Origin of the sequence: Paraburkholderia sp. CHISQ3 (assembly GCF_030464945.1) — a bacterium.
Lineage (GTDB): Bacteria > Pseudomonadota > Gammaproteobacteria > Burkholderiales > Burkholderiaceae > Paraburkholderia > Paraburkholderia megapolitana.
On record NZ_JALPRG010000003.1, the window covers coordinates 1 to 115,343 of the forward strand.

Here is a 115,343-nt window from a genome sequence, read left to right on the forward strand (position 1 = left end):
AAAATTCGATGAAAATTTGCGGCTCTAGTGGGTCAGTTCTGCGCGGACATCAACATTCCGGGCCAGACTTACACGCAGCCAGGCAACTTCGGCGGTGTGTCGATGCAGTCCGAAGCAACATCGCCCGATCTCATGGCAGTTCCGTGCGTCCGGCTGGATGACGTGCTCGGCGACAGGGACGTTTCCCTGATCAAGCTCGACGTCGAAGGCTTTGAACTGGCAGCGCTGCAGGGTGCATGTCAGATATTGAAGCGATCCCGACCGGCGCTGTACCTCGAAAACGATCGCGTAGAGAAATCGCAGGCGCTGATCGAATGGTTATGGGCGCAAGAATACCGGTTGTGGTGGCACGTATCCCCGCTATTCAATCCGAAGAATTTCCTTGGCGAGGACGAGAACGTCTATGGCAATCTGGCGTCCTTCAATATGCTCGCACTGCCTCGTGAGTCGGATATCGACGTGCAGGGATACACGGAAATTACGGACGCTGGGCATCATCCGCTACGCGAGGATTAACGCGTCGTTGTAACCAGGGCCCGCATGTAAAAACACCCCTTCGAAAAGGGGTGTTCATTTCAACCATCCGCCCCATACCAGCAGGACAGACAGCACAGCCGAACCATCACTTGTACGTCGCGCTCAGCTTCGTAAAGTCCAGGCTGCCGAAGCCCGTGTCATCATCCCAACCTGCCTTCGCGGTATAGCCCTTGCCGCCGTAACCGTTGTTACCCGAAGTCACGTCATGAATGTTCGACGTGTCCGTCAGGAAGGTCTGATAGAAACCCGACGTAGGCAAGCCCAGGCTGTTCTGGTGAGCCGATTCGACCCGCGCCCATCCACCGACGAAAATCGGCGACGCCAGGCTCGTGCCGCCAACCTGTTGTCCCGCCTGGCCGTTGATGACGATCAAGGCACCCGTCCCGGAGGCCGCATCGAACGCGACGTCCGGCACTACGCGCTTGGTGACCGTCTTGCCCAATGCGGTGGTTTGCCACGTCGGCGCCGTTTCATACTGGCTCACACCGCCGCCTGTCGCCCAGATCCGCACGGAGTCGTCCACCGGGTCGCCGAACTGGTCGGTATCGGCAAACGCCCAGCCTTCGTTCCACACGGTTTCACCGGCCCACGTGGTCTTGTTCGTGGTCGACAGCGTCGTGCCGCCCACTGCAACCACATACGGCGAACTGGCCGGCGACGACACGCTGTACTTCGACAGATTGATGGTTGTTTTCACCGTGCTGCCGTCGCTGCTCGTACCGATGTAGCCAGGCGCGCCCTGCGGCGAAGTCGACCACTGATACACACCCGCATCTCCCGACGACACCGAGAAGATCTGACCTTGCGCAACAGCCTGCTTGAAGACCGCGTCGTCGGCGGCAAGCGAGCCGTCCGAGTTTGCCGATGCTTCATCGAGCCCGAGCGAGACGTTGATGACCTTGGCCAGATTATCGGTGACCGCCTTGTTGTAAGCGTCCGTCAACGTTGCATCGGTCAGGCCGCTATCCTGGCTGTCGCCGTTGATCGCCGAATAGAAGATCAGTTGCTTGACGCCGCCGGATGTCCCGATGATGTCCTGGCTGTCCAGATCCCATTCGCTCGGGTCGCCGTCATCAGCCAGCGTGCCTTTGCCACCTGCGACCACCTTGGTGTTGACGGTCGCCAGCTTCGCGCTCGTCGTGAAGGTTTTCAGATCGGCGATCGTCTGGGTCAGATCCCCCCAGGTGATGATGCCCACCGTGGTGTTGGTCGCAGCCGGCAGGCCGGCCGCATCGTAAATCTTGGCGAAGTCGGTTGGCTGGTGCGCGACCTGGCTGCCCGCAGCCGCTTTGGCTTCGGTATTCACTTCAGCATTTGCGCTTGCAAGCGCAGCATTGGCCGGCACAAAACGGCGAATCAACCGATGCGGCACGCCTGCGTTCTGCAAGCCAAGCACCGACTCCACGCTTGAACTCAACGAGGACGGAACCAGTGCCGCCGAGTCGTTGGCGAAAACCTGCTTGCCGCGGTAGTTGAAGCGCTTCAGATTCGTGTGAAAGCCGCTCTGTGCGTTATTGGCGTTGCCGTCCGCAGAGATCAGCTTGTTATTCTCGGACACCGAGATGTTCGTGAAACCGCTCGCCTTCAGGTGTTCGACGACTGCCTGGACCTGAGCGTCGGTCGGTGCGAAGCGGGCCTTGAACTGCTCCGGCGTCAGATATTGCCGATAATTCGGGCTACCGGGCTGATTGACCTCGCGCAGGAACGTATCGAGCTGGCTGTCATTGCGGCCCTTCAGGACGACGGTAACGTGCAGGGGCTGGCTGATTTCGAGCGGCGTTACCAGAGTATTGGTGAGTTCGTTCGCTGCATCGCCGAGTGCATAACCGGTGGCCGCGGATGTTGTGCGGGCTTCCGATTGCGCTACCGCGCCGGCGGGATGTGCCGCGGGTAACAGGAACGCACCGGTGCGGGTCGCCACCCAGCTATCCGCTGCGTGCGCAGACATCGGCACCAGGGTTGCGGCAATGGCGAGCGGCAGCAGCGCCTTGGCGAAATTTCCGGAAAATGCACTATTGATACGCACAGCTTTCTTCATTGTTTCAACTCCACGATGGTTGACGAAGAATCGACGTGCCGATCCACGGCTACGATGACGTAACGCGCATAAAAGGCATGGGAAGTACTCAATCTCAGGAATAGCAACGACAAATACCCGGCGCCTCAACTCGACATAGGCGTTCTCTCCTGTTGAATATCGATTGCGAGTTAAGAGATAAATCCTCTGACTGTCGGGGCGACGAAAAGCAATTTACTACTGCTTATATCAACTCGTTTCTGTTTATCGAATTCAGCTTTGCATATGCGTAACGACAGGCTTGATGGATAATCAAGTTAATACGAAAAGCTTTCCCGAATACCGTCTATCCGATGGCGATGCTTAATGCATTGTTCTGTGTGCAAGCCTCGCCAGCATGTGCGGCGATTAATAAACGGATGACCGATGAAATTTGAGTGATTAAAAGATATAAGGCGAGAAACTTACTGTCAAACTTTTTTTGATGTAATTTGTAATTTGTTGAAGTTTGATGTGCATTAAATGGAAAGCATTTTGTAATTAATGCGAAATCACTGAAATGGATATCAGGAAAGCAGGTGAATTTGTTAAATCTGCGCCGAAATGATATGCCCTGGTAATTTTGCCGGAGCTAGACAATCACCACACCGCGCGGATTCATCTCCCGCTTGAGCCAGAAGTTCGCGCCCGACACTTTCGTGTACAGATCGGGCGGGATGCAAGGCGCCCGGTCGTGATGCGCGACCTTCGCCCTGACCTTATGCATGCCGGGCATGCCGAGCAGCGCGTCGTAATCGGGTTCGTCGTAGACGACGTTGTCGAAATCGTGCGGGAAGTCCGGCTCGCCGAGTGCTTCATAGAGGCGTTGCATGGTTCTACCGGGTTCGCGCGACAGATGCTCGTACGGCACGACGATCAGCCGCTTCGCATCGTTACCGAACCACGCCTCGCGCAGATTGCTCCAGGCAAGACCGATCAGACCGTTGTCGGGATTCATCAGCACGTCCGAGCGCGCATAGACGGAGGCGCCAGGTTGAAGTCGGAATATCCGCGATAGCTGTAACGGATTTTTCGCCAGCATCTGTTCGATGCTGTCGATAATCCAGGCTACGTCGCGCACGCAGCAGATCACACGCGACTGCGGATACAGTTCGCCCAGCAACGGCAAGCGACCGGTCCAGGTGCGATTGGTGTCGAATACAACCTGGTCGGACGGACTGTCAGCGTAGTAGCTGTCGAACACGCCGCGCAGCATGCGGGCGCGTTTTTCGTCGTCGAAGAAGGTACCGAACTCGGGGTCGCACATCTTTTGATGCATCGCGCCGCACAGCATGGCCACCGGGCTCGTCATGGCCGCCGTATAGCGAGGGTTCTGTCGCAGAAGCGCGCATAACAGCGTCGAACCTGAACGCGGCAAACCTGAGATCAGATGCAGATGCTTGACCATGACACTCTCTTCGAGACGACAACCTGATGATCCTAGACCGAGAACGCAGTCGGACCCGCGAGCACCGTATACCCGTTGTCGAAGAAATAGAACACGTTGTACTGCCCGGACGGCAGACCTGCGGTCAACAGCACGGCCGAACCCACACCGCGTGGAGCGTTTGTACGCAGCAGTTCGTTGCCGGCACCCGGTGTATCGGTTGCCTTGAACACACCGAACCAGTTCAACGGCCGGTGATTCCACGGCGGCGTCACGTAGTCCACCCGGAGCGTGCCGGCTGCGACAGGCTGCAACGCAAACGATGGTTTGAACAATGCCGGATTGCCGTTAGCAGGATCGGTCCTGAGCGCACCCGATTGCGCCTGCACGCCTCCAGCCACTCGCCTCAACCACGCAGTGTCGCCGGCTACGCGAATGCTGACGTCATACCAGCCCGAAGAGATCGTGCTGCCATTGAGCGTGTCCGACGAACCGAGCCACGTCACCGATTGTTCAGCCCCTGCAGCGACCGTTATCGCGACTGGCTTGTTCTGGTAATAGGCGTTGTCCGTCAACTGGAAGACGCAGGCCACGGTGCTGTTGCGGTTATCGAGTGTGATCTGGAGATTGGCTCCAGCGACGTCATAACAAACCGCGACCTCGGGCGCCTGCGCAAGTTGCCTCACGTTGTTCACGTTGCCGCGGAACTCGCGCAAGAAACCGTTCGGACCATGCACGGCCCAGTCGTACACACCATCGCTGCCGATCGACACTGGCGTAGCAGTGAGCGACTTGCCGGCTTCGATCGTGTAGTGATACGTGGTTTGCGCGTCCGCCATCGGCATCCAGTAAGCGATGAATGCGGCGCCGACCGATCCGGTATTGGCGAACGTCAACGAGAACTGTCCGCTTGCCACCTGCGCGTGTACGAAGAACTCGTAGCCGAGCCGGCATGCGGTTCGTGTCGGTGGTCCAGGCAGTGCGGGAAAGGTCTGCGGTACCGGCACGGCGGCGCTCACGGTGCCGTTCTTGAACGTCGTCGTGGTATTGAGCGTGCCCGTCGCAGCCGGTTGACTGAAGTCGAACGCCTCGGTCAGATCGCCGCACACAGCGCGGCGCCAGTCCGAGATCAACGCGCACTTGCTCGCATCCGCGGCCGCCAGGCCCTTCGCCGTCAACCATTGCTCGAGAAAGCGCAGCACGGAGCTGTGATCGGAAGTTTGCGAGCTGACCTTGCCGCCCTTCGTCCATGGCGAGACGATCAGCATCGGCACACGCGGTCCAAGGCCGACCGGAACCGAAGACATGTTTTCGGCGGCGCCCGCATCGGCCAGCGTCATCTGTCCGTAGTGCGCGCTGATCGGCGGAACGGGGGCGAGGACGTGATCGAAGTAGCCATCGTTCTCGTCGTACATCAACATGAACACGGTCTTCGAGAAAACGTCCGGGTTCTCGTTGACGAGGATGTTCAGCAGCCGCGCGGTGAACGACTCGCCGTCGCCGGGCGACGCGCTTGGATGCTCCGAAAATTTCGTCGGTGCCACGATCCACGAAACGCGCGGCAGCCCTGGTTTGATCGTGCCAGGAGCGGGATTGTCGGGCTCCATGCCTGCCGCGACGTCGCGCGCAAACTCGGCGACCAGTGCATCGCCAACATTCGCTGTAGATGCCGAGAAAACGCGCCCACGTTGATAAAGTGTCTGGAAATAGGGATCTTTTGATTTGTCGATCGTGGTCCCGGTGTTATCGATCCGGAAATTCTTGAAGTACTGGAGATAGTTGTCGCCGAAGTTCTCGTCTTCCTGATAGAGCTTCCACGTGATGCCGCTGTCCGACAATGTTTCGGCATAGGTTTGCCAGTCCGCGACGCCCGCGGCCACGGCGGTCGCTCGCGCGGTGGGGCTTTGTCCATACATGGCGGGCGTGATCTTGCTGTTGTTGTCGTCGGCGATGTCGGCGAAATAGCCACCGCTCTCGATGTTGTAGCTGTCCGGAAAGTTCATCGGTGGCGGACACGTTCCCGACCACAGATAAAACCGGTTCGGATCCGTCGCGGCAAATACCGAGCAATGGTAGTCGTCGAAAATCGAGAACGCGTTGGCGAGCGGGTAGTAAAAGGGCAACTCGTTGGCGGTCAGAAAGCCCATCGACTGCCGGCTTTTCGTCGGTACCCATGTGTCCCAGTTCTTCCACGTGTCCTGCGATTGCTTCCAGCTGTGATTCAGGTCGTTCATATACTGGAAGGCGACATTGCCCGTCTTGTTCAACGCGAACGGCAACACATATTCGCTGGACTGTATGGTGCGATTGGTCTGGTACCAACCCGAAGGTGTCGTCCACAACGACACATCGACATGGGCCGAGAACGACAGCGAGCCCGGATTGGTTCCTTCCGCCTGGTACCACACGTAGTTGCCGCTCGGAATCGCCGTGGGGCGCGGATCGCCATAGCCACGCACCCCTTTCATCGCGCCGTAGTAGTGATCGAACGAGCGGTTCTCCTGCATGAAGATAACGACGTGCTCGATGTCGGCAAGACCCGGTGTCCCGGTCGGATTGCTGGCCGGCACCGCCAGAGCATTTTCGATCAATCGCGGCCAGAACGAACCCGCTGCAACCGAACCCAGCGTGGCGGCACCGAGGCGAAGGAAGTTGCGTCTGTCTTTAGAGGTCATCGCTGTCGTCAGGTAAGAGGTGTCGTTGCTGCCGGCCGGACAAGCCGGCAGCCGTCATGCTGGGTGCCGCCGATGCGCTACGCGGCAGCGGGATCGCTGCTCAGTTCGCTGCCGCTTTCCAGTCGTCCGGCGAAGCGGCGCAGAAACGTGGGCTGTACATCGACCGTGACGCTGAAGTCGTACCAGTTGTGGCTTGCCGAAACGGGCCAGTTGGTATCCGCAGTGCTGCCGGCGGCCACCGTGAAAGTCCATGGCCCATCGGTGCGATACGCGTTCGATGTGACGGTGAACGTGCAGGGTCCCTGGCCGCTGTTCATCAACGTCAGATACACGGCGCTATTTGCCACGTCGTAGCAGACGCGGATCTCGGGGTTCGCAGCATGCGCTGTGGCCGTCGCCGCGACGTCGCCGGCAAACGCACGCAGAAAACCATTCGCGCCGTGCAAGGCGATGGCGTACTTCGTGCCGGTCAGCGCTGCGCTGCTCCAACTGTCTGAGAGCTGCGCGCCGGCATCGACTGCATAGCGACGCGGAGGATTGGTCGGCGTCGCGAGGTCGTATGCCGAGAATGCCGCGCCAACGCTACCGCCGTTGGCGACGATCAACCAGAACGTCGAACTTGCCGGGTCGACACGTGCGCTTGCGTGGAACTCATACGGCAATGCGCGTGAAGGACGTGTGCCCGGTTCCTGTCTCGGCATCGACTGGACTGTCGGCACCGTGGGGTAGGGCAGCGTGCTGCATTGCAGGTTGGCCTGCGCGACGTACTCGCTGGTATCCGGAATCGATGCTTTGGGCCACACCGCATCCGGATTCTTGAAGTTGAACGCCGAAGTCAGATCGCCGCAGATCGCGCGGCGCCACGGGCTGATGTTGGGGCAGTGAACGCCGAAGCGCTGCTCGATAAACTGGATCACCGACGTGTGATCGAATACCTGCGAGCAGACATACCCGCCCTTGGACCACGGCGAGATCATCATCATCGGCACGCGGAAGCCGAGGCCGATCGGTTTGCCGGCATAGATCTCGCCGGTCGCGGACATCGTCGCCTGCGCGGCCGATGCGGGCGGTGTGGGCGGCGGATCGTGATCGAAGAAACCGCCTTGTTCGTCGTAGTTCAGCAGGAAGACGGTTTTCGACCACACGTCGGGGTTCGAGACGAGTGCGGTTAGCAGGCGCGCGGTGAGATCCTCGCCGGCTGCAGGATGGTAGTCGGGGTGCTCCGACAGCGCGGCCGGCGCTACGATCCACGACACTTGCGGCAACGTACCGGCGGCAACGTCTGCCGCGAGCGCCTGAGCAAGATCGTTCACGACAGCAATGCCCTTCTGGTACAACGGGCTCGTGGTCGGCGCCGTCTTGAAGCTCTGGAACCACGCGAAACCGTTGTCGTCGAAGTTGTCCGACTGCTGATACACCTTCCAGCTGATATTCGCCGCCTCAAGTGTTTCGGCAACCGTGGGCCAGCTAAAGCCTGGTGTCGGCTCGGTGTTGTCGAGAGTCGGTCTTTGACCGACGGACAACCCGTTGCTGCCGCTAAACAGATGCAGACGATTCGGATTGGTCTGCGTGAGCGTCGAGCAGTGATACTGATCGCAGATCGTGAATGCATCGGCGAGCGAATAGTAGAACGGCAAGTCGGCGCGCGTGTAGTAGCTCATCCCCAGCACCGGGCTGCGCGCGGTATTCCACGCGTTATATAGCCCGTTGTTCCACATCGCGATGTCGGTGGGGTAGTCCATCGTCGCGGCTTCTTCGCAGGTCGCGCTGGTGGTCGACGTGTCGACGTGAAACGGCAACATGTAGCCGCCGTTGCTCGTCGGTTGCTTCCACACCGGGTCGCCGTTCGGTAGCGTGATCGCCATCCGGTCGTTGAAGCCGCGCACGCCGCGCAACGAGCCGTAGTAGTGATCGAACGCGCGGTTCTCCTGCATGAACACGATGATGTGCTGCACGTCGTTGAGCGTGCCGGTCGTATTCGATGCCGGTGTCGCCAGCGCATCGCGGATCACGGCGGGCATCATCGAAGCCGCGGCTGTCGCGCCGAGCGAGCCTGCGGCGAACTTCAGAAAGTTACGTCTTGGATTCGAAACCATCGGAGCACCTTGTGGGGTTCGGGTATGGCGAATTGCTCTGGGTTGTCCAGTTCTCGACTCGCGGCTTACGGTTTACGGCGCGCAGTGAAGTACGGCCTTCGTATTGGCCGGTGTCGACGCGCCCGAAGGGGCCGATCCGCCCGCCGGCGTCGATGCACCCTGAGCGGGCGGTGTCTGTGCCGACGATCCAGGACCGGTGCTTCCAGATGTCGACTTCGAATCGCCGCCGCACGCGCTGAGCAGCACCGCCGACGCACAGAGCATCGCTCCCAGCAAAACAGCAGAGCGCGCACGCGTGATAGCCATTGAATAGAAAGCGTTCATCAGTTCCCTCCGGATCCGGGTACGAGCGTCGACAGCGAATGCGTCGAAGCGCCGAGCGATAGAACCTGTGCCGAGGTCAGCACCTTGTTCCACATCGCGATGTCGTTGAAGGTCATCGTGCCGAGGTTGCCGCCGCTGTCGGTGGTTCGCGTGTAGTAGTTGCCCGTCGCGTCCTCGTTAAAGCCGATGGTCGAATAGACGCCGGCAATCTTGCTCATGTTGAAACCGCTCATGCTGAGCGTGGCGGACTCCATGCCGTACGTCGGGTCGTAGATGTAGCCAACTGCGGTTTGTGCGGTGGTGTCGACGGTCATGGCGACGTAGACCCACGCGTTCTTCGTGAAATTGAGCGCTGCATCGGAGCGACTGGAGCCGTCGGAGATGTTGAATTTCAACTGGCTGCCGCTTTCTTCCGCAATGTTGAAACCGGGGTTGCCGCCCGACCACCAGTTCTTGTTGCTGATTACCGGCGAGTCGCTCTGCCCGTCGTTCGAGTAGAACCAGAAGCCGATCGAGAACTGCGGTTTGTTGCTGACGTCGTCGGTGAGCTTCATGCCGTTTCCTGCGTTCGGCGTGCTGATCAACGATGCAACCTGCAACGCGTTGAAGCCGAAACTGTCGGGAACGAATGACGCGGTCGTCGTCGATGTTGCGTTGAACTGGGCGAGCGCCACGCCCGGAGCAATCGCGTCCGCGAGCCCCTTGTCGAACGAGAAGAAGTGGATCAGGCCCGAACCGAGCGTCGGGTCGAGTACGACCGACTGAACGTAGTTGATCTGCGCGAGCGTGGAGACGGCCGCGCCGTCCGCGGCCAGCGTGTAGTTGAACGAGTAGGCGCCACTGGTCGTTTTACCGAGCTGGGTATCGGCATACGACTGCGTGTTTCCCGGTAACGTTGCGAGCAATGTGCCGTCGCGGTACAGCAAGAGCTGTGAAGGTGTGACGGGCGGCAGGGCCCACGACAGATTCAGGCTGGCCTGGTCACTGCCCGGTGTTGCCTGCAGCAGGCGAGGACCGATCTTGCCGATGAGCGACGTGCCGTCGATCGCGTAGAGCGCGGGGTTTGCTACTGCACCGAACCAGCTCAATACGGTCGGCGTGATATCGGCCTGTGTCGCGCCCGCCTGCAACTGCGCAAGTGTCGGCTTCGCAGCGATCGTGCCGGTCGACGCAGTGGTCGAGCCTACCGTCAACGGCTGATTCGACGCGATGAAGGCCGTCTCGTTCGACAGCAGCGGAAGGCCGCTCTCCGAGCCGGTGGCGTCGAGCCCTTCATCGGTTGTCACGATGACGAGCCAGTTTTCGTTGACGCCGTTCTGCTTCTGACGCGCGGCAATCGCAGTCTGTAGCTGGCCGATTTCCTGATCTGCCGTGGCAAGTGCGCTCACATAACCAGCCTGTAGACCGGCGCTCTGCGCGGCGACTGCCGGTCCGCTCAGATTGGCGAAAATCAGATCGTCGTTGCCGGTGGAAATCGCCGCAGTCGCAGCCTTGACGACACAGCTATCGCCCCCCGCGCAATCGACCGATGCATCCGCATCGCCGGACAGCAACGCATCGAGCGTGCTCCAGCTCGCGATTTCAGCCGTACCTTGCGCATTGGCCAGCTTCGCGAGCTTGAAGACGGTATCGACTGCGATAGTCTGCGCCGCATCGTCCTGGCGCACGCCGTGCCGGTTGGCCCATGTGCCGGTCAACACGGTGGCCCAGCCGGGCGCCGCGAGCGTGGCCTGTTGCGTAGGCGTTCCCGCGATACCGCCTGCGAGCGCCGGCACGATGGCCATCTGCGCGAGATTGGGTGCCTGGTGCTGGGCGAGCGCCTGTTGCAGCGCGCTGTACTGCACGCCCGACACACCAATCACGAGCGCTTTCTGACGTGCCTGCCCCGTGGGCTGCGAGGTCGAAGTACCGCCCGCCGGCGGTGTCGTCGTCGATGCACCGCCGGGCGCAGCCTGACCGACCTGACCTGACGGCGCCGAAGCACCGATGTCCCCACCACAACCGCCGAGCAGGACAGCGCACGACAGCGGTCCTAAACTCGTGATTATCCAGATAAAAACTTTTTGTAAGTGCCGGGACATCAAACGCTCCGCTACGTTGTTCGCCGGTGATGGATCGTCCCGACGCGAGAACCGGGACAAGCGAAAACATACACACTCGTTGCAACAAATAACCACAAAATGCACAAAAACAACACAGATTTTGGCGACATGACAATGTCACGGTCGGTGATGTAAGGATCGGTAAGCGCTTGAGCGAACCACGGACATGCCGGATGGCGGGGCTTATGAAGACCGGCGCAATGCACAGGGAGACGCGATGTCGATAGCAGATGGTTACGGCGACGACTGGATTGCGGCGGCAACCCATGTCCGCGATTTTTCGTGCGATGCGGTGTTCCTCATCGACGACGGCCGTTTCATCGTGTCCGGCGGTGACTTGTCCAGCGATGAGCGCGAGCGTTTGACCGAACCGCTGCGCGAATTCGGCCTGGCGTCGCCGGCGCACACACATCTATCGACTGGCGATCTGCTGGGTCGCGAAAGCCATCTCGCGCGCTATTACGAACAACTGATCGCCATTGCCAGTGCGCACGGAAAGGCACAAGAGGTACAGACGGGGGGATTTCCTCACTTCGCGGTGAAGCCGGCGTTCATTGCCGCAGGACAGGACCTGACGAGCTTTGTCTGGATCGATTGGATCGCGGAGACGGTTGAGGCTCTGGAGGCGCTGGCAGCATCTCGCGATCTCGTGCAGCGGGAAGTGTGGGACTACCTCGATCAAGGATGGGCTGTGCGCATCGTGTCGCGCGGCGAGATGACTTACCTGCTCGAGTGGAACTGGGAGGACGATGAAGACAAGCTGGCAGGCTACGGCTTCGCCACGGACGAACTTGCCCGCCAGGCCGCGGCCGCGCTCGAACGTCTGTCGATCATCCATCGACGGTTGATCGAATTGATGGGCCACGATTACTGGACCTATATACGGCCGCCTGCTGAAACGCGCGCGAGGGTTACGCCATCGGCATTCGGCAGGAAGGTACTTTCGTTGATCGGGCTCCCGCGTGCGAAGCGGCGAGGCCGTCAGGAACCCTGAATCCTGGACAGGAACTTCTCTAAATCGAGATGAGTCTGCTCCACGCAGACAATCTGATGGAGAACCGACATGCGCCTGTTGTTAGCACTACTCCTGCTGGGCGGCAGCACCTATGCGATAGCTGCGACCGATGTTTATCTAAATCTGGACAACCCGAATTCGGTAGCCGCGCTTGCCAGCCAGAAGCCAGCCCACTATCGCATCATTCAATCGATCGCTAGCAGGATTCGCAATCACCCACCCGGCAATATCTCCCTTTGGTTAAAAACCGACTATGGCCTGGATGGCAGCGTCGACGAGTTGTCGTTCAAGACCAGCTATCCACCAAAGAAAATGCTTGAAGTTACGCTGGACAAGACTCGCTACAAAGCGGAATTTTCCGTCGATGTTCGCGCAAAGCCAACTGCACTCGGTCTGGCGGTAGATTAACCAACGCGCCCGGATGTTCAGTTTCCCGTTCGCGATCGACGCCAGAAAAGGAACCTGCCGGGCTGACTGCAGCCCTGACTGCGCGCACTAACACGACATGCGAAACTACCGGCTAATCCCACCACAAAACCAATAGCCACCATGTCCGTCGACCTGAGTCTGATTGAGCGCAGCGCATGCGAAGTCGTCGATCTCTTACGCGAAGAAACAGTGAGTCCGCATGACCTGCTCGATACGCTGGCCGCACAGATTGCGCGCGTCGAGCCGCAGGTCAATGCGCTGCCCACGTTGTGTTTCGAGCGCGCGCACGCGCATGCCGATGCATTGCTCAAGAAGCCGGTTAGCGAGCGCGGTTTGTTGTGTGGCCTACCGGTACCGATCAAGGACTTGACCGATGTGGCCGGTGTGCGCACGACGCGCGGCTCGCTGGTCTATCGCGAGCGTATTCCGGAGACATCGGATGCCGGTGTGACGCTACTCGAAGCGCGCGGCGGCGTGGTCTACGCAAAGTCCAACACGCCGGAGTTCGGCTCGGGCGGACATACCTATAACAGCGTGTTCGGTATTACGCGTAATCCGTGGGACTTGTCGCGCTCGGCGGGCGGTTCGTCCGGCGGTGCAGCGGCGGCGCTGGCATCGGGCACGGCCTGGGTCGCGCAGGGTTCGGACCTCGCGGGCTCGCTGCGTACGCCTTCTTCGTTTTGCGGCGTGGTGGGCTTGCGTCCGACGGCCGGGCGCGTCGCATACGGCCCGGCTGCCAATCCTTTCGACACGCTCGGTATTCACGGACCGATGGCGCGCAACGTCACGGATGCGGCGCTGCTGCTCGACGCGATGTGTGGCGAAGTCGCCTCCGCACCGTTGTCGTTGAGTGAACCGACCACCTCGTTTCTCGAACACGCACGCCGGCCGCAGCGTCCAGCGCGCGTCGCGTTTAGCGAAGGACTTGGCATTGCTACCGCCGAGCCGGAGATTCTCGCTATCTGTCGCCAGACGATGGACCGGTTAGCCAACGCAGGCATCGGCGTGGAGCAGAGCGACATCGATCTGAGCGCGGCGACTCAGGCGTTCCACGCACTGCGTGGCGTAGCCTACGCGGCGAACTACGAGGATGTGCTCGCCCAGCATCGCGATGTGTTGAACCCGAACGTGATCTGGAACATCGAGTTCGGCTTGCAGGTGGATAACCGCGCGATGGTCTCGGCACACCGCACGCGTGGCGAGTTGTTCCACAAGATGAACGCGTTGCTGCAACACTATGACGTGCTGATCTGTCCGGCTGCGATCGTGCTGCCGTTTCCGGTCGAAGCCCGCGATATCCGCGACGCAGCTGGCAAGCACTTCGATACGTATATCGACTGGCTCGCAATCAGTTATGCGATCACGCTCACCGGCATGCCGGTCATCGCGATTCCGTGCGGGATGAGCGCGAGTGGATTGCCCGTCGGCATTCAGATCGTGGGGAAGGTGCGCGGGGAGGCAGCGCTGCTGTCGGCGGCGCGGGCGATCGAGGAGGTGATTGGTGCGTGGGCTACTGGCAAACCGCAAGTGGCTTGAACAGGTGATGCCGCACAAAAAGCCTGTACTCGATCCACAACCGCTTCAAGGATGTGTCGGACGGCTGCGGCTGAATCGCAATAGCAATCTACGTTGCACTCTTCACACGACGGGTTCGACTTCATCCATCACATCATCCAGGTGCTCTGCCATGCGGTTGAAGATGCGGTGCACATCGGATGGACCAGTCCAGAAGCGACGGTCGCCGACCACATACAACCGGCGCTTGGCACGCGTTACCGCAACGTTGACGAGGTTTGGCTTCGCGCCAGCAAAACTCGAAATCACACCCGGGCTGGATGGATTGCCACCGAGCAGGAAAACCACGTGCTCAGCCTCCTTCCCCTGGAAGGTGTGGACGGTCCCTGCCATCCCTTTGCTTTCTTCGCCATAGCGCTGATGGAGTCGCTGCCGGATCTTGGCGGCAACCGTGCGGAAAGGCGTGATGACGTAGACCTTGAACTGTCCATTTTCTTTGAGCGCGCCACCCGAGAGTCTTTCGACCAACTCCATTGCGCGTAACGCCTGGGCTTCAACCCAGTGACCGTCGGAATGCTCCGCCGGAACCTGGACCCAGCAACTCGGCCCGATCCCGTCTGGACCGGTATCCTCGCTTGTGCCGTAAACCATCTTGTCGTCGTACGCGATGCTATTGGCGATGCGGAACATGGGATCGAGACAGCGACGGTGGACAAGCAAGGGGGACCCGAGCCATTTCTGCTCATCCGTGTCGGGTTCCCCGATATACATCCCGAAGCGGTTGGCGCGATCAGCCAGCGTCTGCGCAGACGCAAGCGGCGGTGCCCATTGAGGTTCAGCCGAGCAGCGGCGAAGCAACGGCGCCATCATTTCCTGCGGCACACCGACAACCGGCTCCAGTTGCAGGGGGTCCCCGACGATGACCGAACGTTTGCTGCGCCAGATAGCGCCTGCCGCCTGTTGAGGCGTGGCCTGGCCTGCCTCGTCGATCAATAGCCATGCGAGTTGCTCGCTGCCCACTCCACGAAATAGCCGCGGAAAAGACGCAAAGGTTGTGGAGACCACGGGTACCACCAGAAAGAACGCGTCCCAGAGATGGGTCGGCCCTTTGGTGATTTGAGTGACGTTGAGGTTACCTTGAAGCAGGTTCACGAACGCGCTGAGGGTGCCGGAAAGTGGTTTCCATGCGGCCACTATGAAAGCTTGATGGAGATTCATCGCCGCGATGAAAACGTCGCGCCGGGCTTCGAACAGCTCCGGAAAATCGTAGGGGGCCGCGCGATGCAATGTCTCGCGTTCCAGTGTTGACAGATCCCATTGCCGTATCTTTTTGGCGGGAACCTGAGAGGCGGAAATCACACGCTGTGCGTGATTCAGGTCCGCCTCGGCCCGCAGCGCTTGAGCCTGGGCTTCATTAATGCGCCGCTGAGTTATATCGACGAGGGATTGCGTCTCGCTCACAGTGTCGCGTGCCCGGTGAACGGCGCTGTCTGCGTGATTGCGTACCTGAATCAGCCGTTTGAGCAATCCGTCAATGTCCGCACGGCTCGGCTGGTCGTCAACAGGGACTCCTGCTCGCTGAGCGTGAGTCCTGCACGTCGCTGCTCGTTCTTCGGCTGCCGTCAGGACTTCCGCCTGTATGTCGAGTTTTCGCGCGAGATTTTCCTCCCTGGTGATTCGATCCGACGCAGTGGCCTCTTTTGCGCGGGCCACGCGAAGCTGCTCATCAAGCTCAGCACCACGTGCGTTCCAGCGGCGACTGTACTGTGTACGGAAGAGCTCGGAAAAGAATCCTGGCTTGCCCCGATAGTGGAGTTCGATGTCCGACTGAACGCCTCGTATCGCCGCTAGCGAGCGCTCGTGTGCGGCACCGGCGTCGGCCACAGCCCCCGGTACTGCGCCTTCCCGAAGCAGATCGTAGGCTCTTCGCTCCGTTCTCGTCTGGGCTTCGGCGTCGCTCCACTTTGTGCAGGCCAAAACGTGTCGCGCAGCCTGTTCGCTCCCGGCAAGCGCGGTGTCCAGGAACGCCTGTGTTTTATGCAGGCGCTCCTTGTGACGTGAGACAGCGTGCTGATTCTCCGTCAACGCAGTCAAGGCAACGTTCCTTGCTGTCGTTGCGCGCGCACTCTGCTGAATTGCGCCGGCGACCTCGGATGCCACGCGCGTCAACGCATCTACCCTCTTGCGCGCTTCACGGTATTGTCTGCGGGCTTCGTCCCACGGCAGCGCTCCGTGCTCTCCTGTCTTCACGAGATCTTGCAGGGATCGCAAGCGCAGCGGATCGGGTTCGGGCGGTTTCCCTTCGTTCTTCTTCTGCGGCAGGCCCGAGAGCCAGAAGCGGGTCGCAAATTGGCTACGATTCGTCTTGTTCCCCAGGACGGCGGTGACGAGACCCCAACGCTCGCGTTGTGGAGCGCGTTGTTTCGCCTTCGGCGGCGCGGCTGCTGAATCGGCCACCATAGAGAAATAATCGACGTCGATTCCCGGCGCGATCGCAGCCAACCCCGGGAGTTCCTTCGTGATGTTCTCCACCGCGCCGTTATTGGCCGACGACACCACGATCCCAAAGCCCCGCAGACGAGCATCGAGTTCATACACCGGATACTGATATTGCTCGACGCCAAGGCGTTTCGCGAAAGCCGAGGCGGGCGTATCGAATTCCATAAGAACATCTGCCCGGTCCACAACGACCGCGGCGATGATGTCCTTGAGCATTGTCGTCTTGCCAGTACCGGGCGGACCGTTGACCGAAAAAAGGCCAGCGTTTGCAGAGAGGTCGCTTACTGCAGTATTGACGGCAAACTGCTGTGCTGTCACGAGCGGGAATCTGGCTGGCCAGCAGCCGGCAGGTAGCCTCGACGGATGTACCCCCTCGACTAACTGGTCGACCTGCGACTCAAGATCGATGCGCCCAATCGAATCCTCTCCCTTCAGATAGGCTCGCAAACCAGCGCCGATTTTCTGATTCGCAACCGCATCACCCACGGATTCGAGATCTTCTGCATAGAAGCTGTTCAGCGGGTCGTCCTGGGACGCCGCGTTATCGCCCGTGTCTTTCTCGGGTGCCCATTGCGCCTGGATGCGCCACATTTCCTGTTGCTCGGGATACCAACCCGATAACTCAAAGACAAGGTCGGTGATGGCGCGGACGTCTTCTGACGTTATCGGTCGGAGGGGAGGAGGTTCGGGGCGGGATTCTGGTACTACGGCTGCAGGGGGCCCGTCACCGGCAACAGCGGCCGGAGGCGTTGCGGTAGCTGCAACAACTGGCGGAGTTGACTCAACGCTGGGGTCTTCGTCCGGAACTCTGGCAAGGAGCCGGCGCGCGACCATCAGGTCTTCAACTTTCGCGCACACTCTCTCTTCCAGTCCTCCAATCCCGAAGAACCCCCGGAAATTGAGCGCCTTGGCGTGGTCAGACGTACTGGAAATCTGTGCCATTGCCCACGGCACGGTGCTGACAAATACCTGCCCGCTCGCCATGCCCTTTCCATTGACGTTCAGGACAACGCATGCGGCAGGCGATGCCGGCCTTAGTTCTGATTGATCGATCGGATCTGCGCCCAGGTACCGCCGCGCGGATTCGATGAAGTAGCTCCCTCCGAGAATGCCAGCGAACAGCTGAAACTTCCTGTTAGCCCCAATCTGCCTGTCCAGGATAGTCCGCTTCTTCGCATCGTTCCACGGCATTTCGGCTTCGGGCGCATCGGCCCGGAACTCCCATACGGAATCTTCCAGCTTCACGGCCGGAGGAGATTGAGGAGCAAGATACTCAAGAGCCTGCCAGAAATTGAGGGCGGCTCCGGCCTCCTTCCAAACGTCACGAACCCCGTTCTTACCCGCTGCCGTCGTTGATTCCTTGCCCATCGAGATCTACCGCTCCCCGTTGCATATGTTGTCGATATTTTGCCCGCAAGCATACTATCCGACCTGGGTATCCGACAACCTTAGGACAAGCTGAATTCGGCGCTTACAGCTCAATACCCCTTCAGACCATGTTGTGAGGCATTGCTCAAAATTTTTGTTTTCGAGACGTACCTGCTCTTTAACAGAGCTTTTGAAAGAATGAATTCGAAACAGAAGTTTTTATGGAATACGCATATCGGGCACTGTGGACGCCGATAACGTAGCTTCGATCGTACCGTCAGGTAAGATTTTGCCGGAGCAAATGTTTGCGGGAACAAAGCAGTGGGTGATTTGTTGTCTGGTGCACAAACGCAGTGACAGGCTCGACTTTCTTGTTCGTCATCAACAGGTCTAACGTCCGCGAGCCTAAAAAAGCTCCCGCACCCGGTGATACAACATCCCAATCTCAAGCGCCGGCCCCCGCAACGCCGGCCCACCCGGAAAGCGCGCATGCCGGAGCGCGGCGAACAGATCGAACGCAGCGCTATCACCCGCAATCGCCTGAGCAACGACACGCCCCGCGATGCCGGTCAACGCAACCCCGTGCCCCGAAAACCCCTGCACATAGAAGTAATTCGGATCGATCATGCCGAAGTCGGGCGCACGGTTACGCGTGACATCGACGAACCCGCCCCACGCGTACGCCGTACGCACATCGGCGAGTTGCGGAAAGACCGCGAGCATCCGTTGACGGATCGCCTCGGTGAGTTGCGCCGGCGACGCGCCAGTCGAACTCGCGCGACCGCCAAACAGCACTCGATGATCGGCGGACAAGCGAAAGTAATCGAGAAAGAAATTGTTGTCGCAGATCGCTTCACGCCCCGCGATCAACGCATTCGCGCGCGCTTCGCCGAGCGGTTCGGTGGCAACGATATACGACGCGATCGGCGCGATGCGCGCCGCGACCGCCGCCGGCAGCACACCGCCGAGCGTCGCATTGCCGCAAGCCGCGACAAAGCGACAGCGCACTTCGCCGGCCGAGGTACGCACGCGCGGTTGCGCGCCGCGCACGACTTCGAGCACCGGTGAATGCGCAAATAGCTGAGCGCCTTCGCGCCGCGCAGCGTCGGCGAGACCGAGACAGTATTTCAACGGATGCAGATGCCCGGAGAGCGGATCGTAGACGCCGGCCAGATAGCGCTGCGATGCCACGCGCGCGCGGATCGCATCGGTATCGAGCCAACTGAGCTGCGCATAACCCCAACGCTGTGTGGCAGCCTCCATCCATGCACGCAGGTCCGGCACACGCTTGGGCCGCGTCGCAACGGTCAGATAACCTGGCGTGAAATCGCAGTCGATACCGTAGCGTTCGATGCGCTCACGCACGAGCCGCACACCTTCGACCGACAGCGCCCAGGCAGCGCGCGCACCGTCGAGCCCCAACTGCCGTTCGATCACCTCGTCCTTGGCAAAACCGACCAGCGTCTGGCCGCCGTTACGCCCCGACGCACCCCAGCCAGGCCGGTGCGCATCGAGCACGATCACCGACAGCCCGCGCGCACGGCATTCGAGCGCCACCGACAAACCCGCATAACCCGCGCCGATCACGCACACGTCGGCCTCATGCGCGCCTTGTAACGACGGATCGTCGGTAGCCGGGCGCGGCGCGCTGGCTTCATACCAGGAGTTGCGGATCAACGCGTCCGCACGCAGATCGAGACTGTCAGCCATCAAAGCAGATCCTTCATTCGATACCAGGCCATCGCCAGCACGAGAGCCGGGGTGCGCAGTGTAGCGCCGCCCGGAAAATCGCGGTGGCGAATCTTGCCGAACAGATCGAAGCGTGATGCCTGGCCGTCGATCGCTTCCGCGATCAGCTTGCCGGCGAGCCCCGTTGTATTGACACCGTGCCCCGAGAAACCTTGCGCAAAATAGATGGTCGGTTCAATGCGGCCGAAGTGCGGCGCGCGATTCATCGTGATGTCGACGAGACCGCCCCATGCGTAATCGATCTTCACGTCGGCGAGTTGCGGAAACGTCTTCAGCATGTCGCGGCGCATCGCTTCGCCGAGATCGCGCGGCGCACGCGTCGAGTAGCTGACCTTGCCGCCCCACAACACGCGACCATCGGGAGAAGGGCGGAAGTAGTCGAGCACGAAACGGGTATCGCATATCGCAGCCTGCGCGGGCATCAATGCGTGTGCGCGTGCTTCATCGAGCGGCTCGGTGGCGACCACATAGGTGCCGACCGGCATGATCTTGCGCGCGACAGCGGGCGCAAGCGTATTGAGGTAGGTGTTGCACGCGAGCACGACGAACTGGGCGTGCACGGCGCCGCGCTCGGTCTGCACAACGTGGTGGCCGTTTTCGCGGCGCAGCGCGGTGACACAGCTATCTTCGAAAATGCGCGCCCCTGCAGCACTCGCGGCGCGTGCGAGACCGAGTGTGTAGTTGAGTGGATGCAGATGGCCGCTATCGGGATCGAACAGGCCGCCGAGGTAGCGCGACGACTGCACGTATTGCTCGAGCGCGTCGCGTTCGACATAACGCAGCCGGTCGTAGCCGAAGCGCGTCGCGGCATCGTCGCGTGCGCGGCGTAATTCGTCGACATCGCGAGGCTTGTTCGCGGCTGTGAGGTAACCCGAGGTCAGATCGCAGTCGATGCCGTGCTTCTCGACCCGCATACGAACGATATCGAGCGTCTCCTGGCCCATCTCCCAGACGCGCTTCACGTCCTCTTCGGGCAGGTACTGCGAGAACGCATCGATACCGCATGCGAAACCTGCGATCAACTGTCCGCCGTTGCGTCCACTCGCCGCCCAGCCTACTTTCGATGCTTCGAGTACCGCAACCGAATGGCCTCGCTCGGCGAGATTCAGTGCGGTGGAAATACCGGTCAGACCACCGCCGATCACGCAGACATCGACGGCAATCGTGCTGTCGAGCGGCGCATGGCGGGTTGTGTCGTTAACGGTTGCCGCGTAGTACGACGCGACATGGGGTTGCTGCGAAAAACCAGTCATAGGCAAGGAAAACCAAAGAAGCCGAAACGCGCTGTGGCGAAATCACGCATCACCTGCGCCACATCACGCCTCGGCCCGAACCATTAGAACGCGTAGATCAACTGCGTGCCGAGCAGATCGTTGGACTTCGCATACGAGCCGTCGTTGCGCAGGAACACCTGTTTGTTGGCCCAGTCGTGCCGGTATTCGACTTTCACAGTGAGCTGTTGAGTCGGATAGAACAGCAGATCGAGTGCGACGTCCTGATGGATGGCGCCCTTGCACTCGAAACCGAGGCCACCGCCGGCCTTCGAACTGGCCAGGCAATCCGCGCCGATGCCGAAGCCATCCGCTGTATCCATACCGTTCGCGTTCAGCGCAACACCACCGCCACCGCCGCCGTTCTTGCTGTCGACGAGCGCGTCATAGCGCGCGGTCACGCCCATCCGTCCCACCACCGGCATCGAGAACTTGCGGTGGGCGAGCAGCGAGATGCCATACCACTGTGCCTGGCCGCCGTTGTACGCCGCGTTCTGCTGCTGGCCGTAATCGAGTTCGGCGTTGTACTGCACGTCGGCCTGCGTATAGGTCGCGTCGGCTTCACCGAAGAAGAACGCGCCGAACGCATTACGCGACTGCCCGCCGACACCGTAGACGAACGAACCCGGAATCGGAGCGCCGGTGGCGTCGGTTGCTTGCGCCGATGCCAACGTCTGGCGACCGATATTGAACGAACCGCCGATATCGAGCGCGCTCGACCACGTGTAGTCGACACGTGCCGTGAAGGTCGGGATCTTGTTGCTGCTGGTGATCGGGTCGCCGAGCGAATTGGTGCCGACCTGTACCACCGAGCCATAGGTCCGGTATTGTTCGTTGCCGAGCATGAACTTCCACGCCCACGGGCTGCCGTCGCCGGTGTAGTTCAAGCCGACGCCGATATAGCTGCCCGGGTCGGAGAAGTCATACAGCAGGTTGTGCGTGAGCGTCAGCATCTGGTTCGACTGCTGCACTTCATAGCCACCGAAGCTCGGCATCAAACCTGCCACGACAGTCGTTGTCGCAGTAACCGGCACCGTGATGACAGCGGTGTTCAGCAGGTTGTTGCCGATGTTGCCGTGCTCGTTCTGCAACAGCGTGATGCCGTTGCCGCGGTTCGGCATCAAGGTAATTTCGGCGGACGGCGCCATCGGCCCGACACCGAAGGTCTTCTTGATGTCGAGGTACAGATCGCCGAACGTGCTGTTGAAGTAGTTGTAGCTGCTTTCGTGATTCGCGAACAGGAACGACGAGCTGCTTGCCGCGCGGTTATAGATGTACGTCGGATCGATGTAGCCGGTGACCGACAGACCCGCAAGCGGTCCGGTATTGGCCGCGTCGACGAGCGAATCCACCTTCAACTGCTGATTCGCGATCTGCTGTTTCATCGAGCCGACTTCGTCGTTGGTCAACGTGGCCCGTGCCTTGCCGTAATCCGGCGACGAAATGTCGACCGGCGCAGTCGCCACCGAGGGCGCAGCGGCTGAGCCCCCCGTTGCGACCGCAGGCGTACCCGGCGCAGCCTTCTTCCCCGCGACCTGCGCACGCAGGTCCTTGACCTCTTTTTGCAGCGCATGCAACTCGGCCTGCATCGCCTTGATCTGATCGCTGGTCGAGTCCGCCAGCGCGATGCCCGGCAAGGCCCCCGCGACCAGCAGACAGATAAGTTTCTTCTTCATCTATTTTCTCCTTGTTAGTCGTATTGCAAGGCACTGCTGCTTATGCGCGGGCCGCGTCGAGCGGTTTCCTGACGGCGGCGAGTTGAGGAACATGAGCGTCGGTGTCGCCGGCCATGGCGGCGGCGAACGCCATCTGTGTGTCGCGTGTGCGCTTGCGATCACGCACGAGGATCCACTGGTTGACGGCAATCACACCGATCGTGACGATCGTGATGAAGATCGTTGCGAGAGCGTTCATTTCCGGATTCAGGCCGAGCCGCACGCGCGAGAACACGACGAGCGGCAGCGTCGTCGAACCAGGACCGGAGAGGAAGGCGGACAGCACGAGATCGTCGATAGAGAGCGTGAACGACAGCAGCCAGCCGGCCATTAGCGCCTGCGAGATCAGCGGTAGCGTGATCAGGAAGAACACCTTGAGCGGCGTTGCGCCGAGATCTAGCGCGGCTTCTTCAAGCGATTTGTTCAGCTCCTTCACGCGCGACTGCACGATGATCGCGACATACGACACGCACAGCATCACGTGGCCGATCCAGATCGTGAAGATGCCGCGGCCCTTCGGCCAGCCGAGCATCTGTTCGAGCGCAACGAAGAGCAGTAGCAGCGAGATGCCCTGAATTACCTCGGGAATCACGAGCGGCGCGTTGATCATCCCGGCGAACAGCGTGAAGCCGCGAAACCGCCCGAAGCGTGCAAGCACAAAGCCGGCCCACGTACCGATCACCACCGATGCACACGCGGTCAGCAAACCGATCTTCAGCGACAGCCACGCCGCGGTCAGCAACTCGTCGTCCTGCAACAGCGCGCTGTACCACTTGAACGAGAAACCGGACCACACCGTGACGAGCTTCGACTCGTTGAACGAGAACACGACGAGGCTGATGATCGGAATGTAGAGAAACAGGAAGCCGAGCGTCAGCACGCCGGCAGACAGCGATTTGTTCGGCCGGATCATTTCGCGCCCTCCAGTTCCTTGACCTGGTAGTACTGGAACACGGCCATCGGCACGAGTAGCAGCAAGACCATCGCGACCGTGACGGCGGATGCCATCGGCCAGTCCATGTTGTTGAAGAACTCATCCCACATCACGCGACCGATCATCAGCGTATCGGCACCGCCGAGCAGTTCCGGAATCACGTACTCGCCAACCGCCGGAATGAACACCAGCAGGCTGCCCGCGATGATGCCGTTCTTCGACAGCGGCAGCGTGATGCGCGTGAACGCGGTCCACGGTTTGGCGCCGAGATCGTAGGCGGCTTCGAGCAACGTCAGGTCCATCTTCACAAGGTGTGCGTAGAGCGGCATCACCATGAACGGCAGGTACGAATAGACCATGCCGATATAGACACCGATGTCGGTGTGATAGAGGCGGAACGGCGAGTGAATGACGCCGAGCGCCATCAGCGTGTGATTGAGCAGACCGTCGTCCTTCAGAATGCCGATCCACGCGTACACACGGATCAGGAACGACGTCCAGAACGGCAGCATCACGCCCATCATCAATATGTTGCGCGTGGCGGGCTCGGCGCGCGCGATGTAGTAGGCGATCGGATAGCCGATCAGCAGGCAACAGATCGTCGACACACCGGCCATTTTTAGCGAGCTGATGTAGGTCGCCACATACAGGTCGTCCTGCAGCAGGAACAGATAGTGTCCTAGCTGCAGCGCGAAATGCACGACGCCGTCTTTTACCGTCAGAAGCTCGGTGTACGGTGGAATGCCGAGGCGCAGGTCGGCGAAACTGATCTTCAGCACCAGCACAAACGGCAGCGCGAAAAACAGCGTGAGCCAGATGAACGGCACGCCGATTACGGTGGTGCGACCCGACGGCAGCAGCCGGCGAAACCACGCACCGATCGACGTGGACGAAGCGTGCGCGCCAGAGGCGAGCACGGTAGTGGAGGAGGGGGCGGTGGTTTTCATTGCGTGAGCACCACGCCGCTATTCGGCGACCAGTAGACGAACACGTCGTCGTTATAGTCCGGCGCGCCTTCGTTCATCAAATGCGAGCTAGACAGGTTCGACACGACGATCTTGCCGCTCGGCAGACGCACGTGATACAGCGAGTAGCTGCCCATGTAGGCAACGTCGGACACCACGCCGCGTGCCCAGTTATGCGGCGAGGACGGCCGCTCGCGCGAGACCTTGATGCGTTCCGGCCGCACCGAAATACCGACCGGCATGCCGAGCGGCCCGGTAATCCCGTGGCTCACGTACATGCGCGTTTCGAGGTCTTCGCTCTCGACGAAGATGTGATCCGGCTCGTCCTCGACGACGTGACCCTCGAACATATTTGTCGTGCCGATGAATTCCGCCGAAAAACGGCTGTTCGGAAATTCGTAGACCTGCGTCGGCGAGCCGATCTGCACGATGCGGCCTTCGCTCATCACGGCAAGGCGCCCGGCCATGGTCATCGCTTCTTCCTGATCGTGCGTCACCATCACGCAGGTCACGTCGACTTTCTCGATGATGTTGACGAGTTCAAGCTGGGTCTTCTGGCGAATCTTCTTGTCGAGCGCGGACATCGGCTCGTCGAGCAGCAGCAGCTTGGGCCGCTTCACCAGCGAGCGCGCCAGCGCCACACGCTGCTGCTGGCCGCCCGACAGTTGATGCGGTTTGCGCTGCGTGTACTTGCTCATCTGTACGAGGTTCAGAACGTCTGCGACACGCTCTTTAATCTCGTTCTTCGGTGTGCCTTCCTGCTTGAGGCCGAACGCGACGTTGGCCTCGACGCTCATATGCGGAAAGAGCGCATATGACTGGAACATCATGTTCACTGGGCGGCGATACGGCGGCAGCGCAGCGAGATCTTCGCCGTCGACGAAGATGCGTCCAGAGGTAGCTGTTTCCAGTCCCGCGAGCATTCGCAGCAGCGTGGATTTCCCGCACCCCGAACTGCCGAGCAACGCAAACAACTCATTCTTCGCGATACTCAAATTGACATTGTCGACAGCAATACTGTCGCCGAACTTCTTCACGACGTTTTCGATCCGGACGAATTCATCCGATTTCGTTTTTGTCGCAACCGGTTGACCGGCCGCCTTGGCGGCTTGAATAGGAGGCGTCGATATCATGGTGTAACCATTCGTTGCGGATCGTGGGCGCGACTCCCCCTGCGCAAGACGCAACAGCGGCTCGCAAGGTGCCATAAAGATGCCTACGACCTGGAAAACATGGGACTGCGCGTTGGTCGCGCAGGCTAACTGCCTGTTGCCTGTTTCGAACGACACAGGGATCGAGCGACCCCTGTGTCGCGGTTATCGTCAGCGTTCAAGCACGTTCGTGGAAAAACCGTTGACCATTACTCTCAGTGGCCGGTTTTCAATTGCGCCCACAGGCGGTTCTGCAGTCGCAGGATGTCCGTCGGCACCGGCCGCATCAAGGTCATCTTGCTCAGCACTTCGTCGCCAGGATAAACAGTGGTGTCCTCCGATACACCCGGCGTCACGAACTGACGCGCGGCCTTGTTGGCGGTCGGATAGAACACTTCGTTGGTAATCGCGGAGTTGACCTTCGGGTCCTCGATGTAGTTGATCCACTTCATCGCGGCTTCCGCGTGCGGCGCATCCTTCGGCACGACCATCACGTCGAACCACAGCAGGCCGCCTTCCTTCGCGTTCGAGAACTTGATCTCATACGAGCGCTTCGCTTCCTGAGTGCGGCGGCGCGCGATCCCGACGTCGCCGGACCAGCCAAGCGCGACGCAGATGTCGTTATTCGCGAGGTCGTTGATGTAGCCCGACGAGTTGAATTGCGTGATGTAGGGGCGGACTTTCTTCAGCACTTCGAACGCGGCCTGGTAGTCGGCGGGGTTCGTGCTGTTCGGGTCTTTATGCATGTATTGCAGCGTCGCGGCGAACACGTCGACCGCCTGGTCGAGGAACGATACGCCGCAGCTCTTCAGCTTGGAGAGGTTAGCCGGATCGAGAACCAGCGCCCAGCTGTCCACCGGTGCATTCGCGCCGAGCGCTTTCTGCACGGCCTGCACGTTATAGCCGACGCCGTCGGTGCCGTAAGCCCACGGCACGCCGTACTGATTGCCGGGGTCGGCATCGGCGATCATCTTCATCAGGACGGGATCGAGATTCTTCAGGTTCGGCATCTGCGCCTTGTCGAGCTTCTGGTAGACGCCCGCCTGAATCTGCTTGGCCATGTAGTTCGACGTCGGCACCACGATGTCATAGCCGGAACTGCCTGCCAGCAGCTTTGCCTGCAGCGTATCGTCGCTGTCGTAGTTGTCGTACTTCACATGGATGCCGGTCTCTTTTTCGAAGTTCGGAATCGTGTCCTTCGCGATGTAGTCGGACCAGTTGTAGACGTTCAGTTCGGTATCGGCGGCGCGGGCCGGCGGCGGCAGTACGGTGCAAAGCCCGGCAATAACAGCCAGCGCGGCCCCCGCGACCGCAAGACGAGGACGACGTCCAGATTGACTAGCGCTCATGGTTTTTCCTTTGAAGGTAAGGACCCGGCAGAGCGCGTGTCGCGTGTGGGGTGTGGCGCGCGCATGCCGGGACGGACTGCCGTTACGAAACACCTACTTGCTGTGCGGTTGAGTCGAGAGCCTGCTTCGCCTTCGACACGATCTCGTCGATTTCCTGCTTCGTGATGACGAGCGGCGGCGACAGCAGCATCCGGTCGCCGGTCGCGCGCATGATGAGGTTGCCGTTGAAGCAGAAGTCGCGGCAGATCGTGCCGACCTCGCCGCCGTTGGCAAAACGCTTTCTCGTCTTCGGTTCCTGCGCGAGTTGCAGACCCGCGACGAGACCGACACCGGCGATGTCGCCGACGATCGGATGTTGCGCGAAGGTTTCGCGCAGCAGCTTCTGGAAGTAAGGACCGGTGTCGGTCTTCACGCGCTCGACGATCTTCTCGTCGCGCAACAGCCTCAGGTTCGCGACCGCGACCGCAGCCGCGACCGGATGCCCGGAGTAGGTGAGGCCGTGATTGAACTCGCCGTGCTCGATGATCGCCTTCGCGATGCGATCGTGCAGGCCGACTGCGCCCATCGGGACGTAGCCGCTCGTCAGCCCTTTCGCGAGCGTGATCAGGTCGGGTTCGAAACCGAAGTGCTGATGCGAGAACCATTCGCCGGTGCGCCCAAAACCGCCGATCACTTCATCGGCGACGAGCAGGATGTCGTACTTGCGGCAGATGCGCTGGATTTCCGGCCAGTAGGTAGACGGCGGGAAGATCACGCCGCCCGCCCCCTGGAAAGGCTCACCGATAAACGCGGCAACGTTCTCCGCGCCGAGTTCGAGAATCTTCGCTTCGAGCTGCTGTGCCCGCGCAAGGCCGAACTCTTCCGGCGTCAGATTGCCTTCGGCTTCGCCGAAGAAATACGGCTGGTCGATGTGCACGATGTGCTCGACCTTCGACGGCATCTGCTCATGCATGTAACCCATGCCACCGAGCGTGCCGCCTGCGATCGTCGAGCCGTGATAGCCGTTGCGCCGCGAGATCACGTACTTTTTCGACTGCTTGCCCTGAGTGACCCAGTACTGATGAACGATGCGCAGTACCGTGTCGTTGCCTTCCGAACCACTGTTGCAATAGAAGAAGTGATTGAACGGCTCGGGCGTCAGTTCGGCGAGCAGCGCCGACAGCTCGATGACCGGCGGATGCGTGGTCTTGAAGAACGTGTTGTAGAACGGCAGTTCCATCATCTGCCCATACGCGGCCTCGGCGAGTTCCTTGCGACCGTAGCCGACGTTCACGCACCACAGGCCGGCCATGCCGTCGATGATCTTGTTGCCGTCCGAATCCCACAGGTACACGCCCTTCGCCTTGACGATCACGCGGCTGCCCGCGCGGTTCAGCGCACCCATGTCGGAGAACGGGTGAATGTGATGCGCGGCATCGAGCGCGCGGTATTCGGCGGTACTGCGCGAGGGCAGTGTCTGGCCGCCCGCGGGTTGGGCGGGCAGGATATACGCGGAATCTTCGATTCTGTAACTCATGTTGCCTCCATTTCTTTGAGCGCCATACGTCGGTCGGTCAGACGTGCAGCAGCAAATGCCGGCGTTCCCACGAACTGATCACGCGGAAGAACGCGCCGTATTCGGTTTCCTTCAAGGCGAGGTACGCCTTGACGAACGGTTCGCCGAGAATGCCGGCCATCGGTTCGCAGGCGCCCATCAAGGTCAGTCCCTCTTCGAGATTGCGCGGTAGCTGATAGGGCTGTTCGTAGCCGTCGGTGGTCAGCGGTTCGGTGGGCTTGAGCTTCTGGGTCATGCCGAGATAACCGGCCGCCAGTGTGGCGGCGATCGCGAGGTACGGGTTGCAGTCCACGCCCGGAATGCGGTTCTCGACACGGCGCGCGGCCGGTCCCGAATGCGGAATGCGGAAGCCGACTGTGCGGTTGTCGTAGCCCCACTGCACGTTGATCGGCGCAGCCATGAAGCGCGACAACCGGCGATACGAGTTGATGTACGGCGCGAAGATCGGCATCAGCGCGGGGGTGTATTTCTGCAGCCCGGCGATGTAGCTGTGGAACAGCTCGGTCGGTTTGCCGTCCGGGCCGGTGAAGACGCTCTGACCGCTTTCCTCGTCGACGAGGCTCTGGTGGATGTGCATCGCCGAGCCGGGTTCGTTTTCCATCGGCTTTGCCATGAACGTCGCGTACATGTGATGCCGCAACGCAGCCTCGCGCACCGTGCGTTTGAACAGGAACACGCGGTCGGCGAGATTGAGCGGATCGCCGTGCATGAAGTTGATTTCCATCTGCGCCGCACCGACTTCGTGGATCAGCGTGTCGACTTCCAGTTCCTGGACGTCGCAGTACTCGTAGATGTCTTCGAAGAGCGGATCGAACTCGTTGACCGCTTCGATCGAATACGCCTGGCGTCCAGTTTCCGGACGACCGGTACGGCCGATCGGCGGTTGCAGCGGCAGGTCCGGGTCCTTGTTCATGTCGACGAGATAAAACTCGAGTTCCGGTGCGACGACCGGCTTCCAGCCCTTCGCCTTGTACAACTCGAGCACGCGGCGCAGCACGCGGCGCGGCGAGATTTCGACCGGTGTACCGTCGAAGTGAACGCAATCGTGGATGACCTGCGCGGTAGGATCGACGGCCCACGGGATGATGCGGATCGTGGATGGATCGGGGACGCACACCATGTCGGGATCGGTGACGCCGGTGAGCGTGCCGTCTTCCGGATAGTCGCCGGTAACGGTCTGGATCATCACGGCCTGGGGCAGGCGCATCGATTCTCCGGATTCGAACTTGCTGCGCGGAATGATCTTGCCGCGCGCGATGCCCGCCATGTCGGGGATGATCGCTTCGATCTCGGTGATGCGATGCTTCTTCAGGAATTCGTCGATCTCATGCATGATTTATCTCTCTAGGTTTTCTCGGGCCGGTTGACCGCAAGGCTGGCAGCAGCGGATGCCGCACTCAGCCTGCGCTCAGGGCTCCGGCCCTGTTCCGTATTCGAGCCCGGCAAGCATCGCCGAACGCGCGGAATATCGCTGTGGAAAGCGGGTCGGCAGCAAACTTCCATTCCGGATGCCACTGCACACCGAGCGCAAAGGCGCGCGCGCCCTCGACGCTCACCGCTTCGATCAGACCGTCCGGCGCCACGGCTTCGGTCACGAGACCGGCGCCGAGCCGCTCGATACCCTGGCCATGCAGCGAATTGACGCGCACCTGCGCGGCACCCGCTGCGAGCTGCTGCAACACGCCGCCAGGCGTCAACTGCAGCGAATGGGACGGTCCGTACTGCGTGTCCAGCGTGTCCTCCTTGTTTTCACGGTGATCGTCGAGACCTTCCACCGTGTGGACGCTTTGATGCAGCGTGCCGCCGAACACCACGTTCATTTCCTGAAAGCCCCTGCAGATCGCCAGTACCGGCACGCCCGCCGCGATCGCTGCGCGCATCAGCGGCAGCGTTGTTGCGTCGCGGGCGGGGTCGTGCAACGTGCCGGGTGCGCTTGCGTGACCGCCGTAACGCTGCGGCTCGACGTTCGAATAGCTGCCGGTAAACAGCAGCCCGTCGACCGCCTGCAGGATGTCGGCGCTGGCCTGCCGGTCGCCGAGCGCGGGCAGCAGCAGCGCAAGGGCCTGCGATCCGTCGACGATCGCAGCGATGTACTTTTCGCCGGTCATGTGTGACGGGTGCACACCCATCATGTTTCTGTCGGCGCTGATACCGACGACTGGTCTGGTTTGCATGGCGCGTTGCAGTATCTGGATTGAACGCGGTGCGGCTTGCGCTGCACCGTATGCGCGGCACGATTCCGCTGCCGTGCGCAATACGCAAGGCCACCGGAAGAGGCGGGCGGAGGTCGTCAGCGGACCGCGCCGCGCGTGATAAACAGATGAGCCGTCCGCATCGTTCGAGTGCGCCGCACAGCCTGCACAGGCGGCATGTAGCCGCGTGCTAACACCGGCGTAAAAAACGCACAGCGCGCTGACGCAGACGAACGAGGCGAACGGCTAAAAAAGAAAGGCGCTACGGCAGCAGCGACGCGACTTCGTCGGTGCGCACAGCGATAAACGCGCGCGCAGAAATAGCGTTGTGACGGCGGACGGAGCGACGGGAAAGGATCGTGAAGACGGACAGAAACCGGCGAAACGCAAGCCTGCCGTTGCTGCCGTCGGCGATGGTGCGGTCAGCGCGAAGACATCTCGCCGGCTGACTACGATCCCACCTTACCAAAGGGCCTCGGACTCTCACGATTACACTCGACTTGGCGTTGACAGTGTTGAACGTCTCGCTCGATACAACGCACAGGGCGTTTAAAGAAACGTGACGCCGGTCTTGCCGTACATGTACTGGCCCGGCAGTTTCGCTGCACCGCAAAAGCTTTGCAGGGAGGCGCTGATGACCGTATGACGACGACCTGTAGTTCAGGATATACGAGTCAAAAATGCCGTCAAATGCTTTTTGCGAAACCATCATCAGGGCTTACCCGGAGCATTCTACCCGATCGTGCAAGATAGGAACGGCGCTTGCGCGAGCGATTATTTCGCTTGGCTTTCGGGGTTTTCCCAGGCAGCGCGTGCAATAAAGTGATTAGAATATTCAACACTCGCGTGCCGCATTTCGCGCACGCCCCCTTGTTCTACGAGCGTATCGATGTCCATCGAAGTAGCGACCCGCCTGCAGTACATCCGCAAGAAGCATGGTCTGTCGCAGCGCGAGCTGGCCAAACGCGCGGGCGTAACGAACGGCACGATCTCGCTGATCGAGCAGAATCGCGTGAGCCCGTCGGTGGGTTCGCTGAAGAAACTGCTCGAGTCGATTCCGATGAGCCTCGCCGAATTCTTTACGTTCGAAGTAGAGGCGAGTCGCGGTGTCGTGTCGCGCCGCGTGGACATGCCGAATCTCGGCAACGAATCGATCGAGTTCTACCTCGCGGGCTCCGGTATGAAGGACCGCAACATGTGCATCATGCGCGAGGTGTATCAGCCGCTTTCCGATACCGGCCCGGAGATGCTGCAACACGCGGGGCACGAAGGCGGCGTCGTGGTGAGCGGCCAGCTCGAGCTGACCGTCAACGAAACGACGTGGCTGCTCGACCCCGGCGACAGCTATTACTTCGAGAGCCGTTTTCCGCACCGCTTTCGCAATCCCAGCGCGGAGCAGGTCTGCGAGGTCGTGTCGGCGAATTCGCCACCGACCTTCTAGGCCGCGTCAACGCGTTCGCTGTACTCACAACATTGAGGCATCCCGATGGACAAGAATTCACTGGCTTACTGGCAGGACAAGGCCGCTACGCTTTCGATCGAAGGCCGCGCGTTTATCGATGGTGCGTATCGCGATTCGCAGAGCGGGCGTACGTTCGACTGCGTGAGCCCGATCGACGGCAAGTTGCTTGCGAAGGTGGCCGATAGCGGCGCCGCGGATGTCGATGCCGCAGTCGCCGCTGCGCGTCGCGCATTCGATGCGCGCGTGTGGTCAGGCCTCAATCCGCGCAAGCGCAAGTCGGTGCTGCTGCGCTGGGCCAAGCTGATGCGCGAGCATCGCGACGAACTATCGTTGCTCGAAACACTCGATGCCGGTAAGCCGATCGCCGACACGACGAGCGTCGACGTGCCGGGTGCGGCGTATTGCGTCGAGTGGTATGCCGAAGCGATCGATAAGGTGGGCGGCGAAGTGGTGCCGTCCGATCATCATCTGGTTGGTCTGGTCACACGTGAGCCGATCGGTGTCGTTGCAGCAGTTGTGCCATGGAATTTTCCGCTGCTGATGGCCGCGTGGAAATTCGGCCCCGCGCTTGCAGCGGGCAACAGCGTCGTGCTCAAGCCGTCGGAGAAGTCGCCGCTCACCGCGATCCGCGTCGCGCAGCTCGCGCTCGACGCGGGCATTCCGGCCGGCGTCTTCAACGTCGTGCCGGGCGGCGGCGAGCCGGGCAAGCTGCTCGCGTTGCATGCGGATGTCGATTGCCTCGCGTTCACCGGATCGACGAATGTCGGCAAGCTGATCATGCAGTACGCCGGACAATCGAATCTGAAACGCGTCTGGCTCGAACTGGGCGGCAAGTCGCCGAACATCGTGCTGCCGGACTGTCCGGATCTCGATCGCGCGGCTAACGCGGCAGCGGGCGCGATTTTCTACAACATGGGCGAGATGTGTACGGCGGGTTCGCGGCTGCTCGTGCATCGCGACATCAAGGATGCGTTTCTTGAACGGCTCGCTGTGGCCGCGCGTGGGTATACGCCGGGCAACCCGCTCGATCCGCAGACGTCGATGGGCGCGATCGTCGATCAGGTGCAGCTCGATCGTGTGCTCGGTTATATCGAGGCGGGTCGCGCTGAAGCGAAGTTGTTGCTCGGCGGTTCGCGTGTGAAGCAGGAGAGCGGTGGTTTTTATATCGAACCGACTGTGTTCGATGTGAAGCCCGACGCGAAAATCGCGCGTGAGGAAATTTTCGGACCGGTGCTGTCGGTGATTACGTTCGATACCGTCGAAGAAGCGGTGCAGATTGCGAACGATAGCGACTACGGTCTCGCCGCCGCTGTTTGGACCGCTAACCTGACCACCGCGCACGAAGTCGCACGCAGCCTGCGGGCCGGCACGGTATGGGTCAACTGCTACGACGAAGGGGGCGATATGAACTTCCCGTTCGGCGGTTACAAACAATCGGGCAACGGCCGCGACAAGTCGTTGCACGCACTGGAGAAGTACACCGAGCTGAAGTCCACGCTCGTAAGGTTGCGCTAAAGGATTCGCGTTCCCAATGAATCCGTCGCCGGCGGCTATGCACACTACGAAATAACGCATACCGCCGGCCTGTTCCTGCAGGTTCACTCCATGACCGAACTGCTCTATGGCGACGGCGCAATACGCCGTCCGTCCCTTTACGGCTCCTCGATCGAAAACACTTATGCGGGCGTGCTGTCGTTCATGCGACGACGCTATACGCGCGACCTCGACGGTGTCGATGTCGTCGTGTCCGGCGTGCCGCTCGACCTTGCTACGACCTTCAGATCGGGCGCGCGCCTCGGGCCCGCGGCCGTGCGCGCGGCGAGCGTACAACTCTCGGAACTGCATCCGTACCCGTGGGGCTTCAATCCGTTCGACGATCTCGCCGTGACCGACTACGGCGATTGCTGGTTCGATGCGCACAACCCGCTGACGATCAAACCCGCCATCGTCGAACACGCCCGTACGATCTTGCGTTCGAACGCCAAGATGCTGACGTTTGGCGGCGATCACTACATCACCTATCCGTTGCTCGTTGCGCATGCGGAGAAATACGGCAAGCCGCTTTCGTTGATTCACTTCGACGCGCACTGCGACACGTGGGCCGACGACAGTCCCGATAGTCTCAACCACGGGTCGATGTTCTACAAGGCAGTGAAGGAAGGGCTGATCGATCCTGCAACCTCGGTGCAGGTCGGTATCCGCACGTGGAACGACGATTTCATGGGCATGAATATTCTCGATGCCGCGTGGGTGCACGAGCATGGTGTACGTGCCGCGGTGGAACGCATCGTGTCGATCGTCGGCGCGCGGCCGGCGTATCTGACGTTCGATATCGATTGTCTCGATCCGGCTTTTGCGCCGGGTACCGGTACGCCGGTGGCAGGTGGGTTGTCGTCGGCGCAGGGGCTGGCGATCGTGCGTGGACTTGGGGCGTTGAACTTGATTGGCGCCGATGTCGTGGAGGTCGCGCCTGCCTACGATCAGAGTGAGATCACCGCGCTCGCGGCTGCGCATATTGCGTGCGATGTGTTGTGCCTGTGGCGGCAGCAGAAAGTTGGCGGGCGTTAACTGACGGTTAATGTTTTCTCTGCTTTAAAACCGGCGTTAGCTTATTGAAGAAGATCTTCCAGGCTGACGCCGGCCCTCATGCAACCCGATTGCATAAGCGCTCAACGCACCGCTCAGAATGGCGAGCTGCCACATCAGCATGTCGCTGCCGAGCGCCTTCATGGCGATGCCAGCAAGCAGCGGCCCCACGATCGAACCGGCAGTAAATGCAATCGATACCCTACGCACATTGAAACTGAGCGCCGCCGTGCCGCTGCGCGCGACCGCATAACACCCGAGCGTCAGAAACGCGCTATGCATGCCGCCGAGCAGCACCGCACTCGCCATGAGCAGCCACGACGACGGCGCTGCCAGCGAGAAAGTGAAGATCGCGAGCGTACTGGTCGCCGCACAGACAATGACCGCGGCGCCGAGCCCCGCACGATCGGCAAACCAGCCGACGGGAAACTGGCATGCCATCGCACCGATTCCGAAGAACGTCAGTAGCGTGGCTGTCTGCGCGCCGTTCATACCACGTCCGTCGGCAAACAGTGGAAACAGGCCGTAGAGCGCGCCATCGCTAAGACCGCCGATCGCTGCGACCACCATGCCGAGACAAACGAGCGCATCGAATGGCGCATGCGGTTTCGCGGATTGACGGGCGGCTGGCTGCGTCGTGATGCCATCGGCTTTGCTCGATGCGGTCATGCATAGCGGCACGGCTGCGGCAAGCGTGAACGCAGCGCCGGCCATGAACGTGATGTGCCCATCGACGTTGCACCATACCGCCAGTGCAGGGCCGATCGCACCGGCTGTCGCGACCAGCGCTTCGTGAATGCCGACGACGCGTCCACTCGATTGCGTCGGGACCAGTTGATACAGCCAGGTTTCGTTGGCGATCCAGCGCAAGCCGATGCCGAAGCCGATCAGTGCGCCGGGTACGATCCATAGCGGCCACGACAGCGCACCCATGATTGCAAACGCAACCGTCGATGCCACAAGACCGAGCAGCACGGTCCACCTTGCGCCGATCCGGTTCATGAGCGCAGGTGTGACCAGCAGGCCAGCGAGCAATCCCGTCCACTGTGCAGCCGAGAACAGACCCGCGCGCGGCGCATCGAGCCCACGATGCGCGAGCCAGACCGGCAGCACCATGAAGCCGATGCCGAACTGACCGATTTGCGACAACGCCGACACCGCATTGAGCGCGGCAATCGCGTTCCAGCGGACGGGGGCGGTATTCACGGTGCGCTCCGCTCCGGCATCGGCAGTCCCTGCTCGCGACACTCGACGGGACAGCCCGCCTTCAAACACGGACCGTCGTCGCAAAAGCGGCACAGTTGCATCGCGTGTGCCGGGTCTCGCGTTTCTTCCCAGAGAATCTTGATCAGCAGGTCTTCGAACGCGACGCGTTCGTGATCGTCGAGACGCCCGACGATGCGCTTCAACATACGGTCGCGAGCGGACCGTACGCGATTCATCTCGCGCTTGCCGGCAGCGGTAAGCACGAGGGCGACTGAGCGCCGGTCATCGCCGGTTTTCTTTTCGACGAGTCCCGCATCGACAAGCCCCGCCACCGCGCGAACTGCCGCCGGATGCGACAGGTCGACCGCTTCGCGCAGCACTTCGATCGACGAATCCGGGTACTGGCCGATTGCGTTCAGCATGGCGCGCGCGGTGGCGCCGGCCAGTGCGGGCGGCGTATCCTGGCCGTTCATCTCGTCTGTGACCAGCACGGCCAGTACGCCGAGCAGGTTTTCCGTGCGCTGGGTCATCGGGGTACCTAATTGTGTGCAACGTGCATATATGCATGTTGCACACAATGAATGGAGAATGCAAGTGCGACGTACCCCGATGTTATGGACTTACTTACTCTTCGTCGCGAGCGGCGGTATGCCCGTCGTGGTCGCACACACGCCTACCTGCAGTTGCTGCGCCATCGTAATCAGCTTTTGCGCAGCCAGCGCGCTCGCATAGTTATTGACGCACGACATGTATTCCGTCCCAAGCAGGCCAGGATTGAGCCGACAGACGTTGGCCCGCGCCACGATGCTGGCGCCGGTGATCGCCCCACCGGCCGCAACCGCTGGCACGCCGGTGTCGCAAGCCGGCAGCAACCCTCCCGAAATCAGGCCGCCCCCAAGCACACCGTTAGCCGTATTGCGCGTCCAGCCGATATCTTTGAGCGCCGCGGGGGTAAGGTCCAGCTTCAGGTTTGCCATCTGGCCGCTCTGAGCCACCGGTTCCATCAACGTATGCGGCTGCATCGTCAGATCCCAGTGCGACAGGCTCGAACCCGGTTGTACGACGGGAGGGGCGTACAACATGCCACGGCCCTGGTTGTCGGCCCCCTGGTACATGCCTGCTATGGTCGCCAGCGTCACACTGACACCCGGGATACTGCCCTGCAGTTTCGTACCATCGGCCTGGGCGAGGCTGACCGTCGGGATCGCATTGTTGGTATAGCCATCCGTGAGGTAGGGCGCAGGCCCCGGCTGGTTACTCACGATGATGATGCCGGTAGCACCCGCGAGCTGGGCCTGAAAGGCTTTGGTGCCGCTGTTACAGCCGCCTGCGACGGCGAGTGCGATCAAGCCTGCAAGTGGGCCACCATCGCCGCCGCTACCGGTGTTGATCAACGTCCCACAACCTTGCGAAGGATTGGCGCTGCCGTCGCTGACCACCGAGACCTGACCGACAAAGTTGCTGGCGTTGGCTGGAGGTCCGAAGTTAGCCATACCGATCGAGTAGCTCGTGGTCGATGCGCCCATCCTCGCGTTGAGCGACAACCGGTTCAGCAGTACCAGTGGAATTTCCTGCGTCACGGTAGGCCCGCCGAACACCAACCCCTGACCGACGATCGAAGCCTTGCGCTGAGCCGTCGTCATCGCATTCCAGTTCAGACCGGAAACGTGATCGAAGATCGGCGTCGAAAAGACGTCGCCCATATTGTTCAGCAAAGCACCTGTGCTGACGTTGGTCGTGCTGGCGAAGCCCAGGCCATGGGCGATCTCGTGCATGACGGTGTCGATGAAATCGGTGGTGCCTGCTGGTGCGTTGTCGTCGAGCCCGTAATACCAGGTCGTGCCTGCAAGGCAATTGGGTTGCCCGATATTGGCATTGAAGCTACTGACGATAGCCGCACCGCCGCTTAGCAGATCAGCGCCGTTTACCGCATTGGCCAACGCTGCGGGGTACCAGATATTGGGGATCGCGCTGGCATTGAAGTTATAGAGAACATAGGCGCTACGCGCCGAACCTAATACAGCGGTTGTAGCGGTGCATGCCAGCGCTGCAAAACTGGCCTGAACCTTGATCGGGACCGTGCTGTTTATCACGCTTCCCCATGCATCGGCGGCGTACTGATAGGCGATCGTTCGTTGTTGACCGAGCGTCGTGCCGGGGTTGCCGCCAACCGGTTGCACGACTGTGGGATCGTTGAGGCCCAGACCGGCCTGATCCACATTGACGATGACCATCTGGGTCGCTTGAGCCGCGCCGGCTAGTGCTAACAGGACCGCCGCAGCAAGACCATTTTTAAGCATGCTCATGGCTGTTCTCCCAACGGGCTGACTAGCGATTCAGGCATACGCATGATGTAGCCGCCGTGAGGGAGCGGGCGCAGGGTGGTGAGCGCCTCAGCTTCATTGCGCGGCAGCAGCGCGCCGTTCGCGAACGTTCTGGGCTGCGCGACGGATGTTTTGAGTTGATTGATTTCGTCCGCTGTAGCCGGTCGCAATTTGTGAGTAACGGGATCGAGTGTGACGATTTCGCTATTACCCACTTCCTGACTTGAAGATAATGGAGCGTTCCTTGTTGAAGTTTGTGCAAAAACCGAACCGCTGATGAGTAGTGCCATTCCCAAGACCCATCGAGCTCCCTTGTAGCACCGTTGATAGCCACTCATATCGTTCTCCTGTGATCGAACGTTAAGTGCGCATCTCCAACTGCTGGAGCAGCGTGCCGAATCGCTTCGGTAAAAATATGATAGGTCTGATATTTAGGGGGAAATGGGTTTAATGATCTCCGGATTGATTCAAATATTCATCTGGCATATGTGTGTTAATGCTTCACTCAATCCGGCAGAATTGCCACCGCCCGCGTCCAGCCGGCACTGGCGTTCCGAATCTTCGCGGGAAAGCAGATCACGGTAAAACCATCGGCCGGCAGGCTCTCCAGGTTGTGCAGTTTTTCGATCTGACAGTAGCCCGCTTCGCGCCCGGCCTTGTGGCCTTCCCAGATCAGGCTGGCGTCGCCCGTTTCCGCATAGCGCCGCGCAGTGTGAGAAAACGGCGCGTCCCAGCTCCAGCCATCGGTGCCGACTACCCGCACGCCAAACGACGTGAGATGCAGTGTCGCGTCGCGACCCATGCCGCAGCCGCTATGGATGTAGTCGGCTTCGCCATACCGTTCGCCGGCTCGCGTGTTGACGACCACGATTTCGAGTGGCTTCAGCGTGTGGCCGATACGCGCCAGTTCCGCGTCGATTTCCGCAGGCGTCACTACATGACCGTCGGGCAGATGACGGAAATCGAGCTTCACGCCGGGCTGCATGAACCATTCGAGCGGCACTTCGTCGATTGCGATCGCGCGCACGCCGCCGTCCATCGTCGGGTGGTAGTGCCAGGGGGCGTCGATATGTGTGCCGTTATGTGTCGATAACGTGACCGTTTCGACGGCCCATCCCATCCGGTCCGGCAATTGATCGACGGTCATGCCGGGAAACGACGCGATCAGATCGACGGCCGATGCTTCGTGTGTCGTGTAGCCGATCGAAGGTCGCATGAACGGCGGGTCGGAGAGCGTGTCGTTATCGAGGGCAATGGAAATGTCGATCAGTCTCGTCATGGAATGCTCCGTATTGAGGGAGGTGTGATACGCGTCACGCGACAATCCGGCCGACACACGAGCCGAAGCCGATCGTGACGAAGCCGGCACGCTGGCAGCGTCCGTGGAAGGTGATTTCGTCGCCGTCCTGCAGGAACGCGCGCTGTTCGCCATTGGGCAGCGTGACCGGCTGCGTGCCGCCGAACGTCAGTTCAAGCAGGCTGCTCAACTGGTCGCGTGTCGGCCCGGAAATCGTTCCGGTACCGATCAGGTCGCCGGGCAACAGATCGCAGCCGCCCGACGTGTGATGCGCGAGCATCTGCGCGGGCGTCCAGTACAGGTACTGCGCGTTCGAATGGATGATCTGCGCCGCCGGTGTGCCCGCTGCGCGCATCGCTTCGGTCGACAGCTTCACGCTGAGATCGACGTCGATGCCACCGTGGCGTTGATCGACCGGGTCGTGCAGATAGGGGAGCGGTTGCGGGTCGGACGCAGGGCGTTCCATGGCCGGCATGCGGAACGGAGCGAGCGCATCGGCAGTCACGACCCACGGCGAGACGGACGTGCCGAAGTTCTTGCTGAGGAACGGGCCGAGCGGAAACATCTCCCAGCGCTGCACGTCGCGCGCGGACCAGTCGTTGAGCAGGCTGAAGCCGACGATATGATCGCCGGCTTGCGCCACCGGCACCGGCTCGCCGAGCGCGTTGCCCGCGCCGACATAGAAGCCCATTTCGAGTTCGAAATCGAGCCGCTGCGACGGACCGAAGACCGGTGGACGATCGGCTGTGCCGCCGCGCTGGCCATGCGGCCGGCGGATCTGCGTACCGGACGGACGCACCGACGAAGCGCGGCCGTGATAGGCAATCGGTACCCACTTGTAGTTCGCGGGCAATGGGTTATCGGGTGTCAGTAGCGAGCCGGCCGCGATTGCGTGATGAATGCCCGAGTAAAAATCGGTGTAGTTGCCAACCGCAGTGGGCAGATGCAACTCGCAGGCGGAAGCCGGATACAGCAGTTGCTCGTGCAGCGCACGTGCGCGTGCGCCTTCTGCGCTCTTGTCGTCGAGCAGTGCGGAAACCTGTTCGCGCAATTCACGTGACGGCGCGCGGCCTTGTGCGAACAAGGCGTTCAGCGTACCTGTGCTCGCCAGATCGGCAGCTTGCGCGGCCAGTCCTTCGAGCAGTCCAAGCTGCCGCGCACGCGTCACGTCGAATACGCTCGCGCCGATGGCAATGCCGAAGTGGCGCGATACGGCGGGCGTGACCAGGTCGCTGCTAAAGATGCCCAACGGCAGATTCTGGATCGGAAAATCGGTATCGGGCGCGTTGGCGCTATCGACCCAGCTAGTCCGTTTGGGGTCGTGTGTGGCGTCGAGTTCGATCATGATGCGAGGGACCTCCAGTAACGATAATAAAACGCGGCGAGACGCGCGTATGTCCGTGATTTGTGGGTCATTTGAACGCGGCTTCGGCGTTCGTGCTGCCGCTGTGCGCGGCGTCGGGCCGGCGCACCAGAAAACAGAACAGCATCGAAACAAACGATGCCGCGGCAAGCGCGGTCCACGCGTTTGTATATCCGTAGTGGGTCGCAACCCAACCGTAGAGGGCCGGCAGCGTAACGCCACCGAGCGCGACGATTGTCAGCATCAAGCCGCATGCGGTCGGTATGTCGGACAGCTCGATTTCGTCGCGGTACAGCCCAGGCATCGCGATCCACGGGACGAAGGCGAGAATGCCCATTCCGCCGATCGCGGCAGCGGCAATCTGCAGGCCGGCGGCGCCGAGACGCGGAATCAGCAGGAGCGCGACAGATTCGATGATCAACGCGCCAACCATAGTCGGTATAACGCCGAACACTTTATCCGCGAGCCAGCCACCCACCGCACCGCCGAGTGCGCCACTCGTCAGCAGTACGACGCCGAGCGAATTCGCCGCAGCGGGTCCGAGCTGCAGATGCGCAACGCCATAGGCTGGCAACAGTTGGGCCGCGGTGAAATAGCTGCCGTAAGCACCGAGAAAACTCAAGCCGAGAAACCACAGGTTGCGGTTGCCAAATGTGCGTCGTAACGCGGCGAGATTGAGATGATTGCCCGCGACGCCGCGAGCACTATCGCTGCCGCGTGTCTCGAACGGCACGGGGAACACCCACAGGAGTGCGACGAACGTGATCGCTCCCGCAGCGGCACCGAATAGCAACGCTGCGCGCCAGCCGAGCGCCGCGACGATATCGGTCCACAGATACAACCCGAGCGACGCGCCAACGGTAAACGCGACACCGGTGACGAGGCCGTTGGCCGTCGCGAGTTCGTGGTCGCGGAACCAGGCCGCTGTCAAACCGATAGCGCTGCCGATATAGACCGAACCACCCACACCGCAGATAAACCGCGCGATCAGCAACACATCATAGCGATGCGCCACGGCCGACAGAACCGTGCCGATTGTTTCGACCGCGATACCGAAGAGCATTGCGAAGCGCATGCCGAACGCTTCGGCGAGCATCCCGCCCGGAATATGCGCAAGCCCGTAACCAGCGATAAACATGCCGATCACGACGCCCACTTGCGGCAGCGAGAGATGCAGGTCCGCAATTAGGCCGCCGAACGCCGGCACGATGTTGAACCAGTTGAGTGTGAACTGCAAAAACGACACGAAGATGATCGCGAGCGCGACCCAGCGGCTGTTCATTCGCATGATCGGTCTCCGCGAGCGATGTCACGCGTGCGCTGATTGCACGACAGCGCGCCGGAGTTCCAGCAGATGGCCATACAATGTCTCCTGATCGAGCACCCGATATTGTTTGTATGAGTGAAGTTTGCACGAGTGTACAATATTTTATTCGTGCGTGTGTAAACGCACATGCGTGTCAACTGACCCAGATCGATACATGGCAAATAGACCTCGACTTCAAGCCGATACCGCGACGCGGCGCAAGCCACCGGCTCGCAAACCGTCCGCGGGCGCGAAGCCTCATCGTTCCGTCATCCCCGCGGAAGAAGCGTCACGCCCCGACCGGCGCGCCGAGATTCTGCGCAGCGCGGAGATCCTGGTTGCGCAGCATGGCTATCACGCCGTGTCGGTGCGCGACATTGCCGCGCATGCCGGTGTGCCGTTTGCGCTCGTCGGCTATTACTTTGGCAAGAAAAACGAATTGCTCAAAACGATGTTCGAGCATCGCAAGCCGTATATCACCGAGCGGATGACGCGCATGCGGGAGGTGGACACGTCGCGTGACAATCCGCAAGCGGTTGAGGATATCGTTCGCGCGTGGGCGGAGCCGGTGGTCGCGTTGCGCGCGGATGAGGACGGCGAGTCTTTTTCCGTGCTGGTGGCACGCACCATGTGGGAGCCAGGCGAAGAGGCGAGTGCGATCCAGCAGGAGTATTACGATCCGCTCGCGACGCTCTTCATCGATGTAATGTGCAAGGCGCTGCCGGGCACGAAGCGGGACACCGTGGTGTGGGGCTACGAGTTCGCGCTGGGCGCGTTGCTGATGCTGGTGGCCGACCGGCGCGTCGAACGGCTGTCTAAGCACGGTGCGACATGGGGTGACCCGAAGCAGTGCGAGCGGCTGATCCGCTTCCTCACGGAAGGTTTTCTGTCGATGGCAAAAAAATAGCGGCGCGAAAAACGGTGCGGCCGCTGCGCAGAATACGCAGCGGCCGCAGCGGTGCCTCTATCAGATCAAATCAGAACAGATGCTGAATACCGGCGTACACACCCGACTGGCTATGACCGACGATCGGGTTGTCGCTCGACACCGTATCGCCCGCGCTATTCGCATTCAGGCCGAAATTCGCCGTCTTGCTGTTTTGCACCGTTGCGATCTGCATGTCGAGCAGCGTCCGCTTGGACAGGTTGTAGGTACCGCCGACCGTATAGATCGTCGCGTTGCCCGCACCCTTGTTCGCATTGACGTGATACACGGCGGCGATCAGCGACGCGGCCGGCGTTGCCTGCCACGTCACGCCACCCCATTCGTGATCGAGCGTGGTCGGCGCGACGCCTGCCGTTGCATCGCCACCCGACGTGCGGATCGCCTGGTACGCACCTTGAATCTTGAACTTGCCGAGGAACACGTTGACGGCCGCCGTATATTCGCGCGATGCGGTGAACGGATCGGTTAGCTGACCGTTTTGCGAATTGCGAATTTCGTCGTAGATACCGCGCACCTGGAAGAGCGGTGACGTATAGGTGAGCTGCAGCCCGGCCCAGCGTCCCTGCGGCGTCGTGCCATTACCGTTCCAGCTGGTCGAGTTCGACAATGCATATTGTCCGAATGCGTCGAACCCGCCGATGGTCGGCGACTGGTACGAAATGTTGTTGCTCGAGTGCAGCCAGTTGCGTCCGCGTACCAGCGACGCCGACGACCAGTTCGATTGCCCGAACGGATCGAAGTCCCACACACCGTTCGAGATGAACAGCTCACGTCCGAGCAGCAACGTACCAAACTGGCTACTCGCGATACCGACCGTCGCATAGCGATCGAACAGACCGTCGCTGCTGCCCTGACCGTTCATCGTGTTGAATGCACCTTCCAGATGGAATACGGCTGCGTAACCGCCGCCCAGATCTTCGGTGCCTTTCAAACCCCACAGGCTCGTGCCCCAGTCGCCGCTCTCGGCGCGAAAGCGGCTGGCGCTGCCGGTTGCCGGACTGTTCGGACCCGCACCGGTCGGTGCGCCCGACATGTACTCCACTCCTGCATCCACGCGTCCATACAAGGTGACGCTGCTCTGCGCCTGTGCACCCGCCGCTGTGGCCAGCAAGGCGGCCATCAGCGCTGTCTTCCTCTTTCTCATCTTTTTCTCCGTGTGATGTAGCGGACCGACCGCGTCCGCACCGGCTCAAGGTTGTTTGTCTATCGAGAGGCTACGTTGGTGATCGGCTGCCGGCGCGATGCGTGCCGTGAGTCGCTTCGAACTGCGAATGCTCACTATGTGGGCGCATCGAGTTGCGCCGGCGTTTGAACACCGGCAGACACTATAGGGGAGGTTTGTCGGCGCTGCAGTGACCCCGACAGGCGTTGCGAATATGTGGGAAAGGGGGCGTGCAAGCGGGTGCAGCACTGCGTTCGTTGCCCCGGGATCGGAAATTGCTGAAGCAACGGCATCCATCACTTCCGGTACCGATCATGCGTCACAAGCTGATTTCTTCGTTGCTCGCCGCGCTCACGATGGCGGGCGTCGCCTATACCGCGCACGCCGCATCGCGCGACGAGCAAACCAAAGCCTGCAAGGCCGACGCCATACACTTCTGCGCGTCCGACATTCCGAACAAGCAGAAAATCACTGCGTGCATGAAAACGCATTACGACGAGCTAAGCCCCGGCTGCAAGACAATGTTCCACAAGCCGGCGGATGGAGGATCAAAGCAGCCGGTCAATCGGTAGACGATCGCTGCGCGTTACTCCAGTGCGGCGAACGCGTCCTCGATCGACGTGCTGTCGGTGGGTCGCACGACGCGCGCAACTTCGCGACCATCGTGCAGAAAGATCAGTGTCGGCCATAGCTTGACCTTGAACGAGCGACCAAGCGGCCGGCCGGGACCGTCTTCGATCTTCAGATGCCGTGCGGCCGGATGGCGTGCCAGACCTTCTTCGATCAGCGGCCTTGCGCCCTGGCAATAGCCGCACCAGTCGGTGCCGAAATCGAGAACCACTACGCCGGCAAAAGCATCGACTTCGGCGCGGGTGGGGGCGGTCTGCGAGTAGGGTTGATCTGCTGCCATCGTTGCTCCGTGAACGGGTAGTCGTATCGGCATTCAATGTAGCGGAAAACGCGCGATGTGGCAGCGCGCGTCGCGAACCCCGCGTTTCGAAGTCATTGCGCCTTCAGCGTACGCCGCGCGCCCGGTAATGCTCGAGCACGAAGTCGACAAAGCGGCTCGCCGCACCGTTGCTAGCCGTGTCGTCTTTAAGGGCATCCGGATAACCGAAATGCAGCGGCGCAGTCAACGCAGGGGGCTTTTTCAACCGGCAATAGACGACACCGACCTGGCTGTAGCGCTGCATCGACGCAGGCACCAGGGTCACGCCGAGCCCCGCGGCCACGAGCCGGATGCCCAGCAACATGCGCGGCACCTCGCGGGCGATATTCGGCGAGAAGCCCGCTTGCCGGCATGCCGTGAGGATGTCGGCGTACATGCCTGGTGCACCGGGGCGGCGAACCAGAATGAAATCCTCGTTGGCGAGCGTGTCGAGTGCCACCTCCGGCGGCGTGGCGCGGCGACGTTTGAGCAGCGGATGACCGTCCGGCAGCACCACCACCATCGGCTCTTCGTCGAGCATCGCGAACGATAGTCCGGCGGGCCGCTCGACCGGCTTGCGCAGAAACGCAACGTGGACGAGACCGGTGATGAGGCGCTCGTTGACTTCGGCGGCGTTGAGATCGGTGAGATCGACCGCGACATCGGGATGTAGACGCCGGAATTCGCGAATCGCTTCGGTCGTGAGCGGATGAAACCCCGCCGAGCTGGTTAGACCGATTGCCACCGTGCCGATCTCGCCGCGCGCAATTCGCTTCGCGCGTTCGGCGGCCTGTTGCAGACCTTCGATGAGCCGCTGCGCGTCTTGCGCAAACGCCTCGCCTGCCGGTGTCAGCACGACGCCGCGCGGCAGGCGCATGAACAGATCGAAGCCCAGTTCCTCTTCCAGCAGCCGGACCTGCTGCGACAGCGGCGGCTGTTGCATCGCGAGACGTTCGGCGGCGCGGGTGAACTGGCCTTCTTCGGCAACGGCCAGAAAGTAACGCAGATGACGCAGTTCCATGTTGCCGGCTCCTCAGTGACCGATTGCTTGCCATATTCTATATGTATGGATATGGCATTGATTGTGTATTTTACATTTACCACGCTCCCTCCTACGATCATGCCCAACGCATCGCTGCACCAGCCGATGCGCACAAAAACAATCGACAGGAGACAGCACAATGAAAAAGCACTGCCTTGCCGCGAGCGTCGCGGCGGTTACCGGGGTGGCCTGCGTACCGGCTCACGCGCAGTCGTCGGTCACGCTGTACGGGGTGATCGACACCAACATCGAATTCCTCAACCATGCGGGCGCGAATGGCGGCAGCCTGGTACGCGAGAACTCGGGCGGCCTCAGCAATTCGCGCTTCGGGTTTCGCGGCGTGGAGGACCTGGGCGGCGGCAACCATGCGTTCTTCGTGCTCGAGGCTGGGATCAACAGCAACGACGGCACCAATGCGACGGCCGGCACGTTGTTCAACCGGACCGCGGCAGTGGGCTTGTCGAATGCGTTTGGCTCGCTGTCGGCGGGGTTGCAGTACACGGCGATGTACGACGTGCTCGAGCGTTACGACCCGATGGGCTATGCGCCGCAGTACACGTGGTTTCCGACCACCGGTTCGTCGGACGATCTCGCATACAAGGCGCGCTTGAACAACTCGGTCAAATACGTTGGGCACTTCGGCGGTTTGACGACGATTGCGGACTACAGCTTCGGCGGCGATGCAGCGTCGTTCCAGAGCAGTGCGGCATATGGCGGTGGACTCGAATACGACATCGGTGGGTTCTCGGCGGCGCTGGCCTACGACTACCGCAACGGCGCGATCAATTCCACAGGCCTGTGGTCGAAGACGCGCAACTGGAGCGCGTCGTTTCGCGACGATGTGAACGGTGCGCTCTCGGTGATGGGCGGCTACGAGCACTATCTGCTCAATCCGACGAAGGGCGCGACGGTGTCAGCTGCGCTATGGTTCGGTGGGGTGCGCTATCTGTTTGCACCGGTGTTTCGGCTGACCGCTGCGACCTACTATCAGTCGAACAAGACGCACAACGTATCGAATGCGTGGATGGGTGTGTTGAGTGCCGATTACCTGCTGTCGAAGCGCACCGATCTATACGCGACGGTCGCGTATGCGGCTGCGACACGCTATGCGAATGGCAGCTACACGCCGGTCGGTGTAACCGATGAAACTGCATTCGCGTCGAACCAGACCGGCGTGACGCTCGGTATTCGCCACCGGTTCTGAACGATACATGCGGACAGGAGCAGACAGGATGAGTAGCAATCGATCGCGAAAGATGCGTCGCTGCGCAGCGGCGCTGTACGCGGCGCTGGCGATAACAGTCGCGCCGGTATTCGCGCAGCACGAGTACCGACCGAACCTGCATCCGGTCGGAACCATCGCCGATGCGCGTCTTGCGATCGACACGCTGCAGGGACAGGCGCAGTTCCCGCTCTACCTGTCGGCGGACTGGAACGTGCCGCAACCGCAGATCGAGCGCGCGGTGATCGTGATTCACGGCAAGCTGCGCAATGCGGACGTGTACTTCCACACTGCGGAGAAAGCCCGCGAGCGCTCAGGCACCGACGCCGGTAACACGCTGCTCATCGCGCCGCAGTTTCTCGCCACGGTCGACACGCAGGTCCGCTCGCTGCCCGCTAATCTACTGCGCTGGAAAGACAACGCATGGATGGGCGGCGAGGCGGCCGAGGGTGGTGCGCCAATCAGCTCGTACGCGGTACTCGACGCGATCGTCGCGCGGCTTGCGGACCGGCATCTGTTTCCGAACCTGAAGTACGTCGTATTCGCCGGTCACTCGGGCGGCGCGCAGGTCGTGCAACGATACGCGGTCGCCGCACACGATCTGCAGGCACTGGCGGACGAAGGCATCGACGTGCGCTACGTCGTATCGAGCCCGTCGTCGTATGCGTACTTCGATGCCCGGCGTCCGACTGCGCAAAACACGTTCGGGCCTTTCGATGCCGCCACTTGTCCGTCGTTCGATGCATGGAAATACGGCATGCAGGAACGGCCGCCGTACGTAAACGACCGCACACCCGAGGCGCTCGAAGCAGCCTATGCGAAGCGCCACGTCGACTACCTCGTCGGCGGCCAGGACGACGATCCGATGCATCCCGCGCTCGACAAAAGCTGCGCCGCCGAAGCACAAGGTTCGCAACGCCTCGCGCGCGCCACGGCATACTCCGCCTATATGCAGGCCCGTCACCCGGACGGGCTGAACCAGCACTTCCACGTCGTGCCCGGTGTCGGCCACAACGGCGCGCGGATGCTGACTTCGCCGTGCGCACTCGCGGCGATGTTCGGAACGGGACAATGCACGCAATGAACGATCTGTCTATCCACTCGCAAGACGGCAAGCAAGACGAGACGGTGGCTCAGCCGGCGCTAAGCCGCTCGATGGTGCGCCGAGCGATCTTCGCATCGGTGCTCGGCAACGGGCTCGAATGGTTCGATTTTCTGATCTACGGCTACTTCTCGAAGATCATCGCGCAGGTGTTCTTTCCCGGCGACAACGCGTTCGTATCGATCGCGCTGACGCTCGCGACCTTCGCGATCGGCTTCTTCGTGCGACCGCTCGGCGGCATCCTGCTCGGCCTCTACGCGGACCGCGTGGGGCGCCGCCGTGCGCTGTCGCTGCTGATCGTATCGATGGCTGCGAGCACGCTGCTGATGGGCCTGACGCCGTCGTACGCGACGATCGGTGTCGCTGCGCCGCTACTCGTCGTGCTTGCGCGATTGCTGCAGGGGCTGTCAGTGGGCGGCCAGTTTGCGACTGCATCGGCGATGCTGGTCGAATACGCACCGCCCGGCAAGAAGATGTTCTACGGCAGCTTCAACATGTCGTCGCAGGCGTTCGCGCTGTTGTTGTCCTCGGGTGTGGGCTGGCTGTTGACGACCCAGCTCTCGCACGCGCAGCTCGTGTCGTGGGGATGGCGGCTGCCGTTCCTGATGGGCTCGCTCGCGGGACCGATGGGCTTCTACATCCGTCACCGGGTGGCCGAGTCGCCGGAGTTCGAAGCGTTGCGCGGTCACGGCGGCGATGCCGCGCCGCGCCAGTCGTTGCGCGAATTCTTCCGCGCTAACAGCGATGCGGTGATCTGCGCGATGGGTGTGATCATCGTTGGTGCGGCGACCAACTATGTCTGGCATTCGTACCTGTCGTTGTATGTCGAGCGGCAACTGCATCTGCCGCTGTCGAGCGCACTGCTCGGTGCGTTCGTATCGGGCGCGCTGAATCTGTTCCTGTTCCCGCTGTCGGGCAAGCTAGCCGATCGTTACGGGCCGTACCGCTGCTTCTATCCAGTCGTGATTGCGTGGGTGATCTGCGCGTACCCGCTGTTCCATTTCGTCATCACGCAGCCCACGCCACTGCATCTGTTCATCGCGCAGATGATCGCGACCGTGTTTCTTGCGGCGATGTCCGGCGCGCATCCCGGCATGCTTGCGACGCTTTTTCCGGTGCGCAACCGCTCGACTGGTGTCGCGCTGTCGTACAACATCGCGGTGACGCTGTTCGGCGGCCTGGCACCGCTGACGATCACCTGGCTCACGCATCTATCTGGCAGCAGTCTCACGCCGGCGTTCTATCTGATCTTCGCCGGTCTGCTTTCGCTGGCGATGGTGTTTTTCACGAAGTCCGGACGCGAACCGGGAGTTTCGTCCGCTTCAGCCGATGCGCATTGAGGCGCCCGGCCGTCATCCTTATGAGTGTTCCCGCATGACCCAGATTTTTCATCCCGACGACGAACGCGCACCGAACGAGCGCCCGGTAGCGGTCGTGGCACCACAACGCATTGCAGTGAAGACCGCGGCGGGCGAGGGCATCGTGCCGCTCTTCGCGACCGATGCATGGGACGCGCCGCAATCCAGTGTGCGACACGTCGTGATCATGATGCACGGCCGCCTGCGCAACGCCGATACCTACTTTCGTCTCGTGCAGCAGGCGCGCGACGCAGCAGGCCAGGATGCATCCGAAACGCTGTTGATCGTGCCGCAATTCCTCGCTACCGCCGACGTGGAGGCACATCGCCTCGCGCCCACCACGTTGCACTGGGACTGGACCGGCTGGATGGGCGGCGGTGCGGCAACGAACGCCGCACCGATCAGCTCGTTCGATGTGCTCGACGCGATCCTGCGCCGCCTCGCGCAGCGCGACAGTTTTCCTGCGCTGGAGACGGTTGTGATTGCCGGTCATTCGGGTGGCGGCCAGGTTGCGCAGCGCTATGCGGTCGTGACGCATGGCGAGGCTCAACTCACTGACTGTGGCATCGCAGTGCGCTACGTGATCGCGAATCCCTCGTCGTATGTGTATTTCGATACGCTGCGGCCGGGTGCGGACGGCTCCACGTTCACAGCCTTCGACGACGCGCGTTGCCCCGGTTTCAACGACTGGAAATACGGCCTGGACCGACTACCGGCCTATGCACTCGAGACGATGCGCGGCGGTTGCGCCGCTACGCTCGAAGCCGCGTATGCGCATCGCGACGTCGTGCTGCTGCTCGGTGGCGACGATAGCGACCCGGCGCACCCCGCACTCGACACTTCCTGCGCGGCGCGCGCGCAGGGTGCGCATCGACTGGAGCGCGGCCGCGCGTATGCGCGCTATATGCGTATGCGTCATCCCGGAGAACTGAACCATTGCGTGTTCGAAGTGCCGGGCGTAGGTCACGACGGCGCGGGAATGTTCACCTCTCCTGCGGGGCTCGCGGCGTTGTTCGGTCGCTAGCGCCTCTGCACCAGGCCGGCCGCTTTCGCTCGCCGTCGACGGCCACGCCGCCGCTTCAGGATTGGTCCGGCAGGGAGATGATTCAGGTTCGGCGTGCGGGTGCGTCGGTTGTTGCCTTGCCGCGTGCCGCCGCTTTCGCAGTACCTTTCGACGCGGTTGCAGACGCTGTCGCCTCAGGCACCGCCAGCGCCGCTTCGGCCTGCTCGAGCCGGACCATCGCTTCCCCCACCTCATGACGGAATTGCCGCAGTGCCGCATGCGGCGCATCGGGCGGCTGCAAGGCCGACCACAGCACGTCGATCAACTGTTCGGCGGTCGCTTCGATATCGGTGGGCCGCTGGCCGAGCGTCGCGTCCCACAGCACGTGCTCCATCGGCCCGAACACCAGCGAACGCAGTAGCCGCAGCGGCATGTCGGCGCGCACCTGGCCGCTTTCCTGGCCGCGCGCGAGCACGGCCATCAACGGCGCCGTGTAGCGCCGCTGGTGGTCGGTGAGCGCAACGCTCAGGTCGTGATGCTGCGCGCGGCCCTCGGAGAGCACGAGCGCGCATAGCCCGGTGCCATTCACCAGCATCAACCGCAAATGCATGCGCACGATAAAAGCGAACTGCTGCCGCACGGTGCCGTCCTGCGGCAGGCCGGCTTCGATCGCTCCGATGATTTCGTCGTACCAGTCGCCGATCACATGCGCGCACAGTTCGCGTTTGCCGCGGAAATAACTGAACACCGTTGCCTCGGATACGCCGAGTCGCTGCGCGATTTCCGCGGTGGTGGCGCGCTCGTAGCCTTTTTCCGAAAACACATCCCGACCGGCTTGCAGGATTTCCTTCACGCGCTGCTGCGACTTGCGGCCAGCCGGCTGGCGCCGTGTAGCGGGCAGGTCGGGGCGACCGGCAGCGACAGTGGCCGAGGGTGGGACGGAGCCCCGGCCATGCGCCGGGGCTGTTTTCGGTGTGGTCATCGTATGAGTATTAGTCAGTTTCCTGCGCCAGGAAAACCGCGAGGAATGGCCTTGATCGCCGGATTACAGCACTTTCAGCCATTTCATGCATATCTGAGTATTACTCAAAAATTCCAAAAAATCTATTGACGCATACGTCAATCTAGCGTGAAATTCGCGTTGCACGGACAGCGGTGCGGCAACAGGCCTGGCACGCGGTCCGAATCCCGAATCATGGAGACACAGATGAGCAATCTGCCCGGTTTGCAATTCCCGCTTGGTGAAGAGATCGAAATGCTGCGCGACACGGTCGCGTCGTTCGCGGCGAAGGAAATTGCGCCGCGCGCCGGCGAGATCGATCGCACCGACCAGTTCCCGATGGACCTGTGGCGAAAGTTCGGCGACCTCGGCGTGCTCGGCATGACGGTCGCGGAAGAATACGGCGGCGCGAATATGGGCTACACCGCGCACATGGTGGCGATGGAGGAAATCTCGCGCGCGTCGGCGTCGGTCGGTTTGTCGTACGGCGCTCACTCCAACCTGTGCGTGAACCAGATTCACCGCAACGGCACCGCTGCGCAGAAGCAGAAATACCTGCCGAAGCTCGTCTCCGGCGAACAAGTCGGCGCGCTCGCCATGAGCGAGCCGAACGCCGGTTCCGACGTGGTCAGCATGAAGCTGCGCGCCGAAAAGAAGGGCGACCGTTACGTGCTGAACGGCACGAAGATGTGGATCACCAACGGCCCCGACTGCGACACGCTGGTCGTGTATGCGAAAACCGATCCCGAAGCGAATTCACGTGGCATTACCGCATTCATCGTCGAAAAAGGCATGAAGGGCTTTTCGGTTGCGCAGAAGCTCGACAAGCTCGGCATGCGCGGCTCGCACACGGGCGAACTGGTGTTCCAGGACGTCGAGGTGCCGGAAGAAAATATCCTTGGTCAACTGAACGGCGGCGTGAAGGTGCTGATGAGCGGGCTCGACTACGAGCGCGCCGTGCTCGCGGGCGGTCCGACCGGCATCATGGTCGCGGTGATGGATGCGGTCGTGCCGTACATCCACGACCGCAAGCAGTTCGGCCAGGCAATCGGCGAATTCCAGCTGATCCAGGGCAAGGTCGCGGATCTCTACACCACGCTGCAGGCATGCCGCGCCTATCTGTACGCAGTGGGCCGGCAACTCGACACGATCGGCACAGATCACGTGCGCCAGGTACGCAAGGACTGCGCAGGCGTGATCCTCTACACCGCCGAAAAAGCAACGTGGATGGCCGGCGAGGCGATCCAGATTCTCGGTGGCAACGGCTATATCAACGAATACCCGGTCGGCCGCCTGTGGCGCGATGCGAAGCTGTATGAAATCGGCGCGGGCACGAGCGAAATTCGCCGCATGTTGATCGGCCGCGAACTGTTCGCCGAAACGCTGTAACCGATCCGCAGCAATCCGCAACGAACCTCAGCTAACGATAAGCACACCGCGCGTAGAACAGGAGTTTCCCGTCATGCCGATCATCGAAACCAGGCTGAACCCGCGCTCGGACGATTTCCGCGCCAATGCTGCCGCGCTCGAAGCGCTGGTTGCGGATCTGCGCGCGAAAGTCGACAAGCTCGCGCTGGGCGGCGGCGCGGCGGCACGCGACAAGCATGTCTCGCGCGGCAAGCTGTTGCCGCGCGACCGGATCGCCCAGTTGCTCGATCCGGGCACGCCGTTTCTCGAACTGTCGCAGCTCGCGGCGTACGGCATGTACAACGACGACGCGCCTGGCGCGGGCGTGATCACGGGCATCGGCCGCATCGCGGGGCAGGAATGCGTGATCGTCTGTAACGATGCGACCGTGAAGGGCGGCACCTACTACCCGGTCACCGTCAAGAAGCACGTGCGCGCGCAGGAAATCGCGGCAGAGAACCATCTGCCGTGCGTGTACCTCGTCGATTCGGGCGGCGCAAACCTGCCGAACCAGGACGACGTATTTCCCGATCGCGACCACTTCGGCCGCATCTTCTACAACCAGGCGAATCTTTCCGCAGCGGGCATTCCGCAGATCGCGGTCGTCATGGGCTCGTGCACGGCAGGCGGCGCCTACGTGCCCGCGATGAGCGACGAGTCGATCATCGTGAAGAACCAGGGGACGATTTTTCTGGGCGGTCCGCCGCTCGTGAAAGCGGCCACTGGCGAGGAAGTCAGCGCCGAAGACCTCGGTGGCGGCGACGTGCATACGCGGCTCTCCGGCGTGGTCGATCATCTCGCGCAGAACGATGCGCATGCGCTGGCTATCGCGCGCAGCATCGTCGGTAATCTGAATCGTCGCAAGGATGTGCCGGTCGCGCTGCAACCGGTAGTGCCGCCGCGCTACGATGTGAAGAGCCTGTACGGCGTGATTCCCGTCGATACCCGCAAGCCGTTCGACATCCGCGAGGTGATCGCGCGCATCGTCGACGATTCCGCCTTCGACGAATTCAAGGCGCGCTACGGCACGACGCTCGTTACTGGTTTCGCGCATATCTGGGGGCACCCGGTCGGCATCATCGCCAACAACGGCATCCTGTTTTCCGAGTCGGCGCTCAAGGGCGCGCACTTCATCGAACTGTGCAGCCAGCGCAAGATCCCGCTCGTGTTCCTGCAGAACATCACCGGCTTTATGGTTGGCCGCAAGTACGAGAACGAAGGGATCGCGCGCAACGGCGCGAAGATGGTGACCGCGGTCGCGACGGCGAAGGTGCCGAAGTTCACGGTGATCATCGGTGGGTCGTTTGGGGCCGGCAATTACGGCATGTGCGGACGTGCGTATTCGCCGCGCTTCCTGTGGATGTGGCCGAACGCGCGTATTTCGGTGATGGGCGGCGAGCAGGCTGCGTCGGTGCTCGCGACGGTCAAGCGCGATGGTATCGAAGGGAAGGGCGGCACGTGGACCGCGGAGCAGGAAGAAGCCTTCAAGCAACCGATCCGCGAGCAGTACGAGCACCAGGGGCATCCGTACTACGCAAGCGCGCGGCTGTGGGACGACGGCGTGATCGATCCCGCGCAGACGCGCGATGTGCTCGGCCTCGGGCTATCCGCGTCGATGAACGCGCCGATCGAAGACACGCGCTTCGGCGTGTTCCGGATGTAAAGCGCAAGACCTGATAGCGCCGAAGGAGCGAACGGACATGCAATACGAAACCCTGAACCTCGCATTCTCAGGTCAAGGCACGAGCCAGGTGGCGACAGTCACGCTGAATCGTCCCGACGTGCGCAACGCGTTCAACGAAACGATGATCGCGGAGCTGACCGCGGTTTTCACCGCGCTCGATACGAGCGACGATGTGCGCGCGGTCGTGCTGGCCGCGAACGGCAAGGCCTTCTGCGCCGGCGCCGACCTGAACTGGATGAAGAAGATGGCCGGTTTCTCGGATGCCGAGAACCGTGCCGATGCGCTGCGCCTTGCAGCGATGTTGTCGGCGATCTATCGCTGTCGTAAACCAGTGATAGCACGTGTGAACGGTGACGTGTACGCGGGCGGCATGGGCCTGATTTCGGCGTGCGATATCGTCGTCGCGGTCGACACCGCACGCTTCTGTCTGTCCGAAGCGCGCCTCGGCCTGATCCCTGCGACGATCGCGCCGTATGTGATCCGCGCGTTGGGCGAGCAGGCGTCACGCCGCTACTTCGCCACGGCTGAACAGTTTGACAGCGCAACCGCACTGCGGCTCGGTCTAGTCAGCGAAGCAGTGAGCGAAGCGCAACTCGACATAACCGTGCAGCAGCTGGCGGCAACGCTATGCGCGAACGGCCCTTCAGCCGTGCGCGAATGCAAGGCGCTCGTGCAGGATATCGCGGGCCGCACGCTCGATACCGCGCTGATCGAAGACACCGCGGAACGGATCGCACGTGTGCGTGCCGGCGCCGAAGGTCGCGAAGGCGTGGCATCGTTCCTCGAAAAACGCGCGCCCGCATGGCGCGGCGACTCCGCATAACGTTCGCACACGCGATGTTCCTACGGCAACCCACCATCGGCGAGACACCTCCATGTTCAACAAGATCCTGATCGCGAACCGGGGCGAGATTGCGTGCCGCGTCGCAGCTACGTGCCGGCGGCTCGGCATTACGAGCGTTGCCGTGTATTCGGACGCGGATGCCGGCGGGAAACACGTCGCCGCCTGCGACGAAGCGGTGCATATCGGCGGCGCCACCGCGGCGGAAAGCTATCTGCGTGCGGAACGCATCGTCGAAGCGGCGCGTGCGAGCGGTGCCCAGGCTGTGCATCCGGGCTACGGCTTCCTGTCGGAAAACGAAGACTTTGCGCGTGCCTGCGAGCAGGCCGGCATCGTCTTCATCGGACCGCCCGTCACAGCGATTGCGGCGATGGGTTCGAAAGCTGCCGCCAAGGCATTGATGCATGCGGCCGCGGTGCCGCTCGTGCCGGGTTATCACGGCGACGATCAGGACGCGCAGCTATTGCAGCGCGAAGCCGATGCGATCGGTTACCCGGTGCTGTTGAAGGCAAGTGCGGGCGGCGGCGGTAAGGGCATGCGCGTGGTTGAGCGCAGCGCCGATTTCGCCGCTGCGCTCGCGTCATGCAAGCGTGAAGCGGCCAGCAGCTTCGGCAATGATCGTGTGCTGATCGAAAAGTATCTGAAGCGGCCGCGTCACGTCGAAGTGCAGGTGTTCGCGGACCGTCATGGCGGCGCGGTGTATCTGTTCGACCGCGACTGCTCGGTGCAGCGCCGTCACCAGAAAGTGCTGGAAGAAGCGCCCGCGCCCGGGTTGCCGGCGGAGCTGCGTCGTGCAATGGGCGAAGCAGCAGTCGCTGCAGCGCGCGCGGTGAACTACGTCGGCGCAGGGACGGTCGAGTTCATCATGACCGGCGGTGACTTCTACTTCATGGAAATGAACACGCGCCTGCAGGTCGAGCATCCGGTCACCGAAATGGTGACGGGCCTCGACCTCGTGGAGTGGCAGTTGCGCGTCGCGGCCGATGAACCGCTGCCGCTTGCCCAGGAACAGCTTGCACTGACCGGCCACGCCATCGAGGCGCGTATTTACGCCGAACATCCGGCGCGCGGCTTCCTGCCGTCTACCGGTACGCTGCGGCATCTGCGGATGCCCGAAGGTGTCGAGTTCATCGTCGGAGAAGGCGGCGAACGCGCGGCGGTGCGGATCGATAGTGGCGTGCGCGAAGGCGATACGATCACGCCATATTACGACCCGATGATCGCCAAGCTGATCGTCTGGGGCGCGACGCGCGACGAAGCGCTCGCGCGGATGCATCGCGCGTTGCAGGGCTGCGAGGTGGTTGGGCCGCATACCAACGTCGAGTTCCTGCAACGCATCGTCACAAGCGAACCGTTCTCGACCGGCGATCTCGATACCGGCTTGATCGAGCGTCATCACGATGCGCTGTTCGCTCCGGCGAAGAAGCCGTTCCGCGAAGCGCTGGCGCTTGCCTGCGCAGCGTTGCTCGCACGCGAAGGCGGTGCGGCGCAATCCGCATCGCCGTGGGATGGGTTGTCGCACTGGCGTCTGAACGGCGGTTATACGCAGACGCTGACGTGGCGCGACGTCGACAACGACAGCTCATTCGATGTGACGTTCGCACGCGATAGCCTGGGCGCCGGCACACAAACGCTCGCTCACGCGGGCACAGTCGAAGCCTTTACGTGGTGGCGCGGCACCAATGCACACGAATTCGGCGCCACGCTTGGCGATGCGCGCGTAACAGGACGCGTCTTTGCCGACGGCGACACGTTCCATGTGTTCTGCCGCGGTGCCGCGCTCGCGTTCGAATGGCAGAACGTGCTCGCGCATGCTGCGGACGTCGAGCACGGCGAAGGCCGGCTCACCGCGCCGATGCCGGGCAAGGTGATCGCCGTGCTGGTCGAAGCGGGCGCCACCGTCGAAAAGGGCACACCGCTCATCGTGATGGAAGCGATGAAGATGGAGCACACGATCGGCGCACCGAGCGCCGGCGTCGTCGAGGAAGTGCTGTACGCGGTCGGCGATCAGGTTGCCGACGGAGCGCAACTGCTGACGCTCAAAGTGGAGTGATGACGCGGGCCGGTATTTACGCGAGGCGCGGATAACCGGCTGCGAATGCTTCGTCTTCGAGTTGCCCGATCCGCGCGTAGTCCGCGAATGTAAGCGCTGTGAAGCGTTTGAGCCGTAGCTGCGCAGCGCGTTGCGGCTGCGCATCGTTTGCCGCGTTCAAGGCGTGCCGTAGGGCGATAACGGTCTCCGGTGCAACCGTATTTGCCGCAATCAACGGCAGTCCCGGCGACGCGGCGCTCCAACCGATCTGCCGAACCTGCTGCGCCAGCTCGGGCAGCGCGTCGCGCACATACGCCATCGTCACGCAATCGATCGCCGCCAGATCCGCGCGATCTTCCGCCAGCGCACGCAGCGAGCCCAGATGCGAGCCCGTGCACACCACCTCGCCAAAAAAGCGGCCGCCGCGTGCCAGCGGTGCGACCGCGTGCCGCAACACATTCATGCCACTGTTCGAATCGTCCTGATTGAAGGCCGCACGCGCACCGCGGCACGCTTCGAGCGTGGCCAGCGGCGCGCTCGCACGCGTGACGAGCGCACTCGAATAATCGGTGCCGGCGCAGCCGGGCGCTTCGAATTCCGGCGTTGCGACGAGCTGCACGCGATCCTCTAAGCCATGCATCAACGGATAACCGCAGGTCTGCGCCAGCAGCAGATCGTCGCGGCGCCACAGTGCGTGCAAGTCGTTGCCGGCATCGATGACGGCGGCGTCGGGCGTGACCGCGCGCAGCGCGTCGTCGAGCAACTCGCGCCACAGGGCGGCGAGCGCGGGGGTCACGTTGTACATCGGGAGGGTGGCGATCCAGGTCATGGCCGCGATTGTGGCATATCCGTTTGCGTGTCGCCCGGTGCTGCACCTAACCGTCGCGACTGCAAGATCGCCGGGCCGTAGAAGCCAGCCCGTAAGGCTTTCACGCATGCATCGCGACGCGTATACCGTGCTAAATCGCTAGTAAGCCGTGCGATTTGAACAGCGTCGATAGATGAGGCGGGGCACTATGACCTCACACACAGCGCATCGCCCTGAGCCTCCGGCCCAATCAGGCCGCGCCATCGCATCCATCCCTCTGGAGGTGCTGCATGACCACTGCAGCTGACTATCTCGTCGCCACGCTCGCGCACGCCGGCGTAAAACGCATTTATGGCGTCGTCGGCGACTCGCTGAATGGCGTGTCCGATTCCCTGCGACGCTCGGGCGAGATCGACTGGATTCACGTTCGACACGAAGAAGGCGCGGCGTTCGCCGCCGGTGCCGAAGCGCATCTGACCGGTCAGCTTGCGGTGTGCGCAGGCAGTTGCGGGCCGGGCAATCTGCATCTGATCAACGGGCTGTTCGATTGCCAGCGCAGCGGTGTGCCGGTGCTGGCGATTGCGGCGCATATCCCGAGCAGCGAGATCGGCATCGACTATTTCCAGGCGACGCACCCCGAAATCCTGTTCAAGGAGTGCAGCCATTACGTCGAACTGGTATCGGACGCCGCGCAACTGCCGCAGATCCTGACCCGCGCCATGCGCGTCGCCGTGGCGCGTCGCGGAGTGGCGGTGGTCGTCATGCCCGGCAATGTGGCGCTGTCGCCGTCGGTGGCCGAGGTGCCGCCCTGGGTCGTGCCTGGTGCGCCACCTGTGCTGCGCCCCAGCGAAGACGACATCGCCTGCCTCGCAGGTCTGCTGCACGAGGCATCGAGCGTGACGCTGATGTGTGGCGCGGGCTGCGCCGGTGCGCGCGACCAGGTGCTGGAACTGGCGAAGCGGCTCAAGGCGCCGATCGTGCATTCGCTACGCGGCAAGGAGAGCATCGAGCACGACAATCCGTACGACGTCGGCATGACTGGCATGGTCGGTTTCGCATCGGGCTATGCGGCGATGAAGGCGTGCGACATGTTGCTGCTGCTCGGCACGGACTTTCCGTACCGGCAGTTCTATCCGGACAACGCCAAGATTGCCCAGATCGATGTGCGCCCCGAAGCGCTCGGCAACCGGTGCTCGCTCGATCTCGGTCTGCTCGGCACGGTGAAGGACACGCTCGATGCGCTGCTGCCGCTGCTCAACGAAAAGACCGATGCATCGCATCTGAACCGGGCACTCGAACACTACGGCAGCGCGCGCAAGGATCTCGATGCACTGGCCGAAAGCAATCCGTCGAGCACGACGATTCATCCGCAGTATGTGACGCGACTGGTCAGCCAGCTCGCGGCGGACGACGCGATTTTCACCTGCGACGTCGGTACGCCGATCGCGTGGACCGCACGCTATCTCAAGCTGAACGGCAAGCGCAGGCTGATCGGCTCGTTCAATCATGGATCGATGGCCAACGCGATGTTGCATGCGATCGGCGCGCAGGCAGCGTTTCCGAAGCGCCAGGTCATCTCGATGTCGGGCGACGGCGGCTTCGCGATGATGATGGGCGAATTTCTCACGCTGGTTCAGGCCGGCTTGCCCGTGAAGGTCGTGGTGCTGAACAACGGCACACTCGGTTTCGTCGAAATCGAAATGCGCGCGTCGGGCTTTCTCGACACGGGCACCGAGCTGATCAATCCCAACTTCGCGAACATGGCCGAGGCGATCGGTGTGAAGGGTATTCGCGTCGAGCGGCCTCAAGACCTCGAAGCCGGTCTCAAAGCGGCGTTTGCGCACGATGGCCCGGCACTCGTCGACGTCGTCAGTGCGCGTCAGGAATTGATCATGCCACCGAAAACCACTATCGACGAAGCCTGGCATTTCGGCCTCTTCATGATGAAGTCGGTCATGGACGGACGCGGCCGCGAACTGATCGATATTGCCAAAGTGAATTTGACGCGCTGATGCGGGCCAGACATTCCGGTGAGCGTATGCGCTCCACGATCGGGCGGCAATCGCCCAAGAACGCGTGCGCAGCCGGCACAGCGAAAGATTCGCTCACGCGAAGAACGGGATCTGCGCGCCGCTATGAAGCCGCAGCAAGCCTGTTGATGTGTGCGCTGCTCACGGCGTGTAGCGGTTCGCCGTCGGTAGGGATTCTCGGTGCGTACTTTCCGGACTGGTTGTTCTGCGTGACCGGGGGCGTGATCCTGACAGCGGTCGTACACGTGCTGTCGTACCGCCGCGGTTACGGCAGCTGGCTCACGCCCCCAGCGATCGTTTATCCCGCACTGACTGCGCTCTTTTCGATCGTGCTCTGGGCCGTTGGCTTCAATCTGTGACGGACGGTGTGAAGATGAGTTCCAACCTGAGCGCGGCAACCCCGGGCGCCGCGAAACCGGCGAAGCGCCCACGAAGCTGGCCTGCCATCCTGCTGATCGCGTTGACCGTGATCGCGGCCATTGCGGTGATCTGGCGTGTCGATACGTCGCCGCGCACCGACGATGCCTACGCCTACGCGGACACAATCGGCGTATCGCCGGAAGTGAGCGGCAAGATCGTCAACCTCGCCGTGCGCGACAACCAGGCGGTCAAGCAGGGCGATCTGCTGTTCGAGATCGATCCGCGGCCATATCAATACGCATTGATGCGCGCGAAAGCGTCGCTGGTGCAGCTCGATGCACAGATTCCGTTGACGCAACGTAGCGTGAACGCACAGACGTTCGGTGCGGCGGCCGCGAAGTCAGCGGTCGAGCGTGCCCAGGCGGCGGCGAATCAGGCCAGCGATACGCTCGCGAGAATGGAGCCGCTGATCAAGAAGGGTTACGTCTCCGCCGACGACCTCGATCGCGCGCGAACCTCGCAGCGCTCGGCGCTTGCGGAACTGGCAGCCGCCGAAGCGCAGGCTCGTCAGGCACAGGCGGCGGTTAGCGGCGTCGATGCGCTGGTGGCGCAACGCTCGGTGTTGCAGGCCGAGATCGCGTCGGCGCAACTCAATCTCGAGTACGCGACCGTGCGGGCGCCGTTCGATGGACGTGTCGTCGAACTGCGTACATCGGTCGGGGAATATGTGTCTGCGCAAAAGCCGGTCTTTACGTTGATCGATACGCGACACTGGTACGTGATAGCGAATTTCCGCGAGAACGAACTCGGCCAGATCCATCCCGGCACGCGAGCAACCGTATACCTCATGAGCGATACCGGAACCCGCTTTAGCGGCTCGGTCGACTCGGTCGGTTATGGCGTCGATCCGCAGGACGGCGGAGGCACGGCGAACGGTCTGCCGAACATTCAACGCAGCATCAACTGGGTGCACGTTGCGCAGCGCTTTCCGGTCAAGATCCTGATCGATCGTCCGGACCCGCGGCTGTTCCGGATCGGGACGTCGGCGGTGGCGGTGTTGCGCTCCGGCGGACATGACGCGGCTGCTGCAGCCGGAGCCCAGCCATGAGCACCGCGACGGGCCTGCGGCGTGGGTTCGCATGGCCACACCCACTTGCACGTCTCGTGGCGTTCCTGCGGCGCGAACTGACAGCGTTTCCGGGACGCAGCAATGTCACGCTACGCTGCGTACTGGGCAGCGCCATCGTGATTGTCGCGTCGATGACGCTGAGCGTACCCGAGCTGGCGCTGTCGCTGATGGCCGTGTTTTATGTCACGCAGTCCAACGTGGTGTTGACGCGCATGATCGCGTTGGGCCTTGTCATCGGCACGACCTGTGCGATCGCGATTGCGGCTGGGCTCTATCGGTTGACCTTCGACTATCCGCTGCTACGCCTCGTCGTCGCGAGTGCGATCTTCTTTTGCAGCGTGTATCTGATGCGCGCGGCAACGAAGTTCGGCCTGGTGTTCTTTCTGATCGCGATCATCGTGATCTATGCGCAGAGCTTTGTCGATCTGACCGACAACGCCGAAGCACTGGTGCGCAGTTTGCTATGGGTGTGGTCCGCAGTTAACTATCCGGTGGTCGTCGCGCTCATCATCAATACGATCCTGTTGCCCGCCGAGCCCGAGAAGCAACTGCGCGCGGCGATGCACCGTCAACTCGTAGCGGTGCAGGTGCGCCTATCTGCGCTGGTCGAGCCGACGCATGTCATGCCGGTCGCACTCGATGCAGGCGATCTGCAGCAGGGCGCGACGTCGCTGCAGAAACTCCTGCGTTTCTCCACGATGCGTACGCGCTACAGCGAGGCCGCAGCCGCAGCGATGCTCGCATGCGTAACTACGGTGTCCCGGTTGTACGAGGCGGCGGCCGGATTGCCTGCTACGGCGCAACAATCGGGGGCCGCGGGTATTGCCGCGATCCGCAGTATGCAAAACGAAGTAGCCGCGCTCGATGCCGCGATTACCGAAGATGCATCGTTACCGCGACCGATCGCTACGCGCAGACATGACGAACCGACGTCGATTCCTGCGATTGCCGCCATGCAGCGTGCGATCGAAGCGCTTGCGGATGCAACGAGCACCCAGGCCGCGCATGCCGGCACGCCACCGCCCGCGCCGCCGGCGTTACTACCGGCGGATGCCTTTTCCAACCCACGCTACGCCCGCTTCGCACTTCGCACGCTGCTGTCGGTACTGATCTGCTACGTGTTCTACAACGCGGTGAACTGGCCCGGCATTCACACGATCATGCTGACCTGCCTCGTCGTCGCATTGCCCAGTCTCGGCGCATCGAGCCGGCACGGTCTGCTGCGCGTGAGCGGCGCATTGCTTGGCAGTGGTCTCGCGCTATTCATGGTCGCGTTCGTGATTCCGCACCTGGAAAGCGTGACGGGACTCCTGCTGATGAGCTTGCCCGTCATCGCGCTCGGAGCGTGGGTGTCGGCGGGTTCCGAGCGGATCAGCTACGCCGGCTTGCAGATGATGTTCACGTTTTCGCTGGCGTTGCTCGAACAGTTCGCGCCGCCGTCCGACCTCACCGAAATCCGCGACCGGCTAGTGGGGATACTGCTTGGCGTGGGCGTGGCGACTTTTATCCAGATGTCGGTGTGGCCGGAAGGCGAGGCCGATGCGTTGCGTTCGCAACTGTCGAAGGTCGTGCGTGCAATCGCGGCGCTCGCGCGCGGCCATGCGCAGGCGGCAGAAGCCGGTGCTAATGGAGCGGTTGCACAGGTCCAGTCGGCATCGACCGCGTGGGCGATGCTCGCGGATTGCGAAGCGACGCTCGCCCGGGTCGCGCTCGAACCGGACTGGCGCGAAGGCGAAACGGCCCGTGTCACACTGCTCGTGCAAACGGTGCTCGCGCAGAGCCGCTCGATTCTGCTGGCAAGCGATGCGTTCCATGACGAGGCCATGTTCGACGCCGCATACGCTGGTTCGTCGCGAGTCGATTTGATGCAAGCATGTGGAGTGCTTCAGCGGAGCCTCGGTGACTCGCTCGAACGCTACGCGCAGCAATTGTCGAGCGAACCACCGCTCGCAATACCACCGGTTCCACTCGACCTGGCGACGTTGACGAGCATAGTAGTGGACCGGGCTGCCGGTGAACGAAGTGCTGCTTTGCTCGAGTTGGCTACCCGTATCGACGCCGCGCTCGCCGGCTTACCGCAATGGTCGACGGATGAAATAGCGTCGGCACAGCGAATCGACGCTGCATCAACAGGAACAGCGTGATGCGCGATATTCATGTTCCGCTCCCGCGTTTCGTGCGCCGCTGGCTGATACTGCTGCCAGTCTGCGCATGCGTTACTGCGTGCGCACTGATTCATCACGACCGCCCACCCGCAGCCTTCATCGCGCCGGAACAGATCCGTCTCGCCGACGATATCCATCTCGCGAGCGAAGGCTGGCCTTCCGCGCGCTGGTGGGATCAGTATCGCGACCCGCAACTCGATGCGCTGATCGACCGCGCGCTCGGTCATGCACCGACGCTGGCGATTGCGCGCGAGCATGTCTCGCAGGCACACGCCCAGGTCGAGCTGATACGCGCGGGTTCTGGCCTGCAGGCGTCGACGCTTGCCGAAGCGGACCGCGAGCACGTGTCCGGCCACGGCTTTCTCAGCGCATACTCTTCGCACGATCCCGCCATCGGCGCGTACGGGCCGTGGTACTGGACCGGGCTCGTCGGCGTCGATGCGCACTACGACGTCGATCTCTGGGGCAAGCAACGCGACCTCGTGCGCGCAGCGCTTGGCGAGCAGAACGCACGGCGTGCCGAGGCGGCGCAGGCGGAGCTGGAAGTATCGACGGGTGTCGCGCAGCTTTATTACCAGATCCAGATTGTCTACGTGAGCCTGGGTTTGCTGCAGCAACTGCGCAGCGTCGACGCGCTTGAACTGGATGCCCGAACCGCGCGTCATGAACGAGGTCTGGAGGCACTGACTCAATCGGCAGAAGCACGCGCACAACTGCTCGCACTCGACCAGCAGATCGCATCGGCGCAGGAACAGATCGTTCAGACCCGCGAGGCACTGCGCGCACTGGTGGGAGCAGGCCCCGACGATCTACCGGAGCTCACGCCGGTTGCGTTGCCGTCGCCGTCGGTCGGCTTGCCCGCAACGCTGTCGTTCGAACTGCTCAACCGCAGACCCGACTTGCAGGCGCTGCGCTGGCTTGCCGCGGCGTCGTTCGACCGCGTCGATGCCGCCAAGGCAGCGTTCTATCCGAGCTTCGACATCACGGCGTTTTTCGGCTTTAACGCGCTGCGTATGCGAGATCTGTTCACGCGCTCGGGCGAGCAGATCAACTTCATACCAGGGCTCACGCTACCGATCTTCGATGGCGGTCGTTTGAACGCGGGTTTGCATGGTGCGCGTGCCGCCAGCAATACGCTGATCGAGCAGTACAACGAGGCGGTACTTGGCGCGGTGCGGGACATCGCACAAACCGGCAGCGAGATCGACGACCTCGACCATCGGGCGCAATTGCAGCGCGAACGGATCGAGGCGATCCGCGTAACCAGCGACAGCACCGAGGCGCAGTACCAGCGCGGTCTCGCCGACCGCGCCGCGGCGATGAAGGCAAGGGCGCCGGTCATCGAAGGGCAACTCGCACTGCTGCAACTGAACGGCGACGAACTCGAGGCAGAAATCGTCCTGACAAGGGCGTTGGGCGGCGGTTATCGCAGCGACGATTTACCCCCTCTGGCCAGGAGCGGGGAGCACTAGATGGTCCCCCAATCGCTCGCACCGTTGTTGTTGCCGGTCGCCGCGGTTGGACTGAATCTGATCGTGCTGTTGTGGGGCGCACGCATGCGCCACATGCTGCCGCGCACCGTGCTGCGCTGTCTTGCGTTTGCTGCGCTGACGGTTGCGATGTTGCACGCGCAATTTTCGCCGACACAAACGCCCGATCTCGGCGCCTCCGCCGAATACCGCTTTGCGCGCGGCGCGGTGCAGATCGTCTGGTGGTTGCTGGCGGCCTCGACGGCGACGGCCGTGCTGCGACTCTATTACGTGATCAACGACCGCACGCGTCAGGAGCGCTTTACGCTCGATGTCGTCGAGACCGTGCTGTACCTCACCGCCGCGGTCGCCATCGTCGCCGATGTGTTCAACATTCCGCTCAAGGGGGTGCTTGCCACCTCGGGTGCCCTCGCGATCGTGCTGGGGCTGGCTTTGCAGAGCACGCTCGCGGATCTGTTTTCCGGTTTCGTGATCAATGCGACCACGCCGTACCGGGTGGGCGACCGCATCGTGCTCGACGATGGGTCCGAAGGCCAGGTGCGCGAAGTAACATGGCGCGCGACGCATGTGCTCAAAGGCAATCACGATCTGATCGTCGTGCCGAACTCGGCGATCGCGAAGTCGAAGGTCGTCAATGCGAGTGTTCCGGCGGGCGCGCACGCGACTGTGGTGCGTTTTCAGGCGAGCCCGACGGTTCGTCCTTCGTCGGTGGTGTCGGCGCTGCGGCTGGCGGTTGAATCGTGTGTCGGTATCGATGCCGCGCGGCCCGTAAGCGTCGTCACGAAGTCGGTCGGATGGCAGGCCACCGACTACGAAGTGTCGTTCTTCGTCTCGGACGGCCGCAGCACCGACGACACGCTCAACGCGTTCTTCGATGCCGCGCATCGACACCTTGAAGCGCTCTCGCTGTTTCAGTCGTCAACGAACGATGCCGATGCTTCGGGTGAGCGTTCGGTTGGACGTCGTCTGATCGACAGCATCAACATCTTCGGTTTGCTGACGCGGGAAGAAAAGGAACAGCTCGCGAGCGCGCTGCGGGTGCGCGAGCTTGCCGCGGGCGAAATGCTGCTGCGGGCCGGCGACGTGCCGACCTCGATCACGCTGGTCGGCTATGGCGTGATCAACGCGGCGACCCGGCACGATGGCGTGTCCGTCGACGTCATGCGTTTCGCGCCCTGCGAATATTTCGGCGAGAGCGGGCCCGTTGCAGGAGTGGCGTCCGGGGCGGACATCTCCGCGCAGACCTATGCGATCGTGTACGAGTTGCCTGGAACCGCAATCGCCGTGTTGCTGAAGCGCCATCCCGAGCTGACCCACGTACTCGCGGCCAAGCTCGCGGAACGTGAACGGCGTGGCCACGCGTTGATGGAACTGGGCAAGGACATGCCCGCGACGCCGCACGGTCTCGCCGCATGGATTGCCCGCGGCGTGGAGGCACTGCATGGACTGCATCTCTAACAGGGCGTGCGGATTCGCCCCCGTTCGGGTGATTGACCCGTGTTTGGCGCGCCGCTACCTTGACCTCGTATCCCATCTCAGTGTGAGGCGAGCTTATGGTGTCGCGCGCATCCGCCCGCTGCTTTCGGGCAGCTTACTCGCTGAGTCCAGACCTGTGAGTTCGCGAGACTACCCATGACGGAGCGCGCTCATCTGCTCGAACTGACCGCCGAGATCGTGGCGAGCTTCGTCTCGTGCAATCCGCTGCCGGCCGCCGAACTACCGGCTTTCATTACCAGCACGCATGCCGCTCTCGCTGCGTTGCGCGACGCGGACGACGAAGCCGGTCTTCAGGCCGAGGCGGCCGTGCCGATCGACGAATCGATCCACGACGACTATCTGGTGTGCCTCGAGGACGGCCGGAAAATGAAGTCGCTGAAACGCCATCTGCAGCATCGCTACGGTTTGACGCCCGAGCAGTACCGGACAAAGTGGGGCTTGCCCGCCGACTATCCGATGGTCGCGCCGGCCTACTCGGCGTTGCGCTCGACCATCGCGAGAAATCATCTGACGGGTGCCATCAAGGCGCGAGGTCCTGGAAAGTCTTGAAGGAAAGCGCGGGCGCTCGCGTGCGACCGCGTCACCCATTCGAGGGATACCGGAGCACGGGCGGTCTCGCGCATGATGCTCATCAATGAAAGCGGCTTGTGGGCAGGGCGCCATGGAGCCAATGGTGTCCGCCGGCTCGCTGCATCCCAGCCGGTCCGGCAGCGCGGCGCATTGACAGGGAGCGACATCATGTCCAGGCAGTCACAGGAGGCAGCGAGCATGGGTATGCGCCGGGGGGCTCGTCAGGATGACGGTCGTGGCCTGGGCGCACGCCAGTGTGCGAGCGACAGTTCGATCGTCCGGGCCGAAGAGCGCTGGCGCTGCCCGCCGTTTTCCTCAGTCGATACAGCCGCCGCGGATCGCATTCTCGCCGGCAGTTGGGGCGATGACGTTGCAGAGCCGCACGAAGTATCGAGTGTGGGCGATGCGCGCTTCTATACGGTCGGCATCAGTCTGAGCGCCACCACACTGAAGTTTCAGCACGACGGCAAGATCATCTGCGATGGGCCGGTCATGCCCGGTTCGATCCAGATCACGGCGCCCGGAGAGAGCGTAAAGGCGTTCTACGCATCGCCATGTCGCGTGATGCACCTGTTTATCGCACCGGCCCTGTTGTCGCGACGCTATGACGAAGCTGAAGGGCAACTCGTACGGCCCGATCTCGCGGGGCAGAGTCCGCGCATCTTTCGTGACGTTGCCGTCGAACGGCTCGCACTCGCGCTGCAGGATGCGAATCCGCTCGCCGATACTTTCGGCCGCATGTACGCGGACAGCGTCTGCGATGCGATCGTTGCCCGCTTGCTGGCACGACGCACGGACGGCCTGCCGGCGCGCACGGGTTCGCGCAGTGCCGCGCTGCCGACGTGGCGCCTGCGCAGGGCCATCGATTTCATCGAAGCGAATCTCGCCAATCCGATTGGGCTCGCCGAAGTGGCGGCCAGCACAGGGCTCACGCGCATGCATTTCGCCGCGCAGTTTCGTTCGACGACCGGCTATTCGCCGCACGCTTACCTGCTGCAGCGACGGCTCGAACATGCGCAAAAGCTATTGCGTTCGTCGGAGTTCAGTGTGCTGAACATTGCGCTCAGTTGCGGCTTTAGCTCGCATGCGCATTTCACCGCGGTTTTCAAGCGTGCGATCGGCGAGCCGCCTAACGCGTGGCGCACGCGGATCGCAGCAGCAATGCACATCGACGCGGACGAGGGACTATGAGCGACAGTGTGGATGATCAAAGGTGGCTGCAAATACTGGGCTCGCTTAGCCCCATGAGCACCATGTCGTCGCTCGTGGCGTTTAAGGACGTCGAGGCGCGTGGGGCGTCGACGCTACCGGAATACCGATGCCGGGATTCGATACCCAATGCTCCGTGCGTGGAAATTCTGGAGCGTCTTTCCCAAACCTCGATCGTGCTCTGCTGGGCTGACGCTACGTCTGGGCGGTATGGCGAGCAGACCTGGATTATGCGCACGGCCCGTCATAGGGGCGTGTGCTCGCTGAGCGGCGAGTCGTATCAGGCTGGCGATCTGATCTATCGTCCGAACGTTCGACAGCGTGGCGGGGCCCGCCGCTTCCGGTCGATCTCGGTGGCTGCCATCGCGCGACTGGAAGAAGGAAGACCGGTCTAGGCTCCATCACGACCGCGCCATTACCGAAAAATAACCGAATCATCACGCTTCGTAACGGTGCCAGGACTAGTCTGGACGACATCACCCTTCGTTGAGCGATTGCGACGATCTGATGTCCCGACGGAGCCTGGCATGAACGATATCGTTGCGCACGAAAGCTTTTCGAAAGTAGTCCGGACGACGACGGCGGCGATGCCGTGTGTTTCGTTCGAGACCGGCGCATTGCATGCGCCTTTTCCCGCTCATCTTCCGCAGGGCATTTATCCCCGGGAGGCACCGCAGATTGCACGCACCGGTGCTGTCCGGACCGATATCGGTCTCGCGAAAATTCGCCGCGACGTCGCGCGGGCGTGGCAGATCCTGATGCGCTTCGATTGCAGCGAGGTGCTCGCCATCGCGAACCAGCTCGAACACCACGCGAGCAGGTTGCCCGTGGCGGCGGGCGAGGCGCTACGCTGCGAGATCGCCGCGCTGCGCGCGGCGGCATTGGTGTTGCAGGACGATGAGTCCGCGGCCCTGGCCGCCGCATTGTTTGCGCGTGGGTCCGGTGCAAACGCAGCGACTGCATATGTCGCGTTGACGGTGTGCCGCAGCGTGTACTGGCGGTGCGGCGATCTGGAGCGGTTCCATGCGGTCGAACGCAGCAGGCTCGATAGTCAGCCGGGGCGAATGCAGGCAATCTCCGCGCTTTTCGATCTCGCGCTGGATGCCGCCGTCGCGCTGGATCAAATGCGCTTCAACGCGGCGCGTTTGCTCGCTACCGATGCGCTCGAAGTCGGTCGCCGCCATATCGGCAAGCACGTTCCCGCCGATGCATTTCCCGCATGCCTGATTGCGCAGGTCCTCTACGAGCAGGGCCAGGTGGACGAAGCGGAAGCGCTGGTCGTCGCGAGGATGGCAAGCATCCGCCAGTGCTGCACGCTCGAAAGCGCACTGCGTGCGCATCGGTTGCTTGCGCAAATTGCCGTCGGCCGCGGGCAAGCCAGCCGGGCACGGGTGATACTCAGGGAAGCCGAGACGCTAGCCGAACAACGCGGCTGGCCGAGACTGCGCGCTGTGAGCCTTGCACAGCAGATCGAGATCGAGGCCGGCAGCGGTCGCGTCGAGCAGGCGGCCCAGTGTCTGCAACGTCTCGCCGAACTCGCCGGCGAAGAGCGGGCAAGCAACCACGTGAGCCTCGAGATTGCGCGTTTCCACACGATCGCCGGCGCGCGCGTCGCATTGGCTCGCTCACCCTGTACGGTCGATATCGCATCGTTGCGGCAGGTTCATCGCGACATGGTCTGGCGCGGCAGTCTGTATGCGGCGGTTCCCGTTGCGTTGTTGCTGGTCGAAGCGCTGCTCGTGACGGAGCAACGCGGCGAAGCGGTCGAAGTACTCGTCGGTCTGCTCAGACTTGCGCCGTCGGTCGGTTTGCATCAAACCCTCGTCAATTGCAGTGCGCGTGTTGCCGAACTCATCGACGCGATCGTGCAGCAGCGTATCGTTCCGGTCAGCGACACACGCGAACTGCTGCCGTATGCGGGCATGCTGCTGGTGCACCGGCAACGCGACGCGAACCCGGCTGACGAACCGCTCGTGGCCGAGGTAACCCCGCGCTCGCACACGGGTACGCACACCGGCACGGGACTCAGCGAGCGCGAGCGCCGCATCGTCGAGCTGATGGGAAGCGGGCTGTCCAACAAGCAGATCGCCGGCGAGTTATGCATCGCGCCCGAAACGGTAAAGTCACACGCGAAACATCTTTATGCCAAGCTGTCGGTCAGAAACCGGACCGAGGCAGTCACACTCGTCACTCGTCTCGGTCTGATCCCGATACCGAGGAGTCTTTCCGCTTGAATTCCGATTTTCGCGTCCCTGACTTTCGCGTCTCCCCATCGCTGCAGTTCCCCGGTTTTCGGCTCGACTTGTCCAATCAGTGCCTATGGCAGTTGAGTCCAGCGCAAGCATCGGCCACTCGCATCGACCTGCCGCCCAAAACCTTCGCTGTGCTGCGTCATCTCGTCGAACACGCACAGCGACTGGTGTCGTCCGACGCATTGCTCGAAGCCGTCTGGCCGAATGTTCATGTGCAGCCCGAGGTGCTCAAGGGACACGTCGCGGCAATCCGCCGTGCGTTGGGCGATGACGCCGCGCAACCACGCTATGTCGAAACACAGCGCGGGCGAGGCTATCGCTTCATTGCACCGGTCGACACGTTTGCCGTAGGAGCCCAGTCAGGTTTCTTCGCGCGCCGGGCCGAACGTTTCGTGGGGCGCACGCCGGAGCTCGATGCATTGCTGGCAGCACACCAGCGGGCCCGGGCCGGCACGCGCCAGATCGTGTTTGTCACCGGCGAGGCCGGTATCGGCAAGACGACGCTTATCGACGAGTTTCTCGCAGGAGCACCGCCTGGCGATGCATGGGTGTTGGGCGGCGGCTGTGTCGAAGGTTACGGCGGAACCGAGCCGTATTACCCGGTGCTCGAAGCGCTCGGCCGACTATGCCGCGGCGCAGATGGAAAAGCTGCAATGCAAGCCCTCGTATCGATCGCACCGACCTGGGCTGTGCTGATGCCGGCGCACGTGCCGGTGGCCGTGCGCGAATCGCTGCTAGCGCGCACGCTCGGCGCCGGACGGCAGCGCATGATGCGCGAGATCTGCGATCTGCTGCAAGCGCTGGCGAGAGCGCGCCCGCTACTGCTCGTACTCGACGATCTGCACTGGGCCGATGCTTCGACGATCGACATGTTGTCCGCGCTCGCGCGACTCGACGATCCGCTGCGGCTCATGCTGGTAGCCGCTTACCGTAGCGACGAAGCCGCGTCCGTCGAGCACCCGGTGCTGAAGCTCCATCACGCGCTGCTGCGGCGCGGCGCCTGTGAGGCGATCGACCTTGCGCCGCTCAAGTCCGAGTCGATCGGCCACTGGCTCACACATGGTGCGAACCTGAACCCACTCGACGAGGAACTCGCGGACCTCGTCGCCGCGCGCTCCGGCGGCAATCCGCTTTTCATGCAGGCGATTCTCGAGCATCTGCACGAACAGGCACTCGTGGAAAAAACGCCGCGCGGCTGGTATCAGTGCGCGCCGGCGGCACAACTGCGCGATGCGCTGCCGAATACGATTGCCCAGGTCATCGAGATGCGCATCCGTCGATTGCCACCCGATGCATTACGCGCGCTCGAAACAGCGAGCGTGGCGGGACTGACGTTCATGTCGGCGACTACTGCGGAAGCGGCTGCGATGACGTTCGAGACATTCGAAAGCCTGTGCGGCGATCTGGCGCGGCGCGGCCAGTTTATTCGCCTCGCTGGAATTCGTAGCTTGCCCGATGGTACGGGCGCGCAGTTGTTCAGTTTCACGCACGCGCTGGTGCGCAGCGTTTTCTATGATCGCCAGGGGCAGACACGGCGCTCCGCGTCGCACCGGTCGATCGGCGAGCGTCTTGAGCGCCTGTTTCTCGCGGGGTACCACGACGGGATCGCAGCGGAACTGGGCTGGCATTTCGCCGACGCGCAGCAATGGGACAAGGCGCTCGACTATCTGCGCGTTGCTGCGCAGACCGCGAAGCTGCGCTATGCCTACCGCGAAGCGCTAACCATGCTCGATCAGGGCGATACGTTTATCGAGCACCTGCCGGCGGACTTGCGCCCGGCGCAGCGCATCGAGCTTGCCGAGGCGCGCGCGGCGCTGTATGCCGCCGCCCACGACCCGCAGGCAGTCGATGCCTATCGGACGTTACACGAACAGGCTATCCAGCTCGGCAAGACCGGCGCGCAACTGCGCGCATTGCTCGGTCTTGCGTACGTTCTGGGCTGGAACGATCAGGTTCGTTCGGTGGTACGTCTCGACGATGCGCTCAGGCTGGCTGCGTCGTTTCCGGATCGACGGGTTGGCGCGGCGACGCAGGTCGAATGCAACGTGAGACGGATCTGGGCGCAAGGCTGGAACGCAGCGGGTGCGCAGCAATGCGTGGATGCGCTCGCTGCCTTGCGCGAGATCGGCGACCCCGTGTCCATCGCCAAAGCGCAACTCGAACACTGCATGCTGTTGATGGTGTCGACGCACTACCGCACTGCGCTGGACACCGTGCAGGCGGGCTATTGCGTGCTGCACGACCAGGCCCTGAGGCAGCCGTGTTTCGATATCTCACGCGCGATGTGGATGACGCGTCTGGGCGTCCCATGGGCGCTGATGTCGCTCGGCGATCTGGGCCGCTCGCTCGACGAATTCGACCGCGGTATCCAGATCTTCCACGACAACGGCAATTACTTCGCGGCGCGTACCTTGCAGGTCTATCGCGGCTGGTTGCTGGTTCATACGATGGACTTCGAGATTGTGGTCGACCTCGACCGGCAGTTCGCCGAGGCCGCGGATCATTCCGCCTCCGACGTTCACACGCGCGAGCGCGCGGCGTTCCTGCCGCCGCAACAGCGCGTCTGGACGATCCTCGCGGGGCTTGCACATGCAGGGCTCGGCGAAAGTGCGGCTGCGCAGGCGCGCTTCGCAGACGCGGAACAACACATGGAGCGCGAACCGATCATGTTCGACTGGTACTGGCGGCTCGCGCTCGAATGGGGCTGGGCGAATCTCGCTCTCGCGTGTCGGGATCTCAAGGTGGCGCAGCGGCGCGCGCGCCGGCTACTCGAACGTGCACTCGCTACCGACGAGCGAACCTGGCAGGCGCTTGCGTGGGAAACGATGGCGAGCGTGTCGTTGAACGAGGGTGATCTGGAGCGCGCGATGTCGCATCTCGACGCCGCCTTTTCCGCGACCGACGGCTTCGAGACCCCACTCGCAAACTGGCGGTTGCATCGCACGGCGGCGCGGTTGCATGAGGCACGTGGTGACATATCGCGCGCGGAATGTGCGCGGCGACGCTGCGTCGAAGCACGGGCGCAACTGGCTGGCTCGCTCTCGCCGGATGCCGGCTTTGGCCGCCGTCTTGCCGAACAGCCCGCGGACTAGCTGCCGGCCTCCAGCGTTTCGCGCAGACGATGTCTGGCCGGCAAGCTCGCGGCAAGCGCCGTTTTTTGGGTCGCTGCGAGTTCGGCATGATGGGCCGCGTTTTTGGTGTCGCCCACCAGGTTATAGGCATCGCTCGCCGTACCATGAATGCGCCAGTCTGCAAGCGGCGTGTCGAAGTGCTGCGTGGCCGCGAGCGCTGCGTCGATGTAGCGCACGGCGTCCGTCGCTGCGCCAGAGCGCAACGCGACGCGCGCCTGTGTCTCCCACGCCAGACCCTGCCAGGTGCGCTCTTCCGTATCGGTTGCAAGCTTGACGAGACGCGCGGCGTGCGATGTCGCTTCGTCGAGTGCATCTTCCGCGAGCGCAAGATTCGCGAGTCCCCATTCGAGCGACAGCCGCCAGTACCAGTCGAAGATCACCGGTTCGCTGTCCATGCGCTGCATCACGTCGAGCAGATGAACACGCGCCGCGCGAGTGTCGCCGAGGCCCAGGTGAGCCAGTCCCTTCAGCAGAATGCCGAGCCGTTGCTCTGCGGGAAGCGTCGAGCGGCGGCCGGAAGTTTCGGATGAGGTTTCCGCAAGAACCTGGGTGCAGGACGCGAGCATCGCGTCGAAATCCTGCGCGTGAAATTGCAGCCAGCAGCGATATAGCGTGAGCGTATCGGCACCGTACCGATTGCCGTTGACGCCGAACATCGCAATTGCCCGGTCGAACTCCTGCTGCGCGCGTCCGAAGTCGCCGAGATACAGCAGTGTCCACGGCACACCGAGGTTGACCATCCACGTGGCGCGCGCCATGTTGAACTCGGGCCGGTTCTCGTCGTGGTCGACGAGGAACTGGTAGTTCGCGAGGATCGTGTCCTGGGCCATCTGATAACGGGCGGATACCATTAGCACCATGGCGTATTCGCACTGCGACCAGGCGGTCGTGAATGGATCGTCGCCGTCGCGTAACGGTTCGAGGGCAGCTTCGCATCGATGGATATCGTCGGCATGCCAGCCGCGCACCCACATCTTCCAGACGTAACAGCTGATACGCGTACGCGCCTGTTGCTGCAGATTGGTTTGCTGTTCGCTGAGCGCCAGCGCTTCGTCGATGATCTGGCTGCAACGAAGCTGATCGCGCCAGCTATAGGCGTACGCGAGGCTCAGCAATGCGCGGCTTTGAATATCGATCAGCCCGAGTTTCGCCGCACGCGCGGCCAGTTGCTCGCAGGTCTCTCGCGCGCGCCTGTCGTGCGCCGCGGTGAAGATCGACACACGCCCTTCGAGAAATTCCACTTCCGCTGCGGCGCGTGCGTTGTCCGGCAGATTCGCGGCCAGCATCATCGCGCGATCGAGAATGGCGAGCGCATCGTTGTAGGCGAGGCGCTTTTTGGCCGTCTGGATCGCGATGCGCAGATAGGCTAGTGCGCGCGACCATTGCCTCGCTGCCGCGAAATGCTGGGCCAGCTCGGCCGCGATGCCGCGACGTTCTCCGGTAGCGGAGCGTGCTTCGAGTTCTTCCGCAATCCGCAGATGCGAACGCGCGGTGCGCAGCGTGCCCTGACGTTCATAGAAGGTCTGCCGGTACATCGCGTGACGAAATGCGTAGATGCGTGCCGTGGCAATCCGACCGGGCGGCGCAGGTGCCTCGCGACGGATGAAGCTTTCCTGCCGGCACAACGCTTCGCAGGTTTCCTCGACGCATTCCTGGCTGATCTGCGTGACCGGAGCGAGCACAGCCGCGTCGAACTTGAGCCCCGCTACACTCGCAGCTTCGAGGACGCGTTGCTGCTCGGGCGTTAACCGCTGGATGCGATGTTCGATGACCTGACTCAACGTAAGTGGCACTTCGAGCCGCACTTCCGACGCGGACACGTGCAGCTTCCATCCATCGGGTGTGGATTGCGCGATGCCTTGCGCGACCAGATGATCGAGCGTAGCCACCATGAAGAGGGGATTGCCGCCGGAGCGCTCGCACACGAGCTGTGCGAGATCGTCCTCGCGAGCGTGCTGTGCCTTGCCTTTGAGGTACTCGGCGATCGCGCCTTCGGTTAGCGGTTCGAGCACGATGTCGTGGCAGAGTTTCTGCAAACCGAGATCGCGATTCAACCGGCACAGCGGGTGTTGAACGACTTCCGCATCTTCGGGGCGATAGGTGGCGATGACCATCAACCGCGCGTGATTGCGTTGACGGGCGAGGGCGGAGAGCATGTCGACCGTCGAATAGTCCGACCAGTGCAGATCTTCGAAGACGAGCGCGAGCGGTCTTTGCTCCGACAGCGCGGCGAAGAACTCGCAGATTTCGCGCAACATGCGGCCACTGACGGCGCCGACCAACTGCCGCTGCAACGCGGCGCGATGTCGCTCCGGCACCGAACCGGGAAGCTGCGCGGCCCAGGTCGGGGCAATCGAGATCAGACTGCGCGTGACGGCCGCGCCGGCGTCGCCGCGCACCAGTTGCGTGAGCGCTTCGAGCACCGGGTAATACGGCTCGGTGCCGCCGTACCCCTCCACGCAGCGCCCGAGCGATGTCAGCACGTCGGCGCGACCCTCGAGCGATTCGAGGAACTGATTGACGAGCGTGGTCTTGCCGATACCCGGTTCGCCGGCGACAAACACGACCCGCGACTCGCCTGCACAGGCTTCGTCGAAGAGCGCCTTGAGTTTATTCAACTGGGGAGTACGTCCGACGAATGCGCCATGAGCCGGTTTGCCTGCATCGACGGTATTGACAGTATTGACTGGCAGTGGGTTTTGCAGCGGCGCGATGAAACGATAACCGCGGCCACGATGTGTTTCGATGAACCTGGGGTGTGCTGGATCGTCGCCCAGTGCGGCGCGTATCGACAGCATGTGAGCCTTCAGAACTTCCGGCTGCACAAGCACTTTTTGCCAGAGCGCATCGAGAAATTCGTCGTGCGTGACGAGCCGGCCAGCATTGTCGACCAGATACTGAAGCATGTCGTAGGCACGCGGCCGGAGGTTGAGCCGGTGCTCGCCGCCGTCGGGTGTGGATTGCCAGACGCACTGGTTGGCTCGGTCAAGCCGGAAGGGCGGAAAATCGCTCACGTTTGTCTCCGACCGCACGACTCGTTCATTCCCTCGACCCTGGCATTAAATATCCGGTCGATTCTATACCGGCAAAATGCCCGCGAAAACCGCGGATATTCCGGCAGGAGCGGACCTCGACGGGCGAGATTTCCGGTCGATGCCTGCGCCCCCCGATCGGGGGATAGGACACGCTGACGCCTTCGACAATAATGGTTCGTCGCTCCCTCCTGCCACCCCATCGAGGACGAAACAAAATGCCCAAAGCGTTTTCAGTGCCCATTACACCGCAAGGAAAGTCCGCGCTCGCGACGCTGCCGCCGTGGCACTACTCGAGTGATTGCATGGCAATCGAATACTGGGCCGACCCGAAAGCGATCGCTGCGCTCCTTCCGCCTGGGGTGACAGTGGACGAGAAATCGGCGGGGCGCGCGTTCTTCTGGTTTCTCGACTGGCAGTTCACCGGCTCCAACGACGAATTGACCGACCCCGCGCGCTATCAATACCGTGAAGCGTTCGTTCTGGTTGAAGCGATTTTCGATGGCGTGCCAGTCAACTACTGCCCGTACATCTTCGTCGATAACGATGCCGCGATTGCTCGCGGATGGGCGCAGGGGTTTCCGAAGAAACTCGCGAGCGTCTATCAGACGCGCAGCTTCTCCGCGCCGAGTCTGGCCGCTGCGCCGCTTGCCACGGGAAGCCGCTTCGGCGCGAGTGTGTCGGCGCATGACGAACGGCTGGCCACTGCGCGTATCCAGCTCGAGGAAGCTGTCGCGGACCCTACGATCGTTTTCAATCGGCCGACAACGATGCGCCGTTACTTTCCGCAACTCGCAGCCGGCCTGCAGGAAAAGCCACCGGTCGACGAACTCACGATGTCGCTCACCGACAATCTCGCGATCGTCGATGTCTGGGCCGGATCGGCGGAACTGAAGATTCCCGAGGTGGCCGGCGAGGACATGCATCTGATCGCGCCGCTGCGCGTCGGTCGCGGTTATCGGCTCGGCATGGCGTACTCCGTGACGGATCTGCGCATTCTGAAGAACTACGTCGGGTGATTGTCAGTACGGGAGTCGATCCGATGCCGCTCTATACATTGACTACCGAAGCGGGTGTGCTCAGCAACGAGGCTAGATCCAGGCTCGCGGGCGACCTGACGACGCTGCATGCGGACTATGCCGGCGTACCGAAGAACTGGGTACACGTGGTGTTTCAGGAGTATCCGCCGGGCAATGGGTTCACTGCGGGCGAACCGGCGGCGACCGCCGCATTGACGCTGCTGATCCGCAGCGGCCGCACCGCTGAATATAAACGGGGCCTGCTGCAGCGTCTCTGGACCTTGTTTCAGACTGCAACGGGTGCTGCCGATGACCAGATCGTCATCGGCATCCAGGAGGTGCCGCCCAGCCAGGCGATGGAGATGGGGCAGATCATGCCGGACGTCGTGGGCGAATAGCGCCACCGACGATTACAGCGGTATTCTCGATCACACTTTGTTCGTACGAAGTCGTTTCCCGCATGAACCCATGATCAAATTGATTTGACGCGCTTACAGAAATGCCGGTCCCCGGCTTACGTCCTTTAATATCTCGCACAAATAACCCTATTCGCTGACAGGGTTTCAGACAAGTACCGCCATCGGGTCATAAAAATATATAAAACCCTTGATAATCGTATCGGCGAGACTTGCGACATTATTTTTTAGATGTTGCAAGTAATTCTGAGTGACCGTATTGTTCACGCCGGTGCCTTCGCCGATACTTCTCGTCTGCCATTGTAAAAAGACGCTCCGCAACGGTAGGTACCCAACCAGCCGCGGTTAGTGCACGCGCACCGCGCGCATGCACACAGCCCGCATCCACACCGGGTGGCACCGAACCATAAAGTGAGCGAGACGTCCTGGAGTGCGAGTGAAAAAGCGAACACCATCTTCACCAGTTCAAGCACCGGCAAGCACGACAGACGAGAACAACCTTAAACCCGGCGAGGGCGAGCAGAATTCTACGAGCCGCAATATCGAAGCATTGCAGGGCATCGCGCCGAACGTCATGGTGGAAATCGGCAGAGTGATTTCTCACATAGGGACTGCCGGGTTCTTTCTCGCGACGCAGCAACTGGTCGACAGCACAGTTGCGATCGACGGTATGCACGTATCGGTCTGGAAGGTCGACGCACACGCGCGTCGTTTTATGGACGGCGTGCCGCTGTATGGCTCGGAGCTGGTCGATGCGGGCATCCGCAAAGGCTTGCCCGAAGCGCTGATAACGCAGCTCGTCGATCAGCAGGGTCCGCAACTGATTCGCTTGCAGCCAGAAGCAGAAGGCTCGTCCGATCTATTGCCGCCTGCACACCGATGCCTCATCGCGATGCGACAACCCGATTCGCTGCTGATCGTTCTTCTGCAACGAAACATCGATTCCGACGATTTCTCGCCGAATGAACTCGCGGCGCTCGAGGAACTATCGCTGGTGCTACTCCCGCTCGTCGAGCAACACGCTTCGCTCTAGTCGGGCAGATCCCCATGCACCGGACTTGCAACCGGTGCGAATGCATAGCGTCGCAACCATTCGTTGTAACCCCGCACGAGAAACCCGCCCGAACGCTCCACATATTGCTGGCGCGACGCTTCATAGACTTGCCGAAGTGCAAACCACGGCACATGCGGCAAGTCGTGGTGCACCAGATGGTAGTTGTTATTCAGAAACATCAGACGCCAGAACAGCCCGGCTTCGTTGATCACGGTGCGATGTTCGTGCGCATCGGCAACCCGGTGTTCCTGGAACGAGCGGATCGACGCAATGGCGAGCGACGGATAACCGACACCGATGATGAAGCACCACGCCGGAATCCCGCACACGCGATCGAGCCACCACGTCAACGCAACGAGTGCGGCACCGTGCGCAAACCATGTCGGCACATCGCGCCAGTCGCCGGAGACAACCTTGCGCACCGCATGTGTTGCGGTCGCTGCAATCGAGAAAGCGGGGCCGAGCAAGAGGCGTCCGATAAACGTATTGCGCGCGGTCAGCAGACCGCGTAGTACCGTACCGGTTTGTTGCCATGCAGGTGCGTCGACGAAATAGCTTTCGGGGTCGAGCTCGGGATGCGTCAGTTGCGTATCGTCGTGATGCCGCAAATGCGAGTTGCGATAGATGCCGTACGGAAACCACACTGCGAGCGGCGCGAGACCGAACAGACTGTTGAAGACCCGTGAGCGAGTGGGATGCCCATGCAGCAGTTCGTGTTGCAACGACAGGTACCACGCACTCAACAGCGCGAGCAACACGACCGCCAGCGGCAATCCGAGCGAGCGTGCATGCAGTGCGACCCCAAACCATCCGCCATAGATCACGACGATCAACAGCCACGTGGGCCACTCGGTGCGCCAGCTCCATGTGGTGCTGAGACGCGCCAGTGCTTTGCGTTGCATATCGTCGAGGTAGATCGCCATCGGCAGGGTCGGTCGGGCCTGGATGCCGGAAGCGCGGCGGCGATGGAACAGGCGGTTCAGGAAGACACGGACGCGGCAGGCGCCCGGACACGCAACAGGGCCGATGCTATCGGCTCGGATTGCGGCACAGAACCAATTTGTTGAGCAAAGCTTGTGCGGGAAGCTGCATAGCACCCGCGTACCGGGCGGCGCTATGCAGCCCGAATCGACGCGTGCCTGGATGGCGGCTGGCTAGTCGCGACTGACGATCCGGCACGCATGATCGAGCAGGCCCTCGGCGGTGCCGGTACCGCCGGTCATATCGAGGTCGCTGTTCAGGACCAGCCAGCCATCGGTGGGCGCGGACGGGCCGGCACCGGTGACGAGGATCGTCTGCAGGGCCATCGCCTGCGGCCCGATTTGATCGCGGGCGACGAGGCGGAAGGGATCGCTGGCATCGGTCAAAGACGTCACGCGCATGATCCGGTAGCGCTTGCCGTCGATCGTGTCCCAACGCCATGTGCCCGGCGCATCGTCGCGATGACGCGCGAGCGCGTCGGTCACATCGGCGCGCATGCAGTCGATGTGAAGATGCAACTGGTCCTGCGAGCGCCGGTACTCGGAGTTGATCTCAATGCCGATCTGGTCGTCGGCGAGCGGCTGCTTGAGCGATTTTCCGAGCGACGCTTCGACATAGCGCCGCGACGTCCATGCGTCTGCCCAGTACGTCGGCGCGCCGGCTTCGAGAATTTGCGGACTTTCGATGCCCGTCACGCGATCGGTGGGAATCAGCAGATGCTGCGCGCGGCCGGAGATGTCCTTGAGAATTGCGTAGCGGCGTTGCAGGTCGACGCTCGTGCACTGGCCGTAGTTGTGGCTACCGGCTTCGGCCGCCGGCACGCATTGCAGATAGACGATCTTCCACAGGGCATCGTGATCGACGGCGGCGAGCTTCGCGCAGCTGGCTGCCACGCAGGCGAGCAGGACTGCACAGGTGAAACGTAGCGCCGGGCGTGACGAGACGAGGCGGGAGATCATGTGCATCGTTCAGAGCACCGGCGCAGGCAACTGCCCGAGCACCTGTTCGAGCGCGATACCGATAGCGAGCAGACGGCGGTCGCTGCCGATCAGACCATCGATCTCGATGCCGACCGGCAGGCGCTCCTTCGTCATGCCCGCGGCCAGCGAGAGCCCGGGAATACCGGCGGCGCTGGCCGGATCGGTATTGCGCAGGTACGCGCTCATTTCGTCGATCGGTTCGGCACCGTCGATCGATACCTTCGACGACCCGTTGATCTCGTCGAGCGGCACCGCGGCGAGGCGCGTGGTCGGGAACAGCAGCGTGTCCAGCCGGTGGCTGGCGAAGGTATCCGCGTAGTGCCGCTGGAGCTGCGGACGCCAGACCGTCAGCGCCTCGTAATAATCGCCGCCGAACCGGTCGGCGAGGATCATGTCGTAGGCGATCCGCACGTCCGGACTCGCGATACGGGCGGCGATTGCCTCGACAGTCTGGACCGGAGCGCGGTTGGCAACGAGCCACGCCGGTACGTCTTCGCGCGGCTCGTGCAGGGCGATGGCCGTGGCGACGAGCAGATTCAGTTTCAGCAGGTCCGGCATCTCGACCGGCACGAACGTCACGCCGGCCGTTTCGAGCCGCTTGAGCGCGTCGCGCGCGACGTCTTCCACCGATCTCGCGAGCCCTTCCCACAGCGGCGCCGGCAGGCCGATCCGCAGGTGCGCCAGAGCGACGGCGGGCAGCGTGTGGTCGCCGGTGATCACGCCGTCGAGCAGCGCGATATCCGCGACCGTGCGAGCCATCGGGCCGACCGTGTCGCGCGTGTGCGCGATCGGTACGACGGCGTTCGGATCGTGATAGCGGCGCTGTGCCCGGCCGTCGCCGACCGACGGGCGAAACCCGGCGGTGCCCGTGAGCGCGGCCGGAATCCGTGTCGATCCGCCGGTGTCGGTGCCGAGGCCGGCCGGTACGATGCGCGCGGCGATCGCCGCGGCCGTACCGCCCGATGAGCCGCCGGGAATCAGGCTCGGATCGTACGGATTGCGCACGGGCCCGGCGTGCGGCGCGAGGTTCGTGCTGGTAATGCCGAACGCGAGTTCGTGCATGTTGGCCTTGCCGAGCACGATCGCGCCGGCATCGAGCAGGCGCTGCACCGACGGCGCGTTGCTGGCGGGCACGAAGCCTTCCAGCGCGGGCGTGCCCGCCGATGTCGGCAAGCCGAGCGTATTGATGTTGTCCTTCACGACGACCGGCAGTCCGGCGAGCGGCAGTTGCGCGCGCACGTCGGGGGGCAGTGCGTCGATGCGCTGCGCGGCGGCAAGCGCTTCTTCCATTGCCAGAACGGTCAGCGCATTCAGGCGCGCGAGGGCGGCCGCGCGGGCCAGTAGCGTAGCAACGTAATCGGTGGCTTTCAGGCGTCCGGTATGGATCGCCGCGACCGCTTCGGTAGCGGTCAGGGAGAGCTGTTCGTCGACGGTCAATGCCATCTGGCAGGTTCCTGGAATGGCTTCTTCATGAAGCGCGGCGCGAGGGGCATGTGCTTCGGCATGACGCCGTCGGCCGCGACGCCTTTGGCACTCGCGACGCGACCCCGAACGCGCTTCGCCCAGATCGTGCGATCTCCGGCAGCATCCGTCAGCGTGTCAGACATGGTGGGGGAAATGGGCGAAGCGAGGATGGTGCGTATTCTGGCACAACCTGGTTGCGCGCGACGACAACACCGGCGGCGGCCGGTCGTTGCCGCGGCGCCCTGGCGTTTTTCTACCTGTGACCGCAGTAAAGGCTACTGCCGGTTGTCGATCCACATGCGTCCCCAGCGGAACGCATAGGCGAGCGCATGCTCTTCGTCGAAGAAGTAGTCGAGCGCGTCGAACGAGTACGCGCGGCTCTGGTCTGCCACGGCTTTCTCGATGGTGAGATTGGCCGCGAAGAGGCCGTTGGGAAGTCGCTGCGCTACCGGTGCGACTTCATAACCCTTGTAGTGAATGTGTCGATTCATGGTCGTCGCGATGATCGTGCCCGCGTTGCGTAAGAGTACGCATGTCGACGATCGGAAAGTGAGCGGGCAGGCACAAGCGTAGGGTGTGCCGTGCGCACGGTGAACCAATCTTTCGTCGCAAGCAAATCAGCGGGAACCGGGAACGGTCTTCACGGACTGCGTGGTAACGCAAGCGAGAAACTGGTGTCGACTATCCGTCGTGGACTGCGAATGGTCTGTTGGCTGGCGCACGCCGCGGGCTTCTTCCGTGGTGATATCTGCAGGTAGAAGCGGAGCGGGTGGAGGCGGGCTGGGAAGGTGAAGCGGTGACTGCTGCGTAGTGTTTGGTTTGAAGCACGGTTTGCAGTGCGCCAGGGCGCGTGGTGCAGCCCTGGCGGAACTGGTCCGATAGCTAACTGGCCAGCGACAGCACTTTCGCCGAGCGCGACTCCGTCACTGTGTCGGCACCGAGACGCACCGGCTGCCGATGCGCATTGAACGCGAGCGCAAAGTCGGCGGCCTGGCGGCCGACTGTCGCGAGCTGCTCGACGACCTTCGGATCGGAGCAGGACTCCACGCTGTCGAAGCGGGTTTCCAGCGTATTGATGCCGGCGCCGAACGGCGTGGGCCAGCCGCGCAGCGCATGCACGATCGAGCGCAGGGAGGTCAGCACCGAGCCCGCGGCCTGCCAGCCGTAGGCGGTGACGATGCAGCCCACGGCGCGCCCGTCGAGATACGGACGTTCGTCGGCGCGCAGTTCTTCGAGCGTATCGAGTGCGTTCTTCACGAGACCCGACACGCCGCCGTGATAGCCGGGCGTCGCGATGATGAGGGCGTCGGCGGTGCGCACGGCTTCGATCAGCTCGATCTGTTCGGCGGTGCGCTGCGGGTTTTCGGGGGCGTAGTGCGGCAGGCTATGCAGGAACTCGCCGCCGAACAGACGCGTACGCGCGCCTGCATCCTGGGCGCCGCGCAGCGCGAAACCGAGCGCTCGCTCGGTCGACGAAGCTGCGCGCGTCGTACCGCCGATGCCAATGACGAGCGGCCGGCGATGATGATCGAAACTGGTCAACGGAATGCTCCTTCGTGAGCGGCTGCCGGCGGCCGCGCAAGGTGCTGCGCGCGGCGGGCACGGGCGGTCTCCACCACGGGGACCGCTATTCAAACCGTCATCTTAGTGACCGATGGTAGCAGCGAGAACCGACATATTCTGATAACGATATACGCGAGCAGGGTTATCTCATTGACGCGGTTGGGCACAGAGAACATTCGTGGATAAGCTTATCGGAAAGGATTTGTTGGTCGCATACGGTGTCGTCGCTATGATCGAATCGTCTCCTCCATGACATCTCCTTGACATGGGATTAGGCCCCGGCATCGCTGATGCACGGGGCCTTTTTTTTTCGCTCGCGACGCGAGCGTGCCCATCGGCATCACGCCACGTAGCTGCCCACCATCTACACGACCGTTCTACGGTTCACCCGACGACCATACGGTGTCGCGTCATTTCAGAGCAGTCCTATTTCCCCAATAAATCAGGCGGATACAGTTGCGCTCACGTTGTCTCGCTAGCTTGAGCCCAGCCCATTTACTGTAGTTCGCAGTGCATATATTGAAAAAAACCAGATATCCCGTATGTGCAGCAGGTGTTGCATGGATTCTTGCGGTCGCTTCGGATGCCGATGCGCAAACAGAGCGCCCGAATCACCTCCCGTCTCAGGACACGCTTCGCTATCAGGAGCAGCAACTTCAGGGCGTCAAGGAGCAAGCGCTTGCGCCTCCTGAGGTTCTCACGCCAGTCGTACGGCAAAACTCGGAACTTCCTGATTTCCCCATTGAAGCGCCATGTTTCGCCATTGCGGAAGTCGAATGGCGTGGGGCCGAAAACTTTCCGTGGTTACCCGGGCGAGTACCAATTGAAGGCACGTGCATGGGCGCGCAGGGCCGCGACATCTTGAGCCAATGGATCGCTCGCCAGCTGATTGCAGACGGCTATATCACGACGCAGGTTTTCTTTCCGGAACAGGACTTTGCAACCGGCCATCTGGTCATCGAGGTCGTTCCAGGTCGCGTCGGTACGATCCGCGACGAGGGCGCCGGCATTGGCTGGTCGCGCATGGTTTTTCCCGAGCGGTCTCACGCGCTGCTGAATATCCGCGATCTGGACCAGGCGCTCGAAAACATTCGCAGGTTGCCGGGGCAGGGCGTTACGGCATTCGATCTTGTGCCGGGCACGGACCTCGGCGAGTCCGACATCGTCATCCGGCACCCGCAAAACACGCGGCGAGTGCGGTTCGTGCTCACCGCAGACAACTCCGGCATCCATGCGACCGGCCGCAACCAGTTGGGCGCGATCGTTGCAATCGATTCACCGCTCCATCTTTACGACCAGTTGATCGCCACCGTCAACAACGACGCCGGGCTTCGCAATCACAGCGCCGGGTCACGTTCGAAGAGCGTCGCGTGGAATGTGCCGATCGGGTATGCGTCGTTTTCGCTGGGCTTTAGCGAGTGGTCGTCGAAACAGGCTTTGCCGGTTGTCGGCGCGGACATCCTGTACACCTCGCGAACCCGCCGCTTCGAGGCGGGCTTGACCTACGTCCCTTACCGCACAAGTCACAACAAGGGCTCGCTCCAGTTCAACCTGGTGCGTCGACAAGACCAGGCCTCGCTGGGTGGCGAAGAAATCGGCGTGCAAAAGCGCGATATCACCAGCTATGAGATCCGCGCGAGCCACCTGGAAATGTTCTCGGATGCGTCGTTACATGCAGCGGTCGGATTGCGCGGCAGCCTGGCAGGACTGAGTCGCACCCCCGGTTTCGTCTACGGGCAGTCGAACTGGAGCGGTCGCTACCAGATTCTTACTACGAGCACATCACTGAACGTGCCGTTCCGGATCGACTCACGGGCATTCGGCTATCGCGGCACGTTCTTTCTCCAGCACGCACTTCAGCCCACTCCATTCACGGAATACCTGCAGATCGGCGGGCGCTACTCGGTGCGCGGTTTTGACGGCAACCAGTCGCTCGCGGCGCAAAACGGATGGACGTGGCGCAACGAACTTGCAACGGGCCTGTTCGCGGGAAGCGAAACCTATGTCGCGCTCGATGCAGGGCAGGTATCGGGCGATCCCGCAACGGCGCGCGGGCGCACGTTGATCGGCAGCGCGCTTGGCATCCGCGGCAGTTACAGGGGGCTCGGCTATGACGTTTCTGTGGGTATGCCACTGCTGCGACCGGACACCATCCAGACCGGAACGCCGTCACTGAATGTCCAGATGACTTACCGGTTCTGAGCCTGGCTCGTCGTATCGATGGATGTGCTTCGAGTGGCTACGACCCATTCATTCACTTTAATCAGGGAGGTCATATATAGCGTGATGACACAGATGATTCTGGATGCTCACGTCAGTTGAGGCGGTTGACGCCGAAAGTCCATTTCCACACAAGATTCGGGAAAAATATGAAACTCGTAACCAAACAACAAAGTCCTGGCAACACCGTAATTTCGCATACCAAGTTGATTGCGAAAATGGCGATCGTGATGCCGTTGCTTTCGATTCAGGCGATCCATGCCCAGACCGCCCTGTCGGTCGATCCGGCCGCGGTGAATCAAGCTGCTATCGGCGCTGCTGCGAACGGTGTGCCGGTTATCGATATCGTCGCGCCGAACGGCGCCGGCGTATCGCACAACAAGTTCACGGACTATAACGTCGGTGCTGCCGGCCTGATCCTGAACAACAGCAACACGTCCGTGCAAACCCAGCTTGGCGGGTTGGTTAGCGGCAACGCGCAACTCGGCGGCGCGCCCGCCCGCGTGATCCTGAACGAAGTGACAGGCAGCAACGCGTCGAGGCTGGGCGGTACCACCGAGATTGCTGGCCAGGCAGCACACCTGATCGTGGCGAATCCGAACGGCATTACGGCCGATGGCGTCGGGTTCGTCAACGCGACCCGGGCAACACTCGTCGCGGGTCATCCGGTTCTCGGCGAAGATGGAAATGTCTCGGGCTTCAGGACGGACAATGGCCGCCTGGCTGTCGAGGGCAGCGGGATCGACGGCAGTGGGACGCAACAGCTGGATCTCATTGCCCGCAGCTTGCAGGTGAACGCGGAGATTCGCGCGGCAAAGCTGAACGTCGTGGCGGATAAAGGTAGGACGACACTCGAGGGCGATGTAATAGAACGCGAAGAGGGTGTGACGAAACTCCAGGAGGGTGTGACGAAACTCCAGGAGGGTGTGTTCGTGGACCCTGTTACAGGGGAAATCTCGATATCTAACGTCTCGATATCTAACGTCTCTATCGTCTCTAACGTCTCGATATCTAACGTCTCGACGACTAGCATCGATAGTGGGCCGGAGCGGCCTGCCGTTGCGATCGACGTGTCGAAACTCGGTAGTTTGCAGGCGGATTCGATCCGGATGTTGGCCGGATCGGCGGGGGTTGGCGTGAATGTCCTGGGCAAAGTGATTGCGAAAGATGCTCTCAACGTGCAAGGTGGACTCGTCAATGAAGGGACGGTCAGCGGCAACAGAGTGTCGGTGTCGGGCGGTCTCAAGAATCTCGGTGTCGAGAGCAAGGCGACGGCAATCGGTGTCCTGAATGTGTCGGGTGGACTCGTCAATGAAGGGACGGTCAGCGGCAATAGTGTGTCGGTGTCGGGCGGTCTCAAGAATCTCGGTGTCGAGAGCAAGGCGACGGCAATCGGTGTCCTGAATGTGTCGGGTGGACTCGTCAATGAAGGGACGGTCAGCGGCAATAGTGTGTCGGTGTCGGGCGGTCTCATGAATCTCGGTGTCGAGAGCAAGGTGGCGGCAATTGACGACCTCAAGGTGACGGGGGGCATCATGAATCAGGGGACGATACGTAGTGGTGTTATCTCAGTGACCGGCGGCTTATCAAACTCGGCACAGGGGATCATCACCAGCACAGCCAAGATCAACGTCACGGGTGGAACGCTGAACCAAGGGCGAATCGACGAGGATGTAAAACCGGCGCTGCAAGACGTGGCGGCGCCGCTCATCGCAGACAATAGTGCGAACCCAAGCGTAACGCCGCCGCTCCCCCCGGTGTTGCCGCAACCGTCCGGAACTGTTGCTTCGAGTCCGACGGCGTCCTCCAATAGCGGCGCGAGCAAAAACGTGACGCCGCAGCCCACCCTGGCATCACCGCAACCGTCTCGAAATGTGGCTCCGAGTCCGAACGCGTCCTCCAATAGTGGCGCGAGCAAAAACGTAACGCCGCTGCCCACCCTGGCATCGCCGCAACCGTCTCGAAATGTTGCTCCGAGTCCGACCGTGTCCTCCAATAGTGGCGCGAGCCAACGTGTGACGTCCGCTGCACCACAGGTACAGGTCATCCGGCAGTCGGCGAGTACACCGGTGCGGGTTGTCCAGGTGCTGACACAGGCAACTGGGCAACACCAACAAAAGCAGGTACAGGTCGCACACCAACCGAAAGCGGCCCCTGCCCCTGCCGTTCAGCAGTGGACGAACGCACAGCTAAAGGCCGCTGGTGTACGTGTCCCGGGACCGTGGGCGTGGATCAAGCCATTCGCATCGTCCACCCGTAAGTGACAACGGCGCATACCAGGACGCACCGAGGGTGACGTCCCTGCGTCGTCTGATTGACCCGATACGCTGCTAGTCGATGCAGCGAGGCAGTATGGAATGCACACGCAAAACCGATGTCCGGCTAGCATGTGCATTCCCTCAAACGCGCTTTCCATTGGAATCGCTCACCACGGTCTTGGCCTATAGTGAGCCTTCGAACCCACGACGAAGGCAGCCATGACTACACAACCAGAAACCGGGACAGTTGCAGGACACCACGAATCGACGCTGGCAGACAGACTCGATGCCGTCTTCGCGACCGCATTGGAAGAGCAGCGAATCGTCGGCGCAGTCGCCGTGGTTGCCTCACACGGCAAGGTGATTTACCGGCGAGCACACGGTTGGGCCGAACGCGAAACGCAACGACCGATGCATGAAGATACGTTGTTCCGGCTCGCATCGGTGACGAAGCCGATCGTGACGTTAGCGGTATTGCGCCTCGCTGCCGATGGCAAGCTGCAACTCGACGATCATGTGTCGCGCTGGCTGCCGGATTTCACACCCAGATTGTCTGACGGAAGTCAGCCGCCGCTGACGCTACATCAGTTGCTCACACATACGGCCGGATTGAGCTATGGCCTGCTTGAAGGTCCGGGTAGCGAATACGATCTACTCGGCATTTCCGATGGGATTGACCACGTCGATTTCAGCCTTGAGGAAAATCTGCGGCGCCTCGCCGGTGCGTCACTGGTGTTTGCTCCCGGTAGCGCGTGGCGGTACTCGCTCGCACTCGATGTACTGGGTGCCGTGATCGAACGTGTGACCGGCGCCCCGCTCGCGGAGGCGATTGCTCAACTCGTTACCGGCCCTCTGGGAATACGTGATACCGGGTTCGTGTCAGATGAGCCCGCACGCTTTGCCGTGCCGTACGCGAACGGTGTGCCGGAGCCCGTGAAAATGACGGAGAACGTCTCCGTTCCCTTACCGGAAGGACATGGCGTCGCGGTACGGTTCGCTCCATCGAGGGTGTTCGAGCCGACAGCTTATCCGTCGGGCGGAGCCGGTATGTACGGTAGCGCAGACGACGTTCTGCGCGTGCTGGAAGCCGTGCGCGGCGGCAACAGTTTTTTGCCCGCTGCGCTTCGCACCGCAATGTATGTGGACCACACGCCGCCAGGCACCGAGACAAGAGGGCCCGGATGGGGATTCGGCTATGGCGCGGCGGTGCTGAACGATCCGGTGCTGGCCGGATCGCCGCAAAGCGTCGGCACGCTGCAATGGGGCGGCGTGTACGGCCACAGCTGGTTCATCGATGCGGCGCGTGGACTGACAGTGCTGCTGCTCACCAACACAGCCTATGAAGGGATGTCGGGCGCATTGACGCTGGAGGTACGGGACGCGGTGTATGGAGATTGAATTGACAACGGCAACCGCGAACCCTATTGTGCTTGCGCGGTGCGGTGAGTCAAGCACACCCCGGGAGCAGGCAACTGATGTTCCTGGACTACGGGGTTACCCCGTGGCTGATTTCCAGTTTGCATTACGTCGCAAGAGCAGTAGTTGCGCGCTGCGCAAGGTTGCTCTCGCAGAACTAGCGCGTTGATTCATCGCTCCGCCTTCACTTATGCAATTAACCCTGCATCAAACCGTCATCGCGATCGCGGAAGCCATGCTGGCGGGAGAGCCCGACAAGGACAGCGCTGCTGCCCGGGTTGCAGCAGTTCTCGGCGAGGAGCTACCGTGGCTGAGACAGGCTGCAGGCGGTGCAATCGATCGGTTCGGCCATCGCTGGGATGACACGCAAGCGGATGAGGTGGCACCCTTCGTCGCCGACCTGCCCGGTTTCGTTTCCGCATGGATGAGTGATGAGCGGCTCACCGTCATCCGCATACTTCGACGCTCGCCCGTTCAGGGGCTCTTGCCGCCACCCCTCGCGCAGATTGAAATCCCCCAGTTGCCGACAGTCGGCGATCTGGCCGACTGGCTCGAACTGAGCCCCGCCGATCTCGAATGGCTGGCCAATCGCTGGCGAGTCGGCGCCCGCGACGCTTCGTCGCCGCTGCATCACTATTCGTACCGGGCGTGCGAGAAACGCGACGGTCGATATCGCCTGATCGAGCGTCCCAAGTCTTTGCTGCGCGTGGCACAGCATAAGCTCCTGCATGGCCTGCTCGATCGCGTACCGCCGCATGAGGCAGCACATGGCTTCCGCAAGCGGCGAAACATCGTTTCATTCGCGCTACCTCACGTGGGTCAGCAACTCGTCATCCGGCTTGATCTTGCCGATTTCTTTGTCTCGGTGACAGAGGCACGGGTCCACTCGTTTTTTCGTACGCTTGGCTACACCACTGCGGTAGCGCGTGCGATGACGGCTCTGGTAACCAACCGTGTTCCCAGTGGTCAGTTGGCCGCGCCTGATCTGCGCGGGAAATTCGACTGGCTCGAACAACAGCGGTTTCGCACGCGACATCTGCCGCAAGGCGCTGCGACCTCGCCTGCGCTCGCCAACCTGTGTGCGTTCCGTCTCGATACGCGACTTGCGGCGCTCGCGCGTTCCTTGAACGCGAATTACACACGCTATGCCGACGATCTTGCATTCTCCGGTGGCGCACAACTCCTGAGCGTGGCAGATCGGCTTCCAATCAAGGTGGCGGCGATCGCTATCGAAGAAGGCTTCGCAGTACAACCACGCAAGACGCGTGTGATGCCTCGCGGCGTACGGCAACGGCTCGCAGGGGTCGTGGTGAACCAGCATCCGAATTTTTCACGTGACAGGTTCGACACGCTCAAGGCAACGCTCACCAATTGCGTGAAGCACGGCGTCGCGTCGCAGAATCGATACGCGCACAGGGACTTTCGCGCGTCGCTTGCGGGGCACATCGCGCACGTGACCATGCTGAACAGTTCGCGTGGGGCAAAACTCAAAGCGATTTTTGATCGCATCGACTGGGACGAGCCGGTGGGTGACGAGCACGGCACTGCGGTTTGATAGAACGGCCTGTGCGCGAGCATAGGGCGCTTTCGGCTTGCGGCACGAGTCGGCTCCGGCTATGCAGCGTGCCCCCAGCGTCGCGCGTACGAGCGAGCGCATCGATGCTCCGCGCATTCAACCGAGCGGCGCCACACCGATCACATGCACATGTGCCGACAGCACCGTGTACGCATACAACCCCAACCCCACCGCAACGACGATCACGTCGTTGACCGCCGAAGCCGGCACAGACGGCACCGCACGGACATTAGGGCGCCGGCCGACTGAAATCAGATCCGCCACAGCCCAGACGAGGAACGCACCGAACAGCAACACATCGTTGAGCGTACCGTTGGCGAGCAGATGCGCCGCCGCCCACAGGATCACGGCAAGCAGCATCGGATGGCGTGCAGCACGCTTGATTCGACCGGGCACGTAAGCCGCGATCAGCAAAGGAAACACGGGCAGCATGAGCAGCAGCGTCAGGTGCTGTAACGCAACCGGCGGCGCATAGAGCATGACCGGTGTGCGTCGCGCGATGCCATAACCGTAGATGACCGCAGCCAGACTCACGATCGACACCACCGAATACAACCCTCGCCACGGGTTCGCACCCATGCGTGCAACCTGCGCATCGCGCCAGCTTGGCGCGACGATCGAGATGGAGTGAATTCCAAGGAAGATCACGAGACCCGCAATCAGAATGGGCATAAATCCGACCTTATGTTGACATCGACAACATCCAAATTAGATGACGATTTTCGGTTGGTCAAGATAAAATTGACAGCGTCAATATATGGGCGGATGACGAGCGCAACGATGAGCAAACACACATCCACTGGCAAGGCCAGGCGGCCGTATCACCACGGAGCATTGCGCGAGGCAATGTTGGAGGCGGCCGAGCGCATCCTCAATCGTGAGGGTATCGAGGGGCTCACGCTGCGCGCCGCGGCGCGCGAAGCTGGTGCTTCTCACGCCGCGCCGAAGAACCACTTCGAGAATCTGACCGGGCTGCTCAGCGATCTGGCCATCGTAGGTTTTCAACGCTTCGAGCGGCGCCTTCTCGATGCGGCGGCCACGGTGGTCGAGTCAGATACAGCGGATACGGCAGATGCACCCGACGCACCCAACGCGCGGCTTCCCGCTTTAGGCCGTGCCTACGTTGAGTTTGCGACGCAGTTCCCAGGGCTCTTCATGCTGATGTTTCGCAGCGAGCGGCTCGACCTCGAACGCCCGGGCTTGCGCGAGGCGATGAGCCGCGCGTCGTCGGTGCTGCGCGCTGCCGTGGGCGTGCCGCAGGAGCCGGACGCGCTGTTGCCTACCTTCGGCGCCGCGCGGGTTGTCGCCGCATGGGCACTGGTCCATGGATTCGCGATGCTGAAGATCGACGGTCGTCTGAACACGATAGGCCACAGTCTGCCAGAGGGCATCGATGCAATGGCGTTGCTCGATGTCATTCTCGATGCGGGCGGTGGTCAGCTGACAGCCCCTCAACCTCTCGTCAGCCAACAGAAATGAAGACAGGGGGTGACCTGGCGAATCGAAACCCTACGGGTTTTCCTTCATAAACAAGCGCAGCAACGACCCTTCTGCACCCCGATCAGCCCAATCGGACGCCGATCATTCCATAAACGACACGAGCCGTTTGCCATCGTGCGACGCACCATCGGCGCAATCGCTTACGCATCAAGGCACAGCGCCTGCTTCCAAGGTTTGTGCTTTTCTCCCCGTGTCGCATTTCCGCAAGCGTCTGTCGGAATTAGTCGGCTAGTCGGGGTTTTTTCTGGCAACCATGTATGCACACTGTGCGGGCCGGCGCCTGCACCACGAGGAGATGGAGTCAATGAATTCCCCTAAGGTCGTGGTCGAAGGATTATGTAAGGTGTTTGGAGCCAATCCCCGGCTCGCGCTCGACATGCTGGCGGGTGGCTCCACCAAGGACGAGGTGTTTGCGAAGACCGGTCACGTGGTCGGCGTCCACGACGTGTCCTTCGAGGTGCAGGAAGGCGAGATTTTCGTACTGATGGGTCTGTCGGGTTCCGGCAAATCCACGCTGATCCGCCTGATCAACCGGCTCGTCGAGCCGACCGCTGGCAAGGTGCTGATCGATGGTCGCGATGTAGCTGCTGTGCGTCGTTCCGAGCTCACCGCGTTGCGCCGCACGGACATGAGCATGGTGTTCCAGTCGTTCGCGCTGATGCCGCAACGCACGGTGCTGTCGAATGCGGCGTTCGGTCTCGAAGTGGCCGGCATGGGCCGCAAGGTGCGCGAGAAGCGCGCACTTGAGGTGCTCGAGCAGGTCGGTCTCGCGCCCTTCGCACAGAAGCTGCCCGCCGAACTCTCGGGCGGCATGCAGCAACGCGTCGGCCTCGCTCGCGCGCTGGCGGTGAACCCGTCGCTGATGATCATGGACGAAGCGTTCTCCGCACTCGATCCGCTCAAGCGCAAGGAAATGCAGAACGTGCTGCTGGAACTGCAGAAGAACCAGCGGCGCACAATCATGTTCGTGTCGCACGATCTCGAGGAAGCGCTGCGCATCGGCAACCGCATCGCGATCATGGAAGGCGGCCGCGTGGTGCAGATCGGCACGCCGCAGGACATCATCGCCAATCCCGCCGACGACTACGTCCGCGCGTTCTTCGAAGGCATCGATACGAGCCGCTATCTGACCGCCGGCGACATGATGCAGACCAACGAGGTGCCGCTCTTGCGCAACCTCGACGCATCGAGCATCGAGACATCGCTGAACGGCAGCGCCGAATATGCGTTCGTGCTCGATGCTGAGCACCGCATCCGCGGGTTCGTCACGCGTGACGCGATCGGCAACGCGAGCCCGGATCTGCGCAAGGTCGAATGCATTTCGCACGCGGCGTCGCTCGATCACGTCGTGTCGCGCGTCTGCGCGACCACGACGGCGGTGCCGGTCGTCGACGACGACGGCTGCTATTGCGGCTCGGTCGATCGCGCCGTTGTCCTCAAGGTCCTTACGCGCAGTCGAGGTTCCCATGTCTGAGATCATCCCGCTTGGCCGTTGGGTCGACGATTCGGTTCACTACCTGCTCGATCACGACGCCAACACGTTCGATGCGATCGGCAAGGCAATCGAGAGCTTCGCTGCGCTGATCGAACACGGCTTGCAGGCGATTCCGATGTGGGCGCTGATGGCGTTCTTCATCGGCATCGGGCTGTGGCGTGTGGGTTGGCGTTTCGCGATCTTCGCGACCTTATCGCTGCTCTTGATCTACGCGACCGGCTTCTGGGACGAGACGGTAATCACACTCGGCCTGACGTTGTCGTCGACCTTGATCAGCCTCGTGTTCGGTATTCCGCTCGGCATCTGGACCGCGAAAAACAAACACGTCGCGATGATCGTGCGGCCCATTCTCGATCTGATGCAGACGATGCCGGCCTTCGTCTATCTGATTCCTGCTGCGATGCTGTTTGGTCTCGGCCGTGTGCCGGGCATTCTGTCGACGGTGATCTTCGCGATGCCGCCGGCCGTACGTCTGACGAGTCTCGGCATTCGCCACGTGAACCGCGAGATCGTCGAAGCGGGCCAGGCGTTCGGCTGCACACCGTGGCAACTGCTGTACAAGGTGCAGTTTCCGAATGCGCTGCCGTCGATCATGCAGGGCGTGAACCAGACCATCATGATGGCGCTGTCGATGGTGATCATCGCGTCGATGGTCGGTGCGGGTGGCCTGGGCAACGACGTGCTGGCGAGTATTCAACGGCTCGATATTGGACTGGGTTTCGAAAGCGGTTTGTCGGTGGTGTTGCTGGCGATCATTCTCGATCGCATCACCGAGAGCTTCGGCCGCACGCCAGGTACCGCGAATGCGCCGCGCTTTGCCGGACTGCGCAACGTGATGCGTGTGCGCCGCGCAGAACCGGCTACGCAGAGCTGATCGACACCGCAGCGCTCCTCACCAGGAGCGCTGCTTTTTTGTATGTTCACGCATCGCGAGAGCCCGTCGTTCTCGCGACAACCACAGCCTGTGCATCATGGAGAGCGACGTGACGTCCGCCACGACTGAATCGCCGTTGTCAGGTCTTGCGCATTTCGGGTTTCTCACGCTGCCGAGTTTTTCGATGATCGCGTTCACGAGCGCGGTCGAAGTGCTGCGTATGGCGAACTACGTCGGACGCGCGCAGCACTACCGCTGGTCGATCCTCACACCAGATGGCGCGCCGGTCCGGGCGAGCAACGGCATGGCGATCAAGCCGACCCGCACGATCGAAGAAGCGGGCATGCCCGATGTGCTGATCGTGTGCGGGGGGACGCAGATCCGCAGTGCCGTCGATACGACCATCAAGACCTTGCTCGGCGACGTGGCACGCCAGGGCGTGCCGCTCGGTGGTATTTGCACGGGTGCGTATGCGCTGATGTCGGCGGGGCTGCTCGACGATTACCGCTGCACCGCGCATTGGGAAGATCTGTCGGCGTTGCACAAGGAATTTCCGCACGTGCATTTCGCCGACGAACTGTTCGTGATCGATCGCGACCGTCTGACCTGCACCGGCGGTACCGCACCGCTCGATCTGATGTTGCACCTGGTCGGCAACCGGCTTGGACAGAATCTCGCGGCGCAGGTGTCGGAGCAGTTCATCCTCGAACGGATTCGCGGTGCAAGCGATCCGCAGCCGATTCCAGTCGATGCGCGGGTTGGCTTCTCGCGCGCGGAACTGATCGAAGTGGTGCGACTGATGGAAGCCAATATCGAAGAGCCGCTGTCGCTCGAAGAACTGGCGCGCCTCGTGCAACTGTCGCAGCGGCATCTGCAGCGGATGTTCAAGGTGTATCTGAGCGTATCGCCGACGCATTACTACCTGTCGCTGCGTCTGCGTCGCGCGCGCGACTTGCTGCGTACGACCGACGCATCGATTGCACGCGTGACGGCCGTGTGCGGGTTTCATTCCCCGTGTCATTTCAGCAAGGCGTATCGCGCGCAGTTCGGCCACGCACCTAGTATCGAGCGGCGCCAACCCCACTAGCCATAAAAAACCGTTGAGGAGAAACCATGAAATATTCGCTGATGGCAGCAGCCTGCGTACTGGGTCTGGCCGCCACGACCGCTTATACAACCGCTTATGCAGCCGACCCCGCGGTCTGTCGTGACGTGCGTTTTGCCGACGTTGGATGGACCGATATCGCCGCGACGACCGGGCTTGCGTCGACCGTATTCGAAGGCCTGGGCTACCACCCGACGAAGACGATTGCGTCGGTGCCGATCACGTTTGCCGGTATCAAGAGCAAACAGATCGACGTGTTTCTCGGCTACTGGGCGCCGACGATGGACCCGATCATCACGCCGTTCGTCAAGGCCGGCACGATCAAGGTGCTGCAACCGGCCAACCTGACCGGCGCGAAATACACGCTGGCGGTGCCGGACTACGTCTATAACGGCGGTCTGAAATCGTTTGCCGATATCCAGAAGTATGCGGACAAGCTGAACGGCAAGATCTACGGGATCGAGCCCGGCAACGACGGCAATGCGTTGATCAAGAAGATGATCGATGGCAACCAGTTCGGGCTCGGCAAGTTCAAGATGGTCGAGTCGAGCGAGGCGGGCATGCTCGTCGAAGTGGGCCGCGCGATTCGCGAGAAACAGTGGATCGTGTTCCTCGGCTGGGAACCGCATCCGATGAACGTGACGATGAAGATCGATTATCTGAGCGGCGGTGACGACGTGTTCGGTCCGAACTACGGCGAGGCCAAGGTCTTCACCGCGACGCCGCCCGATTACGCGGCGCGTTGCCCGAACGCGGCGAAGCTCGTGTCGAACCTGCATTTCACGACGGCAATCGAGAACCACGTGATGGTGCCGATCATGAACAAGACCGACGCGAACAAGGCGGCAACGGACTGGTTGAAGGCTAACCCGCAGGTGCTGGATCAGTGGCTCGCGGGAGTGACGACGCTGGATGGGAAGGATGGGTTGCCGGCGGTGAAGGCTTATCTGGCTGCACATTGACGGGCGTTGATGATTTGCGGCAGGTGGGGCGCGCGACAGACCGGGTTGTCTGTCGCGCGCCCCGCGCGTTTCTACGACTAGAACCGGTGCTGAACACCGGCCGTCATCCCGGCCTGGTTATCTGCCGCTGCCGTCAGATCGCGTGACAGGCTGATTTTCTGACCGTGTTTCGCCATCACATAGCCGCCTGCTAGATACAGAAGCGTTTGCTTGGACAACGCATACTGGCTGCGCAGTGAGAACAAGGTTGGATCGGCGTTGCTGCCGCCCTTGATGTTCTGGTGATAGACAGCGCCGACCAACGTGAGGACCGGCGTGACATCGCAGGATCCACCGAACCAGTAAGTGGCGCTGCGCAACGCGGCCGCGGGCGTGGTGAAGGAGCGCTTATGGTTGCGGTAGCCGGCCATGACCTTGGCCGTGCCGAAGTCGTAGCTCAGACCCGCGTGGATGCCCTGGATGTAGTGGATGGTATCCGCGGGCGTCACGCTGTTGCGGGCGCCGTTCTGGCGGTCGAAGGTGACGACCGTGGCGAACGGTCCTTTGCCGTATCCCAGCGCGATGTTGTATCTCGAACTGGTCTTCACGCTGCCCGGCACATTGCCGAAGCCATACAGCCCCCCAATCTTGACCCCCGCGAACTCGCCGTCATAACGTACGGCACTGGACGAGCGCGCGAGCAGGCCGTCTCTGCGGCCGCGCGGTGCGGTGGTCGAAATCCCCCAGGAGTAGTTCCCTGCATAGCCCATGGGATCGAACGGCAGCATGTAGTCGAAGGTGACCGTGAACGTGCGGCCGAGTATCCACTGGCCGAAGCGGTTCTTCAGACCGATCGTCGCACGCCGGTCGAAGAGCACATCCTTGCCGACGTCAAAGGCGCCGTTCGCGATGTCGAAGCCGTTTTCAAGCTGGAACACGGCCTTCAGACCACCGCCGAGATCCTCAACACCGCGCAGCCCAAAGCGCGATACGTTCTTGGCACCCGGGACGAAGTGTGCCGTGCCGCTACCTCCGCCGGTATGGTTCAGGTATTCAATGCCCGCGTCGACGATGCCGTACAGCGTCACGCTCGATTGTGCGTGTGCTGTTCCAGCGAGATCGACACACGATACGCCAAGTGCCAACTTTGCAATACGCCACTTCATTGTTTTCTCTCCCTTCGTTTCGTTGCTGCGTTGCTGCGTTGCTTGCGGTGACCGGTTGCGCAAATTGAAAGCATGAGTCCCCCTGCAGCACGGTGGCCGCATATCGACTGGAATGAACAGGGTTGGTGTACAGGCGCGCTAGCGCCGATCGCTAGCTACCGTTGCTGAGGAAATTTCGAACGCTTGATTTCGAACACTTCGGCTGGTCGAGATGAGCCGGCAAACCGGTGTAGATCGAGGCCGGGTAGACGATCAGTTCGTCCTCCTTCTGGATTGAAGTTTTATCGCGAGAAAGCTAATTGTAATGTCAATCGATCGTCCGGGCGAGGCCGATTTGTGGGGAAAATTGAAGGGAAATGACGATTCTGATTCATGGATTTCCCTAGGACAGGCTAAAGGCGCATTGCCCGTCGAGCGATGAGCCGGCGAGTGCCTGGGCGCTCGATGTTTTGCGGAAGCGCTTTAGCGGCGCCGCCTCGCTCCACCGTGCGACTACGCCTGATAGCCGAGACAGAGCGCGCCCAGCGTAACGATCACGCACGCAGTGATGCGACGCACGGTCAAGGTCTCGCCGAGAAAAACCCGCCCGATCAATGCGGCGAACACGATGCTGGTCTCGCGGAGTGCCGCGATCGGCCCGACCGGACCGAGTGCGAACGCCGAGACGACCGCGCCATACGCGACGAGCGAAGCAACGCCGCCCGCCAACGCCTTGAGCGTGTCAGGTGCTCTGAGGTTTAGCGTCGGTTTGCCGCGTAACGCGACGAACGTGATCGGCATCAACACGCCGTACAGCAGGAAAATCCACGCAACATACGCTTGCGCATTGCCGGTATGACGGACGCCTAGCGCGTCGGTGGTCGTGTAACCGGCAATCATCAGCCCGGTGACGAGCGCCATCACAATCGATTCCGTATGAGCCCGCTGGTTGCCGAGAGAAAGACTCAGGATTCCGCCCGCGACGAGTGCGACGCCGGCTAGCGATAGCGTAGCGGGATGCCTGCCGGTCAACAGGAATGCACCGAGCGTGACCAGCAGCGGTACGCTGCCGCGCACGATCGGATAGACCTGTCCAAGTTCGCCGCGTCGATAGGCTTGAACGAGGAAGAGGCTATAGGCGATCTGCAGACACGACGAGAGAACTAGATATGGCCAGCTCGCAGCAGCGGGGAGCGGAAGGATTGCCGCAACCGGAATCGCCACGGCCGTCGCCGCGAAGCTCATCACGGTGACCGACCACAGTCGATCCGCGCCTGTTCGTAGCGCAGCGTTCCAGCTTGCGTGCAGGACGGCCGCACCGAGCGCGAGTGCGATGACGACCGGGCTCATCGGGAGGACCGCGACGTGTCGTTAGATGAGTGGCGACATAGTGCCGCTAAAGACGGTCTGAAAGACATGCGCTGCTCCCATTGCAAATATGCAATCAGTTGCGGCTTGCAACCGCTAGTCGCAACGCCAGCCCGGCAAATACGGAGCCAAGCAGAATCTGCGGCAGACGGGTCGGACGTTGGCGTTGGCTCCAACGCCGGCTCAATGTGCTGGCAGAAACGATCACCGCACCGTTGACCACCAGACCGATCAGATTGAGGATCGTCGCAAGGATCAGTATCTGTATCGCGACCGAACCATCCTCGGGCCGGACGAACTGCGGAAACAGCGCAAGGACGAACAGCGCCATTTTCGGATTCAGCAGGTTGGTCAACAACCCCTGGCGGAAGACGGTCGCTAGCGAGCGGCGGTCGTGTCCGCTCGCGGGCGATATCGTCACGCTGTGGGAACGGATGGTTTTCCACGCCAGATACAGCAGATAAGCCGCGCCAGCAAAGCGCACGATGTCATACGCAACGGGCACGGCGAGAAACAGCTGGGACAGGCCGAATGCCGCAGCCATCGCGTGGCAGTACGTCCCCACCTGAATGCCCGCCAGCGATGCAAAGCCGGCCGCACGCCCCTGGCTGACACTGCGCGAGGCGATCAGCAGCATGTCGGGACCAGGTGTCATGGTCAGCGCGATGCATGCGCCGGCAAAGAGCGCGAGGGTGGACAGGCTAGACATCGTGGGGCTCCTCGAGCGTGCCGATCGAAACGTAACGGCTCATACACTGGCCTTTAGCCGCGACGAACGCGCAGTGGACTGAAGGAGTTCCGCGCAAAGCTCATCGAGTTCGAGGCAATGCGTCCGGTCGTGATCGAGCATTTCGCGCACGAGATCTTCGAGCGTCATCCGTCGCACACCGTCACGTAACCCGCAGCGCTTGAGTTGTGCGGGCTTCAACCTCTTCAGCTCCGCGCACAGATGTTGCCGTGACTGCTCGAATGCTGTCACAGCCTGATTCAGATCCTGACGCATGTAATGCCGCTCGGCGGCCAATGCGGTTCCATCGACCGACTCGAGTAGCGGCAACGATGACGAACGCACGGCGCGAATCCGCGCTGCGAAGACTACATCCAGATCGCGCAGGTGGCAGGCGTGTTCGACCAATGAGAAGCCTGTACCCGCAGGTCGTTGCGACCATTGAGCAGCCGGTACGCGCGACACCGTTTCAGTCAGCTTCGCGGGCATTGCCATAAGCGCGCCGATCACCTCGGCGAAGGGCAGCAGAATCGGTAATGGACTGAAGACGGCGCCATAACTGAACAGCTCGCCGCCGACCCGTCCGCGCGATTGCACGACCTCATGCCCGTAGCGTCGCATCACGTCTGCTGTCATGGCGCCGCAAAACTGTCGGGCCGTCGTATCGTTTTCGATCTCGGGAAATTTCTCGGCGATTTCGTCCTTGACCGCGGCAATCGCCGAGACACCGGCACGCGATAGCGCCGCGAACTCGATATAACGCTCGGGTGTGTCTATCAGCGTTTCGAGTTGTTGCCCGAGTGCGGTGGTTCTGAATCGATCGAAGCGTGAATGCATGGGAGACTGTGCCAGGTCGTTTTTTATAACGTGTCAAAACGATACGTTACGAGAGGAATCCGGTCAAGCTCTACCGACCATCCTTGTCGACGCCACAGAAATTGTGCGACGATCCCGCACAACTCCCCCCTGACTACCCCGCCTGGAAATTGGCCAATCCACTCTCCGCGACCGTACCGATCTCTCTGGTCAAGCGCTTCCTCGTCGGCGCCGATCAGGAGGTGGTCGAGCGGCTCGCCGAGCGTTCGGGCATTTCCCGCGCGTTGCTGCACGAACCCGGCGCACGCGTGACGCAGGAACAGTTTTCGACGCTCTACCGGCTACTCGCCAACGAACTCGACGACGAAATGCCCGGTATTTTCAGCCGCCCGTTTCGCAGCGGGACCTTGAAGTATCTGTGCCTGAGTCTGCTCGATGCACCGCGGCTCGAGGTTTCGATGCACCGGTTCAGCCAGTTTCTGCATCTGATCCTTGACGACTTCAAGGTCGAATGCGAGCGTGATGCAGCGCTGGGTCGCGTGACGCTCGTTCCGACTAAGAGCGGGTACATGACCAATGCACTCGGTTGCGAATTGCTGTTGAAGTGTGCGCATGGCGTCGCCTCGTGGTTGATCGGGCAGAAAATCCCGTTGCTCGCCATCGAGTTCAGTTTCCCCAAGCCGCTGTATGTCGGCGACTATCCGTATCTGTTCCCGGGGCCGGTGCGTTTCGACGCGGAGCACACCTGCATGTCCTTCGAAGCGAGCTATATGGACATGCCGATCCGGCGCCACAAGGCCGATCTGCAGGATTTTCTGGCCCGCGCACCGGAGGACTGGATCTTCGTGACTTTTGCCGAACAGATGATGTGTCACCGTGTGCGCCACTACATCGCCGGTTGTCTGCCGGAGGTGGCAACCATCGAGGCCACCGCGCAAGCGCTCAATCATTCGGTTCGCACGCTGTGCCGCCGGCTCACCGACGAGGGCACCACGTTCCAGGCGATCAAGAACGAGTTGCGACGCGATATCGCGATTCAACGGCTGACGCGCACCGACGACACGATCGCGGCCATCGCGGACGACATCGGGTTCGACGATTCGACCGCATTTCATCGCGCGTTTCGCAGCTGGACCGGCAGTACGCCGCAAGCGTATCGAAAGGTTCAATAGCGCCGCGCGGATGACCGCGTACACCCCGTATCTGGCGAGAATGGTCAACCCAACGACCATCTGATCCGTACTTGACGTCACACGTCATGTGCCAAATGAATTTGCCTGTGTGCTGAAGTTGGCAGATTCTGTCAATAAATTGGCAAGAATGGATATAGGGGAAGCGCGCCATCAACCCTAGGATCGGTCTGCTAACAGGCGCGGGTAAGGAATTGAAACCCGCCTCCTGAAATATCGAATCAAACAATGCTGGAGACAGGTCAGAAGCGCCTTCGCGCCCACCGACGACATGCCGTTTGCGCCGAGAGCCGATGGCAGCAGGTCGTATGATCTTGTCGGCCAGCATGGTTGATCATGCATGGCGGATAACCGGCACACCGTTGCCGGTCGGTCTTTATATCGAGGAAAGAAGGGAGCAGCGTTTGAACAGCAGACACTGGGTGGCCAGTTACGGCGATATTCCATCTGAGATCGACGCCGACGCTTATCCGTCGGTCACGCATATGCTGGAAGGCGCGATGCGCAGGTTTGCGGATCTGCCCGCCTTCCGTTCGTTCGGCAACACGCTGACTTACGCCGACATCGACCGGCTGTCGCGCGATTTCGCTGCTTATCTGCAAGGCACACTAGGCATCAAAAAAGGCGATCGCGTCGCCGTCATGACGCCGAACCTGCTTGCCTTTCCGATCGCGTTTCTCGGCATCATCCGTGCGGGCGCCGTGCAGGTGAATGTCAATCCGCTCTACACGCCGCGAGAACTTGAGCATCAACTCAAGGACGCGGGCGTCGAAACGATCGTCGTCTTCACGGGAAGCACCAGTGTCATCGCCGAGGTCAAGGACAAGGTCGGCCTCAAGACGATCCTGACCGTCGGCCCAGGTGACGGTACGTCGGTCAATCTGCCTGCACCGGCTGTGGATGCACGGCTGAACACGACGATCGCGTTTCGCGACGCGCTTGCCGCAGGTGCCGCGTTGCCGTTCAAGCCCGTCGATACATCCGGCGACGATCTGCTGTTCCTCCAGTACACGGGTGGCACGACGGGGCTATCGAAAGGCGCTGCGCTGACGCACCGCAACCTCGTGGCCAATACCGAACAGTTCAAGGTGTTCATGCCGGGGGCGATGCGCCCCGGGCAGGAAGTGATCGTCACCGCGTTGCCGCTGTATCACATCTTCGCGTTGATGGTGAATTTCATCACCTTCTTCTCGATCGGCGCGGACAACTGGCTCGTGGCCAATCCGCGCGATCCGAACGAGTTGATCGGTGCACTGCGCGACTCCAGAATGACCTGCATCATGGGCGTCAACACGTTGTACAACGCGCTCGTGATGCATCCTGGCCTGAAGGACATCGATTTCTCGCAGTTGCGTCTGTCGGGTGGCGGTGGAGCCGCGATCATCGCGACGACTTCGGCACGCTGGCAGGAGATCACGGGGAGCTTTATCCGCGAAGGTTATGGGCTGTCGGAAACCAGTCCCGTTCTGTCTTTCAACCCGGTCTTCATCGACGCATTCAACGGCACCGCCGGCTTGCCGCTGCCTTCCACCGATATCAAATTGCTGCGCGCCGACGGCAGCGAGGCCGCGCTCGGCGAGTCGGGAGAAATCTGCGCGAAGGGGCCGCAGGTGATGAGCGGCTACTGGAACCAGCCGGAAGCGAACCGCGCGGCATTCACGGCCGACGGTTACTTCCGTACCGGCGACATCGGCGTATTCGATCCGCAGGGCTTTCTCAAGATCGTCGATCGCGTGAAGGACATGATCATCGTGTCCGGATTCAACGTCTATCCGAATGAGGTCGAGGCGGTCGCTGCTGCGTGCCCAGGTGTAGCGGAGTGTGCGTGCGTTGGCGAGCCGAACGAGAAAACGGGCGAAGCGGTAAGGCTCTTTGTCGTCAGATCTTCCGGTAGCGAATTGACCGGAGAACAGGTCATCGAATATTGCCGCGGCGAACTGGCGGCCTACAAGATCCCCAAGTTCGTTACCTTCGTCGATGCGCTTCCCAAGTCGACAGTCGGCAAGATTTTGCGGCGCGAGCTTCGGCACACAAGCTGATCGCACCGATACCCGGCTAAAGCATAAATATCAAAGCTCTAAAAATCAGACCGGAAAAACCGGCCGATAAAAACTCGAAAATCGAATAACGCGCAGGACCCAGGCTCAGGGAGGTCGGGGAATGGCTCGAACACCGCATCTTGAATGCGGGCGAGCCGCGTATCCGCATTCATGCCGCATTTGTGCAAGAGACAGACTCTTTAGAAAAAACATAGCCCGTAGCATCGATCAACGATCTGGAACACGGAGCGAGACATGCGTCAATTCACGAGGTATCTGGCAGCCTGGACGGTGGCGCTGATGTTTGCGTCGCCGGTCTGGGCTGCAACTTTTTCGGCAACGTATCAACGCATTGCAAGTTGGGATGGAACGCAGTTAGGGGCGGTTGTGTTGCTTCCGCAGGGGCAGGGTAGCGGTCCGTTTCCGCTTGTGGTCATGCCGGCAAGCTGGGGCGCGCCGAATCTGGAATACGTGGGACGCGGCGCGGAAATGGCCTCTAACGGCTATGTCGTCGTGAGCTATACGTCGCGCGGTTTCTTCGATTCGCAAGGCTCGATCGATATTGCCGGACCGGACACGGTCAAGGACGTGAGCGCGGTGATCGACTGGGCGCTGGTCAATACGCCGGCGAATCCGAAAGCGATCGGCGTGTCGGGCATCTCGTACGGAGCGGGTCTCGGCTTGCTAGCTGCCGAACGTGATCCGCGAATCAAGGCAGTCGCATCGCTCAGCACCTGGGCCGATCTGCTTGCCGCACTCGATGCCAACCGCACACCGAGCGCGCAGGCCCTCGCTGTTCTGGGCCTGGGCGGCGCGGTGACCGGGCGTGCGGGGCCGCTACTCGCTTCGGTCGATGCCGACCTGCTGGCCGGCAATTACGACGCGATCGTGACCTCGATGACACCGGACAATGCGATCCGCAGCCCGGCATCCGACGTATCGAAGCTCAACGCGAACGGCGCTGCGATCCTGGTCGCGAACTCGTTCGACGATGGGCTGTTTCCGCCGGGACAACTGGTGGATCTCTTCCAGAACATCAAGAATCCGAAGCAGATGATGTTCAGCCAGGGCGATCATGCGACCGCGGAAGTGCCCGGTGCGCTCGGTTTGCCCAACGACGTCTATACGGCGGTCGGTCGCTGGTTCGATCGTTATCTGAAGGGTGTGCAGAACGGTGTCGAGAAAGAACCGGTCGTGAAGCTGCGCTCGCAGGATAACGTCTGGCACGGCTATGCCAACTGGTCTGCGGTACAGGCGGGGGCGACGCACTACTATCTCGGCGGACCTAGAGGGCTGCTGCTGCCGACCGGGCAACTGGCTTCGTCGGCGAGCACGGGCTGGAATTCGTCGATCTTTACCGCGCTTCCGACGGTGGCGTCGTCAGGCATCGTCGAGGTGTCCGGCTTCCTGCAATCGCTGGGTCAACCGCCGGCCGCATTGATTCCGCTCGTATCGCGTCTGGGTGCGGGTGTTTGGGCAGGGCCTAAGCTTGCGATTGCACAACGTCTCGACGGTATGTCGATGCTGCATGTGACGGTAACGCCGAGCCAGGCGAACACGTCGCTCTATGCTTACCTGTACAGCGTCGATGGATACGGTAACGGGCAACTGGTTTCCTACAAACCGTACACGCTGCGTAACGCCACACCGAACCTCGCCGTGCCGGTCGATGTCCGTCTCGAAGCGAATAGCTGGAATATTCCGGCAGGCAATCAACTGGTGCTCGTGATCGGCACTGTCGATTTTCGCTATGCCGGTGTGACTCAGGCTGGCGGCGTCGTGTCGTTCAGTTCGCCGCAGGGCGATCCGTCGACGTTGACGGTGCCGCTGCATTAGTCGTTGCGGGCCGCTCGACCCGTTGAGCGGCCCTTCATAAAACGTTTGAAGGCGGATGACAGGAAAACGGGCGCCCAGCTTCTCAGAAAAATCCGTGACCGAGCAACCCGGTTGCCAGTCAACCCATCAGCGTCAGGTCTTCCAGATGAGGCGGCGCCTTCCTGGCTAGATCCATCAATAAGCGATCGCTCCCACCGCATCGTGCGATGTTGAGGACATTGATGCGGGTGTTGGCGAGGAGCGACTTGATACCGTCATCGCCAATCCTGTCGTTGTAAGGCAGCTCGACTTCCTGCAGTCTGGGGCTAGCCGCGATTTCCTTCGCGTCGCTGGCTGTCAGGTTCGAGGCGGCAGACCGAAATCGTCTGAGGGTCGGATGTTGCAGAACTGCCTGGAGCGAAGCGCCCGAGAGATTGGGAGACTGGCTGACATCGAGTGATTGCAGCCGGATGCCTCCGAGCTGTTTGAACGCGGTCGTCGACAATTGGCATTGCCACGGTAGCGTTAGTTCGCGCAAAGAGGCAGGTAACTTTGCGATGTCCGATTCCACGAAAGACTGACCATGCTGGAACGTCAAGGCGGTCATCCTGATGTTACGGAGCGAGCTGACGCCATCATGTTGCGTGTCCTTTACTTCTGTGTCTTCAGCGCTGGACCCAGAAAGGCCGAATTGTTCCAGGACATCGTCCAGACGAGATCCATGCGCCATCGTTACTTCGATCTCCTTCAACCCAGGGAACTGTTTGAGCTGATCCAGAACTTCCTCTGTGGCCGGCATGCGCAGATGGAGCCTGGCCAGGGATTTCGGCAGGCGCGCCAGGTCGGCCTCTCCATACCCCTCCGAATGCAGCACCTTGACTTCGCGCAGTTTCGGGAAATTCTCAAGAAGGGGCCAGCCATCCTCGGCTAAGGGACGTTCCAGCACGAGCGACTGAATCGATGCGCGCGCCCACTCCGGGATTGCGTCCAGATCTTTCGAATCGTATCGTCCGTGCGTAAGCGTCAGACTGTGCAGACCTCGTTGCGAGAAACGTGACTGGTGTTCATCGGCCAGAGAGGCCATGTCCTTCCGCAATTTGTCCGGGCTATTGAACGTGAGATCGCGGACCGCGCCGCCCGCCACCTGCGCAAACTGAGAACTGCCGAGCGCAAAATCCGACAGTGTCTTGCGATCAAGGTGATCGGCGATGTTATCCAGGATCTCTCGTGGTAAATCTGGAACGTCGGCAGAAACCTCGGCCTGTGGTGGACGAAGCAACTTGAGCTTATCCAGGGGGAGACGTAACGCCGATGTTGCTGCCCGTGCAATCGGGCTATCCGGCAAGCCACTAAGCTCCGCAGTACGGACTAGCGCCTTGGACAAGCCGGTTTCCTTGACCAGTCTGGCGGCATTCTGAATCTGCTCGGTAGCCATGCCGAGGGTCCACGACGCCACCCCTCGTACACCGTCGTTCTTGACCATGAAAGTAGTTCCTATGTAGTTGCGACGAACAGCGGTGAGCCTACGTTACTGGCGCGCCACCTGTGGCAATTGAGCGAAAGCCTGGAAAGATATGCGAAGTGCTCGAGTCGCTAACGAGACGGACAGTGTGTTATCGCGCCGAACCCGCTTCGTTTGCGAGAATCCGGCAAACCTTCAAGACATTCGGGTATTCCCCGCGGGCCCCCCGCGGCCTACGATATGCGTCTGGCCTCAAGCGGCCATGGCACCCCCAAACGTCAGGCATGTATCGCCAGACACCCGCCGCCCGACTGATCCGACCCGCGACCCAGCGTCGCCGTCACACGAACAGGAGTCTTTCCCATGATGAACCGAAACAATCCCGTCTGGCTGATCACCGGCTGCTCGACCGGTTTTGGTCGCGAACTCGCCAGACTCGTGCTGGCACGCGGCTGGCGTGCGGTCGTCACGGCGCGCGACGAATCGAAGGTGCAGGACATTGTCCGCGAGTATGAAGACCAGGCGCTCGTGCTGCCGCTCGACGTGACGAAACGCGAGCAGATCGAGCACGCCGTCGCACAGACAATCTCGCGCTTTGGCCGTATCGACGCGCTCGTCAACAACGCCGGCTACGGCTATCTCGCCGCGATCGAGGAAGGCGAAGACGACGCCGTGCGCGAGATGTTCGAAGCCAACGTATTCGGTCTCGTCGACATGACGAAGGCCGTACTGCCGACGATGCGCGCGCAGAAAAGCGGCATCATCGTCAACGTTTCGTCGATTGGCGGTCTGACGAGTTTCGCCGCGACCGGCTACTACCACGGCACCAAGTACGCGGTGGAAGGGATCTCCGAATCGCTCGCACAGGAAGTGAAACCGCTCGGTATCGACGTGCTGATCGTCGAACCCAGCGCGTTTCGTACCAACTGGGCAGGACCGTCGATCAAGCAGTCGGCAACGCAGATCGCCGACTACAGCGCGACTGCCGGCGAGCGCCGCAAGCAGACCGAGGCGCGTAGCGGCAATCAACCTGGCGATCCGGTGCGTGCCGCGCAGGCGATCATCGATGCGGCGCTCTCCGATACGCCGCCGTTGCGTCTGCTGCTCGGCAAGATGGCGCTCGAACTCGCGCGCAAGAAGCTCGACCTGCTGCGTCACGATTTCGATACGTGGGAAGCGACGACAGTAGGCGCGGATTTCCCGCAAGACGAAGCGTAAGAGATGTAAGAAGCGTGAGCCGGGATGCCTGATCGCATAGCGGCGCAACAACGCGAGAACGCCAGCGGGGGCGGAGGTGAAGCGAAGACACCATCAATTCGTCTTCGCTTCGCCTCCGCTGGCGTTTACCAACTCGGGCGCGGCGCTGGAGCTAGCCAGTTCCTCGCTGGACCACCCACCGCCCAGCGCATGAATCAGCTGCACGTTCGCGCTTAACTGGCGCGTCTGCACATCCAGTACGCTTCTTTGCGCGTCGAGCGCCGCGGTCTGCGCCTGCACGACGTCGAGGTACCCGACCGCTCCCTGCTTGTACAGATTCAACGCAAGATCCACCGAATGCTGCGCGGCATCGGCGGCATCGCGTTGCTGTCCAAGTGCCGTGCCCAGATCCGCGAGCAGCGAAAGATTGTCCTCGATCTGCTGGAACGCCGACAGCACGACACCTCTATATCGCGCCCCAGCTTCGGCAGTGGCTTCTTTCGCTTCCTTTAGCTGTGCCTTCCGCAAACCGCCGTCAAAAACATACTGCACAAGCTGTGGACCGATCGCCCACAGAAAATTCGGTGCGGTAAGCAACTGCGCGTACTGCGAACTCTGCACACCGCCCTGTGCGCTCAACGTGATCGAAGGAAAATACGCAGCCCGCGCAACACCGATCTTTGCGTTGGCCTCCGCGACACGGCGTTCGGCGGCGGCGATATCGGGTCTGCGTTGCAGCAACGTAGAAGGCACGCCCGCGGGTATCACCGGCAACTGGATCGGCGTGGTCTGCTCCGCGAGCGTGAACTCGGAAGCCGACGCGCCCACCAGCACGGCAATTGCATGTTCAATCAGCGCACGCTGTGCCAGGTTTTGCGACAACTGCGATTTTGCCGATGACAGCTGCGTCTGCGCACGCGACACATCGAGGCCCGACGAGATGCCACCACCGTGTCGGGTCTGCGTGAGTTGCAGCGCCTGTGCAAAAGCCTTCACGGTTTCAGTCAGCAATTCCGTCTGCTGATCGAGACCGCGAATCCGGATGTAGTTGTCCGCGAGCTGCACCTGCAGGCTCAACTGGACCGACGCGAGGTCGGCCTTCGACGCCTGCGCTTCGTCCTTGCCCGCCGCCACCGAATCGCGCACCCGTCCCCACAGATCGAGGTCGTAATCGACTTCGCCGCCTAACGTGACCGAGTTGTAATCATTCGGACCACCCGAGCGCAGCGGCCGGTTATCCGACTGACGGTCGCGCTGCGGAACGGCACTCGCACTGAGCTTCGGATAAAGCGCCGACGACACCTGGTCGACGAACGCCTGCGCCTGTTGATAGTGCGAGAGCGCCGCGGCGAGATCCGTGTTGTTTTCGAGCAGGCGCTGTTCGAGATCGTCGAGTTGCGTATCGCCGTAGATCTTCCACCAGCCGGTGCGGCTCAACTGATCGGCGGGTTGTGCGCTGATCCATGGGCCAATGGTCTTGTACTGAGCGGCGATAGGCGAAGGCGGCACCTTGTAGTCCGGCGCGAGCGAGCAGGCAGCGAGTGCAAGAAGCGTAAGCGACCCGACGAGCAAGGTCGCTACGCTCGTTGTCGCACGCGGCGGGCTAGCCATTTTTCACCGCCTTGCTCGTGGCGGTCGCCGCGGCCACCTTTACGCTGTCGCCGTCGATCAAGCCATCGGGCGGCGTATCGATCACGCGATCGGCAGCAGTGAGCCCTGAACCGATCTCGACCGCATCGCCGAAGTCTCGGCTGATCGTGACAGTTTTGAACGCGACGTGATTGTTCGCATCGACAGTTGCGACCCTAAGGCCGCGCGCATCGAACACCAGCGCGCTCGCCGGAATCCGTACGGCATCGGCTTGCACGGGCAGCTTGAACTGCAGGCTCGCGAAGCCGCCCGGCATCAGCTTGCCGTTACTGTTGTCGACCAGCAACTGGACGAGCGTCGTGCCCGAGCTTGCGTTCACGGCATTGGCCGATGCAATCACCCGCGCCGTGAAGTGTTGCCCCGGGTACTCGGGCACGTTCAGCGTAGCCACCGTGCCGACCTGAACGATAGGCGCATAGTTCTGCGGAACCTGCACATACACGCGCAACTGCTTCACATCGGAGACGGTAAACAACTCCTGCCCTACGCCACCACTGCCGGCGTTGATCAACGCGCCGATGTCGGTGTCGCGTGAGGTCACGGTGCCGTCGAACGGCGCGATGATCCGCTCGAAACCTTTGGTTGCCACCAGTCGTTCGACGTTGGCCTGCGCAGCGGCGACGACCGCCTTTTTCGCGGCATAGTCGCCGGTACGATCGTCGACATCCTGTTTGGCAACCGAGTCGGTGCCGAGCAGCGCCTGCCAGCGTTTCGCCGTTGTCGCGGCCAGCGCGGCATTGGCCTGAGCAGTGGCGAGATCGGCGCGGGCCTGGATCAATTGCTGGTCGAGTTCGGGCGACTCGATCACCGCGAGCAACTGGCCGGCCTTCACCTGGCCGCCGATATCGACGTCCCACGACTTCAGATAACCACTGACTCGCGCAAAGATCGGCGCGCGCGAAAATGCTTCGAGGCGCGACGGCAGATCGAGCGTCGAGCCACTCGCTGCAGCTTTCGGCTGGACCAGGTTGACGGTCGGCACCGTTTGTTCGCTGGTCCAGGTTCTAAGATCGCGCGCACCGACCGCGCGCACTGCGACGCCCGATACGACCACGATCACAGCGACCGCGATGCCAGTTACGGCAATCAAACGTATCGTGCGTCGCGACACGGGTTGGGCAATAACGGGTTCAGACGGCATGTGAAGGACCTCCCGTAGCAATTGCCGGGGTAGCAGTTGCGCGCCCAGGGCGCGAATGGACGATGCAGAAAATCACTGGAACCAGAAGTAGCGATGCGGTGGTGGCAAAAATCAAACCGCCGATCACGGCGCGGCCAAGCGGTGCATTCTGTTCGCCGCCTTCGCCGAGCGCGAGGGCCATCGGCGCCATACCGATGATCATCGATAGCGCGGTCATTAGCACGGGGCGGAAGCGCGTGAAACCGGCCTCGAGCGCAGCCTGAAATGCGTCGCCATGCACGGCAAGACGTTCGCGGCAAAAACTGACCACGAGAATCGAATTGGCCGTCGCCACACCCATACACATGATCGCCCCGGTCAGCGCCGGCACCGAGAGCGTGGTGTGAGTGGCGAACAACATCCAGATGATGCCAGCAAGCGCCGCTGGCAACGCCGTGACAATCACGAACGGATCGGCCCACGACTGGAAGTTGACCACGATGATCAGGTAGATCAGCACGACCGCACCGAGCAGGCCGAACAGCATGCCGCCGAACGCGCTGTTCATCGTCTGTACCTGGCCGAGCAGCGCGATCGACGAACCCTTTGGCAGCGCCTGGGCGTTTTGCGCCACGATGCGCTGGATGTCGGAGGCGACCGCGCCCAGATCGCGATCCTGGGTGGTCGCGAAGATTTCTACCATCGGCTGGATGTTGTACTGGCTCACCACCGCGTTGCTGATGGTCCGCTGAACAGTCGCGAGGCCGCCGAGAATCTGCGGCGTACCTTGCGAGCCGGCGGTAATCGGCAGGTTCTGTAGCGACGAGAGCGAATCGAGGCTGTATTGCGGTGTTTGCATCACGATCGGGTACGACACACCGTTGTCATTATTCAACCAGAACGTCGGTGCGACCTGACTCGAACCGGCCAGATTCACCACGAGGCTGTTGGTGACATCGCGTTCGGCGATGCCGAGCAACTGCGCGCGGGTTCGGTCGACGTCGACGTTAAAGGTCGGACTGCCTTGCGATTGCTGAATCCGCGCGTCGACTACGCCCGGCACGCGGCGAATCTCGCGCAGCACGCGGTTCGCGTAGGTGAAGTTACCGGCCAGATTGTTGCCGCGAATCTGCAGATCGACTGGTGCGGGAGAACCGAAGTTCAGGATCTGGCTGATGATGTCCGCCGGCGGGAACGAGAACGTGACGCCCGGGAATTCGCGCGGCAGTCTCGCGCGCATTTCGCGGACGTAGTCGGCGGTCGGCCGGTGGTCTTCTTTCAGTGCGATCTGGATGTCGCCGTCCTGCGAGCCGATCGTGCCGGTGTTGTTGTAGGCAAGATTGATCCCGCTGACGGGCAGTCCGACGTTATCGACTACCGTGCCGAGTTCCGATGGCGGGATGATCTGACGGATCGATGCCTCGACGTCCGCAAAGATTTCGGCGGTCTTTTCGACGCGCACGCCGACCGGAGCACGCACGTGCAGAAGAATCTGTCCCGCGTCGACCGATGGAAAGAAGTTGCGCCCAAGAAACGGCACCAGCGCAAACGACAGCAGCACGAAACCAAGGAAGCAACTGACGAACGGCTGGCGATGACGCAACGCGAGTGCGAGGAAGCCGTGATAGCCGTCGCGGACTTTCTCGAAGCGCGCTTCGAAGCCACGCTGAAAGCGCGCGAGCGGACCGGGGCGTTTCGTCTCGTGGGTGTCTTCGTCGAGACTATGCGGATGCAGCAGGAACTTCGCCATCGTCGGGACCAGCGTGCGCGACAGGATGAACGACGACACCATCGCAAAGATCACTGCCTGCGCCATCGGCACGAACAGGAAACGCGCGACGCCGTTCAGGAAGAACATCGGTACGAACACGATGCAGATGCACAGCAGCGACACGAAGGCCGGTGTGACGATCTGCGCACCGCCGTCGAGAATGGCAGGCTCGACCGCCTTGCCTTGTTCGAGGTGCCAGTTGATGTTTTCGATCGTGACGGTCGCATCGTCGACAAGAATCCCGACCGCTAGTGCGAGCCCGCCGAGCGTCATGATGTTGAGCGTTTCGCCGAGCGCCGACAGCGTTGCAATCGAACCGAGAATGGCGAGCGGGATCGAGGTGGCGATGATGA

At 61.8% G+C, this 115,343-nt stretch carries 88 protein-coding genes and 1 pseudogene (1 of these 89 running past the window's edge); 44 read left to right on the plus strand and 45 right to left on the minus strand.

Translation table 11 applies throughout. The features are described 5' to 3' along the window. Positions 1-102: 102 nt before the first annotated feature. A complete protein-coding gene (locus tag M0D65_RS07180) occupies positions 103-516 on the plus strand; it encodes an FkbM family methyltransferase (RefSeq protein ID WP_266252049.1) in 414 nt (137 codons plus the stop codon). Positions 517-622: 106 nt separating this feature from the next. On the opposite strand, the gene M0D65_RS07185 is transcribed toward M0D65_RS07180, so the two are convergent. The 6 genes from M0D65_RS07185 to M0D65_RS07210 all read right to left on the minus strand — a co-directional run bounded on the left by M0D65_RS07185 (position 623) and on the right by M0D65_RS07210 (position 11,156). Beyond that, positions 623-2,575, minus strand: coding sequence for a protease pro-enzyme activation domain-containing protein (locus M0D65_RS07185; RefSeq protein WP_266252050.1), 1,953 nt, complete (start codon positions 2,573-2,575; stop codon positions 623-625). A gap of 610 nt (positions 2,576-3,185) precedes the next feature. Continuing rightward, positions 3,186-4,001, minus strand: a complete 816-nt coding sequence (locus M0D65_RS07190; RefSeq protein ID WP_266252051.1) for a sulfotransferase — start codon at positions 3,999-4,001, stop codon at positions 3,186-3,188. Between the two features lie 32 nt (positions 4,002-4,033). Next, positions 4,034-6,655 (minus strand): phosphocholine-specific phospholipase C, encoded by a 2,622-nt coding sequence (locus M0D65_RS07195; RefSeq protein ID WP_266252052.1) that lies wholly within the window; start codon positions 6,653-6,655, stop codon positions 4,034-4,036. Between the two features lie 77 nt (positions 6,656-6,732). Further along, positions 6,733-8,751, minus strand: a complete 2,019-nt coding sequence (locus M0D65_RS07200) for a phosphocholine-specific phospholipase C (protein WP_266252053.1) — start codon at positions 8,749-8,751, stop codon at positions 6,733-6,735. Between the two features lie 72 nt (positions 8,752-8,823). Beyond that, positions 8,824-9,075 carry a hypothetical protein gene (locus M0D65_RS07205; protein WP_266252054.1) on the minus strand — a complete coding sequence of 84 codons (252 nt, stop codon included), beginning with the start codon at positions 9,073-9,075 and terminating at the stop codon, positions 8,824-8,826. Next, entirely contained in the window at positions 9,075-11,156 is a 2,082-nt protein-coding gene (locus tag M0D65_RS07210; RefSeq protein ID WP_266252055.1) for a LamG-like jellyroll fold domain-containing protein, read from the minus strand. The genes M0D65_RS07205 and M0D65_RS07210 overlap by 1 nt, the downstream gene beginning before the upstream one ends. A gap of 238 nt (positions 11,157-11,394) precedes the next feature. Between M0D65_RS07210 and M0D65_RS07215 the strand changes: the two genes are divergently transcribed. The 3 genes from M0D65_RS07215 to M0D65_RS07225 all read left to right on the plus strand — a co-directional run bounded on the left by M0D65_RS07215 (position 11,395) and on the right by M0D65_RS07225 (position 14,157). Then, positions 11,395-12,171 (plus strand): hypothetical protein, encoded by a 777-nt coding sequence (locus M0D65_RS07215; protein ID WP_266252056.1) that lies wholly within the window; start codon positions 11,395-11,397, stop codon positions 12,169-12,171. Between the two features lie 69 nt (positions 12,172-12,240). After that, entirely contained in the window at positions 12,241-12,600 is a 360-nt protein-coding gene (locus M0D65_RS07220; protein WP_266252057.1) for a hypothetical protein, read from the plus strand. Positions 12,601-12,741: 141 nt separating this feature from the next. Beyond that, positions 12,742-14,157 (plus strand): amidase, encoded by a 1,416-nt coding sequence (locus tag M0D65_RS07225; protein ID WP_266252058.1) that lies wholly within the window; start codon positions 12,742-12,744, stop codon positions 14,155-14,157. A gap of 102 nt (positions 14,158-14,259) precedes the next feature. On the opposite strand, the gene M0D65_RS07230 is transcribed toward M0D65_RS07225, so the two are convergent. From M0D65_RS07230 to M0D65_RS07285, 12 genes are all read right to left on the minus strand, one after another. Then, on the minus strand, positions 14,260-18,003 hold the full coding sequence (locus tag M0D65_RS07230) for an ATP-binding protein (protein ID WP_266252059.1): 3,744 nt from the start codon (positions 18,001-18,003) through the stop codon (positions 14,260-14,262). 405 nt (positions 18,004-18,408) lie between these two features. Beyond that, the gene (locus M0D65_RS07235; RefSeq protein ID WP_266252060.1) at positions 18,409-19,713 is read right to left on the minus strand and encodes an FAD-binding oxidoreductase; all 1,305 of its coding nucleotides are present in this window, start codon (positions 19,711-19,713) and stop codon (positions 18,409-18,411) included. Continuing rightward, on the minus strand, positions 19,713-21,005 hold the full coding sequence (locus M0D65_RS07240) for an FAD-binding oxidoreductase (protein ID WP_266252061.1): 1,293 nt from the start codon (positions 21,003-21,005) through the stop codon (positions 19,713-19,715). Before M0D65_RS07240 ends, M0D65_RS07235 begins: the two co-directional genes overlap by 1 nt. 83 nt (positions 21,006-21,088) lie before the next feature. Beyond that, positions 21,089-22,699, minus strand: a complete 1,611-nt coding sequence (locus M0D65_RS07245; RefSeq protein WP_266252062.1) for a DUF3138 family protein — start codon at positions 22,697-22,699, stop codon at positions 21,089-21,091. A gap of 40 nt (positions 22,700-22,739) precedes the next feature. Continuing rightward, the gene (locus tag M0D65_RS07250; protein WP_266252063.1) at positions 22,740-23,651 is read right to left on the minus strand and encodes an ABC transporter permease subunit; all 912 of its coding nucleotides are present in this window, start codon (positions 23,649-23,651) and stop codon (positions 22,740-22,742) included. After that, positions 23,648-24,619: an ABC transporter permease subunit gene (locus M0D65_RS07255; RefSeq protein ID WP_266252064.1), complete on the minus strand. Its 972-nt coding sequence runs from the start codon at positions 24,617-24,619 to the stop codon at positions 23,648-23,650. Before M0D65_RS07255 ends, M0D65_RS07250 begins: the two co-directional genes overlap by 4 nt. Continuing rightward, positions 24,616-25,770: an ABC transporter ATP-binding protein gene (locus M0D65_RS07260; RefSeq protein ID WP_096726135.1), complete on the minus strand. Its 1,155-nt coding sequence runs from the start codon at positions 25,768-25,770 to the stop codon at positions 24,616-24,618. The genes M0D65_RS07255 and M0D65_RS07260 overlap by 4 nt, the downstream gene beginning before the upstream one ends. 233 nt (positions 25,771-26,003) lie before the next feature. Next, positions 26,004-27,137: a polyamine ABC transporter substrate-binding protein gene (locus M0D65_RS07265; protein ID WP_266252065.1), complete on the minus strand. Its 1,134-nt coding sequence runs from the start codon at positions 27,135-27,137 to the stop codon at positions 26,004-26,006. A gap of 82 nt (positions 27,138-27,219) precedes the next feature. Next, positions 27,220-28,653, minus strand: a complete 1,434-nt coding sequence (locus tag M0D65_RS07270) for an aspartate aminotransferase family protein (protein WP_266252066.1) — start codon at positions 28,651-28,653, stop codon at positions 27,220-27,222. Between the two features lie 37 nt (positions 28,654-28,690). Continuing rightward, complete coding sequence (locus tag M0D65_RS07275) at positions 28,691-30,025, minus strand: glutamine synthetase family protein (RefSeq protein WP_266252067.1); 1,335 nt, start codon at positions 30,023-30,025, stop codon at positions 28,691-28,693. Positions 30,026-30,089: 64 nt separating this feature from the next. After that, positions 30,090-30,866: a gamma-glutamyl-gamma-aminobutyrate hydrolase family protein gene (locus M0D65_RS07280; protein WP_266252068.1), complete on the minus strand. Its 777-nt coding sequence runs from the start codon at positions 30,864-30,866 to the stop codon at positions 30,090-30,092. Between the two features lie 280 nt (positions 30,867-31,146). Next, a complete protein-coding gene (locus M0D65_RS07285) occupies positions 31,147-31,371 on the minus strand; it encodes a hypothetical protein (protein ID WP_245811386.1) in 225 nt (74 codons plus the stop codon). 402 nt (positions 31,372-31,773) lie between these two features. Between M0D65_RS07285 and M0D65_RS07290 the strand changes: the two genes are divergently transcribed. The 3 genes from M0D65_RS07290 to speB all read left to right on the plus strand — a co-directional run bounded on the left by M0D65_RS07290 (position 31,774) and on the right by speB (position 34,914). Then, positions 31,774-32,325, plus strand: coding sequence for a cupin domain-containing protein (locus M0D65_RS07290; protein ID WP_091007358.1), 552 nt, complete (start codon positions 31,774-31,776; stop codon positions 32,323-32,325). A gap of 45 nt (positions 32,326-32,370) precedes the next feature. Further along, positions 32,371-33,861 (plus strand): aldehyde dehydrogenase, encoded by a 1,491-nt coding sequence (locus tag M0D65_RS07295; RefSeq protein WP_266252069.1) that lies wholly within the window; start codon positions 32,371-32,373, stop codon positions 33,859-33,861. Between the two features lie 90 nt (positions 33,862-33,951). Beyond that, on the plus strand, positions 33,952-34,914 hold the full coding sequence (speB, locus tag M0D65_RS07300; protein ID WP_266252070.1) for an agmatinase: 963 nt from the start codon (positions 33,952-33,954) through the stop codon (positions 34,912-34,914). Between the two features lie 36 nt (positions 34,915-34,950). Here speB and M0D65_RS07305 read toward each other — a convergent pair whose 3' ends face one another. The 7 genes from M0D65_RS07305 to M0D65_RS07335 form a co-directional block, all read right to left on the minus strand. Continuing rightward, on the minus strand, positions 34,951-36,138 hold the full coding sequence (locus M0D65_RS07305) for an MFS transporter (protein ID WP_266252071.1): 1,188 nt from the start codon (positions 36,136-36,138) through the stop codon (positions 34,951-34,953). After that, complete coding sequence (locus M0D65_RS07310) at positions 36,135-36,668, minus strand: MarR family winged helix-turn-helix transcriptional regulator (RefSeq protein WP_266252072.1); 534 nt, start codon at positions 36,666-36,668, stop codon at positions 36,135-36,137. Before M0D65_RS07310 ends, M0D65_RS07305 begins: the two co-directional genes overlap by 4 nt. 90 nt (positions 36,669-36,758) lie before the next feature. After that, entirely contained in the window at positions 36,759-38,444 is a 1,686-nt protein-coding gene (locus tag M0D65_RS07315; RefSeq protein ID WP_266252073.1) for a PA domain-containing protein, read from the minus strand. Beyond that, positions 38,441-38,800 carry a hypothetical protein gene (locus tag M0D65_RS07320; protein ID WP_266252074.1) on the minus strand — a complete coding sequence of 120 codons (360 nt, stop codon included), beginning with the start codon at positions 38,798-38,800 and terminating at the stop codon, positions 38,441-38,443. Before M0D65_RS07320 ends, M0D65_RS07315 begins: the two co-directional genes overlap by 4 nt. A gap of 167 nt (positions 38,801-38,967) precedes the next feature. Next, positions 38,968-39,741: a cyclase family protein gene (locus M0D65_RS07325; protein WP_266252075.1), complete on the minus strand. Its 774-nt coding sequence runs from the start codon at positions 39,739-39,741 to the stop codon at positions 38,968-38,970. 34 nt (positions 39,742-39,775) lie between these two features. Continuing rightward, the gene (gene fahA, locus M0D65_RS07330) at positions 39,776-41,104 is read right to left on the minus strand and encodes a fumarylacetoacetase (protein ID WP_266252076.1); all 1,329 of its coding nucleotides are present in this window, start codon (positions 41,102-41,104) and stop codon (positions 39,776-39,778) included. A gap of 67 nt (positions 41,105-41,171) precedes the next feature. Further along, complete coding sequence (locus M0D65_RS07335; protein ID WP_266252077.1) at positions 41,172-42,410, minus strand: nitrate/nitrite transporter; 1,239 nt, start codon at positions 42,408-42,410, stop codon at positions 41,172-41,174. Positions 42,411-42,603: 193 nt separating this feature from the next. On the opposite strand from M0D65_RS07335, the gene M0D65_RS07340 reads away from it, so the two are divergent. After that, positions 42,604-43,335, plus strand: a complete 732-nt coding sequence (locus M0D65_RS07340) for a TetR/AcrR family transcriptional regulator (RefSeq protein WP_091007333.1) — start codon at positions 42,604-42,606, stop codon at positions 43,333-43,335. A gap of 70 nt (positions 43,336-43,405) precedes the next feature. Here the strand turns inward: M0D65_RS07340 and M0D65_RS07345 are convergent, their stop codons facing one another. Further along, entirely contained in the window at positions 43,406-44,518 is a 1,113-nt protein-coding gene (locus M0D65_RS07345; RefSeq protein WP_266252078.1) for a porin, read from the minus strand. 374 nt (positions 44,519-44,892) lie between these two features. Here M0D65_RS07345 and M0D65_RS07350 point away from each other — a divergent pair, with 374 nt between their 5' ends. Continuing rightward, complete coding sequence (locus M0D65_RS07350) at positions 44,893-45,108, plus strand: hypothetical protein (protein WP_266252506.1); 216 nt, start codon at positions 44,893-44,895, stop codon at positions 45,106-45,108. Between the two features lie 14 nt (positions 45,109-45,122). Here M0D65_RS07350 and M0D65_RS07355 read toward each other — a convergent pair whose 3' ends face one another. Then, complete coding sequence (locus M0D65_RS07355; protein ID WP_091007324.1) at positions 45,123-45,446, minus strand: thioredoxin family protein; 324 nt, start codon at positions 45,444-45,446, stop codon at positions 45,123-45,125. A gap of 103 nt (positions 45,447-45,549) precedes the next feature. Continuing rightward, positions 45,550-46,485, minus strand: a complete 936-nt coding sequence (locus tag M0D65_RS07360; protein WP_266252079.1) for a LysR family transcriptional regulator — start codon at positions 46,483-46,485, stop codon at positions 45,550-45,552. 160 nt (positions 46,486-46,645) lie between these two features. Between M0D65_RS07360 and M0D65_RS07365 the strand changes: the two genes are divergently transcribed. From M0D65_RS07365 to M0D65_RS07380, 4 genes are read left to right on the plus strand one after another with little or no spacing between them, the layout of a single operon-like run. Next, positions 46,646-47,710, plus strand: a complete 1,065-nt coding sequence (locus M0D65_RS07365) for a porin (RefSeq protein WP_091007318.1) — start codon at positions 46,646-46,648, stop codon at positions 47,708-47,710. A 28-nt stretch (positions 47,711-47,738) separates the two neighbouring features. Continuing rightward, positions 47,739-48,812 (plus strand): alpha/beta hydrolase, encoded by a 1,074-nt coding sequence (locus M0D65_RS07370; RefSeq protein ID WP_266252080.1) that lies wholly within the window; start codon positions 47,739-47,741, stop codon positions 48,810-48,812. Continuing rightward, a complete protein-coding gene (locus M0D65_RS07375) occupies positions 48,809-50,170 on the plus strand; it encodes an MFS transporter (protein WP_266252081.1) in 1,362 nt (453 codons plus the stop codon). Before M0D65_RS07370 ends, M0D65_RS07375 begins: the two co-directional genes overlap by 4 nt. Positions 50,171-50,204: 34 nt before the next feature. After that, positions 50,205-51,212: an alpha/beta fold hydrolase gene (locus M0D65_RS07380; protein WP_266252082.1), complete on the plus strand. Its 1,008-nt coding sequence runs from the start codon at positions 50,205-50,207 to the stop codon at positions 51,210-51,212. A gap of 82 nt (positions 51,213-51,294) precedes the next feature. On the opposite strand, the gene M0D65_RS07385 is transcribed toward M0D65_RS07380, so the two are convergent. Next, positions 51,295-52,173 carry a TetR/AcrR family transcriptional regulator gene (locus M0D65_RS07385; RefSeq protein WP_266252083.1) on the minus strand — a complete coding sequence of 293 codons (879 nt, stop codon included), beginning with the start codon at positions 52,171-52,173 and terminating at the stop codon, positions 51,295-51,297. Positions 52,174-52,398: 225 nt separating this feature from the next. Here M0D65_RS07385 and M0D65_RS07390 point away from each other — a divergent pair, with 225 nt between their 5' ends. The 4 genes from M0D65_RS07390 (at position 52,399) to M0D65_RS07405 (ending at position 58,176) form a co-directional block, all read left to right on the plus strand. Continuing rightward, on the plus strand, positions 52,399-53,580 hold the full coding sequence (locus tag M0D65_RS07390; protein ID WP_266252084.1) for an isovaleryl-CoA dehydrogenase: 1,182 nt from the start codon (positions 52,399-52,401) through the stop codon (positions 53,578-53,580). A 73-nt stretch (positions 53,581-53,653) separates the two neighbouring features. Further along, positions 53,654-55,261 (plus strand): carboxyl transferase domain-containing protein, encoded by a 1,608-nt coding sequence (locus M0D65_RS07395; RefSeq protein ID WP_266252085.1) that lies wholly within the window; start codon positions 53,654-53,656, stop codon positions 55,259-55,261. 37 nt (positions 55,262-55,298) lie between these two features. Further along, positions 55,299-56,105, plus strand: a complete 807-nt coding sequence (locus tag M0D65_RS07400; RefSeq protein ID WP_266252086.1) for an enoyl-CoA hydratase/isomerase family protein — start codon at positions 55,299-55,301, stop codon at positions 56,103-56,105. A 52-nt stretch (positions 56,106-56,157) separates the two neighbouring features. Beyond that, positions 56,158-58,176, plus strand: coding sequence for an acetyl/propionyl/methylcrotonyl-CoA carboxylase subunit alpha (locus M0D65_RS07405; RefSeq protein WP_266252087.1), 2,019 nt, complete (start codon positions 56,158-56,160; stop codon positions 58,174-58,176). Positions 58,177-58,192: 16 nt separating this feature from the next. Here M0D65_RS07405 and M0D65_RS07410 read toward each other — a convergent pair whose 3' ends face one another. Next, the gene (locus M0D65_RS07410; RefSeq protein ID WP_266252088.1) at positions 58,193-58,984 is read right to left on the minus strand and encodes a phosphate/phosphite/phosphonate ABC transporter substrate-binding protein; all 792 of its coding nucleotides are present in this window, start codon (positions 58,982-58,984) and stop codon (positions 58,193-58,195) included. Between the two features lie 269 nt (positions 58,985-59,253). On the opposite strand from M0D65_RS07410, the gene poxB reads away from it, so the two are divergent. From poxB to M0D65_RS07465, 11 genes are all read left to right on the plus strand, one after another. Next, a complete protein-coding gene (poxB, locus tag M0D65_RS07415) occupies positions 59,254-60,975 on the plus strand; it encodes a ubiquinone-dependent pyruvate dehydrogenase (RefSeq protein WP_266252089.1) in 1,722 nt (573 codons plus the stop codon). 26 nt (positions 60,976-61,001) lie between these two features. Next, positions 61,002-61,352: a YtcA family lipoprotein gene (locus M0D65_RS07420; RefSeq protein WP_266252090.1), complete on the plus strand. Its 351-nt coding sequence runs from the start codon at positions 61,002-61,004 to the stop codon at positions 61,350-61,352. Between the two features lie 14 nt (positions 61,353-61,366). Further along, entirely contained in the window at positions 61,367-62,461 is a 1,095-nt protein-coding gene (mdtN, locus tag M0D65_RS07425) for a multidrug transporter subunit MdtN (protein ID WP_266252091.1), read from the plus strand. Then, positions 62,458-64,626: an FUSC family protein gene (locus tag M0D65_RS07430; protein ID WP_266252092.1), complete on the plus strand. Its 2,169-nt coding sequence runs from the start codon at positions 62,458-62,460 to the stop codon at positions 64,624-64,626. The genes mdtN and M0D65_RS07430 overlap by 4 nt, the downstream gene beginning before the upstream one ends. Beyond that, a complete protein-coding gene (locus M0D65_RS07435; RefSeq protein WP_266252093.1) occupies positions 64,626-66,119 on the plus strand; it encodes an MdtP family multidrug efflux transporter outer membrane subunit in 1,494 nt (497 codons plus the stop codon). The genes M0D65_RS07430 and M0D65_RS07435 overlap by 1 nt, the downstream gene beginning before the upstream one ends. Continuing rightward, complete coding sequence (locus M0D65_RS07440; protein ID WP_266252094.1) at positions 66,120-67,595, plus strand: mechanosensitive ion channel family protein; 1,476 nt, start codon at positions 66,120-66,122, stop codon at positions 67,593-67,595. Positions 67,596-67,769: 174 nt separating this feature from the next. Then, the gene (locus M0D65_RS07445) at positions 67,770-68,183 is read left to right on the plus strand and encodes a MucR family transcriptional regulator (protein WP_266252095.1); all 414 of its coding nucleotides are present in this window, start codon (positions 67,770-67,772) and stop codon (positions 68,181-68,183) included. Between the two features lie 189 nt (positions 68,184-68,372). Next, complete coding sequence (locus M0D65_RS07450; RefSeq protein ID WP_266252096.1) at positions 68,373-69,395, plus strand: AraC family transcriptional regulator; 1,023 nt, start codon at positions 68,373-68,375, stop codon at positions 69,393-69,395. Further along, complete coding sequence (locus M0D65_RS07455) at positions 69,392-69,808, plus strand: DUF3331 domain-containing protein (RefSeq protein WP_266252097.1); 417 nt, start codon at positions 69,392-69,394, stop codon at positions 69,806-69,808. Before M0D65_RS07450 ends, M0D65_RS07455 begins: the two co-directional genes overlap by 4 nt. Positions 69,809-69,940: 132 nt before the next feature. Beyond that, positions 69,941-71,647 (plus strand): LuxR C-terminal-related transcriptional regulator, encoded by a 1,707-nt coding sequence (locus tag M0D65_RS07460; RefSeq protein ID WP_266252098.1) that lies wholly within the window; start codon positions 69,941-69,943, stop codon positions 71,645-71,647. Beyond that, the gene (locus M0D65_RS07465; protein ID WP_266252099.1) at positions 71,644-74,757 is read left to right on the plus strand and encodes an AAA family ATPase; all 3,114 of its coding nucleotides are present in this window, start codon (positions 71,644-71,646) and stop codon (positions 74,755-74,757) included. The genes M0D65_RS07460 and M0D65_RS07465 overlap by 4 nt, the downstream gene beginning before the upstream one ends. Here M0D65_RS07465 and M0D65_RS07470 read toward each other — a convergent pair. Beyond that, positions 74,754-77,810 (minus strand): AAA family ATPase, encoded by a 3,057-nt coding sequence (locus M0D65_RS07470; RefSeq protein ID WP_266252100.1) that lies wholly within the window; start codon positions 77,808-77,810, stop codon positions 74,754-74,756. The two genes, M0D65_RS07465 and M0D65_RS07470, sit on opposite strands and share 4 nt — an antisense overlap. Positions 77,811-78,046: 236 nt before the next feature. Between M0D65_RS07470 and M0D65_RS07475 the strand changes: the two genes are divergently transcribed. From M0D65_RS07475 to M0D65_RS07485, 3 genes are all read left to right on the plus strand, one after another. Then, positions 78,047-78,847, plus strand: a complete 801-nt coding sequence (locus M0D65_RS07475) for an acetoacetate decarboxylase family protein (protein ID WP_266252101.1) — start codon at positions 78,047-78,049, stop codon at positions 78,845-78,847. Between the two features lie 23 nt (positions 78,848-78,870). After that, entirely contained in the window at positions 78,871-79,245 is a 375-nt protein-coding gene (locus M0D65_RS07480) for a tautomerase family protein (protein ID WP_266252102.1), read from the plus strand. A gap of 454 nt (positions 79,246-79,699) precedes the next feature. Then, a complete protein-coding gene (locus M0D65_RS07485; RefSeq protein WP_266252103.1) occupies positions 79,700-80,296 on the plus strand; it encodes a hypothetical protein in 597 nt (198 codons plus the stop codon). Here the strand turns inward: M0D65_RS07485 and M0D65_RS07490 are convergent. From M0D65_RS07490 to M0D65_RS07510, 5 genes are all read right to left on the minus strand, one after another. Next, positions 80,293-81,240 (minus strand): fatty acid desaturase, encoded by a 948-nt coding sequence (locus tag M0D65_RS07490; RefSeq protein ID WP_266252104.1) that lies wholly within the window; start codon positions 81,238-81,240, stop codon positions 80,293-80,295. The two genes, M0D65_RS07485 and M0D65_RS07490, sit on opposite strands and share 4 nt — an antisense overlap. A gap of 231 nt (positions 81,241-81,471) precedes the next feature. Next, on the minus strand, positions 81,472-82,263 hold the full coding sequence (locus M0D65_RS07495) for a CDP-diacylglycerol diphosphatase (RefSeq protein WP_266252105.1): 792 nt from the start codon (positions 82,261-82,263) through the stop codon (positions 81,472-81,474). 3 nt (positions 82,264-82,266) lie between these two features. Continuing rightward, a complete protein-coding gene (gene iaaH / locus M0D65_RS07500; RefSeq protein WP_266252106.1) occupies positions 82,267-83,721 on the minus strand; it encodes an indoleacetamide hydrolase in 1,455 nt (484 codons plus the stop codon). Positions 83,722-84,017: 296 nt separating this feature from the next. Beyond that, complete coding sequence (locus tag M0D65_RS07505) at positions 84,018-84,233, minus strand: HlyU family transcriptional regulator (protein ID WP_266252107.1); 216 nt, start codon at positions 84,231-84,233, stop codon at positions 84,018-84,020. Between the two features lie 391 nt (positions 84,234-84,624). Further along, positions 84,625-85,284 (minus strand): NADPH-dependent FMN reductase, encoded by a 660-nt coding sequence (locus M0D65_RS07510; protein WP_266252108.1) that lies wholly within the window; start codon positions 85,282-85,284, stop codon positions 84,625-84,627. A gap of 531 nt (positions 85,285-85,815) precedes the next feature. Here M0D65_RS07510 and M0D65_RS07515 point away from each other — a divergent pair. From M0D65_RS07515 to M0D65_RS07530, 4 genes are all read left to right on the plus strand, one after another. After that, complete coding sequence (locus M0D65_RS07515; protein WP_266252109.1) at positions 85,816-87,507, plus strand: ShlB/FhaC/HecB family hemolysin secretion/activation protein; 1,692 nt, start codon at positions 85,816-85,818, stop codon at positions 87,505-87,507. 125 nt (positions 87,508-87,632) lie between these two features. Beyond that, the gene (locus tag M0D65_RS07520) at positions 87,633-89,789 is read left to right on the plus strand and encodes a filamentous hemagglutinin N-terminal domain-containing protein (RefSeq protein WP_266252110.1); all 2,157 of its coding nucleotides are present in this window, start codon (positions 87,633-87,635) and stop codon (positions 89,787-89,789) included. Between the two features lie 213 nt (positions 89,790-90,002). Further along, on the plus strand, positions 90,003-91,181 hold the full coding sequence (locus M0D65_RS07525; protein ID WP_266252111.1) for a serine hydrolase: 1,179 nt from the start codon (positions 90,003-90,005) through the stop codon (positions 91,179-91,181). 208 nt (positions 91,182-91,389) lie between these two features. Continuing rightward, the gene (locus M0D65_RS07530) at positions 91,390-92,754 is read left to right on the plus strand and encodes a reverse transcriptase family protein (protein WP_266252112.1); all 1,365 of its coding nucleotides are present in this window, start codon (positions 91,390-91,392) and stop codon (positions 92,752-92,754) included. Between the two features lie 117 nt (positions 92,755-92,871). Here the strand turns inward: M0D65_RS07530 and M0D65_RS07535 are convergent, their stop codons facing one another. Further along, positions 92,872-93,447 carry an NnrU family protein gene (locus M0D65_RS07535; RefSeq protein WP_266252113.1) on the minus strand — a complete coding sequence of 192 codons (576 nt, stop codon included), beginning with the start codon at positions 93,445-93,447 and terminating at the stop codon, positions 92,872-92,874. A 108-nt stretch (positions 93,448-93,555) separates the two neighbouring features. Between M0D65_RS07535 and M0D65_RS07540 the strand changes: the two genes are divergently transcribed. From M0D65_RS07540 to M0D65_RS07560, 5 genes and pseudogenes are all read left to right on the plus strand, one after another. Further along, positions 93,556-94,254 (plus strand): TetR/AcrR family transcriptional regulator, encoded by a 699-nt coding sequence (locus M0D65_RS07540; protein WP_266252114.1) that lies wholly within the window; start codon positions 93,556-93,558, stop codon positions 94,252-94,254. 212 nt (positions 94,255-94,466) lie between these two features. Beyond that, positions 94,467-95,749, plus strand: a pseudogene (locus M0D65_RS07545) (glycine betaine/L-proline ABC transporter ATP-binding protein); the annotation flags it as partial. Next, a complete protein-coding gene (gene choW, locus M0D65_RS07550) occupies positions 95,742-96,644 on the plus strand; it encodes a choline ABC transporter permease subunit (protein WP_091007211.1) in 903 nt (300 codons plus the stop codon). The pseudogene M0D65_RS07545 and the gene choW, both read left to right, overlap by 8 nt. Before the next feature lie 97 nt (positions 96,645-96,741). After that, positions 96,742-97,731: a GlxA family transcriptional regulator gene (locus M0D65_RS07555; protein WP_096724533.1), complete on the plus strand. Its 990-nt coding sequence runs from the start codon at positions 96,742-96,744 to the stop codon at positions 97,729-97,731. Positions 97,732-97,757: 26 nt separating this feature from the next. Next, positions 97,758-98,711 carry a choline ABC transporter substrate-binding protein gene (locus M0D65_RS07560; RefSeq protein ID WP_266252115.1) on the plus strand — a complete coding sequence of 318 codons (954 nt, stop codon included), beginning with the start codon at positions 97,758-97,760 and terminating at the stop codon, positions 98,709-98,711. 77 nt (positions 98,712-98,788) lie between these two features. On the opposite strand, the gene M0D65_RS07565 is transcribed toward M0D65_RS07560, so the two are convergent. The 4 genes from M0D65_RS07565 to M0D65_RS07580 form a co-directional block, all read right to left on the minus strand. Next, positions 98,789-99,856, minus strand: coding sequence for a porin (locus M0D65_RS07565; RefSeq protein ID WP_266252116.1), 1,068 nt, complete (start codon positions 99,854-99,856; stop codon positions 98,789-98,791). Positions 99,857-100,348: 492 nt separating this feature from the next. Next, positions 100,349-101,185 carry an EamA family transporter gene (locus M0D65_RS07570; RefSeq protein WP_266252117.1) on the minus strand — a complete coding sequence of 279 codons (837 nt, stop codon included), beginning with the start codon at positions 101,183-101,185 and terminating at the stop codon, positions 100,349-100,351. Between the two features lie 94 nt (positions 101,186-101,279). Beyond that, positions 101,280-101,912, minus strand: coding sequence for a LysE family translocator (locus M0D65_RS07575; RefSeq protein ID WP_266252118.1), 633 nt, complete (start codon positions 101,910-101,912; stop codon positions 101,280-101,282). Positions 101,913-101,951: 39 nt separating this feature from the next. Beyond that, positions 101,952-102,767 carry a DinB family protein gene (locus tag M0D65_RS07580; protein ID WP_266252119.1) on the minus strand — a complete coding sequence of 272 codons (816 nt, stop codon included), beginning with the start codon at positions 102,765-102,767 and terminating at the stop codon, positions 101,952-101,954. A 149-nt stretch (positions 102,768-102,916) separates the two neighbouring features. Here M0D65_RS07580 and M0D65_RS07585 point away from each other — a divergent pair, with 149 nt between their 5' ends. From M0D65_RS07585 to M0D65_RS07595, 3 genes are all read left to right on the plus strand, one after another. Then, the gene (locus M0D65_RS07585) at positions 102,917-103,918 is read left to right on the plus strand and encodes an AraC family transcriptional regulator (protein WP_266252120.1); all 1,002 of its coding nucleotides are present in this window, start codon (positions 102,917-102,919) and stop codon (positions 103,916-103,918) included. A gap of 422 nt (positions 103,919-104,340) precedes the next feature. After that, positions 104,341-105,975 carry an AMP-binding protein gene (locus M0D65_RS07590; RefSeq protein ID WP_266252121.1) on the plus strand — a complete coding sequence of 545 codons (1,635 nt, stop codon included), beginning with the start codon at positions 104,341-104,343 and terminating at the stop codon, positions 105,973-105,975. A 255-nt stretch (positions 105,976-106,230) separates the two neighbouring features. Beyond that, complete coding sequence (locus M0D65_RS07595) at positions 106,231-107,811, plus strand: CocE/NonD family hydrolase (protein WP_266252122.1); 1,581 nt, start codon at positions 106,231-106,233, stop codon at positions 107,809-107,811. A 118-nt stretch (positions 107,812-107,929) separates the two neighbouring features. Here M0D65_RS07595 and M0D65_RS07600 read toward each other — a convergent pair whose 3' ends face one another. Continuing rightward, positions 107,930-109,273, minus strand: a complete 1,344-nt coding sequence (locus M0D65_RS07600) for a hypothetical protein (protein WP_266252123.1) — start codon at positions 109,271-109,273, stop codon at positions 107,930-107,932. 342 nt (positions 109,274-109,615) lie between these two features. Here M0D65_RS07600 and M0D65_RS07605 point away from each other — a divergent pair, with 342 nt between their 5' ends. Continuing rightward, a complete protein-coding gene (locus tag M0D65_RS07605; RefSeq protein WP_266252124.1) occupies positions 109,616-110,470 on the plus strand; it encodes an oxidoreductase in 855 nt (284 codons plus the stop codon). A gap of 93 nt (positions 110,471-110,563) precedes the next feature. On the opposite strand, the gene M0D65_RS07610 is transcribed toward M0D65_RS07605, so the two are convergent. The 3 genes in view from M0D65_RS07610 to M0D65_RS07620 are tightly spaced (each overlapping or abutting the next) and all read right to left on the minus strand, a layout consistent with a single transcriptional unit that may run on beyond the window. Then, a complete protein-coding gene (locus tag M0D65_RS07610) occupies positions 110,564-112,060 on the minus strand; it encodes an efflux transporter outer membrane subunit (protein ID WP_266252125.1) in 1,497 nt (498 codons plus the stop codon). Further along, positions 112,053-113,240 (minus strand): efflux RND transporter periplasmic adaptor subunit, encoded by a 1,188-nt coding sequence (locus M0D65_RS07615; RefSeq protein ID WP_266252126.1) that lies wholly within the window; start codon positions 113,238-113,240, stop codon positions 112,053-112,055. The genes M0D65_RS07610 and M0D65_RS07615 overlap by 8 nt, the downstream gene beginning before the upstream one ends. Further along, positions 113,230-115,343: the 3' portion of an efflux RND transporter permease subunit gene (locus tag M0D65_RS07620; protein ID WP_266252127.1), read on the minus strand. It continues 1,081 nt past the right edge of the window; only the last 2,114 of its 3,195 coding nucleotides appear in the window; its start codon lies off the right edge, out of view; the stop codon is at positions 113,230-113,232. The genes M0D65_RS07615 and M0D65_RS07620 overlap by 11 nt, the downstream gene beginning before the upstream one ends.

What these genes read in the sequence shown, in the direction of transcription:
- M0D65_RS07180 (WP_266252049.1), top strand. Translation starts at nt 103, where the DNA reads ATGCAGTCCGAAGCAACATCGCCCGATCTCATGGCAGTTCCGTGCGTC.
- M0D65_RS07185 (WP_266252050.1), bottom strand. Translation starts at nt 2,575, where the DNA reads ATGAAGAAAGCTGTGCGTATCAATAGTGCATTTTCCGGAAATTTCGCC.
- M0D65_RS07190 (WP_266252051.1), bottom strand. Translation starts at nt 4,001, where the DNA reads ATGGTCAAGCATCTGCATCTGATCTCAGGTTTGCCGCGTTCAGGTTCG.
- M0D65_RS07195 (WP_266252052.1), bottom strand. Translation starts at nt 6,655, where the DNA reads ATGACCTCTAAAGACAGACGCAACTTCCTTCGCCTCGGTGCCGCCACG.
- M0D65_RS07200 (WP_266252053.1), bottom strand. Translation starts at nt 8,751, where the DNA reads ATGGTTTCGAATCCAAGACGTAACTTTCTGAAGTTCGCCGCAGGCTCG.
- M0D65_RS07205 (WP_266252054.1), bottom strand. Translation starts at nt 9,075, where the DNA reads ATGAACGCTTTCTATTCAATGGCTATCACGCGTGCGCGCTCTGCTGTT.
- M0D65_RS07210 (WP_266252055.1), bottom strand. Translation starts at nt 11,156, where the DNA reads ATGTCCCGGCACTTACAAAAAGTTTTTATCTGGATAATCACGAGTTTA.
- M0D65_RS07215 (WP_266252056.1), top strand. Translation starts at nt 11,395, where the DNA reads ATGTCGATAGCAGATGGTTACGGCGACGACTGGATTGCGGCGGCAACC.
- M0D65_RS07220 (WP_266252057.1), top strand. Translation starts at nt 12,241, where the DNA reads ATGCGCCTGTTGTTAGCACTACTCCTGCTGGGCGGCAGCACCTATGCG.
- M0D65_RS07225 (WP_266252058.1), top strand. Translation starts at nt 12,742, where the DNA reads ATGTCCGTCGACCTGAGTCTGATTGAGCGCAGCGCATGCGAAGTCGTC.
- M0D65_RS07230 (WP_266252059.1), bottom strand. Translation starts at nt 18,003, where the DNA reads ATGGGCAAGGAATCAACGACGGCAGCGGGTAAGAACGGGGTTCGTGAC.
- M0D65_RS07235 (WP_266252060.1), bottom strand. Translation starts at nt 19,713, where the DNA reads ATGGCTGACAGTCTCGATCTGCGTGCGGACGCGTTGATCCGCAACTCC.
- M0D65_RS07240 (WP_266252061.1), bottom strand. Translation starts at nt 21,005, where the DNA reads ATGACTGGTTTTTCGCAGCAACCCCATGTCGCGTCGTACTACGCGGCA.
- M0D65_RS07245 (WP_266252062.1), bottom strand. Translation starts at nt 22,699, where the DNA reads ATGAAGAAGAAACTTATCTGTCTGCTGGTCGCGGGGGCCTTGCCGGGC.
- M0D65_RS07250 (WP_266252063.1), bottom strand. Translation starts at nt 23,651, where the DNA reads ATGATCCGGCCGAACAAATCGCTGTCTGCCGGCGTGCTGACGCTCGGC.
- M0D65_RS07255 (WP_266252064.1), bottom strand. Translation starts at nt 24,619, where the DNA reads ATGAAAACCACCGCCCCCTCCTCCACTACCGTGCTCGCCTCTGGCGCG.
- M0D65_RS07260 (WP_096726135.1), bottom strand. Translation starts at nt 25,770, where the DNA reads ATGATATCGACGCCTCCTATTCAAGCCGCCAAGGCGGCCGGTCAACCG.
- M0D65_RS07265 (WP_266252065.1), bottom strand. Translation starts at nt 27,137, where the DNA reads ATGAGCGCTAGTCAATCTGGACGTCGTCCTCGTCTTGCGGTCGCGGGG.
- M0D65_RS07270 (WP_266252066.1), bottom strand. Translation starts at nt 28,653, where the DNA reads ATGAGTTACAGAATCGAAGATTCCGCGTATATCCTGCCCGCCCAACCC.
- M0D65_RS07275 (WP_266252067.1), bottom strand. Translation starts at nt 30,025, where the DNA reads ATGCATGAGATCGACGAATTCCTGAAGAAGCATCGCATCACCGAGATC.
- M0D65_RS07280 (WP_266252068.1), bottom strand. Translation starts at nt 30,866, where the DNA reads ATGCAAACCAGACCAGTCGTCGGTATCAGCGCCGACAGAAACATGATG.
- M0D65_RS07290 (WP_091007358.1), top strand. Translation starts at nt 31,774, where the DNA reads ATGTCCATCGAAGTAGCGACCCGCCTGCAGTACATCCGCAAGAAGCAT.
- M0D65_RS07295 (WP_266252069.1), top strand. Translation starts at nt 32,371, where the DNA reads ATGGACAAGAATTCACTGGCTTACTGGCAGGACAAGGCCGCTACGCTT.
- speB (WP_266252070.1), top strand. Translation starts at nt 33,952, where the DNA reads ATGACCGAACTGCTCTATGGCGACGGCGCAATACGCCGTCCGTCCCTT.
- M0D65_RS07310 (WP_266252072.1), bottom strand. Translation starts at nt 36,668, where the DNA reads ATGACCCAGCGCACGGAAAACCTGCTCGGCGTACTGGCCGTGCTGGTC.
- M0D65_RS07315 (WP_266252073.1), bottom strand. Translation starts at nt 38,444, where the DNA reads ATGAGCATGCTTAAAAATGGTCTTGCTGCGGCGGTCCTGTTAGCACTA.
- M0D65_RS07320 (WP_266252074.1), bottom strand. Translation starts at nt 38,800, where the DNA reads ATGAGTGGCTATCAACGGTGCTACAAGGGAGCTCGATGGGTCTTGGGA.
- M0D65_RS07325 (WP_266252075.1), bottom strand. Translation starts at nt 39,741, where the DNA reads ATGACGAGACTGATCGACATTTCCATTGCCCTCGATAACGACACGCTC.
- fahA (WP_266252076.1), bottom strand. Translation starts at nt 41,104, where the DNA reads ATGATCGAACTCGACGCCACACACGACCCCAAACGGACTAGCTGGGTC.
- M0D65_RS07335 (WP_266252077.1), bottom strand. Translation starts at nt 42,410, where the DNA reads ATGCGAATGAACAGCCGCTGGGTCGCGCTCGCGATCATCTTCGTGTCG.
- M0D65_RS07340 (WP_091007333.1), top strand. Translation starts at nt 42,604, where the DNA reads ATGGCAAATAGACCTCGACTTCAAGCCGATACCGCGACGCGGCGCAAG.
- M0D65_RS07345 (WP_266252078.1), bottom strand. Translation starts at nt 44,518, where the DNA reads ATGAGAAAGAGGAAGACAGCGCTGATGGCCGCCTTGCTGGCCACAGCG.
- M0D65_RS07350 (WP_266252506.1), top strand. Translation starts at nt 44,893, where the DNA reads ATGGCGGGCGTCGCCTATACCGCGCACGCCGCATCGCGCGACGAGCAA.
- M0D65_RS07355 (WP_091007324.1), bottom strand. Translation starts at nt 45,446, where the DNA reads ATGGCAGCAGATCAACCCTACTCGCAGACCGCCCCCACCCGCGCCGAA.
- M0D65_RS07360 (WP_266252079.1), bottom strand. Translation starts at nt 46,485, where the DNA reads ATGGAACTGCGTCATCTGCGTTACTTTCTGGCCGTTGCCGAAGAAGGC.
- M0D65_RS07365 (WP_091007318.1), top strand. Translation starts at nt 46,646, where the DNA reads ATGAAAAAGCACTGCCTTGCCGCGAGCGTCGCGGCGGTTACCGGGGTG.
- M0D65_RS07370 (WP_266252080.1), top strand. Translation starts at nt 47,739, where the DNA reads ATGAGTAGCAATCGATCGCGAAAGATGCGTCGCTGCGCAGCGGCGCTG.
- M0D65_RS07375 (WP_266252081.1), top strand. Translation starts at nt 48,809, where the DNA reads ATGAACGATCTGTCTATCCACTCGCAAGACGGCAAGCAAGACGAGACG.
- M0D65_RS07380 (WP_266252082.1), top strand. Translation starts at nt 50,205, where the DNA reads ATGACCCAGATTTTTCATCCCGACGACGAACGCGCACCGAACGAGCGC.
- M0D65_RS07385 (WP_266252083.1), bottom strand. Translation starts at nt 52,173, where the DNA reads ATGACCACACCGAAAACAGCCCCGGCGCATGGCCGGGGCTCCGTCCCA.
- M0D65_RS07390 (WP_266252084.1), top strand. Translation starts at nt 52,399, where the DNA reads ATGAGCAATCTGCCCGGTTTGCAATTCCCGCTTGGTGAAGAGATCGAA.
- M0D65_RS07395 (WP_266252085.1), top strand. Translation starts at nt 53,654, where the DNA reads ATGCCGATCATCGAAACCAGGCTGAACCCGCGCTCGGACGATTTCCGC.
- M0D65_RS07400 (WP_266252086.1), top strand. Translation starts at nt 55,299, where the DNA reads ATGCAATACGAAACCCTGAACCTCGCATTCTCAGGTCAAGGCACGAGC.
- M0D65_RS07405 (WP_266252087.1), top strand. Translation starts at nt 56,158, where the DNA reads ATGTTCAACAAGATCCTGATCGCGAACCGGGGCGAGATTGCGTGCCGC.
- M0D65_RS07410 (WP_266252088.1), bottom strand. Translation starts at nt 58,984, where the DNA reads ATGACCTGGATCGCCACCCTCCCGATGTACAACGTGACCCCCGCGCTC.
- poxB (WP_266252089.1), top strand. Translation starts at nt 59,254, where the DNA reads ATGACCACTGCAGCTGACTATCTCGTCGCCACGCTCGCGCACGCCGGC.
- M0D65_RS07420 (WP_266252090.1), top strand. Translation starts at nt 61,002, where the DNA reads ATGCGCTCCACGATCGGGCGGCAATCGCCCAAGAACGCGTGCGCAGCC.
- mdtN (WP_266252091.1), top strand. Translation starts at nt 61,367, where the DNA reads ATGAGTTCCAACCTGAGCGCGGCAACCCCGGGCGCCGCGAAACCGGCG.
- M0D65_RS07430 (WP_266252092.1), top strand. Translation starts at nt 62,458, where the DNA reads ATGAGCACCGCGACGGGCCTGCGGCGTGGGTTCGCATGGCCACACCCA.
- M0D65_RS07435 (WP_266252093.1), top strand. Translation starts at nt 64,626, where the DNA reads ATGCGCGATATTCATGTTCCGCTCCCGCGTTTCGTGCGCCGCTGGCTG.
- M0D65_RS07440 (WP_266252094.1), top strand. Translation starts at nt 66,120, where the DNA reads ATGGTCCCCCAATCGCTCGCACCGTTGTTGTTGCCGGTCGCCGCGGTT.
- M0D65_RS07445 (WP_266252095.1), top strand. Translation starts at nt 67,770, where the DNA reads ATGACGGAGCGCGCTCATCTGCTCGAACTGACCGCCGAGATCGTGGCG.
- M0D65_RS07450 (WP_266252096.1), top strand. Translation starts at nt 68,373, where the DNA reads ATGTCCAGGCAGTCACAGGAGGCAGCGAGCATGGGTATGCGCCGGGGG.
- M0D65_RS07455 (WP_266252097.1), top strand. Translation starts at nt 69,392, where the DNA reads ATGAGCGACAGTGTGGATGATCAAAGGTGGCTGCAAATACTGGGCTCG.
- M0D65_RS07460 (WP_266252098.1), top strand. Translation starts at nt 69,941, where the DNA reads ATGAACGATATCGTTGCGCACGAAAGCTTTTCGAAAGTAGTCCGGACG.
- M0D65_RS07475 (WP_266252101.1), top strand. Translation starts at nt 78,047, where the DNA reads ATGCCCAAAGCGTTTTCAGTGCCCATTACACCGCAAGGAAAGTCCGCG.
- M0D65_RS07480 (WP_266252102.1), top strand. Translation starts at nt 78,871, where the DNA reads ATGCCGCTCTATACATTGACTACCGAAGCGGGTGTGCTCAGCAACGAG.
- M0D65_RS07490 (WP_266252104.1), bottom strand. Translation starts at nt 81,240, where the DNA reads ATGGCGATCTACCTCGACGATATGCAACGCAAAGCACTGGCGCGTCTC.
- M0D65_RS07495 (WP_266252105.1), bottom strand. Translation starts at nt 82,263, where the DNA reads ATGCACATGATCTCCCGCCTCGTCTCGTCACGCCCGGCGCTACGTTTC.
- iaaH (WP_266252106.1), bottom strand. Translation starts at nt 83,721, where the DNA reads ATGGCATTGACCGTCGACGAACAGCTCTCCCTGACCGCTACCGAAGCG.
- M0D65_RS07505 (WP_266252107.1), bottom strand. Translation starts at nt 84,233, where the DNA reads ATGAATCGACACATTCACTACAAGGGTTATGAAGTCGCACCGGTAGCG.
- M0D65_RS07525 (WP_266252111.1), top strand. Translation starts at nt 90,003, where the DNA reads ATGACTACACAACCAGAAACCGGGACAGTTGCAGGACACCACGAATCG.
- M0D65_RS07530 (WP_266252112.1), top strand. Translation starts at nt 91,390, where the DNA reads ATGCAATTAACCCTGCATCAAACCGTCATCGCGATCGCGGAAGCCATG.
- M0D65_RS07535 (WP_266252113.1), bottom strand. Translation starts at nt 93,447, where the DNA reads ATGCCCATTCTGATTGCGGGTCTCGTGATCTTCCTTGGAATTCACTCC.
- M0D65_RS07540 (WP_266252114.1), top strand. Translation starts at nt 93,556, where the DNA reads ATGAGCAAACACACATCCACTGGCAAGGCCAGGCGGCCGTATCACCAC.
- choW (WP_091007211.1), top strand. Translation starts at nt 95,742, where the DNA reads ATGTCTGAGATCATCCCGCTTGGCCGTTGGGTCGACGATTCGGTTCAC.
- M0D65_RS07555 (WP_096724533.1), top strand. Translation starts at nt 96,742, where the DNA reads ATGGAGAGCGACGTGACGTCCGCCACGACTGAATCGCCGTTGTCAGGT.
- M0D65_RS07560 (WP_266252115.1), top strand. Translation starts at nt 97,758, where the DNA reads ATGAAATATTCGCTGATGGCAGCAGCCTGCGTACTGGGTCTGGCCGCC.
- M0D65_RS07565 (WP_266252116.1), bottom strand. Translation starts at nt 99,856, where the DNA reads ATGAAGTGGCGTATTGCAAAGTTGGCACTTGGCGTATCGTGTGTCGAT.
- M0D65_RS07570 (WP_266252117.1), bottom strand. Translation starts at nt 101,185, where the DNA reads ATGAGCCCGGTCGTCATCGCACTCGCGCTCGGTGCGGCCGTCCTGCAC.
- M0D65_RS07575 (WP_266252118.1), bottom strand. Translation starts at nt 101,912, where the DNA reads ATGTCTAGCCTGTCCACCCTCGCGCTCTTTGCCGGCGCATGCATCGCG.
- M0D65_RS07580 (WP_266252119.1), bottom strand. Translation starts at nt 102,767, where the DNA reads ATGCATTCACGCTTCGATCGATTCAGAACCACCGCACTCGGGCAACAA.
- M0D65_RS07595 (WP_266252122.1), top strand. Translation starts at nt 106,231, where the DNA reads ATGCGTCAATTCACGAGGTATCTGGCAGCCTGGACGGTGGCGCTGATG.
- M0D65_RS07600 (WP_266252123.1), bottom strand. Translation starts at nt 109,273, where the DNA reads ATGGTCAAGAACGACGGTGTACGAGGGGTGGCGTCGTGGACCCTCGGC.
- M0D65_RS07605 (WP_266252124.1), top strand. Translation starts at nt 109,616, where the DNA reads ATGATGAACCGAAACAATCCCGTCTGGCTGATCACCGGCTGCTCGACC.
- M0D65_RS07610 (WP_266252125.1), bottom strand. Translation starts at nt 112,060, where the DNA reads ATGGCTAGCCCGCCGCGTGCGACAACGAGCGTAGCGACCTTGCTCGTC.
- M0D65_RS07615 (WP_266252126.1), bottom strand. Translation starts at nt 113,240, where the DNA reads ATGCCGTCTGAACCCGTTATTGCCCAACCCGTGTCGCGACGCACGATA.